General features: G+C 67.7%; 107 protein-coding genes, 1 tRNA gene, 2 pseudogenes and 1 riboswitch (2 of these 111 running past the window's edge). Of the genes and pseudogenes, 55 read left to right on the top strand and 55 right to left on the bottom strand.

Going from position 1 to position 112,918, the window contains the following annotated elements:
* Together A5773_RS15260 and A5773_RS15255 are read left to right on the top strand one after the other, a co-directional pair.
* Positions 1–994, top strand: partial view of an acetyl-CoA C-acetyltransferase gene (locus tag A5773_RS15260; RefSeq protein WP_067265506.1) — the 3' portion only. Its footprint begins 218 nt before the window's first position; 994 of the gene's 1,212 nt are visible here — the last part of the coding sequence; its start codon lies off the left edge, out of view; it ends in the stop codon at positions 992–994.
* Between the two features lie 4 nt (positions 995–998).
* Entirely contained in the window at positions 999–3,143 is a 2,145-nt protein-coding gene (locus A5773_RS15255; protein ID WP_067791452.1) for a 3-hydroxyacyl-CoA dehydrogenase NAD-binding domain-containing protein, read from the top strand.
* A gap of 110 nt (positions 3,144–3,253) precedes the next feature.
* On the opposite strand, the gene A5773_RS15250 is transcribed toward A5773_RS15255, so the two are convergent.
* From A5773_RS15250 to A5773_RS15240, 3 genes are read right to left on the bottom strand one after another with little or no spacing between them, the layout of a single operon-like run.
* Positions 3,254–3,862 carry a class I SAM-dependent methyltransferase gene (locus A5773_RS15250; RefSeq protein ID WP_067791450.1) on the bottom strand — a complete coding sequence of 203 codons (609 nt, stop codon included), beginning with the start codon at positions 3,860–3,862 and terminating at the stop codon, positions 3,254–3,256.
* Between the two features lie 29 nt (positions 3,863–3,891).
* Positions 3,892–4,752 (bottom strand): LLM class F420-dependent oxidoreductase, encoded by an 861-nt coding sequence (locus A5773_RS15245; RefSeq protein WP_067791448.1) that lies wholly within the window; start codon positions 4,750–4,752, stop codon positions 3,892–3,894.
* Complete coding sequence (locus tag A5773_RS15240; protein ID WP_067791446.1) at positions 4,743–5,984, bottom strand: FAD-dependent monooxygenase; 1,242 nt, start codon at positions 5,982–5,984, stop codon at positions 4,743–4,745. The genes A5773_RS15245 and A5773_RS15240 overlap by 10 nt, the downstream gene beginning before the upstream one ends.
* A 123-nt stretch (positions 5,985–6,107) precedes the next feature.
* On the opposite strand from A5773_RS15240, the gene A5773_RS15235 reads away from it, so the two are divergent.
* The gene (locus A5773_RS15235) at positions 6,108–7,097 is read left to right on the top strand and encodes an LLM class F420-dependent oxidoreductase (RefSeq protein WP_067791444.1); all 990 of its coding nucleotides are present in this window, start codon (positions 6,108–6,110) and stop codon (positions 7,095–7,097) included.
* 3 nt (positions 7,098–7,100) lie between these two features.
* Here the strand turns inward: A5773_RS15235 and A5773_RS15230 are convergent, their stop codons facing one another.
* Complete coding sequence (locus tag A5773_RS15230) at positions 7,101–7,394, bottom strand: putative quinol monooxygenase (RefSeq protein WP_067791442.1); 294 nt, start codon at positions 7,392–7,394, stop codon at positions 7,101–7,103.
* A gap of 150 nt (positions 7,395–7,544) precedes the next feature.
* On the opposite strand from A5773_RS15230, the gene A5773_RS15225 reads away from it, so the two are divergent.
* Both A5773_RS15225 and A5773_RS15220 read left to right on the top strand, forming a co-directional pair.
* Positions 7,545–7,958 carry a Zn-ribbon domain-containing OB-fold protein gene (locus A5773_RS15225; protein WP_066957630.1) on the top strand — a complete coding sequence of 138 codons (414 nt, stop codon included), beginning with the start codon at positions 7,545–7,547 and terminating at the stop codon, positions 7,956–7,958.
* 46 nt (positions 7,959–8,004) lie between these two features.
* Positions 8,005–9,150 (top strand): thiolase family protein, encoded by a 1,146-nt coding sequence (locus A5773_RS15220; RefSeq protein WP_066957628.1) that lies wholly within the window; start codon positions 8,005–8,007, stop codon positions 9,148–9,150.
* A 50-nt stretch (positions 9,151–9,200) separates the two neighbouring features.
* Here A5773_RS15220 and A5773_RS15215 read toward each other — a convergent pair whose 3' ends face one another.
* The gene (locus A5773_RS15215; protein ID WP_066957626.1) at positions 9,201–10,850 is read right to left on the bottom strand and encodes a DNA repair helicase XPB; all 1,650 of its coding nucleotides are present in this window, start codon (positions 10,848–10,850) and stop codon (positions 9,201–9,203) included.
* A 34-nt stretch (positions 10,851–10,884) separates the two neighbouring features.
* Positions 10,885–13,143 (bottom strand): helicase-associated domain-containing protein, encoded by a 2,259-nt coding sequence (locus A5773_RS15210; RefSeq protein ID WP_067791440.1) that lies wholly within the window; start codon positions 13,141–13,143, stop codon positions 10,885–10,887.
* Between the two features lie 108 nt (positions 13,144–13,251).
* Between A5773_RS15210 and A5773_RS15205 the strand changes: the two genes are divergently transcribed.
* The 4 genes from A5773_RS15205 to A5773_RS15190 are packed head-to-tail and all read left to right on the top strand — an operon-like array spanning position 13,252 to position 14,892.
* A complete protein-coding gene (locus A5773_RS15205) occupies positions 13,252–13,452 on the top strand; it encodes a hypothetical protein (protein ID WP_156744849.1) in 201 nt (66 codons plus the stop codon).
* Between the two features lie 8 nt (positions 13,453–13,460).
* A complete protein-coding gene (gene moaC, locus A5773_RS15200; protein ID WP_082948248.1) occupies positions 13,461–13,988 on the top strand; it encodes a cyclic pyranopterin monophosphate synthase MoaC in 528 nt (175 codons plus the stop codon).
* Positions 13,988–14,470 carry a molybdenum cofactor biosynthesis protein B gene (locus tag A5773_RS15195; RefSeq protein WP_067791491.1) on the top strand — a complete coding sequence of 161 codons (483 nt, stop codon included), beginning with the start codon at positions 13,988–13,990 and terminating at the stop codon, positions 14,468–14,470. The genes moaC and A5773_RS15195 overlap by 1 nt, the downstream gene beginning before the upstream one ends.
* Positions 14,467–14,892: a molybdenum cofactor biosynthesis protein MoaE gene (locus A5773_RS15190; RefSeq protein WP_067265497.1), complete on the top strand. Its 426-nt coding sequence runs from the start codon at positions 14,467–14,469 to the stop codon at positions 14,890–14,892. Before A5773_RS15195 ends, A5773_RS15190 begins: the two co-directional genes overlap by 4 nt.
* A gap of 77 nt (positions 14,893–14,969) precedes the next feature.
* Here A5773_RS15190 and A5773_RS15185 read toward each other — a convergent pair whose 3' ends face one another.
* The 4 genes from A5773_RS15185 to A5773_RS15170 all read right to left on the bottom strand — a co-directional run bounded on the left by A5773_RS15185 (position 14,970) and on the right by A5773_RS15170 (position 18,012).
* A complete protein-coding gene (locus tag A5773_RS15185; RefSeq protein ID WP_067265495.1) occupies positions 14,970–15,803 on the bottom strand; it encodes a transglycosylase family protein in 834 nt (277 codons plus the stop codon).
* A gap of 12 nt (positions 15,804–15,815) precedes the next feature.
* Positions 15,816–16,042, bottom strand: a riboswitch (cyclic di-AMP (ydaO/yuaA leader).
* 209 nt (positions 16,043–16,251) lie between these two features.
* Complete coding sequence (locus A5773_RS15180) at positions 16,252–16,530, bottom strand: MoaD/ThiS family protein (protein ID WP_067265491.1); 279 nt, start codon at positions 16,528–16,530, stop codon at positions 16,252–16,254.
* A 4-nt stretch (positions 16,531–16,534) separates the two neighbouring features.
* Complete coding sequence (gene moaA / locus A5773_RS15175; RefSeq protein ID WP_066957612.1) at positions 16,535–17,611, bottom strand: GTP 3',8-cyclase MoaA; 1,077 nt, start codon at positions 17,609–17,611, stop codon at positions 16,535–16,537.
* Positions 17,608–18,012 (bottom strand): YccF domain-containing protein, encoded by a 405-nt coding sequence (locus A5773_RS15170; RefSeq protein ID WP_066957610.1) that lies wholly within the window; start codon positions 18,010–18,012, stop codon positions 17,608–17,610. The genes moaA and A5773_RS15170 overlap by 4 nt, the downstream gene beginning before the upstream one ends.
* A gap of 163 nt (positions 18,013–18,175) precedes the next feature.
* Between A5773_RS15170 and A5773_RS15165 the strand changes: the two genes are divergently transcribed.
* From A5773_RS15165 to A5773_RS15155, 3 genes are all read left to right on the top strand, one after another.
* Complete coding sequence (locus A5773_RS15165) at positions 18,176–18,589, top strand: cold-shock protein (protein ID WP_066957608.1); 414 nt, start codon at positions 18,176–18,178, stop codon at positions 18,587–18,589.
* 111 nt (positions 18,590–18,700) lie between these two features.
* A complete protein-coding gene (locus A5773_RS15160) occupies positions 18,701–20,629 on the top strand; it encodes an acyl-CoA dehydrogenase family protein (RefSeq protein WP_067791438.1) in 1,929 nt (642 codons plus the stop codon).
* A 27-nt stretch (positions 20,630–20,656) separates the two neighbouring features.
* Positions 20,657–21,661, top strand: coding sequence for a glutathione S-transferase family protein (locus A5773_RS15155; protein ID WP_067791436.1), 1,005 nt, complete (start codon positions 20,657–20,659; stop codon positions 21,659–21,661).
* A gap of 25 nt (positions 21,662–21,686) precedes the next feature.
* Here the strand turns inward: A5773_RS15155 and A5773_RS15150 are convergent, their stop codons facing one another.
* Both A5773_RS15150 and A5773_RS15145 read right to left on the bottom strand, forming a co-directional pair.
* Positions 21,687–22,175: a DUF2771 domain-containing protein gene (locus A5773_RS15150; protein ID WP_082948247.1), complete on the bottom strand. Its 489-nt coding sequence runs from the start codon at positions 22,173–22,175 to the stop codon at positions 21,687–21,689.
* Positions 22,172–23,821 (bottom strand): MFS transporter, encoded by a 1,650-nt coding sequence (locus A5773_RS15145; protein WP_156659773.1) that lies wholly within the window; start codon positions 23,819–23,821, stop codon positions 22,172–22,174. The genes A5773_RS15150 and A5773_RS15145 overlap by 4 nt, the downstream gene beginning before the upstream one ends.
* A gap of 130 nt (positions 23,822–23,951) precedes the next feature.
* On the opposite strand from A5773_RS15145, the pseudogene A5773_RS15140 reads away from it, so the two are divergent.
* Positions 23,952–24,734: pseudogene (locus A5773_RS15140) on the top strand (DUF3027 domain-containing protein); the annotation flags it as partial.
* A gap of 257 nt (positions 24,735–24,991) precedes the next feature.
* Here A5773_RS15140 and A5773_RS15135 read toward each other — a convergent pair.
* On the bottom strand, positions 24,992–25,447 hold the full coding sequence (locus A5773_RS15135; RefSeq protein ID WP_067791432.1) for an SRPBCC family protein: 456 nt from the start codon (positions 25,445–25,447) through the stop codon (positions 24,992–24,994).
* Positions 25,448–25,479: 32 nt separating this feature from the next.
* A complete protein-coding gene (locus A5773_RS15130; RefSeq protein ID WP_067791489.1) occupies positions 25,480–25,755 on the bottom strand; it encodes a DUF2530 domain-containing protein in 276 nt (91 codons plus the stop codon).
* Positions 25,756–25,940: 185 nt separating this feature from the next.
* Between A5773_RS15130 and A5773_RS15125 the strand changes: the two genes are divergently transcribed.
* The 3 genes from A5773_RS15125 to A5773_RS15115 are packed head-to-tail and all read left to right on the top strand — an operon-like array spanning position 25,941 to position 27,477.
* Positions 25,941–26,372 carry a MarR family transcriptional regulator gene (locus tag A5773_RS15125; protein ID WP_066957597.1) on the top strand — a complete coding sequence of 144 codons (432 nt, stop codon included), beginning with the start codon at positions 25,941–25,943 and terminating at the stop codon, positions 26,370–26,372.
* Complete coding sequence (locus tag A5773_RS15120; protein WP_067791430.1) at positions 26,369–27,202, top strand: RNA methyltransferase; 834 nt, start codon at positions 26,369–26,371, stop codon at positions 27,200–27,202. The genes A5773_RS15125 and A5773_RS15120 overlap by 4 nt, the downstream gene beginning before the upstream one ends.
* A complete protein-coding gene (locus tag A5773_RS15115) occupies positions 27,199–27,477 on the top strand; it encodes a DUF2537 domain-containing protein (RefSeq protein ID WP_066957593.1) in 279 nt (92 codons plus the stop codon). The genes A5773_RS15120 and A5773_RS15115 overlap by 4 nt, the downstream gene beginning before the upstream one ends.
* Positions 27,478–27,519: 42 nt before the next feature.
* Here A5773_RS15115 and sepH read toward each other — a convergent pair whose 3' ends face one another.
* Together sepH and serC are read right to left on the bottom strand one after the other, a co-directional pair.
* Complete coding sequence (gene sepH / locus A5773_RS15110) at positions 27,520–28,293, bottom strand: septation protein SepH (RefSeq protein WP_066957591.1); 774 nt, start codon at positions 28,291–28,293, stop codon at positions 27,520–27,522.
* Between the two features lie 119 nt (positions 28,294–28,412).
* Complete coding sequence (gene serC, locus A5773_RS15105; protein WP_067265562.1) at positions 28,413–29,531, bottom strand: phosphoserine transaminase; 1,119 nt, start codon at positions 29,529–29,531, stop codon at positions 28,413–28,415.
* A gap of 245 nt (positions 29,532–29,776) precedes the next feature.
* Between serC and A5773_RS15100 the strand changes: the two genes are divergently transcribed.
* Positions 29,777–30,802, top strand: a complete 1,026-nt coding sequence (locus tag A5773_RS15100) for a diiron oxygenase (RefSeq protein ID WP_066957589.1) — start codon at positions 29,777–29,779, stop codon at positions 30,800–30,802.
* Positions 30,803–30,822: 20 nt separating this feature from the next.
* A complete protein-coding gene (locus A5773_RS15095; RefSeq protein ID WP_067791428.1) occupies positions 30,823–32,520 on the top strand; it encodes an FAD-dependent oxidoreductase in 1,698 nt (565 codons plus the stop codon).
* Here the strand turns inward: A5773_RS15095 and A5773_RS15090 are convergent.
* Both A5773_RS15090 and A5773_RS15085 read right to left on the bottom strand, forming a co-directional pair.
* Positions 32,517–32,975, bottom strand: coding sequence for a VOC family protein (locus tag A5773_RS15090; protein ID WP_066957585.1), 459 nt, complete (start codon positions 32,973–32,975; stop codon positions 32,517–32,519). The two genes, A5773_RS15095 and A5773_RS15090, sit on opposite strands and share 4 nt — an antisense overlap.
* Before the next feature lie 133 nt (positions 32,976–33,108).
* Positions 33,109–34,230, bottom strand: coding sequence for a citrate synthase 2 (locus A5773_RS15085; protein ID WP_066957583.1), 1,122 nt, complete (start codon positions 34,228–34,230; stop codon positions 33,109–33,111).
* Positions 34,231–34,301: 71 nt separating this feature from the next.
* Here A5773_RS15085 and pdxH point away from each other — a divergent pair, with 71 nt between their 5' ends.
* Both pdxH and A5773_RS15075 read left to right on the top strand, forming a co-directional pair.
* A complete protein-coding gene (gene pdxH / locus A5773_RS15080) occupies positions 34,302–34,961 on the top strand; it encodes a pyridoxamine 5'-phosphate oxidase (protein WP_066957581.1) in 660 nt (219 codons plus the stop codon).
* Between the two features lie 129 nt (positions 34,962–35,090).
* Positions 35,091–36,383, top strand: coding sequence for a citrate synthase (locus A5773_RS15075; protein ID WP_066957580.1), 1,293 nt, complete (start codon positions 35,091–35,093; stop codon positions 36,381–36,383).
* 118 nt (positions 36,384–36,501) lie between these two features.
* Here A5773_RS15075 and A5773_RS15070 read toward each other — a convergent pair whose 3' ends face one another.
* From A5773_RS15070 to A5773_RS15050, 5 genes are all read right to left on the bottom strand, one after another.
* Positions 36,502–38,055, bottom strand: coding sequence for an NAD(P)/FAD-dependent oxidoreductase (locus A5773_RS15070; protein ID WP_067791426.1), 1,554 nt, complete (start codon positions 38,053–38,055; stop codon positions 36,502–36,504).
* 26 nt (positions 38,056–38,081) lie between these two features.
* Entirely contained in the window at positions 38,082–38,345 is a 264-nt protein-coding gene (locus tag A5773_RS15065; RefSeq protein WP_066957576.1) for a DUF2630 family protein, read from the bottom strand.
* 175 nt (positions 38,346–38,520) lie between these two features.
* The gene (locus tag A5773_RS15060) at positions 38,521–39,861 is read right to left on the bottom strand and encodes a HAMP domain-containing sensor histidine kinase (RefSeq protein WP_066957574.1); all 1,341 of its coding nucleotides are present in this window, start codon (positions 39,859–39,861) and stop codon (positions 38,521–38,523) included.
* Positions 39,862–39,874: 13 nt separating this feature from the next.
* Positions 39,875–40,585, bottom strand: a complete 711-nt coding sequence (gene prrA, locus A5773_RS15055) for a two-component system response regulator PrrA (RefSeq protein ID WP_156349628.1) — start codon at positions 40,583–40,585, stop codon at positions 39,875–39,877.
* A gap of 187 nt (positions 40,586–40,772) precedes the next feature.
* Positions 40,773–41,912 (bottom strand): FAD-dependent oxidoreductase, encoded by a 1,140-nt coding sequence (locus tag A5773_RS15050; protein WP_067791424.1) that lies wholly within the window; start codon positions 41,910–41,912, stop codon positions 40,773–40,775.
* Positions 41,913–42,016: 104 nt separating this feature from the next.
* Here A5773_RS15050 and A5773_RS15045 point away from each other — a divergent pair, with 104 nt between their 5' ends.
* Positions 42,017–42,568 carry a TetR/AcrR family transcriptional regulator gene (locus A5773_RS15045; RefSeq protein WP_066957571.1) on the top strand — a complete coding sequence of 184 codons (552 nt, stop codon included), beginning with the start codon at positions 42,017–42,019 and terminating at the stop codon, positions 42,566–42,568.
* A gap of 80 nt (positions 42,569–42,648) precedes the next feature.
* Here A5773_RS15045 and A5773_RS15040 read toward each other — a convergent pair whose 3' ends face one another.
* Complete coding sequence (locus tag A5773_RS15040) at positions 42,649–44,121, bottom strand: carboxyl transferase domain-containing protein (RefSeq protein ID WP_066957569.1); 1,473 nt, start codon at positions 44,119–44,121, stop codon at positions 42,649–42,651.
* Between the two features lie 27 nt (positions 44,122–44,148).
* Between A5773_RS15040 and A5773_RS15035 the strand changes: the two genes are divergently transcribed.
* Genes A5773_RS15035 through A5773_RS15005 form a run of 7 tightly spaced genes read left to right on the top strand, consistent with a single transcriptional unit; the run spans position 44,149 to position 51,192 of the window.
* On the top strand, positions 44,149–44,880 hold the full coding sequence (locus tag A5773_RS15035) for an enoyl-CoA hydratase (RefSeq protein WP_066957567.1): 732 nt from the start codon (positions 44,149–44,151) through the stop codon (positions 44,878–44,880).
* 5 nt (positions 44,881–44,885) lie between these two features.
* On the top strand, positions 44,886–45,998 hold the full coding sequence (locus A5773_RS15030) for an MBL fold metallo-hydrolase (RefSeq protein ID WP_067791422.1): 1,113 nt from the start codon (positions 44,886–44,888) through the stop codon (positions 45,996–45,998).
* A 39-nt stretch (positions 45,999–46,037) separates the two neighbouring features.
* Entirely contained in the window at positions 46,038–47,624 is a 1,587-nt protein-coding gene (locus tag A5773_RS15025) for a serine hydrolase (RefSeq protein ID WP_066957563.1), read from the top strand.
* Positions 47,621–49,993, top strand: a complete 2,373-nt coding sequence (locus A5773_RS15020; RefSeq protein WP_066957561.1) for a cation-translocating P-type ATPase — start codon at positions 47,621–47,623, stop codon at positions 49,991–49,993. The genes A5773_RS15025 and A5773_RS15020 overlap by 4 nt, the downstream gene beginning before the upstream one ends.
* 40 nt (positions 49,994–50,033) lie before the next feature.
* Positions 50,034–50,222 (top strand): antitoxin, encoded by a 189-nt coding sequence (locus A5773_RS15015; RefSeq protein ID WP_066957559.1) that lies wholly within the window; start codon positions 50,034–50,036, stop codon positions 50,220–50,222.
* A 4-nt stretch (positions 50,223–50,226) separates the two neighbouring features.
* A complete protein-coding gene (locus A5773_RS15010) occupies positions 50,227–50,697 on the top strand; it encodes an SRPBCC family protein (RefSeq protein ID WP_066957557.1) in 471 nt (156 codons plus the stop codon).
* A 60-nt stretch (positions 50,698–50,757) separates the two neighbouring features.
* Positions 50,758–51,192, top strand: coding sequence for a hypothetical protein (locus A5773_RS15005; protein ID WP_066957555.1), 435 nt, complete (start codon positions 50,758–50,760; stop codon positions 51,190–51,192).
* A gap of 4 nt (positions 51,193–51,196) precedes the next feature.
* On the opposite strand, the gene A5773_RS15000 is transcribed toward A5773_RS15005, so the two are convergent.
* Genes A5773_RS15000 through A5773_RS14990 form a run of 3 tightly spaced genes read right to left on the bottom strand, consistent with a single transcriptional unit; the run spans position 51,197 to position 54,421 of the window.
* A complete protein-coding gene (locus A5773_RS15000) occupies positions 51,197–51,679 on the bottom strand; it encodes a VOC family protein (protein WP_066957553.1) in 483 nt (160 codons plus the stop codon).
* Entirely contained in the window at positions 51,679–53,193 is a 1,515-nt protein-coding gene (locus A5773_RS14995; protein ID WP_066957551.1) for a carotenoid oxygenase family protein, read from the bottom strand. The genes A5773_RS15000 and A5773_RS14995 overlap by 1 nt, the downstream gene beginning before the upstream one ends.
* A 1-nt stretch (position 53,194) precedes the next feature.
* Positions 53,195–54,421 carry an acetyl-CoA acetyltransferase gene (locus A5773_RS14990; protein WP_066957549.1) on the bottom strand — a complete coding sequence of 409 codons (1,227 nt, stop codon included), beginning with the start codon at positions 54,419–54,421 and terminating at the stop codon, positions 53,195–53,197.
* A gap of 544 nt (positions 54,422–54,965) precedes the next feature.
* On the opposite strand from A5773_RS14990, the gene A5773_RS14985 reads away from it, so the two are divergent.
* The 3 genes from A5773_RS14985 to A5773_RS14980 all read left to right on the top strand — a co-directional run bounded on the left by A5773_RS14985 (position 54,966) and on the right by A5773_RS14980 (position 56,949).
* Positions 54,966–56,444 carry a DUF4185 domain-containing protein gene (locus tag A5773_RS14985; RefSeq protein WP_066957548.1) on the top strand — a complete coding sequence of 493 codons (1,479 nt, stop codon included), beginning with the start codon at positions 54,966–54,968 and terminating at the stop codon, positions 56,442–56,444.
* Positions 56,445–56,528: 84 nt separating this feature from the next.
* Positions 56,529–56,669, top strand: a complete 141-nt coding sequence (locus A5773_RS26070; RefSeq protein WP_156659761.1) for a hypothetical protein — start codon at positions 56,529–56,531, stop codon at positions 56,667–56,669.
* A 46-nt stretch (positions 56,670–56,715) separates the two neighbouring features.
* On the top strand, positions 56,716–56,949 hold the full coding sequence (locus A5773_RS14980; protein ID WP_066957546.1) for a hypothetical protein: 234 nt from the start codon (positions 56,716–56,718) through the stop codon (positions 56,947–56,949).
* A gap of 1 nt (position 56,950) precedes the next feature.
* On the opposite strand, the gene A5773_RS14975 is transcribed toward A5773_RS14980, so the two are convergent.
* The 3 genes from A5773_RS14975 to A5773_RS14965 all read right to left on the bottom strand — a co-directional run bounded on the left by A5773_RS14975 (position 56,951) and on the right by A5773_RS14965 (position 58,205).
* Positions 56,951–57,023: transfer RNA gene (locus A5773_RS14975), tRNA-Arg, on the bottom strand.
* A gap of 209 nt (positions 57,024–57,232) precedes the next feature.
* Positions 57,233–57,685 (bottom strand): DUF5709 domain-containing protein, encoded by a 453-nt coding sequence (locus tag A5773_RS14970; protein WP_067791420.1) that lies wholly within the window; start codon positions 57,683–57,685, stop codon positions 57,233–57,235.
* Positions 57,686–57,779: 94 nt separating this feature from the next.
* Entirely contained in the window at positions 57,780–58,205 is a 426-nt protein-coding gene (locus A5773_RS14965) for a hypothetical protein (RefSeq protein WP_066957543.1), read from the bottom strand.
* Between the two features lie 278 nt (positions 58,206–58,483).
* Here A5773_RS14965 and A5773_RS26305 point away from each other — a divergent pair, with 278 nt between their 5' ends.
* Positions 58,484–58,651 carry a hypothetical protein gene (locus A5773_RS26305; protein WP_197505490.1) on the top strand — a complete coding sequence of 56 codons (168 nt, stop codon included), beginning with the start codon at positions 58,484–58,486 and terminating at the stop codon, positions 58,649–58,651.
* A 17-nt stretch (positions 58,652–58,668) separates the two neighbouring features.
* Here the strand turns inward: A5773_RS26305 and A5773_RS14960 are convergent, their stop codons facing one another.
* From A5773_RS14960 to A5773_RS14935, 6 genes are all read right to left on the bottom strand, one after another.
* Entirely contained in the window at positions 58,669–60,066 is a 1,398-nt protein-coding gene (locus tag A5773_RS14960) for a phosphoribosyltransferase family protein (RefSeq protein WP_082948244.1), read from the bottom strand.
* 113 nt (positions 60,067–60,179) lie between these two features.
* Positions 60,180–61,004, bottom strand: coding sequence for an LLM class F420-dependent oxidoreductase (locus A5773_RS14955; protein ID WP_082948243.1), 825 nt, complete (start codon positions 61,002–61,004; stop codon positions 60,180–60,182).
* Between the two features lie 23 nt (positions 61,005–61,027).
* Entirely contained in the window at positions 61,028–62,083 is a 1,056-nt protein-coding gene (locus tag A5773_RS14950) for a poly-gamma-glutamate hydrolase family protein (RefSeq protein ID WP_066957541.1), read from the bottom strand.
* Positions 62,084–63,391: an Nramp family divalent metal transporter gene (locus A5773_RS14945; RefSeq protein ID WP_369817365.1), complete on the bottom strand. Its 1,308-nt coding sequence runs from the start codon at positions 63,389–63,391 to the stop codon at positions 62,084–62,086.
* A 49-nt stretch (positions 63,392–63,440) separates the two neighbouring features.
* The gene (locus A5773_RS14940) at positions 63,441–64,517 is read right to left on the bottom strand and encodes a diacylglycerol kinase (protein WP_066957537.1); all 1,077 of its coding nucleotides are present in this window, start codon (positions 64,515–64,517) and stop codon (positions 63,441–63,443) included.
* A gap of 24 nt (positions 64,518–64,541) precedes the next feature.
* Positions 64,542–65,333 (bottom strand): SDR family oxidoreductase, encoded by a 792-nt coding sequence (locus A5773_RS14935; RefSeq protein ID WP_066957535.1) that lies wholly within the window; start codon positions 65,331–65,333, stop codon positions 64,542–64,544.
* Positions 65,334–65,610: 277 nt separating this feature from the next.
* Here A5773_RS14935 and pstS (A5773_RS14930) point away from each other — a divergent pair, with 277 nt between their 5' ends.
* The 4 genes from pstS (A5773_RS14930) to pstA all read left to right on the top strand — a co-directional run bounded on the left by pstS (A5773_RS14930) (position 65,611) and on the right by pstA (position 69,911).
* A complete protein-coding gene (gene pstS, locus A5773_RS14930; RefSeq protein WP_066957810.1) occupies positions 65,611–66,711 on the top strand; it encodes a phosphate ABC transporter substrate-binding protein PstS in 1,101 nt (366 codons plus the stop codon).
* Between the two features lie 183 nt (positions 66,712–66,894).
* Complete coding sequence (pstS, locus tag A5773_RS14925; protein ID WP_066957533.1) at positions 66,895–68,007, top strand: phosphate ABC transporter substrate-binding protein PstS; 1,113 nt, start codon at positions 66,895–66,897, stop codon at positions 68,005–68,007.
* 6 nt (positions 68,008–68,013) lie between these two features.
* Positions 68,014–69,012, top strand: coding sequence for a phosphate ABC transporter permease subunit PstC (pstC, locus tag A5773_RS14920; protein ID WP_066957531.1), 999 nt, complete (start codon positions 68,014–68,016; stop codon positions 69,010–69,012).
* Positions 69,009–69,911 carry a phosphate ABC transporter permease PstA gene (pstA, locus tag A5773_RS14915; protein ID WP_066957530.1) on the top strand — a complete coding sequence of 301 codons (903 nt, stop codon included), beginning with the start codon at positions 69,009–69,011 and terminating at the stop codon, positions 69,909–69,911. Before pstC ends, pstA begins: the two co-directional genes overlap by 4 nt.
* Positions 69,912–69,929: 18 nt before the next feature.
* Here the strand turns inward: pstA and A5773_RS14910 are convergent, their stop codons facing one another.
* The 5 genes from A5773_RS14910 to A5773_RS14890 form a co-directional block, all read right to left on the bottom strand.
* Positions 69,930–70,838, bottom strand: coding sequence for a Ku protein (locus A5773_RS14910; RefSeq protein ID WP_066957527.1), 909 nt, complete (start codon positions 70,836–70,838; stop codon positions 69,930–69,932).
* A 90-nt stretch (positions 70,839–70,928) separates the two neighbouring features.
* The gene (locus A5773_RS14905; protein WP_066957525.1) at positions 70,929–71,840 is read right to left on the bottom strand and encodes a carbohydrate kinase; all 912 of its coding nucleotides are present in this window, start codon (positions 71,838–71,840) and stop codon (positions 70,929–70,931) included.
* The gene (locus A5773_RS14900; RefSeq protein WP_066957523.1) at positions 71,837–73,249 is read right to left on the bottom strand and encodes a mannitol dehydrogenase family protein; all 1,413 of its coding nucleotides are present in this window, start codon (positions 73,247–73,249) and stop codon (positions 71,837–71,839) included. Before A5773_RS14900 ends, A5773_RS14905 begins: the two co-directional genes overlap by 4 nt.
* Positions 73,250–73,369: 120 nt before the next feature.
* Positions 73,370–74,227: an HAD family phosphatase gene (locus A5773_RS14895; RefSeq protein ID WP_066957521.1), complete on the bottom strand. Its 858-nt coding sequence runs from the start codon at positions 74,225–74,227 to the stop codon at positions 73,370–73,372.
* A complete protein-coding gene (locus A5773_RS14890) occupies positions 74,224–75,741 on the bottom strand; it encodes a mannitol dehydrogenase family protein (RefSeq protein ID WP_066957519.1) in 1,518 nt (505 codons plus the stop codon). Before A5773_RS14890 ends, A5773_RS14895 begins: the two co-directional genes overlap by 4 nt.
* A gap of 126 nt (positions 75,742–75,867) precedes the next feature.
* On the opposite strand from A5773_RS14890, the gene A5773_RS14885 reads away from it, so the two are divergent.
* Together A5773_RS14885 and A5773_RS14880 are read left to right on the top strand one after the other, a co-directional pair.
* Positions 75,868–78,138, top strand: a complete 2,271-nt coding sequence (locus tag A5773_RS14885; protein ID WP_067265448.1) for an ATP-dependent DNA ligase — start codon at positions 75,868–75,870, stop codon at positions 78,136–78,138.
* Positions 78,135–80,072 carry a fumarylacetoacetate hydrolase family protein gene (locus A5773_RS14880; protein ID WP_066957514.1) on the top strand — a complete coding sequence of 646 codons (1,938 nt, stop codon included), beginning with the start codon at positions 78,135–78,137 and terminating at the stop codon, positions 80,070–80,072. The genes A5773_RS14885 and A5773_RS14880 overlap by 4 nt, the downstream gene beginning before the upstream one ends.
* On the opposite strand, the gene A5773_RS14875 is transcribed toward A5773_RS14880, so the two are convergent.
* Complete coding sequence (locus tag A5773_RS14875) at positions 80,069–80,986, bottom strand: SAM-dependent methyltransferase (protein WP_066957512.1); 918 nt, start codon at positions 80,984–80,986, stop codon at positions 80,069–80,071. The genes A5773_RS14880 and A5773_RS14875 overlap by 4 nt on opposite strands.
* A 75-nt stretch (positions 80,987–81,061) precedes the next feature.
* Between A5773_RS14875 and A5773_RS14870 the strand changes: the two genes are divergently transcribed.
* Positions 81,062–81,868 carry an enoyl-CoA hydratase/isomerase family protein gene (locus tag A5773_RS14870; protein WP_066957510.1) on the top strand — a complete coding sequence of 269 codons (807 nt, stop codon included), beginning with the start codon at positions 81,062–81,064 and terminating at the stop codon, positions 81,866–81,868.
* Between the two features lie 7 nt (positions 81,869–81,875).
* On the opposite strand, the gene A5773_RS14865 is transcribed toward A5773_RS14870, so the two are convergent.
* From A5773_RS14865 to A5773_RS14850, 4 genes are all read right to left on the bottom strand, one after another.
* Positions 81,876–82,742, bottom strand: a complete 867-nt coding sequence (locus A5773_RS14865; protein ID WP_067265444.1) for an LLM class flavin-dependent oxidoreductase — start codon at positions 82,740–82,742, stop codon at positions 81,876–81,878.
* An 89-nt stretch (positions 82,743–82,831) separates the two neighbouring features.
* Complete coding sequence (locus A5773_RS14860; protein WP_066957808.1) at positions 82,832–83,596, bottom strand: STAS domain-containing protein; 765 nt, start codon at positions 83,594–83,596, stop codon at positions 82,832–82,834.
* Between the two features lie 438 nt (positions 83,597–84,034).
* Positions 84,035–85,012: a DUF4873 domain-containing protein gene (locus A5773_RS14855; protein WP_231989272.1), complete on the bottom strand. Its 978-nt coding sequence runs from the start codon at positions 85,010–85,012 to the stop codon at positions 84,035–84,037.
* Positions 85,013–85,263: 251 nt separating this feature from the next.
* Positions 85,264–86,169 (bottom strand): diiron oxygenase, encoded by a 906-nt coding sequence (locus tag A5773_RS14850; RefSeq protein ID WP_066957506.1) that lies wholly within the window; start codon positions 86,167–86,169, stop codon positions 85,264–85,266.
* A 120-nt stretch (positions 86,170–86,289) separates the two neighbouring features.
* Between A5773_RS14850 and cobF the strand changes: the two genes are divergently transcribed.
* The 4 genes and pseudogenes from cobF to A5773_RS14835 all read left to right on the top strand — a co-directional run bounded on the left by cobF (position 86,290) and on the right by A5773_RS14835 (position 88,702).
* Entirely contained in the window at positions 86,290–87,042 is a 753-nt protein-coding gene (gene cobF, locus A5773_RS14845; RefSeq protein ID WP_066957504.1) for a precorrin-6A synthase (deacetylating), read from the top strand.
* 5 nt (positions 87,043–87,047) lie between these two features.
* Positions 87,048–87,290: pseudogene (locus tag A5773_RS26545) on the top strand (DNA-formamidopyrimidine glycosylase family protein); the annotation flags it as partial.
* Between the two features lie 153 nt (positions 87,291–87,443).
* Entirely contained in the window at positions 87,444–87,911 is a 468-nt protein-coding gene (locus A5773_RS26540) for a zinc finger domain-containing protein (RefSeq protein WP_231989271.1), read from the top strand.
* A 41-nt stretch (positions 87,912–87,952) separates the two neighbouring features.
* Positions 87,953–88,702: an SDR family oxidoreductase gene (locus tag A5773_RS14835; RefSeq protein WP_066957500.1), complete on the top strand. Its 750-nt coding sequence runs from the start codon at positions 87,953–87,955 to the stop codon at positions 88,700–88,702.
* On the opposite strand, the gene A5773_RS14830 is transcribed toward A5773_RS14835, so the two are convergent.
* The gene (locus tag A5773_RS14830; RefSeq protein WP_066957498.1) at positions 88,683–90,023 is read right to left on the bottom strand and encodes an oxygenase MpaB family protein; all 1,341 of its coding nucleotides are present in this window, start codon (positions 90,021–90,023) and stop codon (positions 88,683–88,685) included. The two genes, A5773_RS14835 and A5773_RS14830, sit on opposite strands and share 20 nt — an antisense overlap.
* A 93-nt stretch (positions 90,024–90,116) precedes the next feature.
* On the opposite strand from A5773_RS14830, the gene A5773_RS14825 reads away from it, so the two are divergent.
* On the top strand, positions 90,117–90,692 hold the full coding sequence (locus A5773_RS14825) for a TetR/AcrR family transcriptional regulator (protein ID WP_066957804.1): 576 nt from the start codon (positions 90,117–90,119) through the stop codon (positions 90,690–90,692).
* Positions 90,693–90,698: 6 nt separating this feature from the next.
* Here A5773_RS14825 and pgi read toward each other — a convergent pair whose 3' ends face one another.
* On the bottom strand, positions 90,699–92,363 hold the full coding sequence (gene pgi / locus A5773_RS14820) for a glucose-6-phosphate isomerase (protein ID WP_066957496.1): 1,665 nt from the start codon (positions 92,361–92,363) through the stop codon (positions 90,699–90,701).
* Between the two features lie 81 nt (positions 92,364–92,444).
* The gene (locus tag A5773_RS14815) at positions 92,445–92,777 is read right to left on the bottom strand and encodes a chorismate mutase (RefSeq protein ID WP_082948241.1); all 333 of its coding nucleotides are present in this window, start codon (positions 92,775–92,777) and stop codon (positions 92,445–92,447) included.
* A 557-nt stretch (positions 92,778–93,334) separates the two neighbouring features.
* Between A5773_RS14815 and pcrA the strand changes: the two genes are divergently transcribed.
* Positions 93,335–95,668 (top strand): DNA helicase PcrA, encoded by a 2,334-nt coding sequence (gene pcrA, locus A5773_RS14810; RefSeq protein WP_066957492.1) that lies wholly within the window; start codon positions 93,335–93,337, stop codon positions 95,666–95,668.
* A gap of 114 nt (positions 95,669–95,782) precedes the next feature.
* On the opposite strand, the gene A5773_RS14805 is transcribed toward pcrA, so the two are convergent.
* On the bottom strand, positions 95,783–96,349 hold the full coding sequence (locus A5773_RS14805; protein WP_066957488.1) for a hypothetical protein: 567 nt from the start codon (positions 96,347–96,349) through the stop codon (positions 95,783–95,785).
* Position 96,350: 1 nt separating this feature from the next.
* Positions 96,351–97,397: a M23 family metallopeptidase gene (locus tag A5773_RS14800; protein ID WP_067791485.1), complete on the bottom strand. Its 1,047-nt coding sequence runs from the start codon at positions 97,395–97,397 to the stop codon at positions 96,351–96,353.
* Positions 97,398–97,720: 323 nt separating this feature from the next.
* Between A5773_RS14800 and sucC the strand changes: the two genes are divergently transcribed.
* The 3 genes from sucC (at position 97,721) to A5773_RS14785 (ending at position 101,396) form a co-directional block, all read left to right on the top strand.
* Positions 97,721–98,884, top strand: coding sequence for an ADP-forming succinate--CoA ligase subunit beta (sucC, locus tag A5773_RS14795; RefSeq protein ID WP_067265438.1), 1,164 nt, complete (start codon positions 97,721–97,723; stop codon positions 98,882–98,884).
* Between the two features lie 12 nt (positions 98,885–98,896).
* Positions 98,897–99,799, top strand: coding sequence for a succinate--CoA ligase subunit alpha (gene sucD / locus A5773_RS14790; protein WP_066957483.1), 903 nt, complete (start codon positions 98,897–98,899; stop codon positions 99,797–99,799).
* Between the two features lie 76 nt (positions 99,800–99,875).
* On the top strand, positions 99,876–101,396 hold the full coding sequence (locus tag A5773_RS14785) for an acetyl-CoA acetyltransferase (RefSeq protein WP_066957482.1): 1,521 nt from the start codon (positions 99,876–99,878) through the stop codon (positions 101,394–101,396).
* 26 nt (positions 101,397–101,422) lie between these two features.
* Here A5773_RS14785 and A5773_RS14780 read toward each other — a convergent pair whose 3' ends face one another.
* Complete coding sequence (locus A5773_RS14780) at positions 101,423–102,271, bottom strand: LLM class F420-dependent oxidoreductase (RefSeq protein ID WP_066957480.1); 849 nt, start codon at positions 102,269–102,271, stop codon at positions 101,423–101,425.
* Positions 102,272–102,517: 246 nt separating this feature from the next.
* Between A5773_RS14780 and A5773_RS14775 the strand changes: the two genes are divergently transcribed.
* The 7 genes from A5773_RS14775 to A5773_RS14745 all read left to right on the top strand — a co-directional run bounded on the left by A5773_RS14775 (position 102,518) and on the right by A5773_RS14745 (position 111,381).
* Entirely contained in the window at positions 102,518–103,402 is an 885-nt protein-coding gene (locus A5773_RS14775; RefSeq protein WP_066957800.1) for a DUF5336 domain-containing protein, read from the top strand.
* A gap of 39 nt (positions 103,403–103,441) precedes the next feature.
* Entirely contained in the window at positions 103,442–104,815 is a 1,374-nt protein-coding gene (locus A5773_RS14770) for a DUF6350 family protein (RefSeq protein WP_082948240.1), read from the top strand.
* A 21-nt stretch (positions 104,816–104,836) separates the two neighbouring features.
* The gene (gene purN, locus A5773_RS14765) at positions 104,837–105,484 is read left to right on the top strand and encodes a phosphoribosylglycinamide formyltransferase (protein ID WP_066957475.1); all 648 of its coding nucleotides are present in this window, start codon (positions 104,837–104,839) and stop codon (positions 105,482–105,484) included.
* Positions 105,481–107,064: a bifunctional phosphoribosylaminoimidazolecarboxamide formyltransferase/IMP cyclohydrolase gene (gene purH / locus A5773_RS14760; RefSeq protein ID WP_066957474.1), complete on the top strand. Its 1,584-nt coding sequence runs from the start codon at positions 105,481–105,483 to the stop codon at positions 107,062–107,064. The genes purN and purH overlap by 4 nt, the downstream gene beginning before the upstream one ends.
* 41 nt (positions 107,065–107,105) lie before the next feature.
* A complete protein-coding gene (locus A5773_RS14755; protein ID WP_066957472.1) occupies positions 107,106–108,491 on the top strand; it encodes an ATP-binding protein in 1,386 nt (461 codons plus the stop codon).
* Positions 108,484–110,463: a VWA domain-containing protein gene (locus A5773_RS14750; protein ID WP_066957469.1), complete on the top strand. Its 1,980-nt coding sequence runs from the start codon at positions 108,484–108,486 to the stop codon at positions 110,461–110,463. Before A5773_RS14755 ends, A5773_RS14750 begins: the two co-directional genes overlap by 8 nt.
* Before the next feature lie 69 nt (positions 110,464–110,532).
* Positions 110,533–111,381: an aldo/keto reductase gene (locus A5773_RS14745; RefSeq protein WP_067791418.1), complete on the top strand. Its 849-nt coding sequence runs from the start codon at positions 110,533–110,535 to the stop codon at positions 111,379–111,381.
* Between the two features lie 2 nt (positions 111,382–111,383).
* On the opposite strand, the gene A5773_RS14740 is transcribed toward A5773_RS14745, so the two are convergent.
* The 3 genes from A5773_RS14740 to A5773_RS14730 all read right to left on the bottom strand — a co-directional run.
* The gene (locus tag A5773_RS14740; RefSeq protein WP_066957465.1) at positions 111,384–111,986 is read right to left on the bottom strand and encodes a DUF1707 domain-containing protein; all 603 of its coding nucleotides are present in this window, start codon (positions 111,984–111,986) and stop codon (positions 111,384–111,386) included.
* Between the two features lie 106 nt (positions 111,987–112,092).
* The gene (locus A5773_RS14735; RefSeq protein ID WP_067791416.1) at positions 112,093–112,872 is read right to left on the bottom strand and encodes an enoyl-CoA hydratase family protein; all 780 of its coding nucleotides are present in this window, start codon (positions 112,870–112,872) and stop codon (positions 112,093–112,095) included.
* Positions 112,872–112,918: the final stretch of an acyl-CoA dehydrogenase family protein gene (locus tag A5773_RS14730; RefSeq protein ID WP_067791413.1), read on the bottom strand. Its footprint extends 1,120 nt past the window's final position; 47 of the gene's 1,167 nt are visible here — the last part of the coding sequence; its start codon lies off the right edge, out of view; it ends in the stop codon at positions 112,872–112,874. Before A5773_RS14730 ends, A5773_RS14735 begins: the two co-directional genes overlap by 1 nt.

The following is a 112,918-nucleotide window of genomic DNA, read 5'->3' as shown; positions in this document are numbered from 1 at the left end:
GGCGCTGGTGGCCGGCCTGCCCGAGACCACCGGTGGGGTGCAGCTCAACCGGTTCTGCGCCTCGGGGCTGGAAGCTGTCAACACCGCCGCGCAAAAGGTGCGCTCCGGCTGGGACGACCTGGTGCTGGCCGGCGGTGTCGAGTCGATGAGCCGCGTCCCGATGGGCTCCGACGGCGGCGCCTGGGCACTCGACCCGGAGACCAACTACCGGATCGGCTTCGTGCCGCAGGGCATCGGCGCCGACCTGATCGCCACCATCGAGGGCTTCTCCCGCGACGACGTCGACGCCTACGCGCTGCGCTCGCAGCAGAAGGCCGCCGAGGCCTGGTCGGGCGGCTACTTCGCCAAGTCGGTCGTGCCGGTGCGCGACCAGAACGGTCTGGTCATCCTCGACCACGACGAGCACATGCGGCCCGACACCACAATGGAGGGCCTGGCCAAGCTGAAGACCGCGTTCGACGGCATCGGCGAAATGGGCGGCTTCGACGACGTGGCGCTGCAGAAGTACCACTACGTCGAGAAGATCAACCACGTCCACACCGGGGGCAACAGCTCCGGCATCGTCGACGGCGCCGCGCTGGTGCTGGTCGGCTCGGAGGCTGCCGGCAAGTCCCAGGGCCTGACCCCACGGGCGCGCATCGTCGCCACCGCGACCAGTGGTTCCGACCCGGTCATCATGCTGACCGGCCCGACCCCGGCCACCCAGAAGGTCCTCGACCGCGCGGGACTGACCGTCGACGACATCGACCTGTTCGAACTGAACGAGGCGTTCGCCTCGGTGGTGCTGAAGTTCCAGAAGGACCTCAACATTCCCGACGAGAAGCTGAACGTCAATGGTGGTGCCATCGCGATGGGCCACCCGCTGGGCGCCACCGGCGCCATGATCACCGGCACCATGGTCGACGAGCTCGAGCGCCGCAACGCGCGTCGCGCGCTGATCACGCTGTGCATCGGCGGCGGCATGGGCGTCGCCACCATCATCGAGAGGGTTTAAGACCATGGCAGAGAACACCATCCAGTGGGATAAGGATGCCGACGGCATCGTCACGCTGACGCTCGACGACCCCACCGGGTCCGCGAACGTGATGAACGACCCCTACAAGGAGTCGATGCACAAGGCCGTCGAACGCCTTGTGGCCGAGAAGGATTCGATCACCGGCGTGGTCATCACGAGCGCGAAGAAGACCTTCTTCGCCGGCGGTGACCTGAAGTCGATGATCCAAGCCGGCCCGGAGAACGCCGGCGAGATTTTCGCCGAGGTCGAGGGCATCAAGCGCGACCTGCGGGCCCTGGAGACCCTGGGCAAGCCGGTGGTCGCCGCCATCAACGGCGCGGCCCTGGGCGGCGGCCTCGAGATCTGCCTGGCTTGTCACCACCGCATCGCGGCCGACGTCAAGGGCCTCGTCCTCGGCTTCCCCGAGGTGACGCTGGGCCTGCTGCCCGGTGCGGGTGGCGTCACTCGTTCGGTGCGGATGTTCGGCATCCAGAACGCGTTCATGAACGTGCTGTCCCAGGGCACCCGGTTCAAGCCGGACAAGGCCAAGGAGATGGGGCTGGTCGACGAGCTCGTCGGCTCGGTCGACGAACTGGTTCCGGCCGCCAAGGCGTGGATCAAGGCCAACCCCGACGCGCACACCCAGCCGTGGGATGCCAAGGGCTACAAGATGCCCGGCGGCGCCCCGTCCAGCCCCGGGCTGGCCGGCATCCTGCCGTCCTTCCCCGCGCTGTTGAAGAAGCAGCTCAAGGGCGCGCCGATGCCGGCGCCGCGGGCCATCCTGGACGCGGCCGTCGAGGGTGCCCAGGTGGACTTCGACACCGCCAGCCGCATCGAGAGCCGCTACTTCACCTCCCTGGTCACCGGCCAGGTCGCCAAGAACATGATCCAGGCCTTCTTCTTCGACCTGCAGCACATCAACGGCGGGGGCTCGCGGCCCGACGGCATCGAGCCCGTCAAGATCAACAAGATCGGTGTGCTGGGCGCGGGCATGATGGGCGCCGGCATCGCCTACGTTTCCGCCAAGGCCGGGTTCGACGTGGTGCTCAAGGACGTCAGCCTCGAGGCCGCGCAGAAGGGCAAGGGTTACTCGGAAAAGCTTGAGGCCAAGGCGCTTCAGCGCGGCAAGACCACCGAGGAGAAGAGCAAGGCGCTGCTGGATCGCATCACGCCGTCGGCCGACGCCGCGGACTTCAAGGGCGTCGACTTCGTGATCGAGGCGGTGTTCGAGAGCCAGGAACTCAAGCACAAGGTGTTCCAGGAGATCGAGGACATCGTCGAGCCGAACGCTCTGCTCGGGTCCAACACTTCGACGCTGCCGATCACCGGTCTGGCGACCGGCGTCAAGCGGCAGGAGGACTTCATCGGGATCCACTTCTTCTCACCGGTCGACAAGATGCCGCTGGTCGAAATCATCAAGGGCGAGAAGACTTCTGACGAGGCGTTGGCCCGCGTGTTCGACTACACGCTCGCCATCGGCAAGACCCCGATCGTGGTCAACGACAGCCGCGGCTTCTTCACCAGCCGCGTCATCGGTACCTTCGTCAACGAGGCCTTGGCGATGCTCGGTGAGGGCGTCGAACCCGCCAGCATCGAGCACGCCGGCTCGCAGGCCGGCTACCCGGCCCCGCCGCTGCAGCTGTCCGACGAGCTGAATCTCGAACTGATGCACAAGATCGCGGCCGCCACCCGTAAGGGCGTCGAGGACGCGGGCGGTACCTACGAGCCGCACCCGGCCGAGGCCGTCGTGGAGAAGATGATCGAGATCGGACGCCCGTCGCGGCTGAAGGGCGCGGGCTTCTACGAGTACGTCGACGGCAAGCGCACCGGGCTGTGGCCGGGCCTGCGGGAGACGTTCAAGTCCGGTTCGTCGCAGCCGCCGCTGCAGGACATGATCGACCGGATGCTGTTCGCCGAGGCGCTGGAAACGCAGAAGTGCCTCGACGAGGGCGTGTTGACGTCGACCGCAGACGCCAACATCGGGTCGATCATGGGCATCGGCTTTCCGCCGTACACCGGTGGGAGCGCGCAGTTCATCGTCGGCTACGAGGGTGCGGGCGGTACGGGCAAGGAAGCCTTCGTGGCCCGTGCCCGCGAGCTGGCAGCCAAGTACGGCGACCGCTTCCTGCCGCCCGACTCGCTGGCCTAGGTCTCGCGGTCGCGAAAGCCCCCGAAGCGCTTGTCTTCGGGGGCTTTTGCGTGCGCTGACACGCGGGACATAAAGCGTTGCGACGGCGTACGGCGTGTCATCGCACCTGGTTATGTGTCTCGATGCTGGAAGAGGTAGTACCGTGCCGGCGTCTTCTCGGCGCGGTCCAGCTCGCGCTCGTCGCCGGCCGACAGCATCGTCCAGCTGGGCGCGAAGCGTCGTTCCATCTCGGTGTGGTCGATGCCGCGCACTCCCACCCTGCCGCCGGGAACGAATGCGACGATCAGCAGTCGCGCATCGGGGCCCGCCACCGCGCTGATCTCCCGGACATAGGCCTCACGATCGTCGTCGCTCATGTTGTGCAGGCAACCGTTGTCGACAATCAACTCGAAGTTCGAGCCGACGCCGGTCCGGCTCAGCTGTGTGACGTCGGCCTGGACGAAGTCGACCGCCGCGCCGGCGGCCCCGGCCTTGGCGCGTGCCCGCTCGAGGGGCTTGGCGACGAAGTCGACCGCGGTGACCTTCCAACCGTGCTGGGCGAGATAGATCGAGCAGTCACCGGTTCCGCACCCGACTTCGAGGGCCGAGCCCCGCGGGAGCGCAGGCGTGTCGGCCGTCCCCTCGACCAGGTTCCGCACGCTCTGCGCGAGCGGGTGACCGTCCCAGGGAGTGAAGCCGATGCGGTAGAAAATCCGAAACAGCGTCTGCTTGGAAGCCATACCCCACCCTAAGCGTGATCGCCGCGGGGTTACTTGGAGGCGGCGGCGATTCGGCGCCATTGCTCGCGCGGGAACACCTTCGGGTCGGCCAGCAGCACCTGGACGCACACATGGTCGGCGCCGGCCGAACGATGCTCGGCGACCCTGCGCATGATCGCCTCCTCGTCACCCCACGCGATGATGGCGTCGAAGAGCCGATCGCTGACCTGGGTGAGGTCCTCTTCGGTGAACCCGGTGCGCAGCAGGTTGTTGGCGTAGTTGGGCAACGCCAAATACGCCCGCAGCCAGTCGGTTCCGATGCGTCGCGCCTCGTCGGCGCTGTCGGTCAGGATCACCGTCTGCTCCGGCAGCAGCAGGGGGCCATCGCCCAAAGTCGAACGGGCAGAGGCGGTGTGGTCGGGGGTGACCAGGTAAGGGTGGGCCCCGCGGGCGCGGGTTGCGGCCAGGGTGAGCATCTTTGGGCCGAGCGCGGCGAGGACCCGACTTTCGGCCGGTACGGGACGTGGGGCGGCATCCAGCCCGTCCAGGAACGCCGCCGTGGCCGCCAGCGGTTTGCGGTACCGCCCGGGCTGGCCCGCGTCGATCAGCGGTGCGTGGCTGACCCCGATGCCGAGTAGGAAGCGGTCCCCGTGTTCGGCGGTCAAGGTCGCATAGGAGTCAGCGACCTCGCCGGGCGCATGCATCCACAGGTTGAGGATCCCGGTGGCGATCACGGTCCGCTTGGTGGCGGCCAGCAAGTTGCCGACCGCGTCGAACACCGGCCCGCCGACGTCGGGTATCCACAGCGCCGGAAAGCCCAATTCGTCCAATTCCGCTGCCGCATCAGCGGATTCAGACGGATCGCCGTATCGCAGTTGACTGCTCCAGATTCCCACACCGGCTAGTTCCATCGGCGGTCTTTCCTTTCGTTCGCTTGTAGGTCGGTCGCGCTGTAGTCGGGCACCGCCATCGAATCGTGCATCCGGACGCCGTTGGCGTTCAGCTTCGCCAGCGACCGCGAAAGCGACCCGGGCAACAGCGAAATCAGTCGGGCGCCATGGGTCAACCCCCACACTCCGAGTCGCGAGCCGGGGATGATGCCCTTGGCGGCGCCGCGCGCAAAGGCCCGGCTGCGGTGCACCGGTTCACGCATCTGCAATTCGTAGGCCGCGAACGCGCGCAGGTGGTCGCCGTTCGCCCCGGCGAGCTCTCCGGCCAGTACGTAGGCGCCAAGCACGGCAAGGCTGGTGCTGCCGCCCACCGCGGGTCCGGGGCAGTATCCCGCGTCGCCGACGAGGGTCACCCGCCGCCGGGACCATCGGTCCAGCCGCAGTTGGCTGATCGAATCGAAGTAGAACGTGGGCGTGCGGTCGACTTCGCCGAGCCAATCGTCCACCTGCTCGTGCATGTCGGCGAAAGTGTCGCGCAGGATTGCCTTCTGCCGCAGCGCATCCCGATGGTCATAGTCGAGCTCTTGTTTGGTGCGGAACAGGAAGACGGCGCGCGCGTCGTCCAGGTGCTCGGCGGTGTAGATTGCCGCGAGGCGGCCCACGCCGACGTGGCAGGTCATCTCGCCCTGGCCGGCCAGTGCCTTGGGCGCCGATACCACCGCCAGATAGCCGCCGAGGAATCGGGTGAGGTTGGCTTCGTCGCCGAAGGTCAGCTGTCGGACGTTGGAGTGCACCCCGTCTGCGCCGACGACGACGTCGAACCGGCGGGCCGGGGCATCCTCGAACGTCACCTCGCCGTCGTGGTCGATCGAGGTGATCGAGTCCCCGAAGAGGTACTCGACGTCGTCGCGACCGGCGGCGTAATAGATTTCGCTGAGGTCGTCGCGCATGATCTCCACGTGCCGGTCGGACGTGGCGGCGTAGATCTTGGTGAGGTCGATCTCGATGGGCCGGGGCCGGCCTTCCCGATGCATGGTCATGCGGTCCGTTCCGGTGGCGAGCGCCTCGATCTGAGGCAGGACACCCATCTCCGCCGAAATCTCCATCGCGGGACGGAACAGGTCGACGGCGTGGCCGCCGGTCTTGCGCAGGGTGGGCGCGCGCTCGACGACGGTGACGTCGAAGCCGCGACGGTTCAGCCAGTAGGCCAGCACCGGGCCGGCGATGCTGGCGCCGGAGACCAGTACGCGCACGCCGACCTCCCGCTTGCTTGTCGATGGGTAAGCCTAGCGGGGGCCTGGGGAGGGCTGCCCGCGGCAGCGGAGGGAATTGCCTTCTGCGCTGTGGTGGTGGGCGGCGGGTTAGAGTCCGTTGCTATGCGCTTCGGTCTCTTCATCCCGCAAGGTTGGCGAATGGATCTGGTCGACATCGAACCGGAGAAGCACTGGGCGGTGATGCGCGACCTGGCTGTCTACGCCGACAGCAGCGCGTGGGACTCGCTGTGGGTCTACGACCATTTCCACACCGTCCCGCTGCCGACGGCTGAGGCCACGCACGAGGCGTGGTCGCTGATGGCCGCGTACGGGGCGGTCACGTCGCGGATCAAACTCGGCCAGATGTGCACCGCGATGAGCTACCGCAATCCGGTGTACCTGGCCAAGGTCGCGGCGACCGCCGACATCATCTCCGGTGGGCGGATCCAGATGGGCATCGGCGGTGGCTGGTACGAACATGAGTGGCGCGCTTACGGTTACGGATTCCCGTCGGCCGGCGTGCGGCTGGCCCGGCTGGACGAGGGCGTACAGATCATGCGTGCTGCCTGGCGCGACGGCAAGGTCAGCTTCGACGGCAAGCACTACCAGGTGGACGGCGCAATCGTTTCCCCTAAGCCACTGCAGGACAACGGGATTCCGCTGTGGATCGCCGGTGGCGGTGAGAAGGTGACCTTGCGCATCGCCGCGAAATACGCGCAGTACACCAACTTCGCGCCCGAGCCCGAGGCGTTCGCGCACAAGTCCGAAGTGCTGGCGCAGCACTGTCAGCAGGTGGGCAGCGACTTCGAGGCCATCGTGCGGTCGGCCAACTTCAACGCGGTCGTCGGGACCTCCGACGCCGACGTCAAGGACAGGCTGCGGCGCGTCCGCGACCGGGTCGTCCGGTACGTGCCCGAGGCGGCCGCCGACGCGATGCTGGCCGCCGGCAGCGGACCCGATTCGGCGACGGGCACACCGGAACAGGTGATCGAGCGGATCGCCAAGCTCCGCGACCTCGGGTGCGAATACGCCATCTGCTATTTCCCGGAGGCCGCGTACGACCGCTCCGGCATCGAGTTGTTCGAGCGCGAGGTGATTCCCGCGCTCAGCTAGCCGTCAGATGTCGGAGGTGACATACCTCTTCTTGACGGGAGGCTCGGCCAGCAGCGGCGGCAGGTCGGTGAGGCGGCCTTCGCCGGCGCGAAACGCGCGATAGGCCTCGTCCTGCTCGACCGTGTCCCACAGTTCGTAGATCAGCCAGTGGGTTTCGTCGTCCTCGTCGACGAGCACGTCGGTACCGAGGTTCCCGGGAAACGCCCGGGTGTCTCGTAAAGCCCGGCCCATGACGTCGCGCGCCTGTGGCACGGCGTCGGGCTTGAATTTCAGTTCGAGTATCACCGTGACTGGCATGGTCGTCTCCTCGGTTGCGGCGGCGATCCCAACCTATCTGCCCGGCGCGGCCAAGAATGAGAATGCGGTTTCCACTTTTCGGAAAGCTGTTATACGGTTCAGTGAGCAACATTCTGTCGGCACACCGTGGACGCTTCTGGAGGATCCCCGATGCAAAAGGCGCTCGCCCCCGAGATCTCGACCTGGCCCGACGAGAGCCCACAGCTGATCGGCAGCCGGTGCGGCAGCTGCGGCGCCACCACCTTTCCGGTGCAGCAGTGGTGCCCGCGCTGCAGCCTTGGCGAGATGACCGACGTGTTGCTGCCGCGCCGCGGAACCCTCGTCGCGTGGACCACGCAGGGCTTCCCGCCCGGGGCGCCCTATGCCGGCCCGACCGGCAAGGACTTCGTTCCGTTCGGCGTCGGGTTGGTCCAGCTTGATGACGTCATCCGGGTCGAGGGGCGGTTGACGGAGAACGACCCGGCCAAGCTGGAGTTCGGCCAGGAGGTCGAGCTCACCATGATTCCGCTGACCACCGACGAAGAGGGCGCCGAAATCATGACGTTCGCGTTCCAGCCGGTCTAGTGGCGATCGCAAGCGCGGCCCACCAGCTACCCAGGAGAAGGTTGAGATGACCAACGATGTCGCCATCATCGGCGTGGGCCTGCATCCGTTCGGCAGGTTCGACAAGACCGCGATGCAGATGGGCGCCGAGGCGATTCAGTCGGCGCTGAGCGACGCCGGCGTGGACTGGAAGGACATCCAGTTCGGTTTCGGCGGCAGCCACGAGGTGTCCAACCCCGACGCGGTGACTCGCCTGGTCGGTCTCACCGGCATCACGTTCACCAACGTGTTCAACGCGTGCGCCACCGCGGCCAGCGCCATCCAGCAGACCGCCGACACCATCCGGCTGGGCAAGTACGACATCGGCATCGCCATCGGGCTGGACAAGCACCCGCGCGGCGCGTTCACCGACGACCCCGCCAAGCTGGCGCTGCCGCAGTGGTACGCCCAGAACGGGCAGTTCGTCACCACCAAGTTCTTCGGGATGAAGGCCAACAAGTACCTGCACGACCACAACATTTCGCAGGCCACCCTGGCGAAGGTGGCGGCAAAGAACTTTCGCAACGGTGCGCTGAACCCGAATGCGTTCCGGCGCAAGCCGATTGCCGAGGAAGAGATTCTCAATTCGGCCGTGCTCAACTACCCCTTGACCCAATACATGTTCTGTGCGCCCGACGAGGGGGCCGCGGCGGTGATCATGTGCCGCGCCGACATGGCGCACAAGTTCACCGACAAGCCGGTGTACGTGCGAGCCTGCGAGATCCGCACCCGCCGCTACGGTGCCTATGAAGTACATGCCACCTTCGCGCCGCTCGACGAGGACGTCTCCCCGACCGTCTACGCGGCCAACGCGGCCTACGAGGCGGCCGGCATCGGCCCCGAGGACGTCGACGTCGCCCAGCTCCAGGACACTGACGCCGGCAACGAGGTCATCCATATGGCCGAGACGGGCCTCTGCGCCGACGGCGAGCAGGAGAAGCTGCTGGCCGACGGCGCCACCGAGATCCACGGCTCGATGCCGGTCAACACCGACGGGGGGTTGATCGCGAACGGCGAGCCGATCGGCGCGTCGGGGCTGCGGCAGATGCACGAACTGGTGCGCCAGCTGCGCGGTGAGGCGGGCGAGCGCCAGGTGCCCGGCAGCCCGCGCGTCGGCCTGGCCCAGGTCTACGGCGCGCCCGGAACCGCCTCGGCGACCATCTTGTCGCTCTAGTAGCTGGCGGGCGCAGACGCAGCAAGCGGGGCGAGTTCAGCTCGCCGGGCCTAAATCGCTGGGCCCAGAAGGTCGTCGGCGTCCCGGATGATGTAGCCGTAGCCCTGCTCGGCCAGGAAACGCTGCCGGTGCGCCGCGTACTCGGCGTCCAGGCTGTCGCGCGCCACCACGGAGTAGAAGATGGCGCCACCACCGTCGGCCTTGGGTCGCAGCAGCCGCCCTAGCCGCTGCGCTTCCTCTTGGCGTGAGCCGAACGTACCCGAAACCTGCACCGCCACAGAGGCTTCCGGCAAATCGATGGAGAAGTTGGCGACCTTGGACACCACCAGCGTCGACACCTCACCGCGGCGGAACGCGTCGAACAGCTCTTCGCGTTCCTTGGTTCGGGTGGACCCTTGGATCACCGGGGCGTTCAGCTCGGCGCCTAGCTCGTCGAGCTGGTCGAGGTAGGCGCCGATCACCAGCGTCTGCTCGCCGGGATGCTTGTCCAGGATCGACTTCACCACGGCGATTTTCGAATGCGCGGTTGAGCAAACCTTGTATCGCTCTTCGGGTTCCGACGTGGCATAGATCATGCGCTCGTTGTCGGTCATGGTGACGCGCACCTCGACGCACTCGGCCGGGGCGATCCAACCCTGGGCCTCGATGTCCTTCCACGGCGCGTCATAGCGCTTGGGGCCGATCAGCGAGAACACGTCGCCCTCGCGGCCGTCTTCCCGGACCAGTGTGGCGGTCAGCCCGAGGCGGCGCTTGGACTGCAGGTCGGCGGTCATCCGGAACACCGGCGCCGGCAGCAGGTGGACCTCGTCGTAGATGATCAGCCCCCAGTCGCGGCTGTCGAAGAGTTCCAGATGCCGGTACTCGCCCTTGGTGCGGCGGGTGATCATTTGATACGTCGAGATGGTGACGGGCCGAATCTCCTTGCGTTCTCCCGAATATTCGCCGACCTCGTCCTCGGTCAGTGAGGTGCGCGCTACCAGTTCGCGCTTCCACTGCCGCGCCGCGACGATGTTGGTGACCAGGATCAGGGTCGTCGCGCTGGCTTTCGCCATCGCGGCCGCGCCAACCAGCGTCTTGCCGGCCCCGCACGGAAGGACCACCACGCCGGACCCGCCGGACCAGAACGAATCGGTGGCCATTTGCTGGTAGTCACGCAGGTGCCAGCCCTCCTGCGCCAGGCTGATCGCGTGCGCCTCGCCGTCGACGTAGCCCGCGAGATCCTCTGCGGGCCAACCGATCTTGAGCAGCATCTGCTTGACGCGGCCACGCTCGCTGGGGTGAACGACGACGGTGTCATCGTCGATCCGGGCGCCGAGCATGGGTGCGATCTTCTTGTTGCGCAGCACTTCCTCGAGCACGGCCCGGTCCAGGCTCAGCAGCGTCAGGCCGTGCGCCGGGTGTTTGACCAATTGCAGCCGGCCGTAGCGGGCCATGGTGTCGACGATGTCGACCAGCAGCGGCTGGGGCACCGCGTAGCGCGAGAAGCTGACCAGCGCGTCGACGACCTGTTCGGCGTCGTGGCCGGCGGCGCGTGCGTTCCACAGCGCCAACGGTGTGATGCGGTAGGTGTGCACGTGCTCGGGCGCGCGCTCCAGCTCCGCGAACGGCGCGATGGCGGCGCGCGCCGCACCGGCCTGCTCGTGGTCGACCTCGAGCAGCACCGTCTTATCGGACTGCACAATCAACGGCCCGTCAGTCAATGGCGCGGCTCCTTTTCATTTCTCGGGTGATCCATTATCGGCCGTCGGCCGACACCACCGACGTGATGCGGTGGATGGCAAAGTCGCGCAGTCGCCCCGACGCCGAGTCGAAGGCCGTCAGCTGACCGCCCCTAACGGTGATCGGCGACACAACCCGCTGAGTGGCGACACCCGCGGCATCCAAATAACCGATCACCAAGGTGTCTTGTTCCCTGGCCGCGCGCTGCAACAACGCCATGGTGACCGCCGGGTCGGCGCGATTGTTGCCGAACGGCGCGGCGGTCACCTTCCGCAGCACCGCCACCACCGCGTTCAGGCTCTCGCTGTTGGGCCGCGGCATCGGTCGGTAGGGCCGCCGCTGTTGCGGGGTGGCCACCCGGGCGCCCCGGGGACGGACGTCGACGATGGCGCCGGTGGAGTCCTCGGCCGCCGGCGCGAAGCCCGCCGCACGCAGCGCGACGAGCACCTCGCTGATCGGCGCGGGGGACACCGCGACCGTCGGGGCCAGGGCACGCAGTTGCACCCCTTCGGTGGCGGGCGCGGAAACGGCCTGGGCTAGCAGCACCGGGTCCTCGCACCGCACAAACGTGGCCGCCATGCCGATCCGCAGCTGGCCATGCCGGCGTGCGACATCGTCGATGAGGTAAGTAAGGCCCTGTGGGACAGGTGTTTTGGAGTGCTTGGCGAACAGGGCATGCATCCAGTCGCGGGTCTTCCCGACGTCAAGCGCGTGCCGGATCGTCTGCTCGCTGACGCGGTACACCATCGCGGTACCGGCCGACTCGACGGTGGCCACCGCGGCCAGCTGCTCGGCGAGGTCGCGCTGCAGTGGCCCCGGCACCACCACGGTCAGGTCGGCTTGGACCAGGAAATAATCGATCGGTCGGGGCAGGGCCCGCGCCATGGCGTCGATAGCGGCCTGGGAGTCGGCGCCCTCGTCCAGCAGGGCGCGGCCGGGGGTGCTCAGCGCCCCCCGCCCCACCAGGCCCAGCGCGTGGCTCTCGGCCAGCAGATCACCCACCGGCCCGGGCTGCAGCCGCTTCGCCCAGCGGGGGCGCCGCCAGATGAGTGCCGCCGACGCTTCGACCGCGCTGACACCGGCGCCCGGCGGCAACTGGGCCAGCGTGCTCAGCAACAGCCGGCGATCCAGCGGCGCCGCCGTCGAGTACAGCGCATCCGTGAGCGCGCCATAGGGTTTGGCGTCGGGTCCCCGGGTTCCGATCAGAGCCGGCCGGCTGGGCAGGTCCAGCCAGCTAGTGGCCAGCAACTGCCAGCGCTCGGCGGTGGACAGCGCGGCGAACCGGTCGACGGCCACCGTCGGTGCCCAGTACGGTCCGTCACCCGTCGCCGGTTCCGGATCGGGCATCCCGCTGGCGATCAAGCCTGCCGCGGCCGCCACCTCGAGAATCAGGCCCAGCCGCGACTCGTCGATGCCGGTCACCTTGCTGAGCCGTTTGACCTCACGAATTCCCAGCCCACCGCTGCGCAGCTCGGAAATCGGTGTGGCGGCGAGCGTTCCGAGCAGCACGTCGAGTTCTCGCAGCAGATCGATGGTGGCCCCGGCCGCCGCCGCGTCAACGTCGTCGGTGGTGGTCGTCGACCTCACCGGATCGGGCGCCGTCAGCCGCATGGGACCGGGCTGTTCGCCGCGCAGCACCTGCCCGACGTGGCGGGGCAAGATCACCGTCTCGGCGTCGATGCGTCGCAGCAGCCCCATCGCCAGCAGCTGGGGCACCGGGCGGTCCGCGGGTGCGCCGGGCGCGGCGTCACGGGTGCGGCCCATCGGGGAACCCTCGAGAAGCTTTTTAAGCACGTCGAGCTGGGCCTGGCTCAGGCCGTCGATGAGGTTGGCGATCTCCTCGCCGCTTCGCGAGGCGTCCTCGAGGGTGACCTGTCCCGGGTGCCACGGCAGGGCCGTGCCGGCGTCGGGGGCCACGCGGAGCGCGGCGTCGCCCCAGACCAGGGCGCGCTCCCGGAGATCGTCCAACGCCCCGACCACGTCGGCTTCGGGGGCACGCTCACCGATCAGCGCCAGCAGTTTCGGCGTCGGCACCGGCGCGGCATCGGCCTGCAGCACCAACAGCGCGTCGAGCACCGCCAGCCGCAGGTAATCGAGGTCGTCGGTGGCGGCCTTCACCGACTGGCGTGCCTGAGCGCGCGCCGCGAGCGCGGCGATGCTGCCGGGCGGGGGCTGGGCGAGGTCCGGCCGCAGCTCTAGCAGTCGGATCAGCCGCTCGTCGGGCAAGTCGGCCAACCACGACCCCAGCGGGATATCCGGGGTGTTGTCGGTCATTGCTGACCAGCGTAAAACAGTCGGCGGGTCGCCAGCAGGCAACGAATGAGCGGTCGAACTGGCGGTCTTGCGGGACACGCGCGAGAGCGACCTGTCAGAATGGACGGCGTGGCTGACACTGCTGAGGGTAAAGCGCGCAAGACCAGGTATGTCGACAACGGCTGGCCGACGACGGACCACGACGACCACGCGGTGAGCGAACTCGCGACCGACCGGACGGGTGCGTTGTCGCCCTTCGGCGAGCTGGTGTTTCCGCTGCCCTCCACTGACCTGCCCTACCTGCACCCGGTCACCGTCGTTAACCGGTAGGCGCCAGGATGGCTAGGGCCTCTGAGGCCGCCAAGCCCGCGGCGACCTGGGCGTCGGAAGAATCCCCCTCGGGCGCGCTGTCACATCTGGACGATCGTGGGGCGGCGCACATGGTCGATGTCAGCGGCAAGGGAGCCACCAAGCGAACCGCCGTCGCCGCGGGATCCTTGCATACGTCCCCGCACGTGGTGGAGCTGATCTCGGCCGGGGGCCTGCCCAAGGGCGACGCGTTGGCGACGGCCCGGGTGGCGGGCATTCTGGCGGCCAAGCGCACCAGTGACCTGATCCCGCTCTGCCACCAGTTGGCGCTCACCGGCGTCGACGTCGACTTCACCGTGGGGGAGTCCGACATCGAGATCACCGCGACGGTGCGTAGCACCGACCGCACGGGTGTCGAGATGGAGGCGCTGACCGCCGTGAGTGTGGCCGGTCTGACGCTCTACGACATGATCAAAGCGGTCGACCCCGCCGCGCGCCTCGATGACATTCGGGTGCTGCGCAAGGAAGGCGGCAAAACCGGAACGTGGGTGCGGTGATGAGCGCCCAATCCGCCCGCGTCATCATTGCCTCGACCCGCGCGTCGGCCGGGGTGTACGACGATCGGTGCGGGCCGATCATCGCCGAATGGCTTGGACAGCGCGGATTTTCGTGCGCCGAGCCGGAGGTGGTCGCCGATGGCGAACCGGTCGGCGCGGCCCTGCGCAAGGCAGTCGACGACGGGGTCGACGTCATCATCACGTCCGGGGGCACCGGCATCTCGCCCAGCGACAGCACGCCCGACCAGACGGTGGCGGTGCTGGACTACATGATCCCGGGGCTGGCCGACGCCATCCGCCGGTCCGGCCTGCCGAAGGTGCCGACCTCGGTGCTGTCACGCGGTGTGTGTGGCGTGGCGGGTAAGACCCTGATCGTCAACCTGCCGGGTTCGCCCGGCGGCGTGCGCGACGGCCTGGGCGTGCTCGCCGATGTGATCGATCATGCGCTCGATCAGCTCGCCGGCGGAGACCACCAGCGATGACGCTCGTCGTCCGCGCGGCCATGACCGATCATCCGATCGTGCTGGCCGAGCACGAAGAGCTCGTAGGCCACCAGTCGGCCGGCGCCATCGTCGGCTTCGTCGGCATGATTCGCGATCACGACGGCGGCCGGCGGGTGGTGCGGCTGGAGTACTCCGCGCATCCGTCGGCCGAACAGGTCATGGCGGAGGTAGTGGCCGATGTCGCCGAACAGTCGAGCGGGGTGCGCGCCGTGGCGGCGAGCCACCGGACCGGGGTGCTGCACATCGGGGAGGCGGCGCTGGTGGCCGCGGTCGCTGCCGACCATCGTCAGGAGGCCTTCGCCACCTGCGCGCTTCTGGTCGACACCATCAAGGCGCGGCTACCGGTGTGGAAGCACCAGTTCTTCGACGACGGAACCGAAGAGTGGGTCGGCTCGGCGTAACGCCGTAGCGATTGGAATGCCGGCACGCCCCGAAGCGGGAACGTTCGAGGCGTGCCGGGCAGTCTGACGGGCGGAGCTCAGGCGGACGGCTGCGCGATCGCGTCCAGCGCGTCGTTGCCCTGAATGTCCTGTGCCCGAATGGCGTCCCACAGCTGCTTCGTGTAGCCCACCGTGGAAACCTGCTGCGGCATGTCGGCCGGCACGAAACCGCGGAAGTCGTTGTCGACGACGGGCGCGTCCGCAGGAGGCGCGGGCGGCAGGTCCGCAGGAGGTGCGGGCGGCACGTCGGCGGGAGGCGCCGGCGGCATGGCGTCGGCCGGGGGTGCGGGCGGCAGGTCCGCCGGAGGCGCGGGCGGGACGTCGGCCGGGGGTGCGGGCGGCAGGTCCGCCGGAGGCGCCGCCTGGTCGAATCCCGTCAGCTGCACCGGCGCGGGGGGCGGCGGGGCGTCTGGCGGAGGCGCATCGGCGGGCGCGGGAGCCAGCGGTGCCGGCTGGCCGTTGAGTCCGGGCGCGTCCAGAGCGGCGGGCGCCGGAGCCTCGCGCGGCGTCGGGCCCGACAGCGGGCCGCCGCACACGGGCCACGCGCCACGGCCCTGAGTGGCCAGCACGCGCTCGGCGACGGCGATTTGCTGGTCCTTGGTGGCCAATTCGGCCGACGGGGCGTACTGGCCGCCGCCGTGCGCGGCCCAGGTGCTCGAGCTGAACTGCACGCCACCGTGGTAGCCGTTGCCGGTGTTGATTCCCCAGTTGCCGCCCGACTCACAACGGGCTACCTGGTCCCATTCGCCGTCGGTGGCCGCGGCCGCCTGGCCGGCCAGGGCGATGCTGCCGCCACCGAGGACCGCGCCGGTGACGGCGATCTTGGCGACGCTGATGTTTGACGTGCTGGGCTTACGGTGACGTCCACTCATAGGCCGTGAAGGATCCTCTCGTGTCACGCGCCTGCGAGGTCAGCTGTCGGGTTCGGGTTGGAGAGGCCACCCGGCCGTCATCGAACTCAGTGCGTATCCACTGCGAAACGACGTCGGCTTCACCCCAAGGGGCCGTATACGGCCCCGGTCCGATCACGGTGGACCGGTGGGTCCCCCGTCTCCATCCACGTAGGTCGGTGGGCCCCCGCCTATTGGATGGAGCTCGGCGCGATAGGGAGGGGAGGTCCGCCAATTCGGTTGTCTTGGCGAGCCTTCGGAGAAACGTAGCGGTTTCTGTTGGTCCCGTCACGTTCTGCGGCACCCGGCGTTTCCCTCTCGGCCATGTGCGAAAACCCGAGGAACGCGCGGTATCCACGCAGGTCACCACGCCCGATATCGGAGCGTGATTGCGCCGTTATCATTCCGTTACGTGACGCATTTCACAGTTTTAGCCGCCGGCGAAGGGCGGTAGAACGTCGATCGTGTTGCCGGCGCGTAACGTTGCGGTCTCGTCGCGGACCGCGACCCCGTCGCACAGGTAGGAGCATCTGCTCAACACGTCGGCGAGGCGAGAGCCCTGCACGGCGAGGCGCCCAACCAGCTCGGCCACCGTCGTTCCCGGCCGCACCACCAGCGTCTCCGACTCGGCCCCAGCGGCCGCCCGCGCGGCCGCGAAATAGCGCACGGTCACCTGAATCCCGTCTTGCTGGACGGCGGCCTGACCCATCGGGCTAGCCACCGATCGCGCTCATCGGACGGTCGGGCTGGATGAAGTTCGGGTCGTTGATGCCGTGACCGGCCGGCTTGCCCCACATCGCGACGCGCCACGCGGTCTCGATCGCGTCGTCGGACGCACCGCTGCGCAGCAGGGTTCGCAGATCGGTTTCCACGGCCGAGAACAAGCAGCTGCGAACCTGGCCATCGGCCGTGAGACGGGTGCGATCACACGCCGAGCAGAACGCATGGGAAACCGACGCGATGACACCAAACTTCCCGCTCGGCGTGCCCGGGCCGGTGTCGACCAGCCACAGCTCGGCGGGTGCCGAGCCGCGCGGCGCCGGGTCCGGACGGAGCCGAAAGTGCGGGCGCAGCGCGTCGAGCACATCGTCGGCGCTCAGCGCCGCGCCCCGGCGCCACTGGTGGCCGGCATCCAGCGGCATCTGCTCGATGACCCGTAATTGGTAGCCGTAATCGAGGCAGAACCGCAGCAGCGCGACGACGTCCTCGCGACCGGTGACGGGGTCGAGCACGGCGTTCACCTTGACCGGCGTCAAGCCCGCGTCATGGGCGGCGGTCAGGCCGGCGAGCACCTCGTCGAGCCGGTCCCGTCGGGTGATCGCCGCGAAATGTTCGGGGTCCACAGTGTCCATCGAGACGTTGACGCGATTCAGGCCTGCCCTGGCGAGCGCGGCGGCCCGCCGCGCCAGTCCCACGCCGTTGGTGGTCAGTGAAATCTCGGGGCGCGGTCGCAGGCCGGCCGCCGCCGCGACCACCTCTTCGAGGTGCCGCACCAACAGTGGCTCGCCGCCGGTGAACCGCACGCTGGTCACACCCAAGCGGGTGACGGCGATGTGCATCAGCCGCGCCAGCTCATCGGGGCGGAGCAGGTGGTCGCCTGGCAGCCAGTTCAAGCCCTCGGCCGGCATGCAGTACGTGCAACGCAGGTTGCAGCGGTCGGTCAGCGAGACGCGCAGGTCGGTGGCGACGCGCCCGTAGGTGTCCACCAATGGGCCCGCGGTCGGCGCGTCCGGCGCGTTCCCCGCGGTGCGGCCCGGCACCGACGGCACACCCAACGCGGTCGCCGTCATGCGACCACCCCCGGGTAGTGCGACGGCGAAGTGACCGGGACTATCTGCTTGCCCAGGGGCATCAATGAAACCGGGATCAGTTTGAGGTTGGCCAACGCGAGCGGGATGCCGACGATGGTGACCGCCATCGCCAGCGCGCTGACCAGGTGACCGATCGCCAGCCATAGGCCGAACAACAGCACCCAGATGACGTTGCCGATGAGGGCCCCCGTTCCAGCAGTCGGTTTGTCGACGATCGTGCGGCCGAACGGCCACAACGCGTACGAGGCGATGCGCAGCGACGCGAAGCCGAACGGGATGGTGATGATCAGCAGAAAGCTGACGAGCGCCGCAACCACGTATCCGGCGGCCATCCACAGGCCGCCGAACACGAGCCAGATGATGTTCAGGATCAGGCGCATATCTCCTCCACCGGTAATGCCCAGCGTACCGAGTAGGCAATAACGGGGGTGCTCGCGAGGCAAGCACCCGAGTAGGATCTACAGACCAAACGGCGTCCTGCGCAGGCGGGACGCTTATTGTGTTGGCCATTCTATTGATCCGTTAGACAAGCAGGTGAGACCAGTGCCGACCGGCAAGGTTAAGTGGTACGACGCCGACAAGGGGTTCGGGTTCCTGTCGCAAGAGGACGGCGAAGACGTGTACGTCCGCTCGTCGGCGTTGCCCGCTGGGGTCGAGGGGCTCAAAGCGGGCCAACGCGTGGAGTTCGGCATCGCATCCGGGCGGCGCGGGCCTCAGGCGCTGAGCCTCAAGCTGATTGAGCCGCCGCCCAGCCTCACCAAGGCCCAGGGTCGCCGTGATGTGCCCGCCGAGCACAAACACAGCCCGGACGAGCTGCACGGCATGGTCGAGGACATGATCACGCTGCTGGAGGGCGCCGTGCAGCCCGAGTTGCGCAAGGGTCGCTACCCGGACCGCAAGACGGCCCGACGGGTTTCCGAGGTGGTGCGAGCGGTCGCCCGGGAGCTCGACGCCTAGCTTCGGTCGCCGCCGCGCGCCCGAGCGCTACCCGCTTGCGTGGACGGGGTGAGGAAGTGCCGGTCACGGGGTACTCCCACCTCGCCGCGGTTGTCGAGCAAGGAGGCTGCGATGGCACAGCAAGCGCAAGTCACCGAGGAGCAAGCCAGGGCGCTGGCCGAGGAGTCTCGCGAAACCGGTTGGGATAAACCATCTTTCGCAAAAGAGCTGTTTCTCGGCCGTTTTCCGTTGGAGCTCATCCACCCTTTTCCCAAACCATCGGACGCCGACGAGGCGCGCACCTGCGCGTTTCTCGACAAGTTGCGCGACTTCCTTCGCAGCGTTGACGGCAGCGTCATCGAACGCGACGCGCAAATTCCCGACGAGTACGTGAAGGGTCTAGCCGAGCTGGGCTGTTTCGGCATGAAAATCCCGTCGGAATACGGCGGCCTGAACATGTCACAAGTGGCCTACAACCGGGCGCTGATGATGGTTTCCTCCGTTCATCCCAGCCTCGGTGCGCTGTTGTCGGCCCATCAGTCGATCGGCGTGCCGGAGCCGCTCAAACTCGCCGGAACCCCGGAGCAGAAGAAGAAGTTCTTGCCCCGGTGTGCCGCCGGCGCCGTATCGGCGTTTCTGCTGACCGAACCGGACGTGGGCTCCGATCCGGCCCGACTGGCCTCAACAGCAACACCCGTCGAAGACGGGTCCGCCTACGAGCTCGACGGCGTGAAATTGTGGACCACCAACGGTGTGGTCGCCGAACTGCTGGTCGTGATGGCCCGGGTGCCCCGCAGCGACGGGCACCGCGGTGGCATCAGCGCTTTCGTTGTCGAGGCCGATTCACCCGGGATCACCGTGGAGCGGCGCAACAAATTCATGGGGTTGCGCGGCATCGAGAATGGGGTGACCAGGCTGCACCGCGTTCGGGTGCCGAGTGAAAACCTGATCGGCCGCGAGGGCGACGGATTGAAGATCGCGCTGACCACGCTCAACGCCGGGCGGCTGTCGATTCCCGCGATCGCGACGGGTTCGGCTAAGTGGGGTCTGAAGGTGGCGCGCGAGTGGGCAGGCGAGCGCGTGCAATGGGGCAAGCCGCTGGCCGAGCACGAAGCGGTGGCCCACAAGATCTCGTTCATCGCCGCGACCAACTATGCGCTCGACGCGGTGCTCGAGCTCTCCGGGCAGATGGCCGACGAAGGGCGCAACGACATCAGGATCGAGGCGGCCTTGGCCAAGCTGTGGTCCAGCGAGATGGCGTGCATCATCGCCGACGAGGTCATGCAGATCCGCGGTGGTCGCGGCTATGAGACGGCGGAGTCCCTGGCCGCGCGCGGCGAACGCGCGGTGCCGGTCGAACAGGTATCGCGGGACTTGCGGATCAATCGCATCTTCGAAGGATCCAGCGAGATCATGAGGCTGCTCATCGCCCGGGAGGCGGTCGATGCCCACCTGTCGGCGGCCGGCGACCTCGCGAAGCCTGACGCTGGTTTGCGCCAGAAGGCCGCGGCGGCGGTCGGTGCCAGCGGATTCTACGCAAAGTGGTTGCCCCAGCTCGTTTTTGGGGAAGGACAGCGACCCACGGCTTACAGCGAATTCGGACCGCTGGCGTCGCACCTGCGGTTCGTCGAACGCTCCAGCCGCAAGCTGGCCCGCAACACCTTCTATGGGATGGCGCGCTGGCAGGCCAAACTGGAGCAGGGTCAGGGATTCCTCGGGCGCATCGTCGACATCGGTGCGGAGCTGTTCGCGATGTCCGCGGCCTGTGTGCGGGCCGAGGCCCAACGCGCCGTGGACACGGCGGTCGGTCAACAGGCCTACGAGCTGGCCGATACGTTTTGCCGGCAGGCCGCCCTGCGGGTCGAGGCGCTGTTCGACGCGTTGTGGACCAATACCGACGACTGCGATGTCCGGCTGACCCGCGACGTGGTTCGGAGCCGTTTCACCTGGCTCGAGGACGGCATCATCGACCAGTCCGAGGGAACCGGCCCGTGGATCGCCCACTGGGAGCAGGGCGCATCAACCGAGACGAACCTGGCTCGGCGAATTCTGGGTTCCTAGCCGACATTCGAACGAAACAAGGGAGACATGGCCGCCTACGTTGCCGGAAAAGGTGACTTCAACCGCGACACCAACTACATCACCACCCGCGTCACGGCCGACGGGCGCGACGGTTACCCGGTGGAGCCCGGTAGGTACCGGCTCATCGTCGCCCGCGCGTGTCCGTGGGCCAACCGCGCCATCATTGTCCGGCGGTTGCTGGGGCTGGAAAGCGTTCTCTCCATTGGTTTTTGCGGCCCGACCCACGACGAACGCAGTTGGACGTTCGATCTCGATCCCGGGGGCGTCGACCCCGTGCTGAAGATCCCGCGGCTACAGGACGCCTATTTCAAGCGCTTCCCCGACTACCCGAAAGGCATCACGGTCCCCGCGATCGTCGACGTCCCGTCCGGCGCGGTCGTCACGAATGATTTCGCGCAGATGACGGTGGATTTCTCGACGGAATGGACCGCCTACCACCGCGACGGTGCGCCCGAGCTGTACCCCGAGCGGCTGCGCGCCGAGATCGACGAGGTGAACAAGCGGGTCTACACCGAGATCAACAACGGCGTGTATCGATGCGGCTTCGCCGGCTCACAAAAGGCCTATGACGCGGCGTACGATCGGCTGTTCGCCGCGTTGGATTGGGTCAGCGACCGCCTGGCCGATCAGCGATATCTGGTGGGCGACAACATAACCGAAGCCGACGTGCGGCTGTTCACCACGCTCGCCCGCTTCGACCCGGTCTACCACGGGCACTTCAAGTGCAACCGAAGCAAACTGAGCGAGATGCCGGTGCTGTGGGCGTATGCGCGCGACCTGTTCCAGACGCCTGGGTTCGGCGACACCATCGATTTCGTTCAGATCAAGCAGCACTACTACATCGTGCACGCCGACATCAACCCCACCGGCATCGTGCCAAAGGGGCCGGACCTGACGGGCTGGCTGTCGCCGCATGGTCGAGAGGTATTGGGCGGCAAGCCTTTCGGGGAGGGGGCGCCTCCCGGTCCGCCGGTCGAAGGGGAGCGGGTGCCCGCCGGGCATGGCGCCTGACCGGGCTGGCGCCCGGCGTCGGCGCTCAATAGTTTAGGCGCACTGACCATTCCGCGTGCGGGACGTCCCGCAGCTCACCGGCCGGGTCCACCACGAGCGTCAGCAACTGCACGACTATTCCGACCAGCCGCCCGCGATGCGGGTCGACCGGGGGGATGGTGACCGCGAAGCGGGTGTTCGGCCGAAAGATGGTGCTGGTGGTGTTGGTTGGGTCCTCGTACACCTGCAGCAATCGCCAGGGCGCCCGATAGATCGCGTCGGGCACCGAGAGCTGAACCGGGTAGCGCTCACTGACCTTCAGTTCGCCCTGGGCTTGCGGCGTGTCGCATTGGTCGAGGTTGAGCACGCTGCAGTACAGGTAGGGCCCCACCCGCGCGAGGTGGCCGTGTGAATACGCGCTGATCTCCGGGCGCTGCGGACCGGACGGGCGCGCCAACAACCAGGTGCCGACCCCGACGGCCACGCACAACAGAGTCATCAGGCCGGCGAGCAGCACGGCCACGCCGCGTTTCACTCAGGCACCACCGCCGGGCTGCCGCGGCGCACGCCCTCTTGCTCGACCATGACCGGCCTATTACCTCCGAGGCCCGGAATGAGTGAATTCCCTTGGAAGCTGACCAGCGTCTGCGCCAACCCCAGGATGAGTATCGCAGTGACCGCGGTGAAGCCAACCCACAGCTCCGTGTAGACCAAGACGCCCACGGCGCCACCCAGCACCCAGGCCAGCTGCAGCGTCGACTCCGATCGCCCGAATCCCGAGGCCCGCGATTCCTCGGGCAGGTCGTTTTGCAGCGAGGCGTCCAGCGAGGCCTTCGCGATGGCGCTGGAGCCCGACGTGACCAGGGTGGCGATGACGGCGGCCGCCAGGGTGCCCGCCACCGACGCCGCCAGCGCGACTGCCGAGACCGCCAGCGTGCAGCGGACCACCAGCACGGCCGGCCGGCCCAACTGCAGGCGTGCGGCGGCGAAGTTTCCGGCGAAGTTGCCGATGCCGGCCGCTGCCCCGATCATGCCCAGCATGCCCAGCTGAACCCAGCCGCTGGCTTGGTGCGCTTTGGCGACGAACGCCGGGTACAAGAACAGGAAGCCGACCATGACCTTGATGGTGCAGTTGCCCCATAACGAGGTAATGATGTTGCGGCCCAGCGGTTGTCGCAGCGTTCCGCCGACCCTCTTGACTTCCTCGGGCCAGGTCCGTCGCTGCGGTTCGCTGTCCTGGCGGTAGCTCAAGGTGGCCGGCACCTCGCCCGCCGTCACCTCGACCCAGCGCGGGATGCGCATCGACAGCGCCGCCCCGGCGATGGTGACCGCGATGACGACGAACAGCGCGCCGGGCAGTTTGAACAGGTGGGTGCAGACGAACTCGACGCCGGCCGCGATGGCCCCGCCGGCGATGGTGCCGCCCAGCAGACCGAACACCGTCAGCCGCGAGTTGACCCGCACCAGGTCGATGGTCGGCGGCATGACCCGCGGCGTGACGGCGCTGCGCAGCACGCTGAACGACTTGGAGAACACCATCATGGCCAGCGCGCACGGGTAGAGCACCCACGACGGGTAGCTCCCGCTGGCGCCGTCGTAGTTCATGATCAGCACCAGCGCCAAGGCTGTCCGCAAAACGAACGATCCGGCGAGCGCGACCCGCCGACCGTGCTGCAGCCGGTCCAGCGCCGGGCCGATCAGCGGCGCGATGACCGCGAACGGCGCGATGGTGATCAGCAGATACAACGCGACCCGGCCCTTGCTTTCTCCGGTGGCCGCGGCGAAGAACAACGTGTTGGCCAGCGCCACCGCCATCGCGGCGTCCACCGCGAAGTTGGCGACCACCGGCCAGGTGAGCGCGGTCAGGCCGGATTTGTCGGCGCCGTCGGCCGTGGCGGCACGCTGCACCATCCAATACATCCGCGAACCCATCTCGCGGCTTCGCTGCGCCGCGGCGCGGGTGACGGTGACCCGCTCGCCGGCGGCGGCACGTGGTGGTGCGCTATCGCTTCGATCCGGTTCCGGGGGTTGCCCGATGGGCGGAAGGTAGCGATTGGCGCTCGGCATCGGCGGCGGGCGATGCGCTCGGCGATGGCCGGCGTCATCCGCGGGGTAATTGGCCATGCCCGGGTGCTGATTGGAAGCCCCATTGCGGGGCCGGCGGCCGGGAGTGGGGGCCACGCGGCCCGGATCGTCACGCCGCCGTCCAGACACGTTCCGATTCTCCCCTATGCCGACGACATGCGTCTGCAGGTAACGGGGCGTGGCACGCCAACCTAGTATTGGAGACGCAATGCAGGAAGGGGACAGCGTGACCGGGTCCATCGAGGAATCCGCCGTGGCTACCGTGGCCGAGTGGCACGAGGGGCTGGCGGCCGTGCTCACGGGCGCGGTGGACCAGGCCAGGGCCGCCGTCGTGGAGTTCAGCGGGGCGGAGGCGGTCGGCGATTACCTGGGCGTCAGTTACGAGGATCCGGCGGCCGCGACCCACCGGTTCCTGGCGCATCTACCCGGTTATCAGGGCTGGCAATGGGCTGTCGTCGTCGCCGCACATCCCGGTGCCGACCACGCCACCGTCAGCGAGGTGGTGCTGATCCCGGGTCCGACGGCGCTGCTGGCGCCGCGGTGGGTTCCGTGGGATCAGCGGGTGCGCCCGGGGGACCTGAGCCCCGGTGACCTGCTGGCACCCGCGGCCGACGATCCGCGGCTGGTGCCCGGCTACACGGCCAGCGGTGACGCGCAGGTCGACGAGACCGCCGCCGAGATCGGGCTGGGCCGGCGCTGGGTGATGAGCGTCCTTGGCCGCGCGGAGGCGGCCGAACGGTGGCACACCGGCGACCACGGGCCCGACTCACCGATGGCGCGGTCCACCAAGCGGGTGTGCCGCGACTGCGGCTTTTTCCTGCCGCTGGCGGGATCGCTCGGCGCGATGTTCGGCGTGTGCGGCAACGAATTGTCGGCCGACGGGCAGATCGTCGACAAGCAGTACGGTTGCGGCGCGCATTCGGATACGCCTGCTCCGGCCGGTACGGGTTCGCCCGCGTACGAGCCATACGACGACGGCGTGCTCGACGTCGTCGAAGCGCCGTCCGAGCCGTCCGAGCCGGCAGAGGCATCCGAGGTACAGCCGGAGCCCACGGAGTCGCCGACCCAGGTGGCGGAATCCCACACCCCGGAGGCCCAGCCGGACGGCGGCGCGGATGTCGAAGTGTCGGCGTCAGCTCCCGAGGAGGCGGCACCCGAGGCGGCCGAGTCCGGCGCCGACACAGCGGAGTCGCAGCCCGAGGCGACGCAGTCGCAGCAGCCCGAGGCGGAGTTGCAGCTCGAGAGGGAGTCGCAGCCCGAGGCGGACTAGCCCTTTTCGGCGGCGGCCTTGATCTTGGCCAACGAGGTGTTCATCCCGTCGACCAATTCGCGTTCGAAGTTGGTGGTCCCGCCGAGCAGCGCATTCACCGTCAGATTGGAAATTGCGGTCACGCCGTTCTCGGCGTGACGGCTTTCGATCACCCGGGTGCCCTCGCCGGTGGGTTGGAGCTCGTAGCTCCAGATCGTGTGGTTGGCGTTGACCCGGAACGCAAGCTTGGTCTCAGGGACGACCTCGACGACCGTGCAAGTGGTCGGCCAGTACATGCGGTTACGGCGATTGATGTTGAGGCTGCGCATGCCCTGGCGCAGCGGACCGAAGGTCTTCATCCAACGGCACTGGGGGCTCCACTCCGGCATCCGCCGCAGATCGGAAATCAGCCCCCACACCGTGGAAACCGGTGCGTCAATATCGATTTGCGCTTGCAGTAGTGGGGCTACCATCGATCCTCCCGGGTCCGTGCTGGTCGCGAAATCTAGCCGTGATCGAAATAGTTTTCGAGTCCGTCTTGTGCGCCCCGTGCGCCGCGGCGGGCCGCGGCGAGTTGCAACACGAAGATGCTCGTGCCGAGCACTCCGACGCCGAGCCCGGCCAGTGTCAGGGGGCGCCAGCTCTGCAGGGCGGGCACCAGAAACGCGGCGGCCGCCGCGACCAGCCAGCCGAGCGCGCCGAATGCGACGAACGGCCAGGCGTTGAGGAGCGCGGGCGGCAGCGGCGGCGCCTCGCGGTGCTGGCCGGGTTCGACAGACATCGCGATTAACATAGCCGCCGGTGCGGTCCGCCGGTACCACCGCATGCGCGGGAAGGCCCAGCGAAAATGCCTGGGCCGCGGGTCAAGCGGTGCGACAACGACCGGCCCACGCAGCGCTACGGACCAAAGTCCGTCGTTCGCCGGTTCGTATCCCGATTACTGGAGGTTGCGTGTAACCTCGCGCCATGCCTGACAGCGATGCGCGGCTGGCCAGCGATCTGTCGCTGGCGGTCATGCGGCTGGCCCGCCAACTTCGGTTCCGGAACCCCTCGTCGCCGGTGTCGTTGTCCCAGCTGTCGGCGCTGGCCACGCTGGCTAACGAGGGCCCGATGACGCCCGGCGCGCTGGCGATTCGCGAACGGGTCCGGCCGCCGTCGATGACACGGGTGATCGCGTCGCTGGCCGACATGGGCCTGGTGGACCGTGCCCCGCATCCGATCGACGGCCGGCAGGTGCTGGTCTCGGTTTCGCACTCCGGCGCCGAGTTGGTCAAGGCGACCCGGCGCGCCCGCCAGGAGTGGCTGGCCAAGCGGCTGGCCACGCTGGACAGCCAGCAACGGGACACCCTGCGCAACGCGGCCGACCTGATGCTGGCCTTGGTCGACGAAGGCCCGTGAGCGACGGAACGCATGCCCTGAACGTCCAGGACGTTGACGATCCCGACGACCCCCGGCTCGACGATTTCCGCGATCTGAACAGTGTCGATCGTCGTCCCGATCTGCCGTCCGGCAAAGGCTTGGTGATCGCTGAAGGCGTGCTGGTCGTTCAGCGCATGCTCGCCTCCCGATTCATTCCGCATGCCCTGTTGGGGACGGACCGTCGGCTCGCCGAGCTCGCCGATCACCTGGCGGGTAGTGCCGTGCCGTTCTACCGGACCTCCGCCGGGGTCATGGCGCAAGTGGTGGGCTTTCACCTCAATCGCGGCGTACTCGCGGCCGCCCGCAGGGTGCCGGAACGCAGCGTGACCGAACTGGTCGAGCACGCCCGGACGGTCGCGGTGCTCGAGGGCGTCAACGATCACGAGAATCTGGGCTCGATTTTTCGCAACGCCGCCGGATTGGGCGTGGACGCGGTGGTGTTCGGCAGCGGCTGCGCCGACCCGCTATACCGTCGCGCCGTTCGCGTCTCCATGGGCCACGCCTTGCTGGTGCCGTATGCGCGGGCGACGGAGTGGCCCGCCGAGCTGGTAATGCTGAAAGAGAACGGATTTCGGCTGCTGGCGATGACCCCGGACAGCACGGCGTGCGCCCTGCCGGAGGCCATGGCGGCCGCGCACGACCAGCGCGTCGCGGTGGTCGTGGGCGCCGAGGGGCCGGGGCTTACGCCGGCGACCCTGCGCTTGAGCGATGTGCGGGTGCGTATCCCGATGTCGCGCGGCACCGACTCCCTCAATGTCGCGACTGCGGCCGCTTTGGCGTTCTACGAACGGGTTAGGCTCGGCTCGTGACCGACGATTCCGTGCCCTGGGCAACGGGTTTGACGGTCGCCGGGTTCGTCGCCGCAGTGACCGGGGCCGCCATCGTGGTGCTGACTTTGGGACTGATACGGGTGCATCCGCTCCTGGCGGTCGGTCTCAACGTCGTCGCCGCCGGCGGGCTGGCGCCCACGCTGTGGGGATGGCGGCACAAGCTGGTGCTGCGGTGGTTCCTGCTGGGCGCGGGAATCGGTGTCGCCGGCGGGTGGTTGACGCTGATCGCGCTGACGCTGCGCGGTAGCGGCTAGCGAGCGCGGCGTAGCCGGGCGTGGCGGGTCGCCACCATCCGTCTAGCGCTGTCCGCCCGAGCGCACGCCGAGCAGCACGTCCTCCCAAGCCGGGATGACCGGCTTACCCCGACGGGTGTGTACCGGTTGTTCCTGCGGCGCGGGTTGCTCTTGCGGCGCGGGGGCGGCGGGCTTGGCCGGCTCCTCGAACGAGACGTGGGCGACCCGCGCGAGCGGCCGCAGCGGGCGGTCGAAGTTCGGGTCCACCAGTTCTTTGGCCGCATCGTCCACAGCCGTGATCGTTCCCCCGTGGGCGCCCGGGGCGAAGCAGAAGTGCGCGATGTTGTCGGACCGGCCGGCCTTCCACGCAAGCTGCACCGTCCAGCGGCTGTCTTCGTTGCGCCACGCGTCCCAGCTGAGCCGGTCGGGTTCCAGACCGCGCGTCACGAGCGCCGTGCTCACGGTTTCCAGGAGGGTGAGCACCGCGGGGCCGTCGGCGAGCACCGGATGCGCGGCCGTTGCCAACTCGGCGGCGCGGGCGCGTTCCAGCAGCACCGGGTGTGCGAACCGCCGGACCCGCGAGATGTCGGAGCCCGACGCCGCGGCAACCTGCTCGACGGACGCACCGGCCCGGATCTTGGCCTGAATCTCTTTGGGGCTCAGCATGTTGGTGACCTGGATGTCGAGGTGCGGTTGGTTCGGGGGCGCGGCCTCGCCGCGCACGGCGGCCTTCAGCTGATCGTCGATGGCGAGCTTGAACGGTTCGCCGGCGTCGCCGGCCTCACAGATGATGTGTTTGCCGTCCGCATCGACCTCAACCATTTTCAGTTCCCGCATGGCTTCTCCTCGCAGGCTCCGTGTGCAGGTCGACGGACCCATCTCGTGCGCACTCTAGTGCGCCAACGTCCGTAAACGGCGCTGACACGCTGGGCGGTTGCGTGCTGATTGCGGGGCGGTTACAGCCGCTCGACCACCCAGTCGACGCATTGCGTCAGAGCGCTGACGTCGTCGGGCTCGACTGCCGGGAACATCCCGACGCGCAACTGGTTGCGGCCGAGTTTGCGGTACGGCTCGATGTCGACGATGCCGTTCGCCCGCAAAACCTTCGCGACGGCCGCCGCATCAACGTCGTCGACGAAATCGATGGTGCCCACCACCTGAGACCGCAGCGCGGGGTCGGCGACGAACGGCGTGGTGTATGGCCGCTCCTCTGCCCAGGAGTACAACCGCTGCGAGGAGTCGGCCGTGCGCTTGACGGCCCAGTCCAGCCCGCCGTTGCCCAGCATCCAATCGAGCTGCTCGGCCATCAGCGCCAGGGTGCCGATGGCCGGGGTGTTGTACGTCTGGTTCTTGAGGCTGTTGTCCACGGCGATCGGCAGCGACAGAAAGTCGGGAACCCAGCGGCCGGACGCGGCGATGGACTCGACCCGCGCCAGCGCGGCCGGACTCATGACGGCAAGCCATAGGCCGCCATCGCTGGCAAAATTCTTCTGCGGCGAGAAGTAGTAGGCATCGGTGTCGGTGATCTCGACCGGCAGGCCGCCCGCGCCGGAGGTGGCGTCGATGACGACCAGGGCGTCGCCGGAGTCGGCGGGCCGGCGGATGGGCACTGCCACCCCGGTCGAGGTCTCGTTGTGGGCCCAGGCGATGACGTCAACCGAGGGATCGCTCTGCGGCTCGGGCGCGCTGCCGGCATCCGCCTTGATGACGATGGGTTCGCCGACGAAAGGGTTGTTGGCGACCGCCGAGGTGAACTTCGAACTGAACTCGCCGAAGGAGAGGTGCAACGAGCGCTTGTCGATCAACCCGAACGCCGCGGCGTCCCAGAATGCCGTCGCGCCGCCATTGCCGAGGATGACCTCGTAACCATCTGGCACGGAGAACAGCTCGGCCACCCCCGACCGGACCCGACCCACCAAATTCTTGACGGGCGCCTGCCGGTGCGATGTGCCGAACAGTGGGGCCGCGGTGGTCGCCAGGGCCTGCAACTGTTCGGGGCGGACCTTGGAAGGGCCGCATCCGAAGCGGCCATCGCGGGGTTTGATGTCAGCGGGAACCTCGAGCTGGTCAGCCATGCTCATCAGGGTAGTGAGCGGACGTGACGCGCGGCACGGCGGTCCGGCTGCCGACGCAGCGGGCCCCGGCAAAACGCCTGGCCGCGCAACTCGCTGGGTTGTGCGGGCTGTGACGCGGGACACACCAAAGCGCTGACCACTGGTCAGCCCACAGTGCCGAAGAGGGGCCTAGAAGATATGCGGTACCTGCGGTACTGTCTGGACACAGCACGTCCTAATGTAAACCTCGCTGGGGAGGCTTGGATATGGCCAGGACACGCATGGTTCGGCGGTGGCGCCGCAATATGGAAGTGCGCGACGACACCGAGTACGTCAACACGCTCGCCACTCTGTCCGAGGGGTCGGTGCGTCGAAACTTCAACCCGTACACAGACATCGACTGGGATTCGGCCGAATTCGCCGTCACGGAGAACGACCCTCGGTGGATACTGCCTGCGACCGACCCGTTGGGACGGCATCCCTGGTACCTGGCGCAGTCCGACGAGCGCAAGATCAAGATCGGCATGTGGCGCCAGGCCAACGTCGCCAAGGTCGGCCTGCACTTCGAGTCGATCCTGATCCGCGGTCTGATGAACTACACGTTCTGGGTGCCGAACGGCTCCCCGGAATACCGGTACTGCCTGCACGAATCGGTCGAAGAGTGCAACCACACCATGATGTTTCAGGAGATGGTCAACCGGATCGGCACCGACGTCCCGGGCATGCCCCGGGCGCTCAAGTGGCTCTCGCCGCTGGTTCCGCTAGTGGCCGGCCCGCTGCCGGTGGCGTTCTTCATCGGGGTGCTCGCGGGCGAGGAACCGATCGACCACACGCAGAAAAACGTTCTGCGCGAAGGCAAGTCGCTGCATCCCATCATGGAGCGGGTGATGGCCATACACGTGGCCGAGGAAGCGCGCCACATCTCGTTCGCCCACGAGTTCCTACGTAGGCGGGTGCCGGAGCTGACCAAGCGCCAGCGGTTCTGGACCGCGCTGTACCTGCCGCTGACGATGAAGACCTTGTGCCGGGCAATCGTGGTGCCGCCCAAGGCGTTCTGGCAGGAGTTCGACATTCCGCGCGAGGTCAAGAAGGAACTCTTCTTCCGGTCGCCGGAGTCACGAAAGTGGCTGAGCGACATGTTCGGTGACGTTCGGATGCTGGCCCACGACACCGGGCTGATGGAGACGCGCTCGGCGCGGCTCATGTGGCGGCTCTGCAAGATCGACGGCAAGCCGTCGCGCTACCGCAGCGAGCCACAACGCCAGCACCTGGCCGCGGCGCCGGCAGCCTAGGCCCGCACGGGTAATCGTTTATGCCGCATGTTATTACCCAGTCGTGCTGTAACGACGGGTCCTGTGTTTTCGCGTGCCCGGTGAACTGCATTCACCCCACGCCCGATGAGCCCGGCTTCGCCACCTCGGAGATGCTCTACATCGACCCGGTGGCCTGTGTGGACTGCGGCGCGTGCGTGAGCGCCTGCCCCGTCGGCGCGATCGCGCCGGAGAGCCGGCTGGACACCAAGCAGCTGCCGTTCGTCGAGATCAACGCGTCCTTCTACCCCGAGCGGCCCGAGGGCGAGAAGGTGCCGCCCACATCGAAGCTGGCCCCGGTGATTCCGGCCGCCCAGGTGCGCGCCCGCCGCCGGCCGCTAACCGTGGCCATCGTGGGATCCGGGCCGGCGGCCATGTATGCCGCCGACGAACTGCTCACCCAACACGGGGTGCGGGTCAACGTCTTTGAGAAGCTGCCCACGCCCTATGGGCTGGTGCGTGCCGGAGTGGCGCCCGATCATCAGAACACCAAACGGGTCACCCGGCTGTTCGACCGGGTCACCGGTCATCGCCGCTTCCGGTTCTACCTCAACGTCGAGGTCGGCAGGCACCTGAGCCACGCCGAGCTGCTGGCCCACCACCATGCCGTGGTGTACGCCGTCGGCGCACCCGACGACCGTCGGCTGGAGATCGAGGGCATGGGCCTGCCCGGCACCGGAACCGCTACCGAATTGGTCGCGTGGATCAACGGGCATCCCGACTTCGCCGATCTCCCAGTCGATCTCAGCCACGAGCGGGTGGTGATCGTCGGCAACGGAAACGTCGCACTCGACGTGGCCCGCGTGCTCACGGCGAACCCTGACGACCTGGCCCGCACCGACATCTCCGATCGCGCATTGGCGGCGTTTCGCGCTTCCACCGTCCGCGAAGTGGTGCTCGCCGCCCGGCGCGGCCCCGCCCAGTCGGCATTCACCTTGCCCGAACTGATCGGACTCACGGGCTCCTCCGACGTCGTGCTGAGCGCGGCCGACCACGAGTTGGTGGCGGCCGACCTCGCTAGCGCCACGGACGGCTTGACGAAGCGCAAGCTGCAAATCCTGAGCACACTCGGTGACGATTCGGGGCCGGCCCGCAATTCCGGGGACCCGCGTATCCGGCTGGCCTATCGGCTCACCCCGAAGCGTGTGCTGGGTGATCGACGCGTCACGGGGGTGGAGTTCGCCGTCACCGGAACCGGCGAGCCGTGTCGACTGGACGCGGGTCTGCTGCTGACATCGATTGGCTACCGCGGCATGCCGATTCGCGACCTGCCGTTCGATCAGTCGACCGCGGTGGTCCCCAACGACGGCGGCCGTGTGGTCGATCCCGACTCCGGGGCGCCGGTCCCGGGGGCCTACGTCGCGGGCTGGATCAAGCGGGGGCCCAGCGGTTTCATCGGCACGAACAAGTCGTGCTCCCTGCAAACCGTTCAGGCCCTGGTGGCCGATTTCAACGCCGGCAAGCTGAGCGATCCGGTGGCTGAGCCGGAGGCGCTGGCCAAGCTGGTGCACACCCGGCAGCCTGACGCCGTTGATGCCCGCGGCTGGCGAGCCATCGACGCCGCCGAGATCGCGCGCGGCAGCGCTGACGGTCGGCCGCGGAACAAGTTCACCGAGGTGGCCGACATGCTCGCCGCCGCTGCCGCCGCCGAGCCCGCGCCGCCGCCGCGACGCGGGCTGCTAGACCGGCTGCTCGGCTAGCCGGCGCCCTGCCCGGCCATCGCGGCCTGGATTTCGTCGTAGCCGACCTCGCGGACCGGCTGACCCATCGACCAGTGGTGGCCGAACGGGTCGGCGACCACGCCGTATCGGTCACCCCAAAACTGGTCGTCCAACGGAGCGACCACGGTGGCGCCCGCGTCCAGCGCCCGCTGGAACTTGGCGTCGACGTCGGTGACCGTCAGGTGGATGGTGACCGGGGTGCCGCCCAATGACTTGGGCGTCATCGATTTGCCGCCGCACACCTCGGGGAAATCGTCGTTGAGCATGACCAGAAAGCCGTTGATGCGCACCGCGGCGTGGATGAGTTTTCCGTCCGGCCGGGGCACACGCCCCAGCTCCTCGGCGCCGAAAGCCTTGACGTAAAAGTCAATTGCGGCGGCGGCGTCGTCCACCACCAGGTGCGGGGACAGGGCGGGTTCGATGTTGAGCGCCATTGTGGTTCTCCTTGCTGTCGGTTCCCAGGCCGGCCCGAAACGGGCAGGCTTCGCGAGTTATGACTGCGCCCGCGACGAAAACTCATCGCGGCGACACTCATTTAATCGCCGGGAACCGACAACCGGCGCCGCCTCAGGCGTTGGTGAGGCTGCGGGTCCAACCCTCGACCGATTCCGGGCTGCGTGGGCCCGGTCCGACATAGATCGCCGACGGGCGCACCAGCTTGCCGAGCCGCTTCTGCTCGAGGATGTGCGCGCACCAGCCGGCGGTGCGTCCGCAGGTGAACATCGCCGGCATCATGTTGGCCGGTACCTGCGCGAAGTCGAGGATCACCGCCGCCCAGAACTCGACGTTGGTCTCGATGGCCCGGTCCGGACGTCGCTCGCGCAGCTCGGCGAGGGCGGCCTGCTCGAGGGCGACCGCGACCTCGTGGCGCGGAGCCTTCAGCCGCTCGGCGGTCGCACGCAGCACCCGCGCGCGCGGGTCCTCGGCGCGGTAGACGCGGTGGCCGAAGCCCATCAGCTTGTCGCCGCTGTCCAGGATCTTCTTGACCAGCCCGCGGGCGTCACCGGTGCGTTCGACCTCTTCGATCATCGGCAGGACCCGCGCCGGCGCCCCGCCGTGCAGCGGTCCGCTCATTGCCCCGATCGCCCCGGACAACGCCGCGGCCACGTCGGCGCCGGTCGAGGCGATCACCCGCGCGGTGAACGTCGAGGCGTTCATGCCGTGCTCGGCGGCCGAGACCCAGTAGGCGTCGATCGCCTCGACGTGCCTCGGGTCCGGCTCGCCCTGCCAGCGGGTCATGAAACGGGCTGTGACGGTGTCGCATTCATCGATCACCCGCTGCGGGACCGCGGGCTGGTAGATGCCGCGGGCGGACTGCGCCACGTAGGACAAGGCCATCACCGAGGCCCGGGCCAGCTGGTCGCGGGCGGTGTCGTCGTCGGTGTCGAGCAGGGGCCGGTAACCCCAGATCGGGGCCAGCATCGCCAGGCCCGCCTGCACGTCGACGCGCACGTCACCGGTGTGGATGGGCAGCGGGAACGGCTCGGCGGGCGGCAATCCGTGGCCGAACTTGCCGTCGACCAGCAGGGCCCACACGTCGCCGAAGGTGACCTGCTGATCCACCAGGTCCTGGATGTCGACACCGCGGTAGCGCAGCGCGCCGCCGTCCTTATCCGGTTCGGCGATTTCGGTGGTGAAGGCGACGACCCCTTCGAGGCCGGGGACAAAGTCTTCGGGGACCACAGTCATAGGAAAATTCTCGCACCCCACGTTCGCGCCGACGCTACCGGCCGGTAGCAAGCCCCGGTAGCGTTGGCGCGATGGCAGGACCAGACTCCGAGCGCCTGCAGAGGATGCGCGTGGAATACGGATCGGTGGAGAAGGACGGTAGTCCCGATCTCGACGCGGATTGGCTAGACGACGGTTGGGTTGCCTTGTTGCGCAAATGGATCGACGAAGCCGAGCGGTCCGGCGTCGCCGAACCGAACGCCATGGTGCTGGCCACCGTTGCCGACGGCCGGCCGACGAGCCGATCGGTGTTGTGCAAAAGCGTCGACGAGTCCGGAATCACATTTTTCACCAACTATGACTCGGCCAAGGGCGCCGACCTCGCGGCGACGCCGTACGCGTCGGTGACATTTCCCTGGTACCAGCTGGGCCGGCAGGTTCACCTCCGCGGTCCGGTGAGCAAGGTCACGCCAGAGGCCACCGAGGACTACTGGTCCAAGCGGCCCCGCGGCTCCCAGCTTGGCGCGTGGGCATCGCACCAATCCCGTCCGATCGCGTCACGCGCGGCGCTGCTCGACCAGCTGGCCGAGGTCACCGCCCGCTTCGCCGACCGGGAACAGATTCCGGTGCCGCCGGGGTGGGGCGGCTATCTGCTTGCTCCGGAGTCGGTCGAGTTCTGGCAGGGCCGGGAGAACCGGTTGCATAACCGGATCCGGGTCACCGGTGCTCACGTCGAGCGCCTCCAGCCCTAGCCCGTCCCGGGGGCCGGTGCGACGGGACAGACCCGACCCCGGGCAGGCATGCGAACGCGACAACGACTACCTTCACCTATAAGCACCTAGTCAGGGCAGCCATACCAGCCAGAGCGCAAAGGGGTTCTCGTGGCCGACACCGACGACACCGCAACTCTGAAGTACCCGGGGGGCGAGATCGACCTGGAGATCGTTCGCGCCACCGAAGGTGCTGACGGGATTGCGCTCGGTTCCCTGTTGTCCAAAACCGGGCACACCACCTTCGACAACGGCTTCGTCAACACCGCCGCCTGCAAGAGCGCCATCACCTACATCGACGGTGACGCCGGGATTCTGCGTTACCGCGGCTACCCGATCGAGCAGCTCGCCGAGAAGTCGACCTTCATCGAGGTGAGCTACCTCCTGATCTACGGCGAGCTGCCCGACAAGGACCAGCTCGCGGAGTTCACCCAGCGGATCCAGCTGCACACCATGCTGCACGAGGACCTGAAGCGCTTCTTCGACGGCTTCCCCCGCAATGCGCATCCCATGCCGGTGCTGTCCAGCGTGGTGAACGCGTTGAGCGCCTATTACCCCGACGCGCTCGACCCGATGGACAACAGGCAGGTCGAGCTGTCGACCATCCGCCTGCTCGCCAAATTGCCCACCATCGCCGCGTACGCCTACAAGAAGTCCGTCGGGCAGCCCTTCCTCTACCCGGACAACTCGCTGTCGCTGGTGGAGAACTTCCTCCGCATGACGTTCGGGCTACCGGCGGAGCCCTACCAGGCCGACCCCGAAGTCGTGCGGGCGCTGGACATGCTGCTCATCCTGCACGCCGACCACGAGCAGAACTGCTCGACGTCGACGGTTCGGCTGGTGGGCTCGTCGCGGGCCAACCTGTTCACCTCGATCTCCGGCGGCATCAACGCGCTGTGGGGGCCGCTGCACGGCGGCGCCAACCAGGCGGTGCTCGAGATGCTCGACCAGATCCGCGAAAGTGGCGACGACGTCAGCGAGTTCGTCCGCAAGGTGAAGAACCGCGAAGAGGGTGTCAAGCTGATGGGCTTCGGCCACCGCGTCTACAAGAACTACGACCCGCGCGCCCGGATCGTCAAGGAGCAGGCCGACAAGATCCTGGCCAAGCTCGGCGGCGACCCGCTGCTGGACATCGCCAAGGAGCTGGAAGAGGCGGCGCTGACCGATGACTACTTCATCGAGCGCAAGCTGTACCCGAACGTCGACTTCTACACCGGGCTGATCTACCGGGCCCTCGGCTTCCCCGTCCGGATGTTCACCGTGCTGTTCGCGCTGGGCCGGCTGCCCGGCTGGGTCGCGCACTGGCGTGAGATGCACGACGAGGGTGACAGCAAGATCGGCCGCCCGCGCCAGATCTACACCGGTTACACCGAGCGCGACTACACCACCATCGACGCGCGCTAGTGGCGATCGCGAGCGCGGCGTAGCCGGGCGCTGCGGGTCGCCACCGACGAGCTAGTGGCGATCGCGAGCGCGGCGTAGCCGGGCGAATCGGGTCGCCAGGTCGCCACCGATCGGGTCATCAGCAGAGCGAGGCCAGCACCGCCATGGCGGCGTTGTGCCCGCCGATGCCCGACACTGCGCCGCCGCGGCGGGCGCCGGAGCCGCACAGCATGATCCGCTCATGTGCGGTCGCCACCCCCCATTGCCGCGCGGGCGTGTTCAGCGGGTCGTCGTCGTCCGCGAACGGCCACGACAGGCCGCCATGGAAGATGTTGCCGGCCGTCATCCCGAGTGTGCGGTGCAAGTCCAGGGTGGTCGTCGTCTCGATGCATGGCCGGCCCTGGGCGTCGCTCATCAACACGTCCTGAATGGGTTCGGCCAGAACGGAATTCAGTGACGCCAGGACCGACTCGGTCAACCGGTCACGCAGGGCGCCGGAGTAGTTGCCGTCGAAAAGCGAGTGCGGGGTGTGCAGACCGAACACCGTCATCGTGTGCGCGCCCGATTCGCGCAGGTCGGCCGACAAGATGCTCGGGTCGGTCAGCGAATGGCAATAGGCTTCGCACGGTAGCGGTTTCGGGATATGCCCGGCCGCCGCGCGCGAATATCCGGCGTCCAGTTGGGTCCAGGTCTCGTTCACATGGAACGTCCCGGCGAAGGCCTGTTCGGGGGTGACGCCGTCGTCGCGCAATCGGGGCAGTCGTCGCAGCACCATGTTCACCTTGACCTGCGCGCCCTGGGCGGGGGTCGGCGGCCGTTCGCCGAGCAGGCCTGCCAATACCGCGGGTGTGACACCGGCGAGGACGAACCGACCCCTTATCAGGTGTTCCTCATCGCCGGTGCGGTAGCGCACCAAGCCGTCGGGTTCGACATTGTAAACCTCTGCGCCAGTGATGATTTCGGCGCCATGGCGGACGGCGGCCGTTGCCAGGGCATCGGTCAGTGCGCCCATCCCGCCGACGGGAACATCCCAGTCCCCGGTGCCGCCGCCCAGTACGTGATAGAGGAAGCAGACGTTCTGCATCAGCGACGGGTCGTCGAGGCGCGCGAACGTTCCGATCAGTGCGTCGGTCGCGACCACACCGCGGACCACGTCGTTGCCGACGGCGGCGGTGATGGCGTGCCCGATCGGCTCGTCGATCAACGCGCGCCACGCGGCCGCCGCCTCGCTGTCACCGCTTCCCGAGACATGCAGGCGGGCCTGCTCGCGGGTGCGCAGCGGTTCCAGCAGTGTCGGCCATACCCGTTGGGTCACCAGTCGGCAGCGTCGGTAGAAGGAGGCGAACCCTTGCTCATCGGGGCCGGCGCCGATCGCGGCGAACGTGTTGCCGGCCGCACCGATCAACAGCCCGCCGCGGCCATCGGCGTCGGGGTCGGGCGTGTACGAGGAATACCGCCGCCGGGCCAGCCGCACCCCCGCACCCAGGTCGTCGACGATGCGGGCCGGCAACAAGCTGACCAGGTAGGAGTAGCGGGAGAGCCGGACGCCGACACCGTCGAAGGCCTGGGCCGAGACCGCGGCCCCGCCGATGTGACCCTGCCGCTCCAGCAACCGCACCCGAAGGCCCGCGCGAGCCAGGTACGCCGCAGCGACCAGGCCGTTGTGACCGCCACCAACCACTATGGCGTCCAAGGCCCCGCCATTTGCCGCGTGATGGCTCAGTTCAGGTAGCCCTCCACCTCGCCGGGCGGACGAACCTCGGCCTCCCGGGGGTCACCGCCGGTTTCACGCAGCGCCCGCCGCTGCCGCAGCAGGTCCCAACACTGGTCCAGCTCGACCTCCAGCCGGCGCAGGCGGTCGTGTTCCTCCGATTCGGAGATGTCGCGGTTTTGCAGCTGCTCCCGCAGGGCTTTCTCCTGTGCGACCAGCTCGCGGATGTGTGCCAGGGTTTCGTTGTCGGTCGGTTTGTTGCCGTTGGCCATCGCTCCAGTGTGCCCGACCGGGGCGTGGGCCGGATCGCTAGGTTGCCCATCGCCCACCGGGCGAGCGGCGCAGGCCAACCAACCGACGGAGGCGAAACCCTTGTGCCATAGCTGATTCGGAGCCTGCCACGACGAAGATCCCGACGGCGTCGCTCGCGCTCCGGCACCCGAAGCGCTAGCTCGGGCCGGGTAGGCGCAACACCAGGCGCGCGCCGCCCAGCGGGCTGCTTTCCAGCGCAGCGGTTCCTCCGTGCAGGTGGGCCTGCTGTGCCACCAACGCCAGCCCCAGGCCCGACCCGGAGTGTGAGGCGGTCGACCCGCGGGAGAATCGCTCGAAGACGACTTGGCGTTCGTCTTCGGGGATGCCGCTGCCGTTGTCGTCGATGGCGATCTCCACCCCGGCGCGCGAGCTGACCGCCGAGAGGCGGACGCGGGTCGCGCCGCCGTGCTTGACGGCGTTGGCGATCGCGTTGTCCACCGCCAGGCGCAATCCGGCCGGCAATCCGACGATGATGCACGTCGGCGACGGCACCAGCGACACGTCGAGGTCGGGGTAGATGCGCATCGCGTCGTGGGCGGCGCGGTCAAGCAGCTCGGTGATGTCGACCGGCACCTGATCGTCGGATGTCGACAGTTCGCCCTGGGCCAGCCGCTCGAGGGCGCTCAGGGTGGCCTCGATCCGCGACTGGGTGCGGATGACGTCGCTCAGCACCTCTTTGCGTTGGTCGTCGGGCATGTCCAGGGTGGCCAGCACCTCGAGGTTGGTGCGCATCGCCGTCAAGGGCGTGCGCAGCTCGTGCGACGACACGGCGGCGAAGTCGCGGGCCGACGCCAGCGCCTCCTTGGTCCGGATCTGCTCATCCCAGATGCGCTGCAGCATGCCCCGCATGGCCTCGGCGATCTCGACGGCCTCGGTGGCGCCGTGCACCTCCACCCGCGGCGCCTCGTCGCCGGCATCGATCGATCGCGTCTGCTGCGCGAGCTGTTTGAACGGGCGCACCGCGAATGCGGCCAGCAACCAGGCGAACACGGCCGCCGCGCCGATGGCGAAGCCACAGATCAGCAGTACTCGCCGGTGCAGATTGTTGGTTTCGGCGAGGGTCGCGTCATACGTCGCGCCCACAGCCAGCGACGTGGGCTCCGGCGCAGGGATCTCTACCGTCCGCACCCGGTACCGCACGCCTTTGACGTAGGCGTCGGCGTAATCGACGTCCAACTTGGGCAGCGTCACATCGGTGTTCGACTTGACCTGGTCGCCGCGGCGGACCGTCATGATGGCGTCGTTGTCGTTGGGGGAGCGCGGGATTTCGTCGAGGCCGCGCGGCAGGAAGGGGATCGCGAAGCCCGCGGCCTCGTCGAGGCGGCGGTCCAGCCGCTCCTTGCGGTCGTTGGTGATGCCCACCCAGACGACGATCCCGACGATGAGCACGGGAATGGCGGCGCCGATGACGGTCGCGACCACGACCCGGGCGCGCAGCGAAGGCGTACGGGTCAGGATGCGGGATAGGAAATTCATGGAGCCCGCCTGGTTACTGCATACGCAGCACGAACCCTACTCCGCGGACGGTGTGCAGCAGCCGGGGACCGCCGTTGGCCTCCAGCTTGCGGCGCAGGTACCCGATGAACACGTCGACGACGTTGGTGTCGGCGGCAAAGTCGTAACCCCACACCAGTTCCAGCAGCTGCGCGCGCGACAGCACCGCGGTCTTGTGCTCGGCCAACACCGCCAGCAGGTCGAACTCCCGCTTGGTCAGGTCGACGTCGACGCCGTTGACGCGGGCGCGCCGGCCGGGGATGTCCACCTCGAGCGGGCCCACAGTGATTGTCTCCGAGGAGGAGGTGGCGGTCGCGCCGCGACGGCGAAGCAGCGCCTTCACCCGCGCGACGAGCTCGGCCAACACGAACGGCTTGACCAAGTAGTCGTCGGCGCCGGCCTCGAGTCCGGCGACCCGGTCGTCGACCGAGCTGCGGGCGGACAGCACGCAGACCGGGACGTCGTTGTCCATCGCCCTGAGCGCGGTGACCACGCTGACGCCATCCAGCACCGGCATGTTGATGTCGAGCACGATCGCGTCCGGCCGGGTCTCGGTGGCGCTGCGCAAGGCTTCGGCGCCGTCGACCGCGGTCGACACCTCGAATCCGGACAGCCGCAGGCCGCGTTCCAGCGACGCGAGCACATCGGAGTCGTCGTCGACGACCAAGACGCGGGGTGAGATGCCACCAGTGTCCATGCCGCCCATCTTGCCTGATTGTTGACCGCGGTGGTGCCCTGGCCGGGCCGTCGATGCCTAAAAGGTTACGTTTTCGACGCCAGGCCGCGACTGCCCGTTGGTATGGGCGGGTCACCCCGAGATCGGTTGGCGTGACGCGGCATTCGCGTCCGGGGTGACCGGTTTCTGATTGATGTTGCCTCCGTGAGGGTTTGGGTCATTCCGTGGCGAGACCGCTCAGCCGCACCGCCAGTTGCCGGCGCACCGCGGGAACCCCTGCGGCCAGGCGCATTCCCGTGTTGCGCAGGGGGCGCAACGGGCGCGGTAGGGTCGCGACCCGGGTCAGCCGTCCCGTCAGTTTCAGCACCCGCTCGGCGCGGCGGCGCTGCGCGGTGCTGTACGCATCCAGCGCGGCGTCCGGGCCGCCCCCCAGAACGTCGGCGAGCGCCCCGGCCAGCGCCACCGCGTCGGTGATCCCGAGGTTCATGCCCTGGCCCCCCGCCGGGCTGTGCACGTGCGCCGCGTCGCCAGCCAGCAGCAATCGGCCGGCCCGGTACGTGTCGGCGACGCGGTGGTGGATGTGGAACCGCGACCCCCAGACCAGCTCGGTGACCACCGTCTGCCCGGGCCCGAAGCCCCGGGTGTCCAGCAGTGCCTGCACAAACTCCGCCGACGGCAGCTGCGGCGCCTCGGTGGTCGGCGCGACGACACGGAAGATGTCGCCGGGCAGCGGGGCCAGCACCGTCAGGCCGTCTTTGGCGTAGAACAGGATCACCTCGTTGCGGGGCGCTTCGCCGGTAACTCGGACGTCGGCGAGTGTGAAAGCCTCGGCGAATTGGCCACCGGTGAAGCCGATTCCGGCTTGCGTCCGGACCGTGCTGTTCATGCCGTCCGCCCCGACGGCGTAGCCGGCCCTGATGGTGTCGCCGTCGTCGAATGCGGCCGTCACGCCGGTGGCGTCCTGGCTGATGCGGCTCAGCGTCTTGGGGCGGACCACGTCACCGCCTAACTCCCGGAGTCGCTCGAGCAGCAGCCGCTCGGTGTCGGCCTGGGACAGCATCAGGGTGTAGGGATGGTCCGTCGGCAGCTCGCTGAAGTCGACGGGGATCAGGATGCGCCGGCCCTCCCGCATGGTGAATCGCGGCGCGATCAGCCCCGCTTTGACCATGCGCCGGGCCACGTCGAGCTCCTCGAGCACCTCGAGGGTGCGGGCGTTGACGGCGGCGGCGCGGGACGTGTTCGCGCCCTCGGCCAACTTGTCGACGATTACCACCCGAATTCCGCGGCTGAGCAGTGTGGCGGCGAGCGTGAGACCGGTGGGGCCCGCGCCTACCACCAGGACATCGGTGTCTTTCATGGTCCGCTCCTCTCCCTGGGAGTTAAGTCAACGCTTGTTGGCATATCTCCATGCTTGCGCGCCGCCGGCGCTATGTCAACAGTTGTTGGCCTACACTCGTTGGCATGAGAAGGTCGTCGGAGGAGACCAAGGCAGTGATTCTGGCGGCGGCCCGCGAGCGGTTCGGCGCGGCCGGTTTTCAGGGCGCGACCATCCGGGCGATAGCCGCCGACGCGGGCATCGATCCCGCGATGGTCATGCGGTACTACGGCAGCAAGGACAAGCTGTTCGCCGCGGCGGCCGAGTTCGACTTGCGGTTTCCCGACCTCGCCTCGACCGACCCGGCGCAGGTCGGGCGGTCGCTGGTCCGGCACTTTCTCGAACGCTGGGAGGGCGACGAGGCGCTGGTCATCCTGCTGCGGTCCAGCGCCACCAACGGCGAAGCGGCGCAACGGATGCAGGAGATCTTCGGAACCCAGATCCAGCCGCTGGTGGCTTCCTTCGTGCCGCCGCAAGATTCCGCTGTGCGGGCGGGGCTGATCGCGACCCAGATCCTGGGGATGGCGTTGTGCCGCTTCGTGTTACGGCTACCCCCGATCGTGGAGATGACCCGCGACGACATCGTCGACTGGCTCGGCCCGACGATCCAGCGCTACCTCGGGCTGCCGGACGGCTGACTCGCGAGACGTAAACCACCGCGGCGTTTTGCGGCGTTCGTGTGCGTGGTTTACGTGTCGTGAAGGCGCTCGGCGAAATGTCAGGGCAATCCGATGCGGCGGTAGCGCTGCAGGCGGGCCGTGAGCCGTTCGCCCGCGGGGAGCGCCCGCAGCGCGTGCAGCTCGGCGGCGACGGCGCGCGAAAGTCGCTGGCAGAACTCGACCGGCTCGTCGGCGGCGTCGGGATGCTCCGGCACGACGGCGTCGACGATACCCGACGCCAGCAGGTCGACCGACCGGATGCCTTGCGCCGCGGCAAGTTCGGCGGCGTGCGCGGTGTCCCGGAAGACGATCGCACTGGCGCCTTCGGGCGGGAGCGGCGCCAGCCACGCGTGCAGCGCGGCCAGCACCCGATCGGCGGGCACCATCGCCAGCGCCGGCCCGCCGCTGCCCTGGCCGAGCAGCACCGACACCGTCGGGGTATCGAGGGTCACCAGCTCGGCCAGGCACTGGGCGATCTGGCCGGCCAGCCCGCCCTGTTCGGCCTCGGCCGACAGCGCGGGACCGGCGGTGTCGATCACCAGCACCAGCGGAAGGCGCAGCTCGGCGGCCAGCGCCATGCCGCGCCGGGCCTCGCGCAGCGACGCGGGCCCCACCATCCCGCCCGTCACCCGCTGCTGTCCGAGCACCACCGCGGGCTGGCCGGCGAAACGGGCCAGCGCCAGCAGGGTCGTCGCCGCTTCTCCCTGGCCCGTGCCCGACAGCAGCACCCGATCGGTGGCGCCGTGGCGCAGCAGCAGCCCGACACCCGGCCGGTCGGGGCGGCGCGAGGCCACCACCGAGTCCCACGCCGGCACGTCGGGGAGCGGTTCGGGCGGTGCCGCCGCAGGTAGGGGATCGGCCGGGTCGGCGATGACGGTCAGCGCGCGGTCCAGCGTCCGGCGCAGCTCGCCGACCGGGACGACCCCGTCGATCACGCCGTGGCGCTGTAGGTTCTCCGCCGTCTGGACGCCTTCGGGGAACGGTTCGCCGTAGAGCAGCTGGTACACCCGGGGCCCGAGGAAGCCGATCATGGCGTCCGGTTCGGCGACGGTGACATGGCCGAGCGAACCCCACGACGCGAACACCCCGCCGGTGGTGGGATTGCGCAGGTAGACCAGGTAGGGCAGGTGGGCTTGCTTGTGCAGGCGGACGGCGGCGGCGATCTTCACCATCTGCAGGAAGGCGACCGTGCCCTCCTGCATGCGGGTGCCCCCGGAGCTCGGCGAGGCCAGCAGCGGCAGGCCCTCGGCGGTCGCTCGCTGCACCGCGGCGGTGATCCGTTCCGCCGCGGCCACCCCGATCGAGCCGCCGAGGAAGCCGAACTCGCAGACCACCACCGCGACCCGGCGTCCGTAGATGCGGCCCTCGCCGGTCAGCACCGACTCGTCGAGGCCGGTGGCCGCCCGGGCGTCGGCCAGTTCGCGCGCGTAAGCCTCGCTGACCGGCACCGCGAGCGGCTGGCCGTCCCAGCGGATGAAGGAGCCCTCGTCCAGCACCGCGTCGCGCAGCTGAGCAGCCGTGATACGACTCACGACACGAGGCTATATAGGGTGGCTGCCATGATCGGTGTTACCCAGGCCGAAGCCGTGCTGACGATTGAGCTGCAGCGGCCCGAGCGCCGCAACGCGCTGAATTCCGAGCTCGTCGAGGAACTGCGGGAGGCGTTCCAGAAGGCGAGCGACGGCTCCGTGCGGGCCATCGTGCTGACCGGCCAGGGCACGGCGTTCTGCGCGGGCGCCGACCTGAGCGGCGACGCGTTCGCGGCCGACTATCCCGACCGGCTGATCGAGCTGCACAAGGTGATGGATACCACGCTGATCCCGGTGATCGCCGCCATCAACGGCCCCGCCATCGGCGCGGGCCTGCAGCTGGCCATGCAATGCGATCTGCGGGTCGTCGCACCGGACGCGTTCTTCCAGTTCCCGACATCGAAATACGGTCTGGCACTTGATAACTGGAGCATCCGCCGGCTGTCTTCACTGGTCGGGCACGGGCGAGCCCGCGCGATGCTGCTGGCCGCGGAGAAGCTGACCGCCGACGTCGCGCTGCAGACCGGAATGGCCAACCGCATCGGAACGCTGGCCGACGCCCAAGCCTGGGCAACCGAGATCGCCGGCCTGGCGCCGCTGGCGATTCAGCACGCCAAGCGGGTGCTGAACGACGACGGCGCCATCGAGGAGGCCGGCCCGGTGCACAAGGAACTCTTCGACAAGGCGTGGGGGAGCCAGGACGTCATCGAGGCCCAGGTCGCCCGCATCGAGAAGCGACCGCCGAAGTTCCAGGGGGCCTGACCGTCATGCTGCGGGGGGCGCTGCGACTGGCCGCCGGCACGGCATCGCTGGCGGCCGGCGGCTGGGTGGTGCGGGCGCTGCACGGCGCACCGGCGGCCCTCGGCGCCCACCCCGCCGCGATCAGGGCGGTGGCGGAGGGGTCGCCCAACTACCGCGACGGCGCATTCGTCAACCTCGACCCCGCCTCCAATTTCCTGATGGATCGCGAGGAACTGCGGCTGGTCGCGTGGGAGCTCATCGGCAGTCGGGGCGTCAGCCGTCCTTCGGCGCCAATCCCGTTGGCCGCTCCCGCGATCTTCGACGGTGACCCCGGCCGGCTCGCCGTCAGCTGGTTCGGTCACTCGACGGCGCTGCTGGAAATCGACGGTTACCGGGTGCTCACCGACCCGGTCTGGAGCGACCGGTGCTCACCGTCGGACATCGTCGGACCGCAGCGGCTGCACCCGCCGCCGGTGCAACTGGAAGGGCTGCCCGCCGTCGACGCGGTGGTGATCAGCCACGACCACTACGACCACCTCGATATGGACACGGTGACGGCGCTCGCCCACACGCAGCGGGCCCCGTTCTTCGTGCCGCTCGGTGTCGGCGCTCACCTGCGCGCGTGGGGGATACCGGAGCACCGCATCGTCGAGCTCGACTGGCATCAGAGTGGCCTGGTAGACGAGCTGACCGTGACTTGCCTGCCGGCGCGGCACTTTTCGGGTCGATTCCTGGATCGCAATACCACGCTGTGGGCGTCGTGGACATTCATCGGTCCGAATCATCGCGCCTACTTCGGCGGTGACACCGGCTACACCAAGAGCTTCGCGCAGATCGGCGCCGACCACGGGCCGTTCGACCTGACGCTGTTGCCCATCGGCGCCTACAACACCGCGTGGCCCGACGTCCACATGAACCCCGAGGAAGCGGTACGGGCACACCTCGACCTCACCGGCGACGGACTGCTGGTGCCGATTCATTGGGGCACTTTCCGGCTGGCCCCCCACCCGTGGGCCGAGCCGGTTGAACGCTTGCTCGCCGCCGCGGAACCGGAGCACGTCAAAATTGCGGTTCCCGCCCCCGGCCAGCACATCGATCCCGGGGCGCCGCCGAAATCGAACCCCTGGTGGCGGCTCTGATTCGGGGGCCTGCCGACCTGCCCACGCTAGAGTTCCGCCATGACGAAACGCGCGGCCGCGGCCGTTGCCACGGTGCTGCTCGGCCTGACCGGATGTGGGCCCGCCCGACAGGTATCCGGCCCGCCCGCGCTCTCTGACGCGCCGCCCAACGAGGTGCCTGGTCTCGCGATCCCCACCGGCCGCATCGACGAGGCGGTCGCCAAGGTCGACGGCCTGGTCGGCGACCTGATGAAGAGCACCGGCGTACCGGGCATGGCCGTGGCCATCATCCACGGCGGAAAGGTGCTGTACGCCAAGGGGTTCGGCATCAAGGATGTGAGCAAGGGGCAGGGCCAGGACAATAAGGTGGACGCCGACACCGTTTTCCAGTTGGCTTCGGTGTCCAAGTCGGTCGGCTCGACAGTGCTCGCGCACGAAGTCAGCGACAACGTCGTCGCGTGGGACACCCCGGTGGCGGCGAAGCTGCCGTGGTTCACGCTGAGCGATCCCTACGTCACGGGCCACGTCACCGTCGCCGACCTGTACTCCCATCGCTCGGGGCTGCCCGACCATGCCGGTGACAAACTCGAAGACTTGGGCTACGACCGTCGGCAGACCCTCGAACGGCTGAAGTACTTGCCGTTGGCTCCGTTTCGAATCAGCTACGCCTACACCAACTATGGGGTAACCGCTGCTGCTGAGGCGGTGGCCGCCGCCGCGGGCAAGTCATGGGAGGACCTGTCCAACGAGGTGCTCTACCGCCCCCTGGGGATGACATCGACCAGCTCGCGATTCGCCGACTTCGTCGCACGACCCAACCATGCGGTCAACCACATCAAGGTCGCCGACAGGTGGGAGGCCCGATTCCAGCGCGACCCCGATCCGCAGTCACCCGCGGGCGGGGTGAGCTCCTCGGTGAACGACATGGCCCACTGGCTGATGATGTTGCTGGGCAACGGAACTTACAACGGCCAGCGGATTGCGTCGCCGGAAGCCTTGCTGGCCGCCACCAGCCCGCAGACGGTTTCGGTGCCCGCGAAGACGCCCAAGGCGCGCTCGGGTTTCTACGGATACGGCTTCAACGCTTCGGTCGACTCGTCGGGCCGCACCGAATACAGTCATTCCGGCGCTTTCGATTTGGGGGCGGCGACAAACTTTGTGGTGATGCCCTCGGAGGACTTGGGCATCATCGCGCTGACGAATGGCGCGCCCTATGGCATCCCGGAAACATTGACCGCCGAATTCATGGATCTTGTGCAGTACGGCCAGATTCGTGAGGACTGGGGGGCTCTGTACCAGAAGGCGATCGGCTGGCTGAACAACCCGGAGGGGTCGCTGGTCGGCAAGCAGCCGCCGGCCAACCCCGCGCCGGCCAGGCCGCTCAGCGACTACGCCGGCGTGTATGCCAGCGACTACTGGGGCCCGGCCGTCGTCACCGAACACGACGGCTCCCTGCAGCTGGCGATGGGCCCCAAGAACCGGACGGTCACGCTGACGCACTGGGACGGCGACACCTTCACCTTCGGTCTGACCGACGAAAACGCCCCGCCCGGAACCATTTCCAAGGCCACATTTTCTGGTTCGCGGGCCGCTACCCTCAACCTGGAGTACTACGACTCGGACAAGCTGGGAACGTTCACCCGATGATCGCCGGTCTGACCGATGCCGAGGTGGCGCAGCGGGTCGCCGACGGCAAGAGCAACGCGGTCCGCGAACGCGCCACCCGCAGCATCACCGACATCGTGCGGGCCAACGTCTTCACCCGGATCAACGCAATCCTCGGGGTGTTGCTGCTGATCGTGCTGGCGACCGGCTCGCTGATCAACGGGATGTTCGGCCTGCTCATCATCGCCAACAGCGTCATCGGCATGGTCCAGGAGATTCGTGCCAAGCGGACGCTGGATGCGCTGGCCATCGTCGGACAGGCGAAACCGTTGGTGCGCAGGCAGTCCGGGACGCGCACGCTGTCGCCCTCCGAGGTGGTGCTCGACGACATCATCGAACTCGGGCCGGGGGACCAAGTCGTCGTGGACGGTCAGATTGTCGAAGAGGCGAATCTGGAGGTCGACGAGTCACTGCTGACCGGCGAGGCCGACCCGATGGGCAAGGCTACCGGCGATGCGGTGATGTCAGGCAGCTTCGTCGTCGCCGGCACGGGCGCCTACCGCGCCACCAAGGTCGGACCGGAGGCCTATGCCGCCAAGCTCGCCGAAGAGGCCAGCAAGTTCACGTTGGTCAAATCCGAACTGCGCAACGGGATCAACCGGATCCTGCAGTTCATCACCTACCTGTTGGTGCCGGCCGGCCTGCTGACGATCTACACCCAGTTTTTCACCACCCACGCGGGCTGGCGGCAGTCCGTGCTCCGGACCGTGGGTGCGCTGGTCCCGATGGTGCCCGAAGGCCTGGTCTTGCTGACGTCGGTCGCGTTCGCCGTCGGGGTGGTGCGGCTCGGGCAGCGTCGGTGCCTCGTGCAGGAGCTGCCCGCCATCGAGGGACTCGCCCGGGTCGATGTGGTGTGCGCGGACAAGACGGGCACCCTGACCGAGAACGGCATGCGCGTCGCGGGTGTCGAGGAACTCGAACCGGCACGGCGGCACAGGGTCACCGACGCCCTGGCGGCGTTGGCCGCCGCCGACCCGCGCCCCAATGCGAGCATGCAGGCGATCGCCGAGAGCTATCAGCGCCCACCCGGCTGGATCGCCACGGCCACCGCGCCGTTCAAGTCGGCCACCAAGTGGAGCGGGGTGTCCTTCGGGGACAACGGCAACTGGGTGATCGGGGCGCCGGATGTGCTGCTCGATCCGGCGTCGGCGGCGGCCGAACAGGCCGAGCGGATCGGCGCGCAGGGTTTGCGGGTGCTGCTGGTCGGCACAGGCGACGTCGCCGTTGACCATCCGGATGCACCGGGCCGCGTCACCCCCGTCGCGCTGGTGGTGCTCGAGCAGCGGGTGCGCCCGGACGCCGCGGAAACACTGGATTATTTTGCCGAGCAAGGTGTTTCGGTCAAGGTCATTTCCGGCGACAACGCGGTGTCGGTCAGCGCGGTAGCCGGCAAGCTCGGGCTGCGCGGGGAGACGATGGACGCGCGGCGGCTGCCGGCGGAGCCCGCGCAATTGGCCGATGCGCTGGACGCCTACACCACCTTCGGCCGGGTGCGGCCTGACCAGAAGCGGGCGATGGTGCACGCCCTGCAATCGCACGGGCATACGGTTGCGATGACCGGCGACGGCGTCAACGACGTGCTGGCGCTCAAGGATGCCGACATCGGCGTCGCGATGGGCGCCGGCAGCCCGGCGTCGCGCGCCGTCGCGCAGATCGTGTTGCTGGACAACAGTTTTGCCACCCTGCCGTATGTCGTCGGCGAGGGCCGGCGGGTGATCGGCAACATCGAGCGGGTCGCCAACCTGTTCTTGACCAAGACCGTCTACTCGGTGCTGCTGGCGCTGCTGGTCGGCATCGAATGCCTGTTTTCCAAACCGCTCAAAGCCGATCCCTTGCTGTACCCGTTTCAGCCGATACACGTCACCATCGCGGCGTGGTTCACCATCGGGATCCCGTCGTTCATCCTGTCGCTCGCCCCCAATAACGAACGCGCCTACCCGGGCTTCGTACGGCGGGTGCTGAGCTCGGCGCTGCCCTCCGGGTTCATCGTCGGCACCGCGACTTTCGGGTCCTACCTGGTGGCCTATCACGGCCGGCACGCGACATTCCAGCAACAGGAGCAGGCCTCGACCGCGGCCCTGATCACGCTCCTGATGACGGCGCTGTGGGTGCTCGCGGTGGTCGCGCGCCCCTACCAGTGGTGGCGGGTCGCGCTGGTCATCGGCTCCGGCCTGGCCTACGTGGTCATCTTCAGCATCCCGCTGGCCCGACGGGCGTTCCTGCTCGATCCCTCCGATGTGGCGGTGACGTCGACCGCGGTGGGGATCGGCCTGCTGGGCGCCGGCGCCATCGAGGCGATGTGGTGGATCCGGGCACGGGTGCTGGGCGAGCAGCCACGGCTGTGGCGCTAACGGCCGCCAAGTAGGATTTCGGCGGGGAAAGGACGGGTACATGGGATTCCTGGACAAGGCCAAAGACCTTTTGTCGCAGAACGCCGACAAGGTCGGAACCGCGATCGACAAGGCCGGCGAATTCGTCGACGAGAAGACGCAGGGGAAGTACTCCGACACCATCCACAAAGTGCAAGAAGAGGCCAAAAAAGCGGCCGAGTCCGCGACTAAAGGCGACGACCAGAACTGAGCTCATGGCGAAACTCTCCGGATCCATCGACGTCCCGCTGCCACCCGAGGTGGCCTGGAAGCATGCCTCCGACCTGTCCCGCTACAAGGATTGGCTGACCATCCATCGGGTATGGCGCAGCAAACTGCCCGACGACATCGACAAGGGCACGGTCGTGGAGTCGATCGTCGAAGTCAAGGGCATGTACAACCGGATCAGGTGGACGGTCGTGCGCTACAAGCCGCCGGAAGGCATGACGCTCAACGGTGAAGGCGTCGGCGGCGTCAAGGTCAAGCTGATGGCCAAAGTTCAGCCCGCGGAAGAAGGCTCGGTCGTCAGCTTCGACGTCCACCTCGGCGGCCCCGCCCTGTTCGGACCGATCGGCATGATCGTCGCCGCCGCGCTGCGTGGCGACATCGACATGTCGCTGCAGAACTTCGTCACGGTATTCACCCGCCCCGACCCAGGGATGAACGGCTCCGGCGGTCGTCGCTGACCGCCGCCACGCGAGCATGACGGCGCCGAGGTCGGTCCCGCGTCGGCTAATCTCGCTTGCATGACTCGCCGGCTGCGCCCTGGTTGGCTGGTGGCGCTCTTCGCGTTGGTGATTTCGGCCAGCGCCTGGCTGCCGTGGTTGACGACGGCGGTCAACGGCGGAGGCTGGGCAAACGCCATTGGGGGCGCCCACGGGAACTTGGAACTGCCGCGGGGGTTCGGCGCGGGCCAGCTCATCGTGCTGCTGTCCTCCGCGCTGTTGGTTACGGGGGCGATGGTCGGCCGCGGACTGTCGGTCAGGCTCGCTTCGGTTGGCGCGCTGGTGATTTCGCTGTTGATTGTCGCGCTGACGGCGTGGTACTACAAGCTCAACGTGAATCCGCCGGTATCGGCTCAATATGGCCTGTATGTCGGCGCGGTCGCGGCGGTCTGTGCGGTGGTCTGCTCGGTTGCGGCGGTCATCGCGGCCCTGGCTTCTGGTCGGTCCGGCCGCTGAGACCTCAGGGCGAAGGGAACTCGTGCGTTCCCGAGGTCGAGCTGTCGCTCGGCTCGTTGACGCCGAACACGAAGGGCGCGAACACGATTTCGCGACCGTCGGGGTCGCGGTAGGTGACGGCGCCCGTCGCCGCCCAGTACGGATGCTGTTCGACGGGTTCGACCCCCGCCGCTTGCAGCCGGGCGATCGCCGCCTGTTGCGCCTGCTGGTCGGGGAAGTACAGGCACAACTGTTCGTGGTGGTCCACGGCGACGGGCTCGACGGATTCCACGATCTCCAGGGTCAGGTTCCAGCTGGGCAGGCCGAAGATGGCGCCGTTGCTGCCGTAGCTGTCACCGAAGGTCTCGAAGAGCGGCAAGCCCACCAGCTCGCGGTAGAACCGCACCGTCTCGTGGAAGTTCGCCGACCGGCGCGCGAAGCGAATGCCGCCGAGCGACGCCAGCTGTGCCGGCCAGTGCGTGGTGCGGCGGGGATGCTGGACGGCCATCACAACCCGACCGCGCTTGCCGCCGAATCGGTGGTATCCCAGCGCCGCAGCTGGTGGCCGGGTGCCCACGTCGAATGGGTTCCGCTCGAAATACGCTCCGGCAGTTGAAGTTTGCACACCGGGCCATCGGCGATCCGGGCGGCGTCGAAGATCACGCAATAGGAGGCGTCGGTGTTCATGTCGGTGGTGAGGCTGACCAGGTAACCGTCGTCCTCACCGGTGGCGCCGACGCGTGGCGCCATTGCCGTTTCGCTTCCATAGACGCCGTCGCCGAAGCGGAATTCCTGTTGGTTTCCGGTGCGCAGGTCGTGTTTGACCAGCCCGTCGAACAAGAACCAGCCCGGCTTGCCGGTGGCGGCATAGGCGTATCGGTAGTCGCCCGCGGCATAGTCCGGGTTGATGGTGCCGAACTCTGTGATGGACTCCGACAGCCGCTCTTCCCGCACCGCCCCGGTGGCCAGGTTGAAACGCCAACGGTGCAGCCGCGACTGGAGGCGATCGAGCCCCAGGAACCGAAACAGCTTGTCCCACTTCGACCCGCCCGTGTCCAGCGGGGAGGGATCGCCCTCGAAGAAACCGTCCAGGACGATCTCGTCACCGTCCTCGTAGGCGTTGACGAAGTGCAACACGAACGTCGGGTCCGCCTCGAACCACCGGATGTCACCAGTTCCCCCGCGGCGCGGGAGGATCGCGAACCGCGATGGAATATCGGGATAGAAGCGCGGCAGGTGCACGTCGTGCTCGAGCAGGGCGGGGTCCCAGAACAGCGGGAAGTCGTTGAGAATCACGTAGTTTTCGGTGAACGCCATGTCATGCGGCAGCCGCGGTCCGGGCAGCGGGATGTCCACGTAGTGGACCAACTCGCTGTTCTCGTCGACCACGCCGTAGCGCATGTACGGCTCCCGCTTGCTGTAGTTGAAGAACAGCAGTTCACCGGTTTTGCTGTCCACCTTCGGGTGCGCGGACACACCCCAATCGGTCGGGAAGCGCCCGTTCCAGCTCTCCTTGCCCAGGGTCTCGCCCGAGTACGGATTGACCCGGTAGAGGTCGCCGCATTGGTAGAAGCTGGTCAGTGCGACGCCCCGGTGTACGATGACGTCGGTGCTCGAGGCGTCTTTCATCCGGGTACGGGCACCCCACCCCTGCTCGCGCCTGGCCAATTGCACCGGCTCGGCCAGCCCCGGCCACAGCGGCCCCCCGGCTTCGTTCTCCGCCAGGAAGCCGTCGGTACGGATAAAGCGGTTGCGGTAGAAGGCCTTTCCGTCACGGAAGCCGACCATGTGCAGCATGCCGTCGCCGTCGAATGGGTGATACGTCTTCAGCGCCGGGTGCAGCGGATTCTCGGTGTTCCGCAGGTAGATGCCGTCCAGGTCGCGGGGGAGTTCCCCTTCCACGGCGGTGAGGTCGTCGGCGTCCCACTCGGTGGTCTGGGGACGCCACGGTCCGGTCCGGTACGGGTGGTCGTCGTCTTCGGGCAGGGTGGACAGGAACTTGCCGACGATCTCAACGTCCATGTCACACGCTTTCTGCTGTGCTGACAACGAAACTCACCGTGGTGGCGGTGCTGCCGCCGAAGTTAAGGGTGCCGAACGTCTTGGCGCCCTCGACCTGATACTCCCCGGCAGCGCCGCTGACCTGCTTGGCCGCGTCGAGCAGCATGCGCACGCCGGACGCCCCGACCGGATGGCCGCCGCCGATCAGTCCGCCGCTGGGGTTGATCGGCAGCCGGCCGCCGATCTCGATCTCACCGTTTTCGATGGCCTTCCACGACTCACCGGGGCCGGTCAGCCCGATGTGGTCGATGGCCAGATACTCGCTGGGGGTGAAGCAGTCGTGTACCTCGTACCCGTCGAGGTGGTCCAGTGTCAGCCGGGCGCGGCGCAGCGCGTCGTGCACCGCGGCCCGTACGTGCGGAAGGACGTAGGGGTCGTCGACGGCTCGGTCCAGCTTCTGCCGCAGACCCAGCCCCACCGTTCGGTGCCCCCAGCCCTCGATGCGCCCGATCGGGCGCGCGCCGGGATGCTCGCGCAGGTAGGCGTCGCCGACCAAAACCAATCCTGCTGCGCCGTCGGTCATTTGGCTGCAGTCGAAGCGCCGCAACCGGCCCTCGGTGATCGGATTGGTGGCGTCGTCGTCCGTGATGGGGTCGGGGACCGTCCATCCACGTGTCTGGGCGTTGGGGTTACGCCGCGCGTTGGCGAAGTTCAGCTGCGCGATCGCCCGCAGGTGTGCGTCGTCCAAGCCGTAGCGCCGGTCGTATTCGTCGGCGACTTGGGCGAACATCGACGGCCACAGGTAACGCGCGTCGGCGCCCTCGTGGCCCGTCCAGGCGGCCGCACCCAGGTGCTGGGCCGCGGTGTCGCCGGGCACCGTCTTCTCGAGCTCGATCCCCACCACCAGTGCGGTGTCGTAGGCGCCCGACCGCAGGTCGGCCATCGCCGACAGCGTCGCGACGCTGCCGGACGCGCACGCCGCCTCGTGGCGGGAGGCCGGAGCGTCCCAGAGGCCGGCGCAGACAGTGGCCGGCATCGCCCCGAGGTGGCCCTGGCCGGCGAACATCTCCCCGAAGGCGTTCGCGACGTGGACCACTTGGATGTCGGCTGGGTTCACCTTGGCCGCGGCGAGCGTGCCCTGGACTACCTCCGCGGTCAGGTCGGCGAAGTCGCGGCCCTCCTTGGTGAGGTTGCGGGCGAAATCGGTTTGCCAACCGCCCAGGATCCACACACCCGCCGAGTCATCCATACGCCGCACGGTACTCCTGGAAAACCTCGTGGTTCAGGCGTATCGCGGGCGGTTGCGGTCGAAAACGTGCCCGAAATTGGGGCGGCCCCGTCGGCTCTCGGGCTGAACCGACGGGACCTAGGCGTACGCGAAGGCCGGCCGACGCGTTCGCCTCTCATGAAACATTGCCCCGTACGGCGGCAGACAAACATGCGGAACTCAACCTCATCGAGTGAGGGCGAAAACATTTTGCGGTCTTCGGGTTTGTCTCCGGCGTCTTGCACGACGGTTTGGGGGCCGCACCCGTCACTGCGAATCGGACGCGTGCGGACGCGTCCTTCGACGGCCGGGTTGGCTCGTTGCCACCGGCGGGCCAACACTTGCGGGGCGCCTGCGGCAGGCACCGCGGGTGCCGAAGGGCTACCCCGCCGAGGTGGGTTTCGACACGGTCACGGATGCGTACCTATCGCCGCATCACTAGTCACAACAGTCGCGCCAATCACTATCGTCACATGAGCCAACTACGGACGTCAATGCGGTGTCCCCGCAGCTCGAAAGGTGTTAGATGTCGGCGATTCTTCGAAGTGTGTCGCTATCGATGGCGTCGGCGGCCGCTGTCGGACTCGTCTACGTGGTCGGCCCGGCGCCAGCGGCCAATGCCACCCCGTGCGGAGCGCCCGAAGCGAATGTGGAACCGCCCGCCGCGCAGCCGGCGATGCCCGCACCGCAGCCGGTCGTCCAACCGCCCACCGGGCGCAGACCCACCCACACCAATGACCAGGCGCCGCTGCCCAGGCTGGGACCGCTGATCTCCTCATTCCTCAAGCCGGCGGTCCCTCGGCAGGCCGCGCCGATGAGACCGCAAGCGGAGGTTCTTCCGCCCGGGCCGAATCCTCCCGTCCCCGGTCTGCCGCAACCGCCCAACGCCGGTCAGCTGCAGCCCAACGCGGCCCCCGTCCCGCCGCCGCAGCCGCCGGCGGAGGCGCCGCCGGTCTCGATTGCCGGGGCGCCCACCTCGCTGGTCGACTGGGTGACCGGACCCGACGGTCCGAACAAGACGCTGCAGCGTTTCAGCATTTCCGGCACCGACCTCGGTATCGCTTGGGACAACGGGGATCCCGGGAACCGTCAGGTCCTAATGGCCTTCGGCGACACCTTCGGCTATTGCAAGGTCAAGGGTCAACAGTGGCGCTACAACACGCTGTTCCGCAGCTCGGACCGGGATCTGTCGCATGGAATCCACATCGCGGAGGGCGTCCCTAACGACCGGTACTCCGGTTCACCGGTGTGGGCGCCGAGCCTGTCCAAGCAGGTCGTCAACACCATCCACAAGGCCGCCCACGAGACGGGGATCATTCCGACCGCCGGCATCTCGATCGGCAGGACGCAGTACATGAGCTACATGTCGATCCGGCAGTGGGGCCGAGACGGCGAATGGAGCACGAACTACTCGGCGATCGCGCGGTCCAACGACAACGGCCAGAACTGGGGGATTTTCCCCACCTCGATCCGCACGGCCTCCGCGGACGCCATTCCGGGAGCCGGGTTCACCCCCGGTAACGAAAACTTCCAAATGGGCGCCTTCATGAAGGGCAATGACGGTTACCTGTATCAATTCGGGACCCCATCGGGACGTGGCGGCGCGGCGTTCCTGTCGCGGGTGCCGCCGGGGCAGTTGCCCGACCTCACCAAGTACCAGTACTGGAACGGCGACAACGGCGGCCGCTGGGTGCCCAACAACCCGGGCGCGGCGACGCCGATCTTCCCGGGCCCGGTGGGCGAAATGTCGGCCCAATACAACAGCTATCTCAAGCAATACCTGGTGCTCTACACCAACGGTGGCAGCAACGACGTGGTCGCACGCACCGCGCCGGCACCGCAGGGGCCGTGGAGCCCCGAGCAACCGCTCGTGTCGTCCTTCTCGATGCCCGGCGGCATCTATGCGCCGATGATTCATCCCTGGTCGTCGGGGCGGGACCTGTACTTCAACCTGTCGCTGTGGTCGGCATACGACGTGATGCTGATGCACACCGTCTTGCCCTAATCGTGATCGTGTCGCACCCCCAATAGTCGGTAAAGCAGGCGCACCCTGGATGAATCGGGGGCCTAGCGAGAGAGGAGATCGAGGATGATCACTTTCGAGAACCCGGCCACGTCGACCGCCGGCAAGCCGCGGCGGCCAGACATCGAGATCCGCATCGAGGGCGTGCGCCGCCGCGACGGCGCCGTCCGGCTCGGCATCATGCTCGACGGGCGGATGGCGACATAACCCAGCGCGACGGCGCCGGCCGCGACGGCCGGGGCAATATGTACGCGTGAGTTGGGCGAAGCGTGAAGCAAAGGCGCTCGCGGACGTGACACTGACGGGCGATGCGCTGCTTGCTGAGCTCGAAGACTATATCCGCGTGCACAATCCGCTTTTGACGGATGTTCGGCTGGAGCGGGCAACCGCCACCGAGGAGTACGACACCGGCGCCCAACCGCCTCGACGCTGGTACGACGTCACCTACCTGGCTGACGACGGCGAGGGTTACGGGATTAGACCCTGAGTGCCCCCGGCAGGATTCGAACCTGCGACACCGGCTTTAGGAGAGCCGTGCTCTATCCCCTGAGCTACGAGGGCGGGCCGTCTGCGAACACCCGACCGCACCCGGGTCGCGTCCGTGAAGGCGTTCAGAAGGTGCGTCCAGCGTCCTGCGCCGTGAGTGTAGCCGGTCCGCTCATGGCGACCGGTGCCCTTCCATGCCTTCGTCCACGGTAGTGGTCGCTCAGCGCGGTTGGGTGTCAGCCGGCGAAGTAGTCACGAGCTAGCCGCCGGACTCGCCCGTTCGGTCAGTCCTCGTCCTCGATGACGTGCATCGCGGCTTCCTCGGCGGACGCTGCGCCCCCGTCGAGCCCGACGTCCGAAGCGACCAATTCATCCTCGTAGTCCCCGCCGAATCCCTCGTCCGGCGCGACGAGGCGGCCGGCTCGGGCGCGGCCCACCTCGCGCCGCCGGGGGAATTCGCACTCGCGTTCGGATGCATCCGAGCGTTGCTGCTCGGCTTCGTCGAGCGCGACATTGATGCGTGCCGCCGGGTCCGGCTCTTCCTCGGCGAGGAGCTGATCCATGGTCTCGCCCGGACCGAATGCGCCTCGTCCGTAAGGCCGCTCGGGTGGCGAATACCCCTCGTCGAGGATGTCGTCTACGCCGCGGTCTATCAGGGTGTCCTCCGGTTGAAGCTGATTGTCGTCCTCGACGCTGTATTCGCCGGCCGCGGGGCCGGTCTCATAGTGAGAAGTCACGATTTGCCTGTCATGTGTTCGCCGTTCCTCGATACCTGTTCTGCCGCAATATATGTCTCGTCGAGCGGTAGGGCCAGTTCCATCCGGAACATCCTCAGCCGAGCCGCTCGATCTCGTCGGCCGCGTCGGTCAACGCCGCGGCGAGTTCGCGCGCGGCGATCCCGTCCAGCGCGTCCAGGTGGCGGGCATGCACGGCGATCCAGCGGCGCGTCGAGCCGTCGAACTGTTGTCGACCGTAGATCTGCACGCGCGCCCGCCCGCCTCGCCGAGTGGTCCCCTCAAAGTCGCGAAACCAGTTCCTGTCCAGCTGCCAGTCGAAGGTCCGAACCGCACCGTCGGGGGGCGCGATCGAGTCGAATGGCATCCCAGCGGACACATTCTTGGCCGCCCACTGCCGCGCCATTTCCAGCAGCGTCTGCGGTTCGTCGCGTTCGAGGCGCTCGAGCTGAGCGATCTGCGCAGCGGTGAGCTGGTCGGCCACGTCGCGCCAGGTTTGGGCGGTGTCGTCGGATGTGGTCATGCCCTGCAGTCTGCGCGGCTGACCCGTTGCCGGCGAGAGTCGAAAGTCATGTCTTGAGTCCACCTTTGTCGGGTGGATTCGGTCTGGCAGCGGGCCGCGCCGTGTCAGCTTGCGGTTCAATGGTTTTACCCAACTCGCGACGCCGTCTAGTCGGCCCGGGCACCGTGCACGTCCCGAATCACGCTACGCGGCAACCGATGTCCCCAAATGACAGCCCGCGAATGGCCAAGACGCGGAGAATGACAACCGGGGTCGTGAGTTCGGGAAGGGAGGCAGCAATGGCCGCAGGCCCACTATGCGCCCGCTGCAAACAAACCATCGGACCGGGATGGCTCTACCTGACTGCACATCGCCGCGGCCAAGCCGCGCCGGCCGATGACGACGCGGTGCTCATCCATCTGCCCGACGAGTGCCCGCGGGCCGGGGAGCACGTGCCGCCGAGTTAGGCATCGGAGCCGTCGGACTACGGGTTCGCGGTCAGAGCAGCCGGGCTCAGGTGCTCGATGAACCAATCGCGGGCCAGCGTCGCGGCCCGCTCGAGCGTCCCGGGTTCTTCGAAGAGATGGGTGGCGCCCGGCACGACGGCCAGTTCACACTTGCCGGGGATCGCGGCGCGTGCTTGCCGATTCAAGTCCAGCACCACGTCGTCGTTGCCCCCAACGATTAGCAGCGTCGGCGCGTAAACCCTGGCCAAGAACGCGCCCGCCAGATCGGGCCGCCCGCCCCGGGACACCACAGCCGCGACGTTTACCCGCGGGTCGGTGGCGGCGACCAGGGCAGCGCCCGCGCCGGTACTGGCGCCGAAGTAACCGACCGGCAGAGCGGCGGTGTCTTGCTGGCGGCTCAGCCAGCCGGTTACGTCGACCAGTCGTCGCGCCAAAAGCTCAATGTCGAACACGTTGGCGCGATTTCGTTCTTCTTCCGGGGTCAGTAGGTCGAACAGCAGCGTGGCGAGACCCGCGCCGTTCAGCACGTCGGCCACGTAGCGGTTGCGTGGGCTGTGCCGGCTGCTCCCACTGCCGTGCGCGAACAACACCACGCCGACCTGATGTTCGGGAATCGTCAGATGTCCGGCCACCGCCACCGATCCGGTGCTGACCCTGACTTCTTCGTCGCGTAAGGGCGGGTCGTCCGCGGCGGCGCCGGCGATCGGCCCCCGAGAACGGTCGCGGGCGCGATCGAGTAGCGCGACCACCTCGTCGTCGGATGTCTGGGTGAAGTTGCGGTAGCCCTGGCCCACGGCGAAGAAGAACTCGGGCGTATGCAAACAAACCACCTCGTCGGCGTACCCGGCGAACCGTTCGAAGACGTCGCGTCCGCCGATCGGAACGGCCAGGACAACCCTGCTCGCGCCCTGTGCGCGGGCCACCTCGCAGGCGGCTCTGGCCGTCGCGCCGGTCGCGATGCCGTCATCGACGATCACCGCGGTCCGTCCCGCCAACGGGATCCGGTCACGCCCGCCGCGGAATCTTTCCGAGCGACGAGCCAACTCGGCCCGCTGCTTCGCCTCGACCGCGGCAATCTCGTCCGCGGATAACCGGGCCTCACGCACCACGGCGTCGTTGATCACCCGCACCCCGCCCTCGCCGATCGCACCGAAGGCCAATTCGGGCTGGAACGGGACCCCGAGCTTGCGCACCACCAGTACATCGAGCGGAGCATCCAGGGCTTTGGCGACCTCGAAGGCCACCGGCACACCGCCGCGTGGGAGGCCCAGCACCAAAACATCGTGACCGCGCAACGATTCCAGGCTTTTTCCCAGCTGTCGCCCGGCGTCAACACGATCGTCGAACAGTCTCGAATCGCCGCGCAGCGAAGCCAGCCGCTGCCCCAGCGGCCGCCCCCAATCGCTTCGAGTCATCTCCCGAGTGTGTCGCGGTCTGCGGGCGCGCCGAAGGGCCCTAAGGCCACTTACCGGGGGACCAACGCCTCCTTACCGCTCGCCGAGGTCACCGCGCGGCCGCAGCCAACCGGTCAGCGCAGTTCGGCGATGACCTTTGCAAAGTTGTCGACGTGGTTGTCCTGGACGGTGATGAACGTGACGCCGTACTTCTCCCGGTACTCCCGCAGCGTGTCGGCCATCTCGCGGGGCGAGCCCGTCAGCACCGAGTGCATGGCCAGGATCTCGTCGTCGGACAACCCGGCCGCGTAGCGACGGGTCATCGTCAGGTCGGGCAGGCTTTCGCCCTCGGCCGGGACCGCGGTGACGGCAAGGTTCAATTCGAGCGCGTCGAATCGGTCGCCGGCGGCGTTACGGACGAACTCGACGCGTTCGGTCAGCGGGTCGTCGGCCTCTTTCACCCTCGAACCCGTCAGCCCGATGATGTCGGCGTGCCGGGCGGCAATGGTCAGCACCCGGTCGCCGTTGCCCGCGATGAGGATCGGTGTCGTCGGGTGATGCTCCTTCAGATATTTCGTCATGTGGTTGAGGTAGTCCACCCGGGCGCCGGCACTGGGGTAGGGGAGCTCTGCTGCGTCGAACTCTTCCTTGACATACCCGGTGCCGAGCCCGATTTCGAGGCGGCCGTTACTGAGCTTGTCCAAGTCGCCCAGGTCCCGGCTGAGCAGGGCGGGCTTGTAGAAGGCGGCGTTGAGCACATACATGCTCAGCTTGAGTTTGTCGGTGACCATGGCGGCCGCGGTCAGTGCCGGAATCGGGGCAACCGCGCCGAGATGGTCTGGCACGCAAAGCACATCGAATCCGATGTCTTCCGCCTGCTTCACCTTGTCGACGAAAGTTGCGCGCGACTTGATGAAGCGCATGCTCATTCCAAAGCGAAATTCCTTGGCCACCAACAACTCCGTTCAACAGATGAGGACAACTACCAACAACGTGCCGCTTCCGCTAGCCCCTGGATCAGGGCCGTGGTGACCGGCGACAGGCCGTCGTCGCCGGGCATCGGGCTGCGCGGGCTCAGGCCGCGCACGCGGGGAGACAGCTCCAGCTGGGTCCCGCCTTCGCGCACGCGGTTCACCGGATTGCCCGGATGCAGACCGCGCAACTCCGGCGGGATGTCCTCGAGGTCGGTGATGACCCGATACCCGGTCAACTGGATGTGCTGGGCCAGGTGTGCGGCCAGCGCGCGGTTGCGGCCGCCGGCCAGCAATTGCGTGCTGCGCCCGATTCGGCCGTAGCCGTGCAGCGACACCGCAACGTCGACATGGTCGAGGAATTCGGCGAGCCGCGGCGACTCGGCCGGGTCGAACATCGCCGAGGGCAGGTGGTGCGGGTAGCGGTCGGGATGACGCAGCACGTACACCGAGGCGTGAGCGGCGTCGGCGGCACGTTCGGCGATCACGTCGGTCATCTCTTCCAGCCCGCCGCCGTGGATGGCCAGAAAGCCGAAACGCGAACGCAATTGACTGGCCTCGCTTACTCCGGGCTCGCTCAGCAACGCTGAAAGGGATTGTGGCGCAGGACCTGACGCCGACACCCTGCGAGGCCAGTGCGAGGGATCCCAGCGCCGCAAGAAGTCGATCCAGCGCTGCGGCAACCCGTGCTGCACGGCGCCGTCGACGATCTTGGACAGGTAGCCCGGTCGGGGCGGGCCCGGTGTGACCCGATGGTCGATGTACACCCAGGCCGGCGACGATCCGTCGTCGGTGTGCACGGTCAGCCGGTCTCGCCGGTAGCGCACCGGCACGCCCTCGGCGCTGTCCAGGGTGGCCAGGTCACCATCTGAGATCTGCCAGACCACGCCATGCACCTGAGTCCCCGTGCACGGTTCGACCGTGGCGACGCCGCGCTGGTTGATCAGCCAGTCGTGATCGGAGAGGACCGCCGGCCGCGGATCGGCGGCGTCCGGACACCGCAGCGCCATCTGCCTGACGCACAGGTTCGACCCGTATGCGAAGTAGGCGTGCCGGCGGGCCGGCATTCAGCCGGTCACCGTCAGCCAGATGAGCACCACGTTAAGCAGACTAATCAATACGCCGACGGCCCAGCCAACAATCGTCGTGACGGGATGATTGGTGTCGCTGCCCATCAGATCGCGGTCGCTGGTCAGCTTCACCAGCGGAAGGACCGCAAACGGTATCCCGAACGACAGCACCACCTGGGACAGCACCAGCGCCCGGGTGGGGTCGAACCCGACCGCGAGGATCACCAGGGCCGGACACACGGTGACCAAGCGGCGCACCAGCATCGGGATCCGGCGGTGCAGCAACCCCTGCATGATCATGGCGCCCGCGTAGGCGCCCACCGACGACGACGCCAGCCCGGACGCCAGCAGCCCGATCGCGAACAGCACCGCGATGGCCGCACCGAGGGTGTGGTGAATCGCGGAGTAGGCGCCCTCGATGGACGCGTGGATGTCGCGGTGCTGCAGGTTGATCGCGGCGACCAGCAGCATCGCGGCGTTCACCGTTCCCGCGACGGCCATCGCCAGGACGACATCCAGCCGGGTGACCCGCAGCAGCAGGCGTCGCGCGGCGCCCTCGGCGGGATGCCCGTGTCGATCGAGGACCAGCCCGGAATGCATGTACACGGCGTGCGGCATCACGGTGGCGCCCAGGATGGCGGCTGCCAGCAGCACGCTTTCGGTGCCCTGGAATCTCGGCAGCAGCCCGCCCAGGACGGCGTCCGGTGGAGGCGTCTTCACGAAGAAGCTGGCCGCGAAGCCGATGGCGATGACGAGCAGCAGTCCGGTGATGACGCGCTCGAAGATGATCTGCCCGCGCCGGTCCTGGATCGCCAGCAACAGCAACGACACCAACCCGGTGATGACGCCGCCGAGCAGCAGCGGCAAATCGAACAGAATCCGCAAGGCGATTGCGCCGCCGACGATTTCGGCCATATCGGTGGCGATCGCCACCAGTTCGGCCTGGACCCAGTAGACCAGCCGGACCGGACGACTCATTCGCTTGCCGATGGCCGCGGGTAACGATCGTCCGGTGACCAGGCCGAGCTTGGCCGACAGATACTGCACCAGACCGGCGAGCGCATTGGCCACCACGATGACCCACAGCAGCAGGTATCCGAACTTTGCGCCGGAGCTGACGTTGGCGGCGACGTTGCCCGGATCGACATAGGCGATGGCGGCGACGAAGGCGGGCCCGAGCAGATACCAACTGCTTTTCAGCGAGTCCTGGCTGCTCTGCGTCAAGTGTCGCCCTCGATTCACACGTCCGAATAAGAAAGTGAGGTTAGCCGAAGACTCCAGGCATACCCGGAGGCCACCCACCATTCGGGCAGACGCGGTCACTGGCGCCGGCGCTTCCGGCCGCGCCCGGCGATCAGCCCGGCAGGTAAAGGCCCTTGCCGGTGATCAGGGGCAGGTCCAGCGTCGTCACGATTCCCGGCGGGGCGGCCACCACCGCGGGGATCGCGTTGACCACCCGCATCGCGGTGGCGACCAGCCCGGCGTGGTTGTGGTCGCCCTTGCGGCTGCTCAGGCAGACATCCATCGCGTAGGAGGGTTCGCCGGTGATCTCGATGCGGTACGACCCGCCGTGCTGGGCGGGCTGCGGCCAGTCCGGGCACAAATCCTCGCGCAGCCGCGTGACGTGTTCGAGGACGACGACGGGGTCGCCGTTGACCATGCCGAATACCTCGAACCGCAGCGCCGCGGCGCTGCCCTTGGGGATGTGCCCGGACGCGATGTCGAAGTCCTCCGGCGCCGGCACGCGCACGTACTCTTGCGCGACTGAGTCGAGCGAAATCCCCAGACCGGCCGCCAGCTGCCGAACCACCGATCCCCACGCCAGGCTGAGCACGCCCGGCTGCAGCAACATGGGGACGTCGTCGAGCGGCTTCCCGAAGCCCATCACGTCGAACATGACCGCGGCGCTGTCATAGGTGGCGTAGTCGACGATCTCCATACAGCGAATCTGCTGGATGTTCTGACAGGTGCCGGCCAGCGCCAGCGGCAGCAGGTCGTTGGCGAAGCCGGGATCGATCCCGTTGACGAATACGCTCGAATGCCCTTCGCGCGCAGCGTCTTCGATGGGCTTGATGAGCTCTTCGGGAATCACCTGCCACGGATACTGCAAGAAGACCGGGCCGCTGCCGACGACGTTGATGCCGGCGGCCAGCACGCGCCGGTAGTCTTCCAGCGCCTCGGGCAACCGGTTGTCCGCCAGCGCGTTGTAAACGGCGCACTGCGGTCCGGTGGCGAGTACGGCGTCCAGGTCGGTGCTGGCCAGCACGCCGGTCGAATCGGGAAGCCCGGCAAGCTCCGCCGCGTCCTTACCGGCCTTGGCGTCCGAGGACACCCAGACGCCCCTGAGCTCGAACTCGGGATTGGTGATGAGCGCTCGCAGCGCGTGGACGCCGACATTGCCGGTGCCCAATTGAACGACGGGGATTGCCATGGCGGGCTCCTTAGCGGTCGGGGGTCACAGGTCCGGGACGGGGATGTCGAGGTTGGGGTAGGTGAGGCCGCCGTCGACCTCCAGCGTCTTGCCGGTCAGGAAGCTCCCCGCCGGAGACGCCAAATAGACTGCGGCGGCGGCGATGTCGACGGGATCACCGAGTCGGCGCATGGGCGTGGCCTTCTCCATCGGCGCGCGCAGCTCGTCGTTGGACGCGACGACGTCCAGCGCGGAGGTGAGGATCGATCCCGGTGCGATCGCATTGACCCGGATGCGTGGGCACAGGTCCAGGGCGGTCAGCCGGGTGTAGTGGGACAACGCGGCCTTGGCGGTGCCGTAGGCGGCGAAGCCGCGCCCGGCGAGCCGGCCCATGGTCGAGGTGATATTGATGACGCTGCCGCCGCCGGAGTGCTCGAGCATGAGGGGTACCGCCGCGACGGTCAGCGCGTGGGCGGTGGCGACGTTGAAGGTGAATGCGTCCTTGAGGTCCTTGGTCGAGGTGGTCAGCAGCGTGTTGGGCATGGTGCCGCCGACGTTGTTGACGACGATGTCTAGTTTCCCGAAGGCCTCGACGGCCTGCCCGGCCAGCTGCGCGGTCACCTCGGGGTGGGCCAGGTCGGCTGCGACGATGTGTGCCCGACGCCCGGCCGCACGAACCTGTGCGGCGACGCCTTCTAGTTGCGATTCCGTTCGCGAGGCGATCAGGACATCCGCACCGGCCTCGGCGAAAGCCAGGGCGATGGCCGCCCCGAGGCCGCGGCCGGCGCCGGTGATGACGGCGACTTTGTCGTCGAGACGAAATCTGTCAAGGATCATTGCGGCCTCTCTTCGCCCAAGTTGTCAGCCGACACGGTAGCAAGCCCCGCCGTCTCGGATGCGGCATTTCTGGAACAGGTTCTACTTTTGCATATCGACGGCGCGATGTAACGCCCCGCGCCCGCTTCCGGGCCCGTTGGAACGGGTCAACCTCGCCGCGTTCGCGTCCACTGCGAGAACATAAGGCCGGCGCTAGCCTTATTGCTGACCGTTTGTCGGCGCGCGGCGGCTATTGAATGGTGGCGTTCATGTTTGACCTATCCCGATGGGGATCGTATTGGGGCTGAATCGATTCGGCGCCGCGCTAAGTGTCCTGGCCGTCGTCGCCCTGGCGTTGCCGGGTTGCGGAAGCAATGACAACGGGGCGGGGCCGGGCACGCCGCCGGGCAAGGTGAGCTGCGGCGGGACGAAGACGCTGAAGGCCAGCGGGTCGACCGCCCAGGCCAACGCGATGACCCGCTTCATCAAGGCGTTCGAGCAGGCCTGCCCCGGCCAGACGCTGAACTACACGCCCAACGGGTCCGGAGCGGGTATTGGCGAATTCACCGGAAAACAAACGGATTTCGCCGGCTCGGACTCACCGTTGGCTCCCATCGAACACTTCGCGGCGCGGCAGCGCTGTGGTTCGCCGGCGTGGAATTTGCCGGTGGTGTTCGGGCCTATCGCGATCACCTACAACGTCACGGGTGTGACTTCGCTGAATCTGGACGGTCCGACGGCCGCGAAAGTGTTCAAGGGTGCCATCACGTCCTGGAACGATCCGGCGATTGCGGCGCTGAACCCCGGCGTCGCGTTGCCCGCCGAGCCGATTCGGGTGATCTTCCGCAACGACCAGTCCGGTACGACGGACAATTTCCAGAAGTACCTGGACTCGGCCGCCAACGGTGCCTGGGACAAGGGCATCGGGAAAACGTTCAATGGCGGTGTCGGTGAGGGGGCCAAGGGCAACGACGGCACGTCGGCGGCGGTCAAGGCCACCGAGGGATCCATCGCCTATAACGAATGGTCGTTTGCCCAGGCGCAGAAACTGGGCATGGCCAAGATCGTCACATCGGCCGGCCCGGATGCCGTGGCGATCAGCGCCGCCTCGGTCGGCAAGACGATCGCCGGTGCCGACTTCGTCGAGGAGGGCAACGACTTGGTCGTCGACACCTTCTCCTTCTACAAGCCGACCCAACCCGGCTCGTATCCGATCGTGCTCGCCACGTATGAGATCGTCTGCTCGAAGTATCCGGATCCCCAGGTCGCCGGCGCCGTGAAGGCGTTTCTGCAGAGCACCGTCGGTGCGGGGCAGAACGGCCTGTCGGACAACGGCTACATTCCCGTTCCGGAATCCTTGAAGGCCCGGTTGTCGGCGGCGATCGACGCCATTTCGTGAGCCTCCCGGCAGCCGCGCGCGGCCGTCCGCAAGCCGTCCTGGCCAGCGACAATCGGCCGGCAGCAATTTGCCCAACGTTAACCTTCTTGCTGTTAGCTTCGTTGCTGCGAGAGACGCTGGTCGCCGCGCAGCGGCTGGAAGAACGTCGGCAATCATGTTTCATCCCTACCGTTAGGAAGTGACTTGAAACTCAACCGATTCGGTGTCGCGATGAGCGTCGTGACCGCTGGTGCGCTGGCGTTGTCGGGGTGCGGAAGTGACAACAACGCCGGTGGCGGAAGCGCCACGAGCGGTTCGTCGTCGGGCAAGGTCGCCTGTGGCGGAAAGAAGACCTTGAAGGCCAGCGGGTCGACCGCCCAGGCCAACGCGATGACGCGCTTCGTCAACGCCTTCGAGCAAGCCTGCTCCGGTCAGACGTTGAATTACACCGCCAATGGCTCGGGCGCGGGAATCAGTGAATTCAACGGCAACCAAACCGATTTCGGCGGTTCGGACTCGCCGCTTGCTGCCAAGGAGTACGCGGCGGCGCAGCAGCGTTGCGGCTCACCGGCATGGAACCTGCCCGTGGTGTTCGGCCCGATCGCCATCACCTACAACGTCAAGGGCCTGACTTCGCTGAGCCTCGACGGCCCGACGGCGGCGAAAATATTCAACGGCGCCATCACGACGTGGAATGACCCGGCCATTGCGGCGCTCAACTCGGGTGTGACTTTGCCCGCCGAGCCGATTCACGTCGTGTTCCGCAACGACGAATCCGGCACCACGGACAACTTCCAGAAGTACCTCGACGCGGCCTCCAACGGTGCGTGGGGCAAGGGCGCCGGCAAGACGTTCAAGGGAGGCGTCGGTGAGGGGGCCAAGGGCAACGACGGCACGTCGGCGGCGATCAAGGCCACCGAGGGATCCATCACCTATAACGAATGGTCGTTCGCTCAGGCGCAGAAACTGGACATGGCCAAGGTCGTCACGTCCGCCGGTCCCGACGCGGTCGCGATCAGCTCCGACTCGGTCGGCAAGACGATTTCCGGGGCCAAGATCAGCGGGCAGGGCAACGACCTGGTGCTCGACACGCTCTCCTTCTATAAGCCGACCCAGCCCGGGTCGTACCCCATCGTGCTGGCGACGTATGAGATCGTTTGCTCGAAGTATCCCGATTCGCAGGTCGGCACTGCGGTGAAGGCGTTCCTGCAAAGTACGATCGGTGCGGGGCAGAGTGGCCTCGCCGACAATGGGTACATCCCCATCCCGGATTCGTTCAAGTCCAGACTGTCGGCTTCGATCAACGCCATCACGTGATTTGAGGTGGTCGTGACCCGAGGAGCGGTAGCCAGCCCGTCGACTCCGAAAAAACCCGAGCTCAAGGCGCTGGGCGCGCCGTCAGCTCGGCGGGGCGACCGGCTGTTCAAGCTGACGGCTGCCGCTGCCGGGTCGACGATCGTGGTCGCGATCCTGCTGATCGCGGTGTTCCTGCTGATCCGTGCCGTTCCGTCGTTGCGGGTCAACCACGCGAACTTCTTCACCAGCGCCCAGTTCAGCACCACGGACGCGGGGAAGCTGGCGTTCGGCATTCGTGACCTGTTGATGGTTACGGTGCTCAGTTCGCTCACCGCGCTGGTGGTGGCCGTGCCGGTCGCGGTCGGGATCGCGGTCTTCCTCACCCAATACGCGCCCAAGCGGCTGGCCCGCCCGTTCGGGGCGATCGTCGACCTGCTCGCCGCGGTGCCCTCGATCATCTTCGGGTTGTGGGGCATCTTCGTGCTGGCGCCCCGGATCGAGCCGGTCGCGGCCTTCCTGAATCGCAACCTCGGCTGGTTGTTCCTGTTCAAGCAGGGCAACGTCTCGCTGGCCGGTGGCGGCACCATCTTCACCGCGGGCATCGTGCTCTCGGCGATGATCCTGCCGATCATCACGTCGGTCTCCCGGGAAGTGTTCCGGCAGACCCCGCACATCCAGATGGAAGCGGCGCAAGCGCTGGGTGCCACCAAGTGGGAGGTGGTGCGGATGACCGTGCTGCCGTTCGGCCGCAGCGGCGTTATCGCGGCGTCCATGTTGGGGTTGGGCCGGGCGCTCGGCGAGACGGTGGCGGTCCTGATCATCTTGCGTTCCGCCGCGCGCCCGGGCAATTGGTCGCTGTTCGACGGCGGCTACACGTTCGCCTCGAAGATCGCCTCCGCGGCAGCAGAATTCAGTGAACCGTTGCCCACCGGGGCCTACATCGCCGCGGGATTCGCGTTGTTCGTCTTGACGTTCGTCGTCAACGCGCTCGCGCGTGCCATCGCCGGCGGGAAGGTCAACGGATGACGGCCAGCGTGTTCGACCGGCCGGTCAAAACCCAGGCGTTCCGGCCCGTCAGCGTCCGGCGCCGGCTCACGAACAGCGCGGCGACCGTATTCTTCGTCGCCTCGTTCCTCATCGCGCTGGTGCCGCTGGTCTGGGTGCTGTCGGTCGTGGTGGCCCGGGGTTGGTACGCGGTCACCCGAACGGGTTGGTGGACCCACTCGCTGCACGGGATTTTGCCGGAGCAGGTTGCCGGCGGCATCTATCACGCGCTGTACGGGACGGTCGTGCAGGCCGGCGTCGCCGCCCTGTTGTCCGTGCCGCTGGGCCTGATGACCGCCGTCTTCCTGGTGGAATACGGCACCGGCCGGCTGGTGCGGCTGACGACGTTCATGGTCGACGTGCTCGCCGGGGTGCCCTCAATCGTGGCCGCGCTGTTCATCTTCAGCCTCTGGATCGCCACCCTGGGATTCCAGCAGAGCTCGTTCGCCGTGTCGCTGGCGCTGGTCTTGTTGATGCTGCCGGTGGTGGTGCGGTCCGCCGAGGAAATGCTCAGGCTGGTGCCCGACGATCTGCGCGAAGCCAGCTACGCGCTCGGGGTTCCCAAGTGGAAGACCATCATGCGGATCGTGTTCCCGATCGCGATGCCCGGCATCGTCTCCGGCGTCTTGCTGTCCGTCGCTCGGGTCGTCGGCGAAACCGCCCCGGTGCTGGTGCTGGTCGGCTACAGCCGGTCGATCAACCTCGACATCTTCCACGGCAACATGGCCTCTCTCCCGCTGCTGATCTACACCGAACTCACCAATCCCGAGCGCGCCGGTTTCCTGCGCATCTGGGGCGCGGCGCTGAGCCTGATCATCATCGTCGCCGTGATCAACCTGATCGCGGCGGCGACCCGGTTCCTGGCGAGCCGCCGGCGCTGACCACGCGGCGGTTCCGCGTCAGGATTTCGATGCGGCCTTCTTGGCCGGTGCCTTTTTCGCCGGTGCCTTTTTCGCGGTGGTCTTCTTGGCGGCCGTTTTCTTGGCCGGCGCCTTCTTCGCGGGAGCCTTCCCGTTACCGGAGCGCGCCTTCACGCTGGCTTCCAGCCTGGCCAGCAGGTCGGAGACGTCCTCGGTCTCGTCGAGTTCCTTCGGTTGCTCCTCGGTGGTAAAGGCTTCGCCGCCTTCGAGTTTCGCGTCGATGAGCTCCTGCAGCTGCTCCTGGTAGGTGTCGTGGTAGCGGTCCGGATTGAAGTCTTCGGCCATCGACTCCACTACCTGACCGGCCATCTTGAGCTCCGCCGGCTTGATCTCGACTTCCTTGTCCAGCACCGGGAAGTCGGGGTCGCGGATTTCGTCGGGCCACAGCAGGGTGTGCACCATCATCACGTCGCGCTTGCCGAAGTCCTTGACCCGCAACGCCGCCAGCCGCGTCTTGTTGCGCAGCGTAAAGTGCACGATCGCCATCCGATCGGTCTCGGCGAGCGTCTTTGCCAGCAACACATAGGATTTCGACGACTTGGAATCCGGCTCCAGAAAGTAGCTGCGGTCGAACAGCATGGGGTCGACCTCTTCGGCGGGCACGAACTCCAGTACCTCGATCTCGCGGCTGCGTTCTTCGGGCAGGGTGGAGATGTCGTCGTCGGTGATGATGACCATTTGCCCGTCATCGGATTCGAACGCCCGGGCGATGTCGCGGTATTCGACGACCTCGCCGTCCACCTCGCACACGCGTTGATATCGGATGCGGCCGTTGTCCTTGGCGTGCACCTGATGGAACTTGATGTCGTGGTCCTGGGTGGCGCTGTACACCTTGACCGGGACGTTGACCAGCCCGAACGCGATCGAGCCCTTCCAGATGGAGCGCATGTAAGTCAGTATGCCCATACTGTTCGCCGGCTAACAGGACGCGGGGCCGTTGCGCCGCAGCTCGTGACCGCATCGAGGCCTGCCGAGAAGCTACGGCCGGTTTGCCCGGGCCCGCAGGTCGGCGCGATAGGGGAGGGCTGCCCCGGCGCGGCCCACGGTCACGGACGACGAAAGGCTGGCCGCCTCGAGCGCTTCCGCGAGGACATTGATCGGGATGTTGCGCAGGGCGGCCCGGCGGTCGGCGCCCAACAAGTTCATTCCCCAGAGCGCATCGAGGAGCCCGACCGCGAAGGCGTCACCGGCGCCGACGGTGTCCACCACCCGCACCGGCCTGGCGGCCGCGCGCGCCTCGCCGGCCGAGCACAGGGCCAGCGAGCCACGGGCGCCCATCGTCACCGCCACGATCGCCGGTCCCGACGCCAGCCAGCTTCGAGCGGTCTGCTCCGGTTCGTGATCGGGGTCGATCCAGCGCAGGTCCTCGTCGCTGACCTTGACGACGTCGCTGAGCTCCACCAGACGCGCGATGCGGGCTCGCGCCGAGGCCGGGTCGTCGATCAGCGACGGCCGGACGTTCGGGTCGAAGGTGACCGTGGCCGAGACGCGGTAGGTGTCGATCAGCGCCGCGACCGCAAGGCAGCCCGGCTCCCGCACGGCGGCGATGGATCCGGTATGGACGAACAGTGGTGGCGGAACTTCTGGTGTGCCGGAGAGCCGCCAGTCCAGATCGAACGCGTAGTCCGCCGACCCGTCCTCGGCGAGGGTAGCTACCGCGGTCGGTGTCCGGATAGCCGCAATGCTACCCGGGACTAGCTGTGCACCAGCAGCTTTCACGTAGTCCACAATGCGCCGGCCATATGGGTCGTCGGCGATGTGGGTCAGGAAGTCGACGTCGCGGCCCAGCCGGGCGAGTCCGACGGCGACGTTGAGCGGACTGCCACCGACATGCTCGTCGCCGTCGACGATGTCGATCAGTGACTCACCGATCACCAGCCCGCGGGTCATCGCACCAAAGCCTCCAACGTCGCCCGAGCTCCCTTGCTGTGCAACGAATCCAGCGCCCAGCAATACGCCTCGACGAACCGCGGTTGGTGGGCCAGATCGCAGAACACGGCGGTCACCTCAATGAACGCGGTCGGATTCTGGTGTTGCGACCGGGCGATCGGGATGAGCGAATCCGCGAGCTGGTCCACCACCTCGTACGGCTTACCCCATTCGTCGGTGCCCTCGGCGTAGCGGGCCCAGCTGGCCGCCGCCGCGGCCGCCAATTGAACCGGTCCGTCGGTGGCCAGGTTGTCGCAGATGACGGGAAACAGCCATTTCGGGATGCGGTCCGACGAGTAGGCGCAGAGGCGCGCGATGGTGTCGCGCACGGCGGGGTTGGCGAACCGCTCGACCAGCGTGCGGCCGTACTCGTGCAGGTCGATTCCCGGCACCGGCGGCAGGGTGGGGATGGCCTCGGTGTCGAAGTAAGAGAGCAGGAATTCGGCGAAGAGGGGATCGCGCGCCGCCTCGTGGACGAACTGGAAGCCGCACAGATGGGCGAAGTAGGCCAGGCACTGATGCCCCGCGTTGAGCAGCCGCAGCTTCATCAGCTCGTATGGGCGCACGTCGTCGACCATCAACACCCCCGCTTGTTCAAGCGGTGGCCGACCATCGGCGAAGTCGTCTTCGATCACCCAGGCGGTGAAGGGTTCGGCAACCACCGGCCACCGGTCGTCGACGCCGAAGTCTCGCCGTACTTCCGCGGCCATCTCCAAAGTCGTTGCCGGAGTAATGCGGTCAACCATCGAACTAGGGAACCGAGCATGTTCTGCCACCCACTCGGCCAGCGCGGGATCTCTGCGTTCGGCACTGGCGAGCACGGTACGCCTGGCGACTTCACCGTTGTTCTCGATGTTGTCGCAAGAGACCACGGTCGGCGCGGGGACTCCTCGATCGCGCCGCCTGGCGAGCGCCTCGGTGATCAACGCGAACGCCGGCCCATCGGGGTCGCGATACCCGCCTTCGGTGATGGTCAGCGAGATGATCCGGGTCGATGCCGCGACGAGCACCTCTAACGCCGATTCCGGATCGTCCGGGGCATAGCGGTAGTCAACGATCGACCCGATGACTTGGGCATCCCGGCTGCCGTTGGGATTCTCCAAGATCAACGTGTACAGGCCGTCCTGACCGTTGAGGACATCGCGCATCGTCCAGTCGGCGGGCATCACCCCGACGCCGCAGATGCCCCAGTCGTGTGCCAGGCCCTGCTGCATCAGCAGGTTGAGGTACGCAGCCTGATGCGCCCGGTGGAAATGACCGGCGCCGATATGCGCAATACCGACGGTCACGCTGCCGCGGTCATAGTTCGGCGCGTCGATCGGCAGTTCGGAAAGCGACGCATTATTCAGGTTGATCGCGCGAGCCACCATTGGCCAACTCCTCACCGGGCCACAGACCGGATCGTTACCGGGCTCGCAGCCACTCTCGACGATATGACGGCCCGAGGGCCGAGGCCCGGTCGGCGGACCAGTCCCGGACCAGGTGATGTCCTACGCGGGGGGAGGACCTCCGGCCGGCACAGCCGACAACAGCAGGACATCGGCAAGCGCACGCCACGAATCGGTTATTGCGACTGCGCCGGCATCGATCAATTCCGTTCGGCGGCAATCCCGTTCGTCGGGTAACACGAACATCAGGTTGCCCACGGTGGCGAAGCCGGCCGCGACCGCGGAACTCACGCCGGCCACGGAGTCCTCGATGGCCAGCCCCTGTTCCGCTGCGACACCCATGACCTCACCGGAGTGCAGATACACCGCCGGGTCGGGTTTGCTTGTCGGCACTGGAAGCGAGTCCTCCGCACTGAAAGTCACGGCCTCCGGTATCAGCGAGTCGATGCCGGTGGCGGCGAAGCAGGCGCGCAGACGCTTGGTGGCGCTGGAGCTAACGGCCGCCAGCGCGTAGTGCGGTGCGAGGTCTCGCAGCGGTTGCAGCACATGCGGGTCGGGGGTCAGGGTGACCGCCAGATGCGCGGTGACCCGTTCGCGCTCTTCGCGCACCCACTGCTCGAGTTCGTCGGCGGACAACGCGTTGCCGCTCGCCAAGTCGCCGGCTGAGGCGACCAGTGCCCCAGGCAGGCCGTCGGCCAACGTGGGGTCGAGTGGCAGTTGGCACTGGACCGCCAGGCCCAGAGCCATGGCGCGGAAGTTCTTCCCGACGGCCCGCTTACGCAACTCCTCCGAGTCGAGCGGAGCGGTCACCCCGAACCTGGCCAGGAAGCGATTCATCACCTCGGTCGACGCTTCGAACGCCGGCCGCTCCGAAGCGAACAGGTTGTCATCGGCGTCACATAGCAAAGTCGTGATCGGCGCCGGGTCGAACGTGCGCACAATGGTCAGCCCATCGGTCATCGTGCCACCAACTCTCGTTCGTCGTTGCGCATCGCGTCACGCAGCGTGGGCACCACGCCGCGCGTGTCGATCTGCGCAATCATCTCGCCGAGGCGCTCCGCAAAGCCGGGAACTGCGCGCAGCTCGGCGAACATCGCATGCCGCAGCAGCGGATCTGGGTTGTTGCCCGCCATGTTGGCCAACTTAGCCACCGGTATCGCCTGCGAGTCGTCCAGGCGCAGCTTGCGGCCCTTCAGGTCGTGGCCGCGCATATACCTGGCCCATCCGGCAACGGCCAACATCAGCAGCGTGTGCGGTCGACCCTGCGCGATCGCCTCCTGCAGGGAGGGCAGCACAAACGAGGTGATTTTGCTCGTTCCCCGCCGGGCCAGCCGCGACAATTGGTCGCTCATGCGGGGATTGCCCAGCCGATCGAGCAAGGTGGCCCGGTATTCGGGGGTGTTCATTCCGGGGATTGCGGGCAGCAGCGGTTGAATCTCGTCGCGCAGCAGCTTCTCGACGTAATCGAAGATGACGCGGTCGCGCATCGCTTCGTCGGTGCGCTGGTAGCCGGCCAGCGTGGCCAGGCACGCGAGCGCGATGTGGGTACCGTTGAGAAGACGTGTCTTGATCAGCTTGTGGTCGCTGACATCGGCAACGAATTCGGCGCCGACCTCCTCGAGCGGCGGCCGCCCGTTGCTGAACGAATCCTCGATCACCCATTGGCGATACGGCTCGGTCACGACCGGACACCTGTCGGCGACGCCGAACGTCTGCTCGACGAATTTGCGCTCCGAGTTCGAGGTTTGCGGGGTGATGCGATCGACCATGGTCGACGGGAACGCGACATGCTTTTCGATCCAGCGGGCAAGCCCCGGATCCTTGCACGCGGCGAACGACACCAGCGCGGTTCTCGCCGGCCGGGTGTCGCCCGGAATGTTGTCGCAGCAGAGCACGGTGAATGGCGCGAAGCCCGCGCGGCGGCGCCGATCGAGAGCTTCTGCCAGATATCCCCACGCGGTGGCGTAGCCATCGGACGCGACCAGGTCGGCGCGCACGTCGGGGTGGTTCGCGTCGAACTCGTCGGTGACTGGATTCAGGAAGTATCCGTTGTCGGTGATGGTCAGGCTGACGATTCGGGTTTGGGGATCGGCCAGGGCGGCACGGACCGCGGCGCCGTCATGCGGTGCGTAATGGACGGAGCCGATCGATCCGACCACGCGGGCGGTCTGGCCGTCATGGCCGCGCTGCACGACGGTGTAGAGCCCGTCCTGTGCGGACAGCAAGTCTTTGGCACCCGGGGAGTGCAGGCTGACGCCGGTAACACCCCAACGATGCGAAATGCCCGAGCGGGCAAGGTCGTCGAAGTAAACGGCCTGATGTGCGCGGTGGAAGTTGCCCGCACCGATGTGAACGACACCGCGTTGCAGGGCCGACCTCTCGTAAGTGGGTATTGCGATTCGCTGAGAATGCAGTTGCAGGGTGGCATTGCTGAGGGGGACGCCGCCTTCTGGACGCCGGGACATTATGCGCATCGGTACTCCGTGCCCGGGCTGCCCGCGGGTCTAACGCCTTCGTAATCGACGTCACACAAATTTACGTTTGAGACATAATCCGTGGTGGGAAGCCATGATCGCTGCTCAAACGCGTAAGTTGACACCATGGCACCGCGGGTGAAGCTCACCAACGCCGACAAGGTGCTCTACCCCGCCACCGGCACCACCAAGCGGGACGTCTTCGACTACTACACCCGGATCGCCGAGGTGATGATCCCGCACATCGCGGGGCGCCCGGCCACCCGCAAACGCTGGCCCAATGGCGTCGAACAGGATTCGTTCTTCGAGAAGCAACTGGCCTCGTCGGCGCCGGACTGGCTGCCGCGCGCGAGCGTCACGCACCGGTCCGGAACCACGACGTATCCGATCATCGACAGCCCCGAAGGGCTGGCCTGGATCGCGCAACAAGCGGCGCTGGAAGTACACGTGCCGCAATGGCGGTTCGTCGCCGAGTGGACCCGAAGCAAAGCGGAAGAGCTCAAGCCCGGTCCCGCCACCCGATTGGTGTTCGACCTCGACCCCGGTGAAGGCGTGACCATGGCCCAGCTCGCCGAGGTGGCCCATGCCGTGCGCGATCTCATCGGCGGAATCGGGCTGACCCTGTTTCCGCTCACCAGCGGCAGCAAAGGCCTGCACCTCTACGCACCGCTGGCGGAGCCGGTGAGCAGCAAGGGGGCGACGGTGTTGGCGAAACGGGTTGCCCAGCAACTGGAAAAGTCGATGCCGAAGCTGGTCACGTCGACCATGACCCGGAGCCTGCGCGCGGGAAAGGTGTTTTTGGACTGGAGCCAGAACAACGGGGCGAAGACGACCATCGCGCCGTATTCGTTGCGCGGGCGCGAACATCCGACGGTGGCGGCGCCGCGCACTTGGGAGGAACTCGCCGCTCCGGGGTCGCTGCGTCAATTGCGCTACGACGAGGTGCTGGACCGGGTGGCGCGCGACGGCGATCTGCTGGCGGCGCTGGACAACGACGTCGCCGTCTCGGACCGGTTGACCAAGTACCGCAGCATGCGGGACGCGTCGAAAACTCCGGAGCCGGTCCCCCGGACGAAACCGACCACGGGCCAGGGCAATTCCTTCGTCATCCAGGAACACCATGCCCGTCGGCTGCACTACGACTTCCGGCTGGAGCGCGACGGCGTGCTGGTGTCGTGGGCGGTGCCGAAGAACCTGCCCGAAACCACCTCGGTGAACCACCTGGCGGTGCACACCGAGGATCATCCGCTGGAGTACGGCAGCTTCGAGGGCAACATCCCCAAGGGGGAGTACGGGGCCGGCAAGGTGATCATCTGGGACTCCGGGACTTATGAGACGGAGAAGTTTAATGACTCCGCCGAAAAGGGTGAGGTCATCGTCAATCTGCATGGCAGCAAGGTTTCCGGCCGCTATGCGCTGATCCAGACCAACGGTGACCAGTGGCTGGCGCACCGGATGAAAGACCAGAAGGTCTTCGACTTCGACGGGATAGCGCCCATGCTCGCCACCCACGGCTCGGTGTCGGCGCGCAAGGCGAGCCAGTGGGCCTTCGAAGGCAAGTGGGACGGCTACCGGCTGCTGGTCGAAATCGACCACGGCGCCCTGCGGGTGAGGTCGCGGCGCGGACGCGAGGTCACCAACGAATACCCTCAATTAGGTTCGCTAGCAGCAGATCTCGCCGACCATCACGTGGTGCTCGACGGCGAGGCCGTCGTCTTGGACGCCGCAGGAGTGCCGAGCTTTCACGCGATGCAGAACCGCGGACGCGGCAGCCGAGTGGAATTCTGGGCATTCGATGTGCTGTATCTCGACGGCCGTTCCCTGCTGAGGGCCCGCTACCAGGACCGCCGAAAGTTGTTGGAAACGCTCGCGAGCGGCAGCGACCTCATCGTCCCGGAGTTGTTGCCGGGCGATGGGAAACAGGCGCTGGAGCACTCTGCCAAGCACGGCTGGGAGGGCGTGGTCGCCAAGAAGCGCGACTCCACCTATCAGCCGGGTCGACGCTCGGCGTCCTGGATCAAGGACAAGCATTGGAACACCCAGGAAGTCGTCATCGGCGGCTGGAAGGCGGGAGAGGGCGGCCGCAGCAGCGGCATCGGCTCGCTGCTGATGGGCATTCCGACCGACGGCGGACTGCACTTCGCCGGACGGGTCGGCACCGGGTTCACCGAACGTGACCTGGCGAACCTGAAGAAGACCCTGGCGCCGCTGCACACCGACCGATCCCCCTTCACCCCACCGCTTCCCCGCGGCGAGGCCAGGGGCGTGACCTACGTCGAGGCGGTGCTGGTGGGGGAGGTGCGCTACAGCGAGTGGACCCCCGATGACCGGCTACGCCAATCGAGCTGGCGCGGCCTGCGACCGGATAAGGAACCGAGTGAGGTGGTGCGCGAATGAAATGGGTGACCTACCTGGACGCCGACGGTGAACGCACCGGGGTGCTCTCCGGTGACGCCATCCACGCGATGCCCGCCGGCGTGACGCTGCTCGGCCTGATCGGCCGTGGCGCCGACGGGTTGCGCGCGGCCGGCGAGGAGGCGCTGCGCGCACCGGCGGCCACCGTGCCCCTGGCCGCGGTGCGGCTCTTGCCACCGATCCCGCGGCCGCCGTCCATCCGGGACTCGCTGTGCTTTCTGGACCACATGCGCAACTGCCAGGCCGCGCTGGGCGCCGGGCGAACGCTCGCCGACAGTTGGTACCGGATACCGGCGTTTTATTTCGCCTGCCCAGCAACGGTTCTGGGACCCTACGACGACGCCCCCACCGCGCCCGGGAGTGCTTGGCAGGACTTCGAACTGGAGATCGCCGCGGTCATCGGAACGGGTGGGCGGGACCTCTCGGTCGAGGAAGCCGAACGCGCCATCATCGGCTACACCATCTTCAACGACTGGTCCGCGCGTGACCTGCAGCAAATGGAAAGCCAACTCGGCATTGGGCAGGGCAAGGGCAAAGACAGCGGCGTCACCCTGGGCCCATACTTGGTGACGCCCGACGAGCTCGAGCCCTACCGGCGGGACGGCAGGCTCGACCTGCGGGTTACCGCCCTGGTCAACGACACCGTGATCGGGTCCGGATCGACCGCCCAAATGGATTGGACCTTCGGCGAAGTCATCTCCTACGCGTCGCGCGGCGTGTCGCTCGTCCCCGGCGACGTCATCGGCTCCGGCACCGTGCCGACCTGCACGCTGGTCGAGCACCTGAACCCGACGGCGCTGGACTCGTTCCCCGGCTGGCTGCACGACGGCGACGTCGTCACCCTCCAGGTTCAGGGGCTCGGCGAGACCCGGCAAACCGTGCGCGCCAGCGGCGCACCGCATCCCCTGGCGGCTCGGCCCAATCCGGACGCGGCGCCCGCCCCGCGGCGGGTGAACCGGGCGCCCGCGAAGGTGCCCTACACGCGCGGCCTGCACCAGGTCGCCGACCGGGTGTGGGCGTGGACGCTGCCGGACGGGGGCTATGGGTGGAGCAACGCCGGGCTGGTCGCCGGCGAGGGGGCGTCCCTGCTCGTCGACACCCTGTTCGACCTGGCGCTGACGCGCGAAATGCTCACCGCGATGCGGGATATCACCTCGTCGGCACCTATCACCGACGCCCTGATCACCCACTCGAACGGGGACCACACCCACGGCAACCAGCTGCTCGACGCCTCGGTGCGGATCATCGCCGCGCAGGGCACCGCCGAGGAGATCGCGCACGGGATGGCGCCCGAAATGCTGGCGATGGCGCAGACCGCGAACCTCGGGCCGGTTGCCACCCCCTACACGCGAGACCGATTCGGGCACTTCGACTTCAGCGGCATTACGGTGCGCAACGCGGATCGGACGTTCGACCGTGAGCTGACCATCGAGGTGGGTGGGCGGCGCGTCGAACTGCTGAACCTGGGGCCCGCGCACACCGCCGCGGATTCGGTGGTCCATGTGCCCGACGCGGGGGTCCTCTTCGGTGGCGACCTGTTGTTCATCGGCTGCACCCCGATCGTGTGGGCCGGCCCGATCGCCAACTGGATCGCCGCGTGCGACGCGATGATCGCGCTCGACGCGCCGACAGTGGTGCCAGGCCATGGCCCGGTCAGCGACCCGGACGGAATCCGCGGTGTCCGTGGGTATCTCGCGCACGTCTCCGAACAAGCTGAGGCCGCCTACCGCCGGGGGCAGTCGTGGTCCGAAGCGGCGGACACCATCGACCTCGGTGAGTATGCGACCTGGCTGGACGCGGAGCGGGTGGTCGTCAACGTCTACCAGCGCTACCGCGAACTCGACCCCGACACCCCGCAGCTGGAGGTCATGGCCCTGCTGGTGATGCAGGCCGAGTGGCTGGCCAAGCGGGGCTAAAGCCGCACGGCCCGCACGAATTTGATCGTGGTGGCCGGAACCCGCTGCGCGGCCTGTCCCAACTCCGGTAACCCGGCGGCGGAGAACAGATCGGTGAGCCGGGATTCGGTGATGTCCCAACCGTTCTCGTGAAGATGCGCGGCGACGTCGGTGTGCTCGCCCGGGTAGGACAGCTTGCCGAGGTCCATGTCGAGCCCCCACCGTCGCCAGCCTTCGTTCATGACCCGGGCCTGTTCCTGGGCCTCCGGCGAAGTTCCGGTCACCGTTCCGTAGTCGGCGGCGAACCTGCTGCCCTCGGCGGACAGCGGGATGATGGAGTCCAGCAGCCGAACCTCGGCCTCGGGGGGCAGCCATCCGATGAGCACCCCCTCGGCGAGCCAGGCCGTGGGATGGGCCGGATCGAAACCGGCCTCCTGCAGCGCCGCCGGCCAGTCGTCACGCAGATCGATCCCCACCTCGCGAAGCTTCGCGGTGGGCGCCGCCCCGATCTCGGACATCGTCGCCGCCTTGAACGCGATCACCTCGGGCTGATCGATCTCGTACACCGTCGTGCCGATCGGCCAGCGCAGCCGGTAGGCGCGGGAATCCAGTCCCGAAGCCACGATCACCACCTGCAGCAGCCCCGCCTGGCCGGCCGCCGCGAAATAGTCATCGAAGTACCGGGCGCGGGCGGCGAAAGTGTCGACCATCCGGTGGAACCCGACGCTCCGCTCGAGCTCGTCGGAATCCAGTTCGCCGCTGGCCAGCTTGCTGAACACGTCCAACCCGACGGCACGTACCAGCGGTTCGGCGAAGTCGTCGGTGATGACCGGCTGCGGACGCTTGCTCGCGGCGGCCCTGGCCGCGGCGACCATAGTGGCCGTCGCTCCCACGCTGTTGGCCAGGTCCCAGCTGTCACCTTCGGTTCGTGCCATGGTTTCTCCTTCGATGTGGCGGCCAAACCACGGTATGCCCCGTCGGTGAATAGCGCGTCGCTTACGGTTTCTCGTATGCCCGCAGTGGAATTGGAAAACCTCGAAGGCGACATCGCCCGCATCGTCTTGAACCGCCCGGAGCGCCTGAACGCCATCGACGGATCGCTGATCGATGGCGTGGAGCGTGCCTTGGACGCCCTCAGCGGCGGCGAGTTCAGGGCCGCGATCCTGACCGGCGCCGGACGCGGATTCTGCGCCGGGGCCGACTTGAGCGGCACCGGGGAGCCGTGGACCAGCCCAAGGCCCTCGACCCCGCCGTTCAAGGTCAACTACGACTCCCAGGTCCGCCTGGCCGAACTGTTCACCCGGATCTACGAGCTGCCCATCCCGGTGATCGCCGCCGTCAACGGCGTCGCCGTCGGGGGAGGGCTGGCGTTCGCACTGGTCTCCGACATCCGTGTCGCTTCCGACCAGGCCCGGTTCTCCTCGGCGTTCATCAAGGCGGGCTTCTCGTCGATGGACATGGGCACCAGCTATCTGCTGCCGAAGATCGTCGGCGCGGGAGTGGCTCGCGAACTCATGCTGACCGGCCGCATCATCGACGCGGCCGAGGCCTACCGCATCAAGCTGGTGCACGAGGTGGTTGCCCCCGACCAGCTGATGACGGCCGCGCTGAAGGTCGCCCGGTCGATCGCGGAGAACAACGCCTACGGCGTGTGGCAGACCAAGATCGGGCTCAACGCGGCACTGGACGCGCCTAGCTTGCGGCATGCCATCGAGATCGAGAACCGCACCCAGATCCTCAGCGGTTTCACCAACAACCCGGCCGAGGCGGCCAAGGCGCACCGGGAGAAGCGGGCTCCGAAGTGGGATCCGCTGTGACCGTTGGCTAGACCTTCGCGATGACGTTCTCGGCGAACATCTCGAGGTTGCGGATCTTGTTCTCCAGCGGCTCGGTGTCGTTGCCCTTGATGTAGGGGATGCGGAATCCGACGATGGCGTCGGTGACGCCCTTGTCTTCGAGCCGTTTGATGCCATCCACGGTGTACGCGTCGGCCGAGATGACGTGGATCTGGAACGGCCCGGTCTTGCCGGCTTCTTCGCGGTATCGCTTGAGCTTGGCAATGAGACCGTCGAGTTCTTCCGGGTCACCGCCGCCGTGCATCCAGCCGTCCAGCCGGGCCGCGCGCCGCAGCGCGGCGTCGGCATGCCCGCCGATCAGCACCGGTATGGGCTCGGTGGGGGCCGGCGTCATCTTGGTCTTCGGGATGTCGTAGAACTCGCCGTGGAATTCGAAGTAGTCGCCGCTGGTAAGCCCCTGAATGATTTCGATGCATTCGTCCATGCGCTTGCCGCGCTTGGCGAACGGGACGCCCAGCAGTTCGTAGTCCTCCGGCCATGGGCTGGTGCCGACACCGAAGCCCACCCGGTTGTTGGTCAGCGCGGCCAACGATCCGATCTGCTTGGCCACCAGCGCCGGCGGCCGGATGGGCAGCTTGAGGACGAAGAAGTTGAAGTGCAGCTTCGTCGTCACCGCCCCCAATGCCGCTGTCAGCACAAAGGTTTCGATGAACTCCTTGCCGTCCAAAAACTCGCGATCGCCGTCGGGGGTGTACGGGTACTTCGAGTCGGATTCGAAGGGGTAGGCGATGCTGTCGGCGATCGTCATGGCGTGGTACCCGGCAGCCTCGGCCGCCTGGGCCAGCGGGATGTAATACCTGTGGTCGGTCATCGCCTCCGCGTAGGTGAACCGCACGTCATCTGCCTTCCTGGAAACGGGTCGTCACACGAGATTAGAACGTGTTCTAGTTCTACCCGTGCCCGGGTTCCCAGCACAATAAGGCGTCAGAGCTGGTTTTCGGGCCCGATGACCGCCCACACCGTCTTGCCGGACGCGGTGGGCGTGCTGCCCCACGCGCGCGACAACGCGTCGACGATGGCCAGGCCGGACACGTCGATGCCGTTCGCCGGCGACGGCAGCCGCACCGCCGGGGCGTGGCTGCCGTCGGATACCGCGATGGTGGCCGTCGCGCCATGGCTCTCGATCCGCACTACGGGGAAGCTCGCGGTGTGTTCCAGCACGTTCTCGACGAACACGTTGACCACAACCAACGCGACCGGGATGAGTGTGGATTGCGACCAGGCGGTGAGCCATTCGCGGACCAGGCGACGCGATTCGCGCAGGCTGGTCAGGTCGGCGGGCAGCTGGGCGTCGGCACGGCGCACGGCGCGCCGGCTCTGCTGACCGAGCGCCTTCATCGCCGCCTTCTCGGTCGAGTAGACCGGCATGAAGTAGGCGACGCCGCTGCGGGTGATCGCCTCGCGTGTCCCGCGGTGCGCGCATACCAGCACGATCGGAACGTTGGGGTTGCCGCGAACCTGCCAGTGCGCGCCGATGAAGGTCGACCACGCCAATTCGGCGAGCACCTTGAGCGCGGAGATGTTGACGATGACGGCGACAGGCTCGCCCTGCGTGGCCTGCAGGATGTGGTCGCGGAGCGCCGACGAGTTGGTGGTGTCGAGCACGCCGTCGACGGTCAAAATCGCCACCGATTGATCCGTCCGCGTCGCGACGGCCAGCGAGCTGGGGGACTCAGCTACCGAGCTCACCACCGCAACCCCTTCGCCTTCGCGGGCCCGGCAAGTCGAGGCGCACACGGTGTCCGAAACGGAGGCGACGTCGCAATCCGGCTTTCCAGCTGGGTCTTGTCGTCCGGTTTCATCGCTGCTCCTCGAATTTCTGCCGGGCCAACTGCTTGAGTATCCGCCCTCGGCGGCAAAAGTCTAATTCGGGTCGACCGGGTTGGACGCCGCCAGAAATCGCGGCCCACCGGGGGCGCGGCCGGGGCACACGCCACGGGCGGCCCGGTATGAGTGAGGCGCGTGCTAGTCCCCACCCGTTCGAGGCCCCCGCCTCTACCGCGCCGAACACATTGTTCGACTTCGCCGCGCTGCGCGCGCACCCCCCGGGTTTACCACCTACCGGCTGCCCCCAAACGCGGCCTTGTGTTCGAAGAAATAGCGCGATGAGCAGCGGAAAGCAGTCGATCAGTTGGGGGCGTAGGGCGGGGCGCCCACTCCGGCGACCGAGTGCGTCCCCCACGGCGTCTGCTCGACGATGCGCGCGGGGGCGCGGCGCCGGCCCACCGTCAACGTCGCGGTCCGCGCTTGCCTGAGCGCCTCGTCCGGCAGTGGCCGCGATGGCGAACCGAATACCGTTCCCTGCCAGTGGTAGCGGCCGTCGATCGGGTCGAGGTGCCCGGTGAGCCGGACCCGCACCGGATGGCTGGCGCCGCCGATTTCCAGCGTTGCCGCGCCGTCATAGGTGTCGCCGCGCTCGGGCGCGCTGGCCGACAGGTCGAAGGCGGATGCCACCGGAGGAGCCTGGTCGGCTGTGAGCTGGGCCCGCTCGTTGAACACCCCCAGGCTGCTGGCGCGCACCTCGATGCGGGTGCTGCCCGTGCGGTCCATCAGTCGCAGGCAGTCGGCGATGTAGCGTACCCGCGCGTCGGTGTCGGGCCCGGTGATGAAGAAGTAGTTGGGGAAGCCGCGAGCCGCCACGCCGTAGAAGGGCTCCATGCCGTCGTGCCAGGCCTGCCGGATGGTCAGCCCGCCGGCACCGATCAGCGTGCGATCGGACGGCTCTTCGGGGATCGAGAAGCCGGTGCCGTAGACGATGGCGTCGACGCGGTGCTCGGCGCCATCGCCGGCGCGGATGCCTGATGCGGTCACCGCCTCGATCGCCGACCCGGCCAGCTTGACGCGGGGGCCTGCGGCGGGTGGCCGGATGCGGCGACGCAGCCAGCGCGTGGCCCGGGTTGGCCACAGCGGGAGTTCGGTGACCACCCGGCGGGGCGAGTGGGCGAAGACGGTGACGGACGCCGCCACCTCGATCAGCCGGCCGAGGTGGTGACCGGCGGCGGTGTCGGTGCCGACCACCGCGATGCGCTTACTGGACGGATCGAAGTCGGGGTCCCAGGCGGCGGCGTGAAACGACGCGCCCAGGAAGTGGTCGCGGCCCGCGATGTCCGGGAGCCAGGGGGCGAAGGGCGTCCCATCGGCGGCGATCACGGCACGCGCCCGCACATCCTCGCCCGCGGACGTCGTCAGCAGCCAGCTATCCGTGACGTCGTCGAACCTTGCCTGTACCGCCGACGCCGGCCCGTCCAGGACCACATAGTCGGTGACGCCGGCCGCCGACAATGCCGCGCTTGCGACGGGGTGTGCGCCCAAGATGGCTACGGGATGGCGGGGCTCATCGAGGCCGCGCGGCCGCGTCACAGAAACCTGCTGCGCTTCCAGCCACGGCGGGCGATGGGACCCAGCAGACCCACCTCGGACAGGAACGCCGCCAGCGGGGCGAAACCAGCGACCTGCATCTCACGGCGATGCGGGCTGGTCCGCGCGATTCGTCGCGCCCGCTTCGGGTCCAGGCCCGTGCGCGCGTACGGGATCGGATTGCTGAACAGGTAGTTGAAGAAGTATCCGCCCAGCCCGTTGATGTTGGCCATGAACCAGCGGTTCATCCGGGGCATTTCGGCCACGCGTTTGCGGGCGCCGTCGCGGGCGAACTGGATGTGGCGCGCCTCCTCGGTGACGTGAATCCGCATGAGCCGCTGGATGATCGGCTGCAATTCCGGGTCGTCCATCATCTGCCGCTGCAATGAGTCGAAGATTTCCTCGCCGATCAGCGCCGCCACCCACAGCATCGAGCCGCGCTGAAACGCCAGCGGAAGCGCGTTGATGATCATCCGGTGAAACAGCCTGGGCCGCACCGGCTTTGCGCCGATGCGCTCGATGGCCTTGCCGAACATGACCATGTGGCGGGTCTCGTCGCCCAGCTCGGTCAGCTTGTAATGGGTCGACCGGCTCGTGGGGTCCTCGTGCAGGATGGTCCGCAGCAACGATTGATTGAGCATGTTCTCGAACCAGATGCCCGCCGAGAGCGTGTTGACCAGCTCCTGGCGGGACAGCTCGATCTGCTGCTCGCGGGTCATCTCGTCCCACATCGGGGTGCCGTACAGCGACACCAGCCGCGGCGGCAGGTAGAACTTGTCCGGATCCAGCGGGGCGTCCCAGTCGATGTCGACGATCGGTTCGTAGGACTTTTTCACCGAGCCCCTGAGCAGCCGCTCCGAGAACTCTTCACGACTCGGCCCACCTGGTTTCACCGCGGAAGTCATGGTGCTGGCGTCCCTTCATTGGGTGCTTCAGACGGTACCCATGGTACTGGGTACTTTTGGTCCCGACTAGGCCCTTGAGGTTTCGATTCGGCAATCTGAAGCAAGCAACGAGGAGGTTTCTTGGGCCGGCACATCCACGTCATCGGCATCGGCGCCGGCGACCCCGACTACGTGACCGTTCAGGCGATCGAGGCGCTCAACGACACCCAGGTGTTCTTCGCGATGGACAAGGGCGAGGCGAAGAGCGACCTGGTGGCGCTGCGGCGCGAGATCTGCGCCCGGTTCATCCGCGAGCCGGGCTACCGCTTCGTCGAGCTGCCCGACCCCAAACGGTCGGCCGACTCCGACTACCGCGAAGCCGTCTCGGACTGGCACGCGGCGCGGGCGCGGGTCTGGGCGGCAGCCATCGCCGCCGAGCTGGAGCCCGATGGCGTCGGCGCCTTCCTGGCCTGGGGCGACCCGTCGCTGTACGACAGCACGCTGCGCATCCTGGAGGCCATCAAGGCCGAAGCCGCCGAGCTCGAGTTCACCTTCGACGTCATCCCCGGCATCACCGCGGTCCAGGCGCTGACGGCCCGGCACCGCATCCCGCTCAACGAGGTCGGGGAACCGGTGCTCATCACGACCGGTCGACAGTTGCGCGCGCACGGGTTGACCGGGTCGGCGGTGGTCATGCTCGACGCCGAGTGCTCCTTTCGGGTGTGCCCGCCCGACACCCGCATCTGGTGGGGCGCCTACCTGGGCACCGACGACGAGCTGCTGGTGGCGGGCACCGTCGGAGAGGTCGCCACGCGCATCGCGGCGCTGCGGGCCGAGGCGCGCGCGCGGCACGGCTGGATCATGGACACCTATTTACTCAGACCGGCAGACTGAAGGGCGTGCCCGAACTCCCCGAGGTCGAAGCCCTCGCCGACCATCTGCGCCGCCATGCCGTCGGCCTGTCGATCGGGCGCGTCGACGTCGGCGCGCTCTCTGTGCTGAAAACCTTCGACCCGCCGCTCGGCGCGCTGCACGGCCAGCCCGTGACAGGGGCCCACCGGTGGGGCAAATATGTCGGGCTGCAGGCCGGAGAGCTGTACTTGATCACCCACCTGTCCCGGGCGGGGTGGTTGCGGTGGTCGGACAAGCTGGCCGCGGCGCCGCTGCGCCCCGGCAAGGGCCCGATCGCCTTGCGCGTGCACCTGGGTACGCCCGGCGAGGCGCCCGGCTTCGACCTGACCGAGGCCGGCACCCAGAAGCGGCTGGCCGTCTGGCTCGTCGCCGACCCGCAATCCGTGCCCGGCATCGCCGCCCTCGGCCCCGACGCGCTGGAGCTCGGCGTCGACGATCTCGCCGGCCTGCTGGCCGGCAACACCGGGCGGATCAAGACGGTCATCACCGATCAAAAGGTGATCGCCGGCATCGGCAACGCGTACAGCGACGAAATACTGCACGTCGCGAAGATCTCGCCGTTCGCCACCGCGGGCAAGCTGACCGATGAGCAGCTCACCACGCTGCACGACGCGATGGTGTCCGTCCTGCGCGACGCGGTGAGCCGGTCCGTGGGCCAGGGGGCGGCCACGCTCAAAGGCGAGAAGCGCTCCGGCCTACGGGTGCATGCCCGCACCGGCCTGCCCTGCCCGGTATGCGGGGACACCGTGCGTGAAGTTTCCTTCGCGGACAAGTCTTTTCAATACTGTCCGACGTGCCAGACCGGCGGCAAGGTGCTGGCCGACCGGCGGATGTCACGGCTGCTCAAGTAGGCGACGGCCCGCGACTTGACACCTGTCGATATGCTGCCCGGATGACTCGTCAGAAGATCCTCATCACGGGTGCCAGTTCCGGCCTGGGCGCCGGCATGGCGCGAGCGTTCGCCGCCAAGGGCCGCGACCTGGCATTGTGCGCGCGCCGCACCGACCGGCTGGACGAGCTGAAAGCCGAACTGTCGCAACAGTACCCGGGCATCAAGATCGCTGTGGCGGCACTGGACGTCAACGATCACGAGCAGGTGCCGAAGGTGTTCGGCGAACTCAGCGACGAGCTCGGCGGCATCGACCGGGTCATCGTCAACGCCGGCATCGGCAAGGGCGCGAAGCTGGGCTCGGGCAAGTTGTGGGCCAACAAGGCGACCCTCGAGACCAACCTGGTGGCCGCACTGGTGCAGATCGAGACCGCGCTGGAGATGTTCAACAACGCCGGTTCGGGCCACCTCGTGCTCATCTCGTCGGTGCTCGGCAACAGGGGAGTGCCCGGGGTCAAGGCCGCGTACGCCGCGAGCAAGGCCGGGTTGAGTTCGCTGGGTGAATCGCTGCGCGCCGAATATGCCAAGGGACCCATCAAGGTTTCGGTCATCGAGCCCGGCTATATCGAGTCTGAGATGACGGCCAAGTCGAACAGCACAATGTTGATGGTGGACAACGAGACCGGCGTCAACGCACTCGTCGCCGCCATGGAGCGTGAGCCCGGCCGGGCGGCGGTCCCGTGGTGGCCGTGGGCGCCGCTGGTGCAGGTGATGCGGGTGCTGCCGCCCCCGCTCACCAAGTGGTTCGCCTGAGTGGGTGCGGTACCGGCGTGTAATGCGCTGCGTCGCTGGTGAATTCGGGCTTCCCGTAGGTCGCCAGCCGTAGCTTGAGGAGCCCGATGACGTAGGCGTCGGTGATGTCCCGAAGCACCGGGATGCGGCTGGCGTGGCTCACGGCGGTGAAACGCCCGATGATGAAGGGCGCGGTGAGGGCGACGCGCACGAGGTCAGTCGGCCCCATTGAGACGCCCATGGCCTCGGCGATCTCACGATTTCCATTGCAGAAGGTGCGAACGAAAGTGAGCTTGCTGAAACTCTTTTCGACCGCTTCGGCGCAACGGTCGAACAGGGTGGTATCGGGGCGCAGGTAGGCCGCCATCGTGCCGCGGACGAGTTCTTGGCAGATGCTGTCGAATCCGTCGCGCAGCAGTGCCGAGCGCGCGTGCATGACGTGGATGATGTCGGCCGGTTCGGCCGGCAACAGTTCCGCCGGCAGGCCGAGCAAAAAGCAGCGGTACCTGGCGAATTCGACGACGGCGCGCTCTTCGGCGGTGAACTCCGTCCGGCCCTGTTGGCGCGCCTTGCGCGCCAACAGGTACTGGCCGATCATGCCGGCCGGCATCTGGTCGACCTGCGGCACGGGCATGCCGTACACGGCGGCATCCCACTTGTCGGATTTCTTCAGGGCGTTGTAGCGGACCATCGAGTGCATCAGCCGGACCATCGCGGCCGCCTCGAAACCGGGGCCGAAACGGTCCAGCGCACCGGGCAGGGTGGTGACCGCGAAGAAACTGGCAGTCTCGTTTACCCGCCGGGCGGCCCGCTTGCCCGAGAGTGCGCCGGTGAGGGCCATCGGCAGCGCGGCGTAGGTGTTGGTGAACGTCGCGATGAAGGCCCCCCGTGTGATGAAGGGGGCCAGCAGCGCTGCGGGGATCCGCTCTTGGCGGGCGCCCTCACGGACCAGATCGAAGTCGATCCACTCCGGGGTGGCCTCCATGGCGGCGATGAACGAAACCAGCTCCGGGGGCGCGTCGGGCACCGCCTCGATTCCCTCTCGGCAGGCCGTCTTGAGCATGTCGATCAGCTGAACGACGCTGTGCGAAGCCATCAGTGCCGCATAGGGATCGGCGACGACGTCGCCGAGCAGGGTGGCCGTGCTCATCAGCTCCACCACGCGGTCGTCTTCCAGGATCGGTGCGCGGTCGGCGATCCAGGCGGGCAGGGCCGACTCGACGTCGGGCTCCGTGGCCAGACGATCGGGCCGCCGGTCGAAGTCGAAGTCTCCATACAGGGCGGGCTGCAATTCGCGCTGGCTGCGGACTCGCTCGGCGAGTTCGGGGTAGTACGTGACCATCGCTGCCTCCCAGTAACTAACACTTCGTGAGTAAATACTCACAAGTTGTTAGTTATGCTGTCAAGCATGAGCGCGGGCAACCCGAAGCGGCGCATGACCGCCGAAGGCCGGCGCGAGCAGATCCTCGACGTCACCCACGCGATCGTCGATGCCGAGGGGTTTCACGCGGCCACGCCCAACCGCATCGCCGAGGCGGCCGGCATCAACCGGTCGTTGATCTATCAGCTGTTCGGCGACCCGGCGGGACTGTTCATCGCGCTGATCGACCGTGAGGCGGCCCGGGCCGGCGCCCAGTTCGCCGAGGCGGTCTCCGGGCTGGACGCCGTCGCCGGGGACCAGTCGCTGGTGGTTGCGTTCGACGGCGTGCTGGCCGCGGTTGACGCCCACCCGGCAACGTGGCGGCTGTTCCTGTTCCCGCCGCAGGGCGCTCCTCCGGAGTTGTATGCGCGGCTGGCCCAATCGCAGGCCGTCGTGTTGGAGTTCTTCGTCACCGAACTGCTGCGCACCAATCCCCACGTGCACGACCCCGAATACACCGCGCGGATCCTGCACGCCGCCGGACGCGAACTGCTGCAGCTGCACCTCAGTGAGCCGCAGACCGCGACCGTGGAACGCTTGCGCACCTTCGTGCGGCGGCTCGGCTCGGACGTCATGAGCCGAACGGGCTGAGGGCTGCTAGCTGGTGCGCCCGCGTTCGGTCCGGTAGCGGCGCACCAGCGCGTCGGTCGAGCTGTCGGACTGCGGCTCCGGCGAGCCGTCGGACGTGATCACCGGGAGCAGCGCTTTCGCCTGCGTCTTGCCCAGCTCCACGCCCCACTGGTCGAACGAGTCGATGCCCCAGATGACGCCCTCGGTGAAGACCTGATGCTCGTAGAGCGCGATCAGCTGGCCCAGCACCGACGGCGTGAGCCGGTCGGCCAGGATCGAGGTCGACGGGCGGTTGCCGGGCATCACCTTGTGCGGCACGATGTCGGCCGGCGTGCCTTCGGCGGCGATCTCCTCGGCGGTCTTACCGAACGCCAGCACCTGGGTCTGGGCGAAGAAGTTGCTCATCAGCAAGTCGTGCATGCTGCCGGTGCCCTCGACGGTGGGCAGGTCGTCCAGAGGCTGGCTGAAGCCGATGAAGTCGGCCGGCACCAGCCGGGTGCCCTGATGCAGCAATTGGTAGAAGGCATGCTGGCCGTTGGTTCCCGGCTCGCCCCAAAAGATTTCGCCGGTGTCGGTGGTGACCGGAGTGCCGTCGTTGCGCGTCGACTTACCGTTCGATTCCATCGTCAGCTGTTGTAGATACGCCGCAAATCGCGCCAAGTCGTTGGAGTAGGGCAGCACCGCGCGCGACTGGGCGCCCATGAAGTTGGAGTACCACAGCCCGATCAGCCCGAGCAGCGCCGGCGCATTGGACTCCAGCGGGGCGGTCTTGAAATGCCGGTCCACGATGTGGAATCCGGACAGGAAATCGGCGAAGGCCTCCTTGCCGATCGCGGCCATCACCGAGAGGCCGATCGCCGAATCGACGGAGTACCGTCCTCCGACCCAGTCCCAGAAGCCGAACATGTTGTCGGTGTTGATGCCGAAGTCGTCGACCAGGCGCTTGTTGGTGGAGACCGCCACGAAATGTTTGGACACCGCGGCGTCGCCGAGCGCGTCGGTCAGCCAGCGGCGGGCTGCGGTCGCGTTGGTCAGGGTTTCCAGCGTGGAGAACGTTTTCGAAGCGACGATGAAAAGCGTTGTGGCGGGGTCTAAGTCGGCCAAGGTGGCGATGAGGTCGGCCGGGTCGACATTGGAGACGAAGCGGGCCGAAATCCCGGCGTCGGCGTAGTGGCGCAGCGCCTGATAGACCATCACCGGACCCAGATCCGATCCCCCGATGCCGATGTTGACCACCGTGCTGATTCTTTTCCCGGTCGCCCCGGTCCATTCACCGCTGCGTAACCGGTCGGTGAAGTCGCCCATCCGGTCGAGCACGGCGTGCACGTCCTCGACGACGTTGTGGCCGTCGACGATCAGTTCGGCGTCCCGGGGCAGTCGCAGCGCGGTGTGCAATACCGCGCGGTCCTCGGAGACGTTGATGTGCGCGCCGGCGAACATCAGGTCGCGGCGCTCTTCGAGGTTAGCCGCGCGTGCCAGATCGAACAGCAGCCGCAGCGTCTCTCGGGTGATGCGGTGTTTGCTGTAGTCGATATAGAGGTCGCCGACCGAGACGGTGAGTTCCCGGCCGCGGTCGGGATCCTCGTCGAAGAACTCGCGCAGATGGGTTGCGCCGATTTGTTCGTGATGCCTGCGCAGGGCGTCCCACGCTGGGGTGGCGGTGATGTCGGGGAGGCTTTGCACGGAGGTCATAGTTCGACCCTAGTGACGGTCGCAAGCGCGGCGAAGCCGGGCGCTGCGGGCCGTCACCATCGGGCGCCGTGACTGGCGACCTCAGTGACCGAGCCGGCCCCTGCCCAACCTCAACAACAGGATCGCCAGGTCCTTGCCGTCGGGACCGAGCTCGCTGTACCGCTCGATCACCTTCATCTCGCGGCTGTGCACGAGCCGCGTGCCGCCGGATGCCATCCGGACCTTGCCGATCGCCTGAGAGACCTCGGTGCGGCGCTTCACCGCGGCCAGGATCTCGGCGTCCAACCGGTCGATCTCGTGGCGCAAATCGTCGATGTTCAACTCTTCGGCGTCGGCCGTCTGTGGGGTTTCCACCGTCTCAACCTTCATCTCTGCTGACTCCGCATTCTCGGGATGTGGGGGTTGTGGTCTCATCCGGTTTCGGGCCTCACAAAAAGAGACGAGCCCCGGTCTTGAGGAAGCGGACCACGGGGCTCTGACGAAAGCAGCTAGACCACGGGGACCGCTAACCGGTACCCGTAGAAAAATCGGCGGCAGTTCGGGGTGCAAGGCCGCCGACGGCACTGCGTGTTGAGCACCAAACGAGTGTGCCACTTAAATCGGCTCTCGCGCAAAAAGGCGTTCGTGAGCTGGCCATTACCCGGTCGACGTCCGCGTGGGGCTAGCCCGTGTTCGGTTGCGATGACCGTCCACCCCGGCTTGGCTTGCCGGGTACGGAATCCATTAACACGGCACGAAATTCGGTGTTATAGGAGATTGTGCGAGATTGACGGCGACGCAAAGTCGGGCCGCGAATATTCGCAGCTTTTATACTCGAGTCTAATTAATCGCAATTTGAAATCCGGCCGCATTTGATTGCGAAACACGCCTTTCGCCGCCCCGCTTTTGCCCGGCGGAGAACGGCCGGGGCACTAGCCTGGTGTCACGCCTGGGCGCGTTGCGTCGGTGGGCGGCGGTACGTTTGGACCAACATGAGTGTGTACGCAACCGATGCCAACCTGGCCTCCGAAGCAGATCAGTTGCTCGAAGGCCTCAACCCGCAACAGCGCCAGGCGGTGGTGCACGAGGGCTCGCCGCTGCTGATCGTGGCGGGGGCGGGCTCCGGCAAGACCGCGGTGTTGACCCGCCGCATCGCCTATCTGATCGCGGCGCGCGGCGTGGGGGTCGGCCAGATCCTGGCCATCACCTTCACCAACAAGGCCGCGGCCGAGATGCGCGAACGGGTGGTGCGGCTGGTCGGCAACCGGGCCCGCGCCATGTGGGTGTCCACCTTTCACTCAACGTGCGTGCGGATCCTGCGCAACCAGGCGTCGTTGATCGAAGGCCTCAATTCCAACTTCTCGATCTACGACGCCGACGATTCCCGCCGCCTGCTGCAGATGATCGGGCGCGACATGGGGCTCGACATCAAGCGCTACTCGCCGCGGCTGCTGGCCAACGCCATCTCCAACCTGAAGAACGAGCTGATCGATCCCGCTGAGGCGGTGGCGAAACTGACGGACGACTCCGACGACCTGACGCGCACCGTGGCGTCGGTGTACGGCGAATACCAGCGTCGGCTGCGCGCGGCCAACGCGCTGGACTTCGACGACCTGATCGGCGAGACCGTCGCGGTGCTACGGGCCTTTCCGCAGATCGCCCAGCACTACCGGCGGCGGTTCCGTCACGTCCTGGTCGATGAGTATCAGGACACCAACCATGCGCAGTACGTGCTGGTGCGGGAATTGGTCGGTCACGACGCGACGGGATCGCCCGACGATGTTGCGCCGGCGGAATTGTGCGTGGTGGGTGATGCCGATCAGTCGATCTATGCGTTCCGCGGCGCCACCATCCGCAACATCGAGGACTTCGAGCGCGACTATCCGGACGCGATAACCATTCTGCTGGAACAGAATTACCGCTCCACGCAGAACATCTTGTCGGCGGCCAACTCGGTGATCGCGCGCAACTCCGGGCGCCGGGACAAACGGCTGTGGACCGACGCCGGCGCGGGTGAATTGATCGTCGGCTACGTCGCGGACAACGAGCATGACGAGGCCAGGTTCGTGGCCGAGGAGATCGACGCGCTCGCCGACCGTGGCGAGATCACCTACAACGACGTGGCCGTGTTCTATCGCACCAACAACTCGTCTCGGTCGTTCGAAGAGGTGTTCATCCGCGCCGGCATTCCTTACAAAGTCGTTGGGGGAGTGCGGTTCTACGAGCGCAAAGAAATTCGTGACATCGTCGCCTATCTGCGGGTGCTGGACAACCCCGGCGACGCGGTCAGCATGCGGCGCATCCTCAACACCCCGCGCCGGGGCATCGGCGATCGGGCCGAGGCGTGCGTGGCGGTGTACGCGGAGAACACCGGCGCGAGTTTCGCCGACGCGCTGGTGGCCGCGGCCGAAGGCAAAGTGCCGATGCTCAATTCGCGCGCGGAGAAGGCGATCGCCGGTTTCGTCGAGCTGCTCGACGAGCTCAGGGGCCGCCTCGACGAGGATCTCGGCGATCTGGTCGAGTCGGTGCTCGAACGTACCGGATACCGGCGGGAGCTGGAATCCTCCACCGATCCGCAAGATCTGGCCCGCTTGGACAACCTCAACGAACTCGTCAGTGTGGCACACGAATTCAGCACCGACCGGGCCAACGCCGCCGCGCTGGGCGAGTCGTTGCAGGCCCCGGACGACGAAGACGTGCCGGACACCGGCGTGCTCGCGGAATTCCTGGAACGCGTCTCGCTGGTTTCCGACAGCGACGAGATCCCCGAGAACGACGCCGGCATGGTCACTTTGATGACGCTGCACACCGCGAAGGGGCTGGAGTTTCCGGTGGTGTTCGTCACCGGCTGGGAGGACGGCATGTTCCCGCACATGCGGGCGCTGGACGACCCGACCGAACTGTCCGAGGAGCGGCGGCTGGCCTACGTCGGCATCACCCGCGCCCGTCAGCGGCTGTATCTGAGCAGGGCCATCGTCCGGTCCTCCTGGGGGCAGCCGATGCTCAACCCGGAATCGCGCTTTCTGCGCGAGGTTCCGCAGGAACTCATCGAGTGGCGGCGCACGGCGCCGGCCCCGTCGTTCAGCGCGCCGGTCAGCGGCGCCGGCCGGTTCGGTGCGCCGCGCGCGGCCCCGACGCGCTCGGGTGCCGGCAAGCGCCCGCTGCTGGTGCTCGAGCCCGGCGACCGGGTGACTCACGACAAGTACGGGCTTGGCCGCGTCGAAGAGGTGTCCGGCGTCGGCGAATCGGCCATGTCTCTAATCGACTTCGGCAGCGCGGGGCGGGTGAAGCTGATGCACAACCACGCCCCGATCAGCAAACTCTAACCGCAGGGCGTCTACGAACCATTAGGCGACTCGGAATTTTGATATCGCTGGTGATATCGGGTTTGAAAGTCGCCTAATGGTCGGGCGCCGGGCCGGCAACCGCTTCGGCGCGGGTCAGGCTTCCAGCCAGCGTTTGGTTCGCGGGTGCATCGCCAGCACCACGCTGGCGATCGGGAGCAGCGGCAGCAGGTGCACTATCCACGCGACGCGGGCACCGGCGATGAACACGCCCAGGTAGGTCAGCACGGCGACCACGGCACCGGCGACGATGAGGTAGCGCCCAAAAGGCCGGTGCTGCAGCAACATGATCACGCCGGAAACGGTAGTCGTCGCGAACACCAGGGCCAGGAACGCGACGGCGATGCAAAACAGGCGGTCGGTTCGCCACCAGCCGGCGATCAGGTCCGTCGCCACCACCGACGTGGCCCACCCGCTGACGATGCTGACGGCGCAGGCGGCGACGGCCGTCCGGCCGCTCGGCTCACCCGAAGTGGCTTGGCGTCCCGCGCGAGCGGCGCCCGGGTACGGCGGTGGCTGCGGTGGGATGAAGCTCGTCGGCGATTCCGGTGTTATCGGGATCGGCCCGGTCGGTGCGCGGCGGATGATCCGCGTCTTGGAGTCCGACGGCGGAGTGGACTCGGGCGGCTGCGGACCGGGAGATGGTTGATTCGGCGCGGTCACCTCAACCAGCGTAGTTACCGACCATAAGACCCCGCTTAGCCAGCCACGGGACGGGGTCGATCCGTTCGGTGCCGCCCTGCAGCACCTCGAAATGCAGGTGCGGGCCGGTGGAATTGCCGCGGTTGCCCATGGTGGCGATCTGGTCCCCGGCCATCACGCGCTGGCCGACGCTGACCAGCGTCGTGTTGACGTGGCCGTAGAGCGTGACCGTGCCATCGGCGTGGCGGAGCTTGACCAACGCCCCGTAGCCGGCGGCCGGCCCGGAGTCGATGACGACGCCGTCGGACACCGCGTAGATCGGTGTGCCGATCGAGTTGGCCAGGTCGATGCCGGCATGCAGCACGCCCCAGCGGTAACCGAAATTCGACGTGAAGATGCCCTTCGTCGGCATCACGTAGAGCGGCTGCTGCAATCGCGCCTCACGCTGAGCGCGATCGTTGGCGTAGGCGACGCCCTTGGCGAGCTCCTGGTTGTGCAGGGCGGCGGTCGCCGCCGGCTCGAGCGCGACCACCTGGGGGCCCCGGACGGTATTGCTGTTGCCCGATCCACCGGTGAGCGCCGACGCGTTCGCGGTCAGCACGGCCTCGGTCTTGGGGGTGTCGGCATGGCTGGTGGCGGTGGGGGCCGCCGCGGCGGCCGCGCCGGCCGCCATCGCCGAGATCAGCAGGCGGCCGCGGGCCGCGCTCGTCGGCTCCTTGCGATGCTGCCCTCCGCGTCGTGCCACACCGACGACGTCGTGCGCGCGAGCGATGCGGGACTCGGCGGCGGACCTGACGATCACCCGCGGCAGCACCTCGGTGACCGGGGCGGCCAGCCACAGCGGGGCCGGGTCGTCGGCCTCGTTCAGGTCGTCGAGTTCGGGGGCCAGCAAGACCTGCGCTTCGTTGTCGAAGGTTGAGTCGTTGCTGCAGTCGAGTTCGCCGAGATCGCTGACCTCTTCGCGCCAATCCAGGTCATCGAAGTCGAAGCCGTCGAGCGGGAGGATCTCGGTGACTTCGTTGCGATGGGGCTCAATCCCTCGGCCACCGGCCGCGCGACCAACCCGCACCACACCTGCTGTTTCAGCAGTAGAAGGAGCCAAACGATGCTGGGGCAAGCTGAAATGTCCTCGTATCGTGACCATACCGTTATCTGGACCCTAGGACGGTATCCGCTGACGTGCGGAACTGGCAACCTCGTCGCGCAATCCGATTGAAATTGTGATTTGGGTCACGAACGGGGTACGCCGGGACGCGGTGAGCTGTGCCACATCGCCGGACGCGCCGGTAAAGGCCGGTAGGAGGGTCGATACAGTTCGTCCGTGCGAGTTGCCGAACGCGGCACCGCCCATCAAGAGGCCTAGTAGTTGAGTCGAGCGAAGACAGAGAGTCCATGGACCTTTTCGAGTATCAAGCAAAAGAATTGTTCGCCAAGCACAACGTACCGACTACGCCGGGGCGGGTGACGGACACCGCCGAGGGCGCTCGGGAGATCGCGACCGAAATCGGCCGTCCGGTGATGGTCAAGGCGCAGGTGAAGGTCGGCGGGCGCGGCAAGGCTGGTGGCGTCAAATACGCGGCGACGCCCGAGGACGCCTACGAACACGCCAAGAACATCCTCGGCCTCGACATCAAGGGTCACGTCGTCAAGAAGCTGCTGGTCGCCGAGGCCAGCGACATCGCCGAGGAGTACTACATCTCCTTCCTGCTGGATCGGGCCAACCGGACCTACCTGGCCATGTGCTCGGTCGAGGGCGGCATGGAAATCGAGGAGGTCGCCGCCACCAAGCCCGAGCGGCTGGCCAAGGTCCCGGTGGACGCCGTCAACGGGGTCGACCTGGAGACCGCGCGTTCCATCGCCGAGCAGGGCCACTTGCCGGCCGAGGTGCTCGATGCGGCCGCGGTGACCATCAACAAGCTGTGGGAGCTCTTCGTCGCCGAGGACGCCACGCTGGTCGAGGTCAACCCGCTGGTGCGCGACCCGAAAGACCAAATCCTGGCGCTGGACGGCAAAATCACGCTCGACGCGAACGCCGACTTCCGCCACCCCGAGCACGCGGAATTCGAAGACCGTGCCTCTACCGACCCGCTGGAGCTCAAGGCCAAAGAGCACGACCTCAATTACGTGAAGCTGGACGGCCAGGTCGGCATCATCGGTAACGGCGCGGGCCTGGTGATGTCCACGCTCGACGTCGTCGCGTACGCGGGCGAGAAGCACAACGGCGTCAAGCCGGCCAACTTCCTGGACATCGGCGGTGGCGCGTCGGCCGAAGTCATGGCCGCGGGCCTCGACGTCATCCTGAACGACAAGCAGGTCAAGAGCGTCTTCGTGAACGTGTTCGGGGGCATCACCTCGTGCGACGCCGTCGCCAACGGAATCGTGACGGCGCTCAACATGCTCGGTGACGAGGCGAACAAGCCGCTCGTCGTCCGGCTCGACGGCAACAACGTCGACGAGGGGCGCCGCATCCTGGCCCAAGCCAACCACCCGCTGGTGATCCAGGCCGAGACCATGGACGCCGGTGCCGACAAAGCCGCCGAGCTGGCGAACAAGTAAGGGAGCCAAGCAATGTCGATCTTCCTGAACAAAGATTCCAAGGTCATCGTCCAGGGCATCACCGGCGGCGAGGGCACCAAGCACACCGCGCTCATGCTCAAAGCGGGCACTCAGGTGGTGGGCGGGGTGAACGCCCGCAAGGCGGGCACCACCGTCTCGCACGTCGACCCCGTCGGCAAGGACGTCGAACTTCCCGTGTTCGGCACGGTCGCCGAAGCGATCAAGGAGACCGGCGCCAACGTGTCCGTCGTCTTCGTGCCGCCGAAATTCGCCAAGGACGCGATCATCGAGGCCATCGACGCCGAGATCCCGCTGCTGGTCGTCATCACCGAGGGAATTCCGGTGCAGGACACCGCATACGCGTGGGCCTATAACCTGGACAAGGGCCACAAGACGCGCATCATCGGGCCGAATTGCCCCGGCATCATCACCCCGGGCGAGGCGCTGGCCGGCATCACGCCCGCCAACATCAGCGGCCCCGGGCCCGTCGGGCTGGTCTCCAAGTCCGGCACGCTGACCTACCAAATGATGTACGAGCTGCGCGATTTCGGCTTCTCCACCTCGATCGGCATCGGCGGGGACCCGGTCATCGGCACCACCCACATCGACGCCATCGAGGCCTTCGAGAAGGATCCTGACACCAAGGTCATCGTGATGATCGGTGAGATCGGTGGCGACGCCGAGGAGCGCGCGGCCGACTACATCAAGGCCAATGTCTCCAAGCCGGTTGTCGGCTACGTCGCGGGATTCACTGCGCCGGAAGGCAAGACGATGGGCCACGCGGGCGCCATCGTGTCCGGCTCGTCGGGCACCGCGGCCGCCAAGAAGGAGGCCTTGGAGGCGGCCGGCGTCAGGGTGGGCAAGACGCCGTCGGAGACCGCGGCGCTGGCCAGAGAGATCCTGCAGAGCCTGTAGCGGGTCGCCACCATCGACCTGGGCTCGGCGACCCCCGATTAGGCCGGGAGACGGACCTGCGGTAGATAGTTGGTCTATGAATCTCGACCCGAACACCCCCGTCGTCGTCGGTGTGGGGCAGGCCGCCGAACGCATCGACGACCCGAACTACCGGGGGATGTCGCCGGTCGAGCTGGCCGCCGCCGCGGCCCGGGCCGCCGTCGGCGACTGTGGTGTCGAGGACGCCGCGTCGGCCATCGACACCGTGGCCGGCGTCCGGCAGTTCGAGATCTCCGGTGTGATCAACGCCCCGCTGGGGCGGTCGAACAACTACCCGCGATCCGTGGCCAACCGCATTGGTGCGGCGCCCGCTCGCGCCATCCTCGAAATCGTCGGCGGACAGGGGCCGCAGCACCTGATCAGCGAGCTGGCGGGAGAGATCGCCGCGGGCCGCTCCCAGGTCGCGATGGTGTTCGGTTCGGATGCCACCTCGACGCTGCGCTACTTCGCGAAAGCCGAAGCCAAGCCCGACTTCAGCGAGACGGTCGACGGGGACTTGGAAGACCGGGGCCAGGGCATCGAGAAGCTTGTCTCGCGCTACACCGTCATGCACGGGCTGACCAGCGCGCCGATCCAGTACGCGCTGCTGGAAAACGCCCGGCGGGCCGGGACCGGCCTGGGGCCGGCGGAATACCGGCGGCGGATGGGCGAGCTGTTCGCGCCGTTCACCAAGATCGCCGCCAGCAATCCGTTCGCCGCCGCGCCGGTGGAGCGTTCGGTCGACGAACTGATCACCGTGACCGACCGCAACCGGATGATCGCGGAGCCGTACCCGCGGCTGATGGTCGCCCGCGACCAGGTGAATCAGGGCGCGGCCGCGCTGCTGATGTCGGTTGACGCGGCGCGTCGCCTCGGGGTGCCCGAGGAGAACTGGGTGTACCTGCACGGCCACGCCGACATCGAGGAACAGGCGCTGCTCGAGCGGCCCGATCTCGGGCATGCGCCGTCGCACGTGCTGGCGGTGGGTGAGGCGCTGGCGATCGCCGGCATCGGCATCGACGACGTCGCCGCCTTCGATCTGTACAGCTGCTTTCCGGTGCCGGTGTTCAACATCTGCGACGGCATGGGCATCGCGCCCGACGATCCGCGCGGCCTGACGCTGACCGGCGGGCTGCCGTTCTTCGGCGGCGCGGGCAACAACTATTCGATGCACGCCGTCGCCGAGACCGTCGCGCAAATGCGAAGGGTTCCAGGGGAATTCGGCCTGGTGGGCGCCAACGGCGGCATCCTGAGCAAGTACTCGGTCGGCGTGTACTCCACCATTCCGGCGGAGTGGAAGCCTGACCGCAGCGCGCAGGTGCAGGCTCAGGTCGCCGACTGGCCGACCTTGTCGGTCACCGAGCAGGCCGACGGCGTCGGCGCCGTCGAGACCTACACGGTGCGCCGCGACGATGGCCGCCCGACCGGGATCATCGTCGGCCGGCTCGACGACGGCAGCCGGTTCCTGTCCACCACCGAGGACGACGACTTGCTCGCGCTGCTGATCGACGGCGACCCACTCGGGCACTCGGTGCGGGTGCGCTCCTTCGACTACGGCAACCGCTGCACGCTGGCCTGACAGCCGGGTCGCGGTACGAAGGGTTCTCAGACGAGGGCGGCCAGCTTGCCCGCCAGCCGCTCGACGTAGGCGGCGATCTCGTCCTCGGGGCGGTCGGGGAGCCCGAACAGCACCTCGGTGACCCCCAGCTCGGCCCATTTGGCGAGCTTCTCGGGGATCGGCTTGAAGTCCAGCGCGACGATCTGCGGGGCGCCGTCGCGGCCGGCGGCCGCCCAGGTGTCCTGCAGCAACTTCACCGGCTCGTCGATGTCGAAGTCGCGCGGGGTGGTGATCCAGCCGTCGGCGCTGCGGGCGATCCACTTGAAGTTCTTCTCGTTACCGGCAGCGCCGACCAGCACGGGAATGTGTGGCTGCACGGGCTTGGGCCACGCCCAGCTCGGCCCGAACTTGACGAACTCGCCGTCGTAGGCCGCTTCCTCCTTGGTCCACAGCTCCCGCATGGCTTCGATGTATTCGCGCAGCATGGTGCGGCGCCTCGCGGGCGGCACGCCGTGATCGGCGAGCTCGTCGGTGTTCCACCCGAACCCGACGCCGAGGCTGACGCGTCCGCCGGACAAATGGTCGAGGGTGGCAATGCTTTTCGCCAGCGTGATGGGGTCGTGTTCGACGGGCAGCGCCACCGCGGTGGACAGCCGCACCCGCGACGTGACGGCGCACGCCGCGCCCAGGCTTACCCATGGGTCTAGCGTCCGCATGTAGCGGTCGTCGGGCAGCGAGGCGTCGCCCGTCGTCGGGTGCGCCGCCTCGCGCTTGATCGGGATGTGGGTGTGTTCCGGCACGTAAAAGGTCGTGAAGCCGTGTTCGTCGGCAAGCTTCGCGGCCGATGCCGGAGAGATGCCGCGGTCGCTGGTAAAAAGCACAAGCCCGTAATCCATGGAGAGAATTAGAACGTGTTCTACCTGCGCTGAGCAAGCCGCCGTCGTGGCGGCACGGATCGGCGTCCAAGCCGGTGGCCACGGCACCGGCGTTCCGAAGTGCGCTAGCGTGGTTGATCGATCGCGTCGCAACGCAACCGCCGGGCACGGCGTTTTATGGAACGGCGCGCCCGCAAGCACAGCGTCGCGACGCAACTGTGGCGCCCGCAAAGGCACTTCAAGGCACTGGAAGCAACAGGAGGAGCCATGACCTACTCGCCCGGTAGCCCCGGATATCAGCCCGCATCGCCCGGGGGCTCCTACTCAGGTGCCACGCCGTCGTTCACCAAGGACGACGACGGCACGACGAAGCTCCCGCTTTACCTGAACATCGCGGTGGTCGTGCTCGGCCTGGCGGTATATCTGCTGAACTTCGGGCCGACGTTCACCATCGGCTCCGAGCTCGGCCCGGGCGTCGGCGGACGCGCCGGTGACGCGGGTACGGCGGTCATCGTCGCGGTGCTGGCCGCGCTGCTCGCGGGGCTGAGCCTGCTGCCCAAGGCCAAGACCTACGCCGGAGTCGTCGCGGTCATCGCGGTCCTCGGTGCGCTGCTGGCCGTCACCGAGACGATCAACCTGCCGGCCGGCGTCGCGATCGGCTGGGCGATGTGGCCCCTGGTCGCGTGCAGCGTGCTCCAGGCGATCGCCGCCGTCGTCGTCGTCCTGCTGGAGGCGGGCGTCATCACGGCGCCTGCGCCGCGGCCCAAGTACGACCCCTACGCCCAGTACGGCCAATACGGCCAGTACGGGCAGTACGGCCAGCAGCCCTACTACGGTCAGCCTGGCCAGCAGCAGCCGCAGCACCCCGGGTACGGGTCGCAGTACGGCGGCTACCCCGCCAGCCAGGCCCCGACCCAAAGCGCGGTTCCGACCGGCGGTTTCGGTGCCCAGCCGCAGTCCGGGCCCCAAGCGACCGCGCAACAAGGACCGTCCACGCCGCCCACCGGATTCCCCAGCTTCAGCCCGCCGCCCGCGGCCGGCTCGGGGTCCGAGGGTTCGGCGCCCAACTACTCCAGCCAGGGCGGGGGCCAGCAGCCGTACGGCCAGGAGCAGCAGCCGCCCTCGTCGCCGTCTGGTCCCGCGCCCTCCTAACCGTGCGCCCTCGCGCCTAGTCGGGACGTACGCCGAAGAGTGAAAAGGGTGTCGGAAGGCGCGGACAACCGGCCAGCGGGCGCTCGCCAGGCGCGTGACCTCGTCCGTGTGGCGTTCGGTCCGGCGGTGGTGGCGTTGGTCATCATCGCCGCGGTCACGTTGCTGCAGTTGTTGATCGCCAACAGCGACATGACCGGCGCGCTGGGCGCGATCGCCAGCATGTGGCTGGGCGTGCACCAGGTGCCGATCTCGATCGGCGGCCGCGAACTGGGCGTGATGCCGCTGCTGCCGGTGCTGCTCATGATCTGGGCGACCGCGCGCAGCACGGCGCGGGCGACCTCTCCGTATTCCTCGTGGTTGGTCGTCCGCTGGGTGGTCGCGTCGGCGGTGGGCGGTCCCTTGCTGATTGCGGCGATCGCCCTGGCCGTCATCCACGACGCGTCGTCGGTGATCACCGAGCTGCAGACGCCCAGCGCCCTGCGCGCGTTCACCAGCGTGCTCGTCGTGCATGCGCTCGGCGCCGCGATCGGTGTGTGGTCCCGGGTGGGGCGACGGGCGTTGGCGGCCTCGTCCCTGCCGTTTTGGCTCGGTGATGCCCTGCGCGCGGCGTCGGCCGGTGTGCTGGCGTTGCTCGGGCTTTCGGGCTTGGTCACGGCGGCGTCGCTGGTGGTGCATTGGGCGACGATGCAAGATCTCTACGGGATCACCGATTCGATATTCGGGCAGTTCAGCCTTACGGTGCTGTCGATGTTGTACGCGCCCAACGTCATCGTCGGCACCTCGGCGATGGCGGTAGGGTCCAGCGCCCACCTCGGCTTCGCGACGTTCAGTTCGTTCACCGTCTTCGGCGGCGACATTCCGGCGCTGCCGATCCTGGCCGCCGCGCCCCACCCGCCGCTGGGGCCGGTGTGGGTCGCCCTGCTCATCATCGGCGCGGCGTCCGGGGTGGCGGTCGGGCAGCAGTGCGCTCGGCGGGCGCTCCCGCTGATTCCGGCGACGGCCAAGCTTCTCGTCGCCTCCGTCGCGGGGGCGTTGGCGATGTCCCTGCTCGCATACGGCGGCAGCGGCCGGCTGGGAAACTTTGGCGATGTCGGCGTCGACCAGAGCGCCTCACTCATCGGGGTGTTCTTCTGGTTCTCGGTTGTCGGCGGGATCACCCTGGTGATGAGCGGCGGCGTCCGGGCCCGGCCCCGGCGGCCCAAGCCCGCGCCCGCCGCGCCCGAACAACCGGCGGACTTCGCCGGGGCCTTCGACGAGGCGGACGACGAACCGCCGCCGGATCTCGCCGATCCCGAGGAGTTCGCCGCGCACGACGCGCTGGTCGGCGACGACGCCGAGGCGGTGGGCGACGACACCTTGCCGCCCCCCGACGAAGGGCAGCCGACCGCGCCCGACCGCGAGCCCGACGAGTAGCTCCCACTAGGCTCTCTGCTTGTGGCCGAACCGCTCCATGTGCCCCCGAGCGCGCCGGCGCGGGTGGTGGTATTGGCATCGGGCACCGGATCGCTGCTGAGCTCCATGCTCGACGCCGCCGTCGGCGACTACCCCGCCCGCGTGGTCGCGGTCGGTGCCGATCGCGAGTGCCTGGCCACCGAGATCGCCGCGAGGGCGTCGCTGCCGACGTTCACCGCCCGGCTCGGCGATCACCCCGACCGCGCCGCGTGGGATGCGGCCGTCACCGAAGCCACCGCCGCGCACTCGCCCGATCTGGTGGTGTCGGCGGGTTTCATGAAAATACTTGGGCCCCAGTTTCTCTCGCGCTTCTACGGCCGGATCATCAATACTCATCCGGCTTTATTGCCGGCGTTTCCGGGCGCGCACGGCGTGGCCGATGCGTTGGCCTACGGCGTCAAGGTCACAGGTTGTACCGTGCACCTGGTGGACGCCGGGACGGACACCGGGCCGATCCTGGCGCAGCAATCCGTGCCGGTGCTCGACGGCGACAGCGAAGAGACCCTGCATGAACGCATCAAGGTCACCGAACGGAAGCTCCTGGTGGACGTGGTGGCCGAGATCGCGACCGGCGGCCTGACCCTGGTCGGAAGAACAGCGACGATCGGACGAAAGGCGACCAACCGATGAGCACCGACGAATGGCCGGAGACGGCGAAAAGACCGATCCGCCGCGCGTTGATCAGCGTCTACGACAAGACCGGGCTCGTCGAACTCGCCCGGGGGCTGGCGGACGCGGGCGTCGAGATCGTCTCGACCGGGTCGACGGCGAAGACCATTGCCGAAAAAGGGATTCCGGTCACGCGGGTCGAGGAGTTGACCGGCTTTCCCGAGGTGCTCGACGGACGGGTCAAGACGCTGCACCCGCGGGTGCATGCCGGCCTGCTGGCCGATCTCCGCAAACCCGAGCACGCCGCGGCGCTCGAGGAACTTGGCGTTGCGGCGTTCGAACTCGTCGTGGTCAACCTCTACCCGTTCAGCGAGACCGTCGACTCCGGCGCCAGCATCGACGAATGCGTCGAGCAGATCGACATCGGTGGGCCCTCGATGGTCCGCGCGGCCGCGAAAAACCATCCCAGCGTGGCGGTGATCACCGACCCACGCGGCTATGACGGCGTGCTCGCCGCGGTGCGGCACGGCGGCTTTACCCTCGCCGAGCGCAAAAAGCTGGCCGCGCTGGCGTTTCAGCACACCGCCGAATACGACATCGCCGTCGCGGGCTGGATGGAGTCGACGCTGGCGCCCGAGCACCCGCCGACGGCGTTCCCCAAGTGGCTGGGGCGCAGTTGGAACCGCTCGACGATGCTGCGCTATGGCGAGAACCCGCACCAGCAGGCGGCGCTCTACAGCGACCCCACCGCCTGGCCGGGACTGGCGCAAGCCGAGCAGCTGCACGGAAAAGAGATGTCGTACAACAACTTCACCGACGCGGATGCGGCCTGGCGGGCCGCCTTCGACCACGAACAGACGTGCGTCGCAATCATCAAGCACGCCAACCCATGTGGGATCGCCATCTCGTCGGAATCGGTGGCCGACGCGCACCGCAAGGCCCACGAATGTGATCCGCTGAGCGCCTTCGGCGGCGTCATCGCGGCCAACACCGAAGTCAGTCTCGAGATGGCCGAGTATGTGAGCACCATCTTCACCGAGGTCATCATCGCGCCGGCGTACGCGCCGGAGGCATTGAAAGCCTTGACGCGCAAGAAGAACATCCGGGTGCTGGTGGCCTCCGAACCGCTGACCGGCGGCACCGAGCTCCGGCCGATCAGCGGTGGCCTGCTGGTGCAGCAACGTGACGAGCTCGACGCGCACGGTGACAACCCGGCGAATTGGACGCTGGCGACGGGATCACCCGCCGACCCGGCCACGCTGACCGACCTGGTCTTCGCGTGGCGGGCTTGCCGGGCGGTCAAGTCGAACGCCATCGTGATCGCCGCCGGCGGCGCGACCATCGGCGTCGGCATGGGACAGGTGAACCGGGTGGACGCCGCTCGGCTCGCCGTCGAGCGCGGCGGTGACCGAGTCCGCGGTGCGGTCGCCGCATCGGATGCGTTCTTTCCGTTCCCCGACGGACTCGAGACGCTGACCGCCGCCGGGGTGAAAGCGATCGTGCACCCCGGTGGGTCGGTGCGTGACGACGAGGTGACCGCGGCGGCGGCCAGCGCCGGCGTCACGTTGTACCTCACCGGCGCCCGCCACTTCGCGCACTGAACGCTCAGCGCGTGGGGCCATTGGCCAACGCGTAGCGTGGAGTGGTGCCATCACCCAGCAATCTGCCCCGCACCGTCGGCGAACTGCGTGCCGCCGGCCATCGTGAACGGGGAGTCAAACAGGAAATCCGGGAAAACCTGCTGACCGCGTTGGCGGAGGGCGATGAGGTCTGGCCGGGAATTCTGGGCTTTGAGGACACCGTCCTGCCCCAACTGGAGCGGGCGCTCATCGCCGGGCACGACTTCGTCCTGCTCGGCGAACGTGGCCAGGGCAAGACCCGGCTCCTGCGCGCGCTGACCGGGCTGCTTGACGAGTGGACGCCGGTGATCGCCGGGGCAGAACTGGGCGAGCATCCCTATTCGCCGATCACGCCGGAGTCGATCCGCAAGGCCGCCACCCTGGGCGACGACCTGCCGATCGAGTGGAAGCACCGCAGCGAGCGCTACACCGAGAAGCTGGCAACCCCCGACACCAGCGTCGCGGACCTCGTTGGTGACATCGACCCGATCAAGGTTGCGGAGGGCCGCAGCCTCGGGGATCCGGAAACCATCGCCTACGGCCTGATCCCCCGCGCACACCGCGGCATCGTCGCGGTCAACGAGCTTCCCGACCTCGCCGAGCGCATCCAGGTGTCGATGCTCAACGTGATGGAGGAGCGCGACATTCAGGTCCGTGGCTACACGCTGCGGCTGCCGCTGGACGTGTTGGTGGTCGCGAGCGCCAACCCGGAGGACTACACCAACCGCGGCCGCATCATCACCCCGCTCAAGGACCGGTTCGGTGCGGAGATCCGCACCCACTACCCGCTGGAGCTCGAGGCGGAGGTGGGCGTGATCTTGCAGGAGGCGCACCTGTCCGCGCAGGTGCCCGACTACCTGATGCAGGTGATCGCCCGGTTCGCCCGGTACCTGCGGGAGTCCAACTCCGTCGACCAACGCTCCGGGGTGTCTGCGCGGTTCGCGATCGCCGCGGCCGAAACCGTGGCGGCGGCCGCCCGGCACCGCGGCGCGATGCTGGGGGAGACCGATCCGGTGGCCCGGGTGGTCGACCTGGGCACGGTGATCGACGTCCTGCGCGGCAAGCTGGAATTCGAGTCCGGTGAGGAAGGCCGCGAGCAGGCCGTCCTCGAACACCTGCTGCGCCGCGCGACGGCCGACACCGCGTCGCGGGTGCTCGGCGGCATCGACGTCGGGTCGTTGGTGTCGGCGGTCGAGGGCGGCTCCGCGGTCACGACCGGTGAGCGGGTTTCGGCCAAGGACGTGCTGGCCGCGGTTCCGGCCCTGCCGGTGGTGGAGAAAATCGCCGCCAAGGTCAACGCCCAGTCGGAGGGCGAGCGCGCCGCCGCGCTCGAACTCGCGCTGGAGGCCTTGTACCTGGCCAAGCGGATCGACAAGGTATCCGGAGAGGGCCAAACCGTCTATGGCTAGAGGCCATTCGTCGCGATACTCGGCGTACACCGGCGGGCCGGACCCGCTGGCCCCGCCGGTGGATTTGCGCGAGGCCCTCGAGCAGATCGGGCAGGACGTCATGGCCGGCACGTCGCCGCGCCGCGCGCTGTCCGAGTTGCTGCGCCGCGGCACCAAGAACATGCCCGGGGCCGACCGGCTGGCGGCGGAGGCGAACCGTCGCCGACGGGAACTGTTGCGCCGCAACAATTTAGACGGCACGCTGCAGGAGATCAAGAAGCTGCTCGACGAGGCGGTGCTGGCCGAACGCAAAGAACTGGCCCGCGCGCTCGACGACGACGCCCGCTTCGGCGAATTGCAGCTCGACGCCCTGCCGGCCTCGCCGGCCAAGGCCGTTCAGGAACTCTCCGACTACAACTGGCGCAGCAACGAGGCCCGCGAGAAGTACGACCAGATCAAGGATCTGCTCGGCCGCGAGATGCTGGATCAGCGGTTCGCCGGCATGAAGGAGGCCCTGCAGGGCGCCACCGACGAGGACCGCCAGCGCGTCAACGACATGCTGAACGACCTCAACGAGCTGCTGGACAAGCATGCCCGCGGTGAGGACAGCCAGCAGGACTTCCAAGGCTTCATGGACAAGCACGGCGAGTTCTTCCCGGAGAACCCGCGCAACGTCGACGAGTTGCTGGATTCCTTGGCCAAGCGCGCCGCCGCCGCGCAACGGTTCCGCAACAGCCTGAGCCCGGACCAGCGGGCCGAGTTGGATGCCTTGGCGCAGCAGGCATTCGGGTCTCCTTCGCTGATGCAGGCGCTGAATCGGCTGGACGCGCACCTGCAGGCCGCCCGGCCGGGGGAGGACTGGAGCGGGTCCGAACAGTTCTCCGGCGACAACCCGTTTGGGATGGGCGAGGGCACCCAGGCGCTGGCCGACGTCGCCGAGCTCGAGCAGCTGGCCGAGCAGCTCTCGCAAAGCTATCCGGGCGCCACCATGGACGACGTCGATCTTGACGCGCTGGCACGCCAACTCGGCGACCAGGCCGCCGTCGACGCCCGCACGCTCACCGAATTGGAGCGCGCACTGGTCAATCAGGGCTTTCTGGACCGGGGTTCCGACGGACAGTGGCGCCTCTCGCCCAAGGCGATGCGCAGGCTCGGCGAGACGGCGCTGCGCGATGTGGCGCAACAACTTTCCGGCCGACGCGGCGAGCGGGACCATCGGCGCGCGGGCGCGGCCGGCGAACTCACCGGCGCCACCCGGCCCTGGCAGTTCGGCGACACCGAACCGTGGCACATTTCCCGCACGCTGACCAATGCCGTACTGCGGCAGGCGGGAACGGCCGCGCCGGACGGCGCGGTCGGACAGCTGAAGATCACCGTCGACGACGTCGAGGTCTCCGAGACCGAGACGCGCACGCAGGCGGCGGTGGCGCTGCTGGTCGACACCTCGTTCTCCATGGTCATGGAGAACCGTTGGCTGCCGATGAAGCAGACGGCGCTGGCCCTCAACCATCTCGTGTGCACCCGGTTTCGCTCGGATGCCTTGCAAATCATCGCGTTTGGCCGCTACGCCCGAACGGTGACCGCGGCCGAGCTCACCGGTCTCGAGGGCGTCTACGAGCAGGGCACCAACCTGCATCACGCCCTGGCGCTGGCCGGCCGGCACCTCCGGCGGCATCCTAACGCGCAGCCCGTCGTCCTGGTGGTGACCGACGGGGAGCCCACCGCTCACCTGGAGGATTTCGAAGGTGACGGTACCACTGTGTTTTTCGACTACCCGCCGCATCCTCGGACCATCGCGCACACCGTGCGCGGGTTCGACGACATGGCTCGCCTGGGCGCGCAGATCACCATCTTCCGGCTGGGCAGCGACCCCGGCCTGGCCCGGTTCATCGACCAGGTCGCGCGGCGTGTCGAGGGGCGCGTGGTGGTGCCCGACCTCGACGGCCTGGGCGCGGCCGTGGTGGGCGACTACCTCCGGTCCCGCCGCCGCTAAGCCGCCAACGGACCCCCAACGGATAGGTGCTCACTCGACCGGGTACACGGAGCGAGAAGGAGGAGACGCATGAGCAAGATTCCAACGATCGAACTCAACGATGGTGTCGGCATTCCGCAGCTGGGCTTCGGCGTGTTTCAGATCAAGCCCGACGAGACCGCTGCGGCGGTCAAGACGGCGCTCGAGATCGGTTACCGGCATATCGACACCGCCGAGATGTACGGCAACGAAAAGGAAGTCGGGCAAGGCATCCGCGACGCCGGTCTCGACCGCGGCGACGTGTTCGTCACCAGCAAGCTCAACAACGGCTTTCACAAACCCGACGACGCGCGCCGTGCCTTCGACCGAACCCTGAAGGCGCTGGACTCCGACTACGTCGACCTGTTCCTCATTCACTGGCCGCTGCCCACCCGCTACGACGGCGACTTCGTCTCGACCTGGAAGGTGTTCGAAGAGTTCGCTCGCGACGGGCGCGCGCGCAGCATCGGCGTCTCGAATTTCCAAGTCGCACACCTGGAGCGGCTCGCCACCGAAACCGACACCGTGCCGTCGGTCAACCAGATCGAGCTCCATCCGTACTTCGGGAACACAGAGGTCCGCGCGTATGGGCGCGAGCATGGCATCGCCACCGAGGCGTGGGCACCGATCGCGCAGGGCAAGGTGCTCGATGATCCGGTGATCAACCGCATCGCCGAGGCGCGGGGCAAGTCGGCGGCGCAGGTGGTGCTGCGCTGGCACATTCAGCGCGGCGACATCGTCTTCCCCAAGTCGGTGACCCCGGAACGGGTCAAGGAGAACTTCCAGCTCTTCGACTTCGAGTTGGATGATTCCGACATGGACGCGATCTCAGCCCTGGACAAAGGTGAAGCAGGCAGGAACGGGCCCAACCCCGATAAGTTCGACTACGTGCCCGGCTGACGCTAGCCGCGAGGCCTGCGGGCCTTGCGAATGATGCCGACGGCACCCCACAGGGAGAAGCCGCGAATGTTCACCTTCGGTGCGCCGGGGGTGCCCTGGCCGAGGACGCTGCGGTCGAAGTTGCCCATGACGCCGCGGCCGTGAATCTCGACGTTGACTTCGGGCGGCAGCAAAATCTTTGTCGCCCCCATGATCGACATCGCATGGATGTCGACCTCGGTCGAGGTGAAGTCGGCGTAGCGCAGATCCACCACGCCGTTGCCCCACAAGGCGAAGGTGGTCAGCTTCTTCGGCACGTTCCACCGGCCCCGCCGCTCGAACCCGCTCAACAGGGCCAGCAGCAGAGTGGACGGCGCCGGGTTGGGCTTGCCGCCCCGCCGCGGGTTGATCGGCGAACCCGGCAGATCGGCCCGGAGCTGATCCAACTCCTCATAGGTGGTCGCCGCATAGGCCCTGGTCAGCCGGTCTTCGTAGTCTTTCATCTGCAGCCGGCCCTGCTCGGCCGCGTACGCCAGCAACTGCGCGATCTGGATGCGATCGGTGTCGCCCGCGCGCGACGATTCGTCGCGCGTGTCCTTCGCATCGCGTTGCGCGGAGTTGCTCATCACCCACGAGCCTACGACGTCCGGCTATTGCCGCAAGAGGATTGGTCAAACTGCAACCTTGCCCCGCGCCGCCCGGTTCGTCCGGCGGCGCTTGTTTGACACCTGGCTAACTCGTCCAGCTCGGGGCGCGCTTTTGCAGAAACGCCATCATGCCCTCGCGGGCTTCGTCGGAGACGAAAAGCCGGGCCGATTCCTCAGCGAGCCGCTCGGCGTCGCGGTCGAACCCTTCCAGCACCGCCGCGGTGGTCAGCGCCTTGGATGCCGCCAGACCCTCGGGCGAACCGCGGCCCACATCGGCGAGCAGCTTCGCCACCGCGGCGTCGACGTCCTCGGCCGCCATCGTGATCAGCCCGATGTCCGCCGCCACGCCGGCGTCGAATGTCTCGCCGGTCAGGTAGTAGCGCGCCGCGGCCCGCGGCGACAATTTCGGCAGCAGCGTCAGCGAGATGATCGCCGGGGCGACGCCGATCCGGGCCTCGGTCAGGGCGAAGGTGCTGCGGGGGCCCGCGACGGCGATGTCGCAGGCACCGACCAAGCCGAACCCACCCGCGCGGACATGCCCGTCGATGGCGGCGATCACCGGCAGCGGCGAGGAGACGATGGCCCGCAGCAGCACGGTCATTTCCCGGGCACGCGCCACCGCCATGTCGAAGGGGTCGCCCCCGGCGGCCTCGCTCAAATCGGCACCTGCGCAGAAGGTGCCGCCGGTGTGACCGAGCACCACCGCTCGCACCGCCGGATCCGCCCGCGCATCGCGCAGGCCCTGGTGCAGCTGGGTGACCAGCGCGGTCGAGAGCGCGTTGCGGTTGTGGGGCGAGTTCAGCGTCAGCCACGTGAACGGGCCGCCGGTATCGGCAGGCCCTGCGTATTCGACCAGCGTTTCCATCAGTAGCTTCGGGGCAGGCCCAGCGACGTCTGCGCCACGAAGTTGA

The organism is Mycobacterium sp. 852014-52450_SCH5900713, assembly GCF_001667075.1.
GTDB lineage: Bacteria > Actinomycetota > Actinomycetes > Mycobacteriales > Mycobacteriaceae > Mycobacterium.
The sequence above is the reverse complement of the archived record's forward strand: the minus strand, read 5'-3'. Positions and strand labels throughout refer to the sequence as shown.

Excerpts from the sequence above, each read along its gene's own strand:
- A5773_RS15255 (WP_067791452.1), top strand. The coding sequence starts at position 999 with ATGGCAGAGAACACCATCCAGTGGGATAAGGATGCCGACGGCATCGTC.
- A5773_RS15250 (WP_067791450.1), bottom strand. The coding sequence starts at position 3,862 with ATGGCTTCCAAGCAGACGCTGTTTCGGATTTTCTACCGCATCGGCTTC.
- A5773_RS15245 (WP_067791448.1), bottom strand. The coding sequence starts at position 4,752 with ATGGAACTAGCCGGTGTGGGAATCTGGAGCAGTCAACTGCGATACGGC.
- A5773_RS15235 (WP_067791444.1), top strand. The coding sequence starts at position 6,108 with ATGCGCTTCGGTCTCTTCATCCCGCAAGGTTGGCGAATGGATCTGGTC.
- A5773_RS15230 (WP_067791442.1), bottom strand. The coding sequence starts at position 7,394 with ATGCCAGTCACGGTGATACTCGAACTGAAATTCAAGCCCGACGCCGTG.
- A5773_RS15225 (WP_066957630.1), top strand. The coding sequence starts at position 7,545 with ATGCAAAAGGCGCTCGCCCCCGAGATCTCGACCTGGCCCGACGAGAGC.
- A5773_RS15220 (WP_066957628.1), top strand. The coding sequence starts at position 8,005 with ATGACCAACGATGTCGCCATCATCGGCGTGGGCCTGCATCCGTTCGGC.
- A5773_RS15210 (WP_067791440.1), bottom strand. The coding sequence starts at position 13,143 with ATGACCGACAACACCCCGGATATCCCGCTGGGGTCGTGGTTGGCCGAC.
- moaC (WP_082948248.1), top strand. The coding sequence starts at position 13,461 with ATGGCTAGGGCCTCTGAGGCCGCCAAGCCCGCGGCGACCTGGGCGTCG.
- A5773_RS15195 (WP_067791491.1), top strand. The coding sequence starts at position 13,988 with ATGAGCGCCCAATCCGCCCGCGTCATCATTGCCTCGACCCGCGCGTCG.
- A5773_RS15190 (WP_067265497.1), top strand. The coding sequence starts at position 14,467 with ATGACGCTCGTCGTCCGCGCGGCCATGACCGATCATCCGATCGTGCTG.
- A5773_RS15185 (WP_067265495.1), bottom strand. The coding sequence starts at position 15,803 with ATGAGTGGACGTCACCGTAAGCCCAGCACGTCAAACATCAGCGTCGCC.
- A5773_RS15180 (WP_067265491.1), bottom strand. The coding sequence starts at position 16,530 with ATGGGTCAGGCCGCCGTCCAGCAAGACGGGATTCAGGTGACCGTGCGC.
- moaA (WP_066957612.1), bottom strand. The coding sequence starts at position 17,611 with ATGACGGCGACCGCGTTGGGTGTGCCGTCGGTGCCGGGCCGCACCGCG.
- A5773_RS15170 (WP_066957610.1), bottom strand. The coding sequence starts at position 18,012 with ATGCGCCTGATCCTGAACATCATCTGGCTCGTGTTCGGCGGCCTGTGG.
- A5773_RS15160 (WP_067791438.1), top strand. The coding sequence starts at position 18,701 with ATGGCACAGCAAGCGCAAGTCACCGAGGAGCAAGCCAGGGCGCTGGCC.
- A5773_RS15155 (WP_067791436.1), top strand. The coding sequence starts at position 20,657 with ATGGCCGCCTACGTTGCCGGAAAAGGTGACTTCAACCGCGACACCAAC.
- A5773_RS15135 (WP_067791432.1), bottom strand. The coding sequence starts at position 25,447 with ATGGTAGCCCCACTACTGCAAGCGCAAATCGATATTGACGCACCGGTT.
- A5773_RS15130 (WP_067791489.1), bottom strand. The coding sequence starts at position 25,755 with ATGTCTGTCGAACCCGGCCAGCACCGCGAGGCGCCGCCGCTGCCGCCC.
- A5773_RS15125 (WP_066957597.1), top strand. The coding sequence starts at position 25,941 with ATGCCTGACAGCGATGCGCGGCTGGCCAGCGATCTGTCGCTGGCGGTC.
- sepH (WP_066957591.1), bottom strand. The coding sequence starts at position 28,293 with ATGCGGGAACTGAAAATGGTTGAGGTCGATGCGGACGGCAAACACATC.
- serC (WP_067265562.1), bottom strand. The coding sequence starts at position 29,531 with ATGGCTGACCAGCTCGAGGTTCCCGCTGACATCAAACCCCGCGATGGC.
- A5773_RS15100 (WP_066957589.1), top strand. The coding sequence starts at position 29,777 with ATGGCCAGGACACGCATGGTTCGGCGGTGGCGCCGCAATATGGAAGTG.
- A5773_RS15095 (WP_067791428.1), top strand. The coding sequence starts at position 30,823 with ATGCCGCATGTTATTACCCAGTCGTGCTGTAACGACGGGTCCTGTGTT.
- A5773_RS15090 (WP_066957585.1), bottom strand. The coding sequence starts at position 32,975 with ATGGCGCTCAACATCGAACCCGCCCTGTCCCCGCACCTGGTGGTGGAC.
- A5773_RS15085 (WP_066957583.1), bottom strand. The coding sequence starts at position 34,230 with ATGACTGTGGTCCCCGAAGACTTTGTCCCCGGCCTCGAAGGGGTCGTC.
- pdxH (WP_066957581.1), top strand. The coding sequence starts at position 34,302 with ATGGCAGGACCAGACTCCGAGCGCCTGCAGAGGATGCGCGTGGAATAC.
- A5773_RS15065 (WP_066957576.1), bottom strand. The coding sequence starts at position 38,345 with ATGGCCAACGGCAACAAACCGACCGACAACGAAACCCTGGCACACATC.
- A5773_RS15060 (WP_066957574.1), bottom strand. The coding sequence starts at position 39,861 with ATGAATTTCCTATCCCGCATCCTGACCCGTACGCCTTCGCTGCGCGCC.
- prrA (WP_156349628.1), bottom strand. The coding sequence starts at position 40,585 with ATGGGCGGCATGGACACTGGTGGCATCTCACCCCGCGTCTTGGTCGTC.
- A5773_RS15050 (WP_067791424.1), bottom strand. The coding sequence starts at position 41,912 with ATGAAAGACACCGATGTCCTGGTGGTAGGCGCGGGCCCCACCGGTCTC.
- A5773_RS15045 (WP_066957571.1), top strand. The coding sequence starts at position 42,017 with ATGAGAAGGTCGTCGGAGGAGACCAAGGCAGTGATTCTGGCGGCGGCC.
- A5773_RS15035 (WP_066957567.1), top strand. The coding sequence starts at position 44,149 with ATGATCGGTGTTACCCAGGCCGAAGCCGTGCTGACGATTGAGCTGCAG.
- A5773_RS15030 (WP_067791422.1), top strand. The coding sequence starts at position 44,886 with ATGCTGCGGGGGGCGCTGCGACTGGCCGCCGGCACGGCATCGCTGGCG.
- A5773_RS15025 (WP_066957563.1), top strand. The coding sequence starts at position 46,038 with ATGACGAAACGCGCGGCCGCGGCCGTTGCCACGGTGCTGCTCGGCCTG.
- A5773_RS15020 (WP_066957561.1), top strand. The coding sequence starts at position 47,621 with ATGATCGCCGGTCTGACCGATGCCGAGGTGGCGCAGCGGGTCGCCGAC.
- A5773_RS15015 (WP_066957559.1), top strand. The coding sequence starts at position 50,034 with ATGGGATTCCTGGACAAGGCCAAAGACCTTTTGTCGCAGAACGCCGAC.
- A5773_RS15010 (WP_066957557.1), top strand. The coding sequence starts at position 50,227 with ATGGCGAAACTCTCCGGATCCATCGACGTCCCGCTGCCACCCGAGGTG.
- A5773_RS15005 (WP_066957555.1), top strand. The coding sequence starts at position 50,758 with ATGACTCGCCGGCTGCGCCCTGGTTGGCTGGTGGCGCTCTTCGCGTTG.
- A5773_RS15000 (WP_066957553.1), bottom strand. The coding sequence starts at position 51,679 with ATGGCCGTCCAGCATCCCCGCCGCACCACGCACTGGCCGGCACAGCTG.
- A5773_RS14995 (WP_066957551.1), bottom strand. The coding sequence starts at position 53,193 with ATGGACGTTGAGATCGTCGGCAAGTTCCTGTCCACCCTGCCCGAAGAC.
- A5773_RS14990 (WP_066957549.1), bottom strand. The coding sequence starts at position 54,421 with ATGGATGACTCGGCGGGTGTGTGGATCCTGGGCGGTTGGCAAACCGAT.
- A5773_RS14985 (WP_066957548.1), top strand. The coding sequence starts at position 54,966 with ATGTCGGCGATTCTTCGAAGTGTGTCGCTATCGATGGCGTCGGCGGCC.
- A5773_RS26070 (WP_156659761.1), top strand. The coding sequence starts at position 56,529 with ATGATCACTTTCGAGAACCCGGCCACGTCGACCGCCGGCAAGCCGCGG.
- A5773_RS14965 (WP_066957543.1), bottom strand. The coding sequence starts at position 58,205 with ATGACCACATCCGACGACACCGCCCAAACCTGGCGCGACGTGGCCGAC.
- A5773_RS26305 (WP_197505490.1), top strand. The coding sequence starts at position 58,484 with ATGGCCGCAGGCCCACTATGCGCCCGCTGCAAACAAACCATCGGACCG.
- A5773_RS14960 (WP_082948244.1), bottom strand. The coding sequence starts at position 60,066 with ATGACTCGAAGCGATTGGGGGCGGCCGCTGGGGCAGCGGCTGGCTTCG.
- A5773_RS14950 (WP_066957541.1), bottom strand. The coding sequence starts at position 62,083 with ATGCCGGCCCGCCGGCACGCCTACTTCGCATACGGGTCGAACCTGTGC.
- A5773_RS14945 (WP_369817365.1), bottom strand. The coding sequence starts at position 63,391 with ATGGTGGGTGGCCTCCGGGTATGCCTGGAGTCTTCGGCTAACCTCACT.
- A5773_RS14940 (WP_066957537.1), bottom strand. The coding sequence starts at position 64,517 with ATGGCAATCCCCGTCGTTCAATTGGGCACCGGCAATGTCGGCGTCCAC.
- A5773_RS14935 (WP_066957535.1), bottom strand. The coding sequence starts at position 65,333 with ATGATCCTTGACAGATTTCGTCTCGACGACAAAGTCGCCGTCATCACC.
- pstA (WP_066957530.1), top strand. The coding sequence starts at position 69,009 with ATGACGGCCAGCGTGTTCGACCGGCCGGTCAAAACCCAGGCGTTCCGG.
- A5773_RS14910 (WP_066957527.1), bottom strand. The coding sequence starts at position 70,838 with ATGCGCTCCATCTGGAAGGGCTCGATCGCGTTCGGGCTGGTCAACGTC.
- A5773_RS14905 (WP_066957525.1), bottom strand. The coding sequence starts at position 71,840 with ATGACCCGCGGGCTGGTGATCGGTGAGTCACTGATCGACATCGTCGAC.
- A5773_RS14900 (WP_066957523.1), bottom strand. The coding sequence starts at position 73,249 with ATGGTGGCTCGCGCGATCAACCTGAATAATGCGTCGCTTTCCGAACTG.
- A5773_RS14895 (WP_066957521.1), bottom strand. The coding sequence starts at position 74,227 with ATGACCGATGGGCTGACCATTGTGCGCACGTTCGACCCGGCGCCGATC.
- A5773_RS14890 (WP_066957519.1), bottom strand. The coding sequence starts at position 75,741 with ATGCGCATAATGTCCCGGCGTCCAGAAGGCGGCGTCCCCCTCAGCAAT.
- A5773_RS14885 (WP_067265448.1), top strand. The coding sequence starts at position 75,868 with ATGGCACCGCGGGTGAAGCTCACCAACGCCGACAAGGTGCTCTACCCC.
- A5773_RS14880 (WP_066957514.1), top strand. The coding sequence starts at position 78,135 with ATGAAATGGGTGACCTACCTGGACGCCGACGGTGAACGCACCGGGGTG.
- A5773_RS14875 (WP_066957512.1), bottom strand. The coding sequence starts at position 80,986 with ATGGCACGAACCGAAGGTGACAGCTGGGACCTGGCCAACAGCGTGGGA.
- A5773_RS14870 (WP_066957510.1), top strand. The coding sequence starts at position 81,062 with ATGCCCGCAGTGGAATTGGAAAACCTCGAAGGCGACATCGCCCGCATC.
- A5773_RS14850 (WP_066957506.1), bottom strand. The coding sequence starts at position 86,169 with ATGACTTCCGCGGTGAAACCAGGTGGGCCGAGTCGTGAAGAGTTCTCG.
- A5773_RS14835 (WP_066957500.1), top strand. The coding sequence starts at position 87,953 with ATGACTCGTCAGAAGATCCTCATCACGGGTGCCAGTTCCGGCCTGGGC.
- A5773_RS14830 (WP_066957498.1), bottom strand. The coding sequence starts at position 90,023 with ATGGTCACGTACTACCCCGAACTCGCCGAGCGAGTCCGCAGCCAGCGC.
- A5773_RS14825 (WP_066957804.1), top strand. The coding sequence starts at position 90,117 with ATGACCGCCGAAGGCCGGCGCGAGCAGATCCTCGACGTCACCCACGCG.
- pgi (WP_066957496.1), bottom strand. The coding sequence starts at position 92,363 with ATGACCTCCGTGCAAAGCCTCCCCGACATCACCGCCACCCCAGCGTGG.
- A5773_RS14815 (WP_082948241.1), bottom strand. The coding sequence starts at position 92,777 with ATGAGACCACAACCCCCACATCCCGAGAATGCGGAGTCAGCAGAGATG.
- pcrA (WP_066957492.1), top strand. The coding sequence starts at position 93,335 with ATGAGTGTGTACGCAACCGATGCCAACCTGGCCTCCGAAGCAGATCAG.
- sucC (WP_067265438.1), top strand. The coding sequence starts at position 97,721 with ATGGACCTTTTCGAGTATCAAGCAAAAGAATTGTTCGCCAAGCACAAC.
- sucD (WP_066957483.1), top strand. The coding sequence starts at position 98,897 with ATGTCGATCTTCCTGAACAAAGATTCCAAGGTCATCGTCCAGGGCATC.
- A5773_RS14785 (WP_066957482.1), top strand. The coding sequence starts at position 99,876 with ATGAATCTCGACCCGAACACCCCCGTCGTCGTCGGTGTGGGGCAGGCC.
- A5773_RS14780 (WP_066957480.1), bottom strand. The coding sequence starts at position 102,271 with ATGGATTACGGGCTTGTGCTTTTTACCAGCGACCGCGGCATCTCTCCG.
- A5773_RS14775 (WP_066957800.1), top strand. The coding sequence starts at position 102,518 with ATGACCTACTCGCCCGGTAGCCCCGGATATCAGCCCGCATCGCCCGGG.
- purH (WP_066957474.1), top strand. The coding sequence starts at position 105,481 with ATGAGCACCGACGAATGGCCGGAGACGGCGAAAAGACCGATCCGCCGC.
- A5773_RS14750 (WP_066957469.1), top strand. The coding sequence starts at position 108,484 with ATGGCTAGAGGCCATTCGTCGCGATACTCGGCGTACACCGGCGGGCCG.
- A5773_RS14745 (WP_067791418.1), top strand. The coding sequence starts at position 110,533 with ATGAGCAAGATTCCAACGATCGAACTCAACGATGGTGTCGGCATTCCG.
- A5773_RS14740 (WP_066957465.1), bottom strand. The coding sequence starts at position 111,986 with ATGAGCAACTCCGCGCAACGCGATGCGAAGGACACGCGCGACGAATCG.
- A5773_RS14735 (WP_067791416.1), bottom strand. The coding sequence starts at position 112,872 with ATGGAAACGCTGGTCGAATACGCAGGGCCTGCCGATACCGGCGGCCCG.